Below are 114,296 nucleotides of genomic sequence, written 5' to 3'. Positions count from 1 at the left end.
CAGCGGCCGCACGATCTTCGAGGGGTGGAGCAGCCTCGGCCGCTGGACGCACTGGTATTTCGGCCCCTACATCGTGATCTGGGGCTTTGTCTACGGCGCCGCGGCCATGGCGGGCACGGGACTCGCGCTCTACTCGCTCTTCCCGTTCGTGGGCGTGCCGGTCTGGGGCATCCTGTCGGGCCTCATCGGCCTCGCCCTCGTGTGGACCGGGCGCTACGACCTGTTTGAAAAGGCCCTCACGGCCCTTGTCGCGCTGATGTTCGTCACGGTCCTTCTGGCCGCCGCCTTCACCCTGCCGAACCTGGGTGAGATCATCGCCGGCCTGATCCCGCGGATCCCCGAAGGCGCGCTGATCAACGTCCTCAGCGTGGCGGGTGGCGTCGGCGGCACGATCACGCTGGCCGCCTATGGCTACTGGCTGCGCGAAAAGGGCTGGGACACGCCGCGCTTCATGCGCGTGATGCGTCTGGACAACAGCATCGCCTATATCGTGACGGGCATCTTCGTGATCGCCACTCTGATCGTGGGGGCGGAACTCCTCTATTCCGCCGGGATCGCCATCAGCAACGGCGATGAGGGGATGGTCGACCTCGCCACCGTCCTCGGCGACCGCTATGGCGTGTGGATGAGCAAGCTGTTCCTTGTCGGCTTCTGGGCCGCGTCCATGAGCTCGCTCCTCGGCGTTTGGAACGGCGTCAGCCTGATGTTCGCCGATTTCCTGGGCGGCATCCTGAAGCGCCCTCAGAACGATCCCGACCGTCTGGCGGGGGGCCGCTTCTACAAGGCCTACCTCTGCTGGCTGACCTTCCCGCCGATCGTCATGCTGTTCCTTGGCCAGCCGGTCTACCTCATCCTGGCCTATGGCGTGCTGGGCGCCTTCTTCATGCCCTTCATGTCGGTGACGCTGATCTGGATCCTGAACTCGGACCGCGTGCCGCGCGAATGGCGCAACAACCTGTTCTCCAACATCATGCTCGTGCTGTGCACGCTGGCCTTTGCCGCGCTGGCCCTGGACCAGATCCGCGGCATCGTGATGAAGGCGTTTTGAAATCCCACCGGCGGCAGCCGCGCTGCCTCCCGGCTTTTTTATCAGACACGCTGGACGATCCGCTCTCAGCTTGTATGATGACTTTGCAGAAACCAAGGGAGGGGATCTGATGCACCGCCTGTTGATCACCGGCGCGGCCGGGGGTCTGGGCCGCGTGATGCGCGAGAAATTGCGCCCGCTGGCCGATATCATACGTCTGTCCGACATCGCCGACATGGGCGACGCCGCCCCGCATGAGGAGATCATGCCCTGCGATCTGGGGGACGAGGCGGCGGTCCTGAAACTGGTCGAAGGCTGCGACGGGATTGTCCATCTAGGTGGCGTGTCGGTGGAACAGTCCTTCGACAAGATCCTGAACGGCAACATCCAAGGCGTCTACAACCTGTACGAGGCCGCGCGCGCCCACAGCCAGCCCCGCATCGTCTTTGCCAGTTCGAACCACACCATCGGTTTCTACCGGCAGGACGAATACCTGACGCCCGACATGCCGATGAAGCCCGACGGCCTTTACGGCGTGTCCAAATGCTTCGGCGAGGCGATGGCCAGCCTCTACCATTCGAAGTTCGGGCAGGAAACGGCCATCGTCCGCATCGGATCCTGCTTTGCGGAACCGGCGAACCACCGCATGCTGTCCACCTGGATGTCGCATGACGACTTCACCGACCTGATCCGCCGCTGCTTCCTTGTCCCGCGCCTTGGCTGCCCCATAGTGTGGGGCGTGTCGGACAACGACGGCACGTGGTGGGACAACTCCGCCGCCAGCTTCCTCGGCTGGAAGCCCAAAGCCAATTCCGAGTCCTTCCGCGAAGGTCTCGACGCCCGCATGACGCCGCCGCCCGCCGACCATCCGAACGCCATCTGGCAGGGCGGCATGTTCACCCAAGACCCCATCCACAAGGACTGATCCATGACCTTCACTCCCCACGGCAAGCACCTGATCGCCGGCGAATGGATTGCAACGGACGCGACCTTCGCCTCCGAACCGGCCACTGGCCCCGTCCACCAGTTCTCGGTCGGGACGGTGGATCTGGTGAACCGCGCCTGCGAGGCGGCGGAAGAGGCGTTCTGGACCTACGCCTACACCACCCGCGAAGAACGCGCCGCCTTCCTTGACACCATCGCCGACGAGATCGAGGCCCGCGCCGAGGCCATCACGGAAATCGGCAGCCAGGAAACCGGCCTGCCCACCGCCCGCCTTCAGGGCGAACGCGGCCGCACCACGGGCCAGCTGCGCCTCTTTGCCCAGCACATCCGCGACGGCGCCTACCTTGACCGCCGCACGGACGCGGCCATGCCGGACCGCCAGCCCGCCGCGCGCCCGGAAATCCGCATGATCCAGCGCCCGATCGGGCCGGTGGCGGTGTTCGGCGCGTCGAACTTCCCGCTCGCCTTCTCCACCGCCGGGGGCGACACGGCGGCCGCGCTCGCCGCCGGCTGCCCGGTCGTGGTCAAGGGCCACTCCGCCCATCCCGGCACCGGGGAGATCGTGGCCGAGGCGATCCACGCCGCGATCGAGAAGACGGGGATGCCGAAGGGCGTCTTCAGCCTGATTCAGGGCGGCAAGCGCGACGTGGGCACCAGCCTTGTCCAGCATCCGCGCATCAAGGCCGTCGGCTTCACCGGCAGCCTTGGCGGCGGTCGGGCGCTGTTCGACCTGTGCGCCCAACGCCCCGAACCGATCCCGTTCTTCGGCGAACTCGGCTCCGTCAACCCGATGTTCATGCTGCCCGAGGCGCTGGCCGCCCGCGGCGAGGCTTTGGGCCAAGGCTGGGCCGGGTCGCTGACCATGGGCGCGGGCCAATTCTGCACCAATCCCGGCATCGCCGTGGTGCCGAAGGGCGCCGCCGGTGACACCTTTGTCGCCGCCACCGCCAAGGCGCTGGAAGCCGCCGCCCCGCAGACCATGCTGACCAACGGCATCGCCGACGCCTATCACAAGGGCAAGGAACGCTTCGACAGCCGCAACTCGGTCCGTCCGGTCGTGTCCACCGAAAGCAACGGCCGCCAAGTCAGCCCGAACCTCTACGAAGTGTCCTCGGACGCCTTCCTGGAAGATCACACGCTGGGCGAGGAGGTGTTCGGCCCGCTGGGTCTGGTCGTCCGCACCAACGGCACCGAGGAGATGGTCCGTCTGGCCAAGGGCCTCGAAGGGCAGCTGACCATCACCATCCACATGGAAGACGCCGACACCGAAACCGCGCGCAAACTGCTGCCGGTCGTGGAACGCAAGGCCGGCCGCGTGCTGGTCAACGGCTTCCCTACGGGGGTGGAGGTGGTCGATTCCATGGTGCATGGCGGCCCTTACCCCGCCTCCACCAACTTCGGCGCCACCTCGGTCGGCACGCTGTCGATCCGCCGCTTCCTGCGCCCCGTCGCCTTCCAGAACCTCCCCGCCGCGCTGCTGGAGCGTGATCTGGCCTGATCCAGAGGGCCGTCCCCTCCGGGGCGGCCCGTCCTGACGGCCCTGTGATGGCCCGCGTGACGGCAACGCATGGCCGTTCCCCCGCCTTCGGACTAGGTTTCCCCCCAGAAGCATCCGGAGACTTTCATGCCCCTCTTGTTCACCCCGATCAAAGTCGGCACCCAAACGCTGGAAAACCGCATCGTCATCGCGCCGATGTGCCAGTATTCGGCCGAGGACGGCTGCACCACCGCCTGGCACGACGTGCATCTGGGCAACCTCGCTTTGTCCGGCGCGGGCCTTCTGACGATTGAGGCGACGGCCGTTGTGCCCGAAGGCCGCATCACCTATGGCGATGTGGGCCTGTGGGACGACAAGACCGAGGCCGCGCTGGCCCGCACCCTTGCCACCGTGCGCGCCGTGTCCGACATGCCGATCGCGATCCAGCTGGCCCATGCCGGGCGCAAGGCCTCCTGCGCGAAGCCTTGGGACGGCGGCCAGCAGATCGCGCCCGACGCCCCCAACGGCTGGCAGACCGAGGCGCCCTCCGCCCTCGCCTATGACCCCGGCACCGAAGCCGCCCCCACCGCGCTGGACGAGGCGGGGCTGCAACGCCTGAAGGACGCCTTCGCCGACGCCGCCCGCCGGTCCGTCCGGCTTGGGATCGATGCGATCCAGATCCACGCGGCCCATGGCTACCTGCTGCACAGCTTCCTGTCGCCCCTGTCAAACCGGCGCGAGGACGCCTATGGCGGATCGCTCGCCAACCGCATGCGCTTCCCGCTGGAGGTGTTCGAGGCCATCAAGTCCGCCGTGCCCGAAGGCTATCCCGTCACCGTCCGCGTGTCGGGCACCGACTGGGTGGACGGCGGCTGGGACATCGAAGGCACCGTCGCCTTTGCCAAGGAACTGGAGGCGCGGGGCTGCGATGGCATCCACATCTCCTCGGGCGGGCTGCACCCGGACCAGAAGATCCCGGTCGGCCCTGGCTATCAGGTGGCGCTGGCCCGCGCGGTCAAGCAAGCGGTGACCATGCCCGTCGTCGCCGTGGGCCTGATCACCGAAGCCGAGCACGCGGAATCGATCCTCGCCTCGGGCGATGCGGACATGGTCGGCATCGCGCGCGGGATCCTGTATGACCCCCGCTGGCCGTGGCACGCGGCGGCGCAACTGGGCGCGCAACTGAAGCCCGCGCGCCAGTATCTGCGCTGCCAGCCCCACACGCTGAAGAACCTGTTCGTCTGATCAGGCGCGGGGCGTTGCGCGGTTGCGGGACGCCCCATCGCCCACAAGGGCGAAAGCCTGCGCCAGCAGGATCGCCAGCGCCGCCACCAAAAGCCCCCCCTGTGCCACGAAGGCGAGGTTCTGAGAGGTGAGGCCCGCAATGATCACCTCCCCCAGCCCCCGTGCCGCCACGACCGACCCGATGGTCGCGGTGGAAAGGGAAATGACGCTGGCCGTGCGGATCCCGTCCAGGATCAGCGGGCGCGCCAAGGGCAGTTCCACCTGCCACAGCCGCTGGCGCGGCGTCAGGCCCATGCCGCGCGCCGCCTCCACCACCGAGGGCGGAAGGCCCTGAAGCGCGGCCACCGTGTTTTCAAAGACCGGCAGCAGACCATACAGGAACAGCGCCAGCAGCGTGGGCCATGTGCCGAAACCCAGCACCGGCACCGTCAGCGCCAGCACGGCGACGGGCGGAAAGGTCTGCCCGAACCCCGTCAGGCTGCGCGACAGCGGCAGAAAGGCCGCCCCCGCAGGACGCTGGACGAACACCCCAAGCGCCACCGCGACCAAGGACGCCGGCACCATAGCCCCCGCCACCAGCCCCAGATGTGCCAATGTCAGGCTCAGCAGGTTCGCGCGGTCATAGATCACGGGCCCGCCCCCCGGGGCCAAAGGCGCCAGAAGCGGCGCGAACAGCCCCGGCCGGATCAGAAAAGCCAAGACCAGAACCAGCAGAACGGCGGCGGGCCAGCGCTTCATGGATGCCCGGCGCGCAGCAGGGCCGACCGCGTGACCCGCCCGCCGCCTTCCAGCGCCAGCGACTCCGTGCCGCGCCAGATCAGGGCGTTCAGCGCCTCGGCCGCCGTGGCGTCGGCGGGCAGGGGCGCACCCTCGGCCGCGCCCGCTTCGGCCAAGCTCCCCACAGGGGTCAGCGACAGGTAACGGAACGCCCGCTCCCCTTCCCCCACGAGCGCGCGCACGAAATCGGTGGCGGGGCGGGCCAGGATCTCGGCCGGCGGGGCGAACTGCTCCACCCGTCCCGCGCGCATGACGGCGATGCGGTCGGACAGGGCGATCGCCTCGGCCATGTCATGTGTGACCAGCAGGATCGTGGTGCCCAGCGTGCGTTGTATGGCCCGCAGATCGGCCTGCGCCTTGCCGCGCAGCACCGGGTCCAGCGCACCGAAGGGTTCGTCCATCAGCAGCAGTTCCGGTTCCGCCGCCAAGGCGCGGGCCACGCCCACCCGCTGCATCTGCCCGCCCGACAGCTGGTGCGGAAAGCGCGGCCCGATGGCAGCGGGGTCCAGCGACAGAAGGGTCAGCAACTCCTCCACCCGTGCCTCAATCCTTGCCTTGCTCCAACCCAGAAGGCGGGGCACGGTGGCGATGTTGCGCGCCACGGTCCAGTGCGGAAACAGCCCGTGATCCTGGATGACATAGCCGATGCGGCGGCGCAGTTCGAACGCGGGAAGGGCGCGCGTGTCCTGTCCGTCCAGCGTGACATGCCCCGACGTCGGCTCGATCAACCGGTTCACTAGTCGCAGCAGCGTGGACTTGCCGGAGCCCGAGGTGCCGACGATGGCGACCACGCTGCCCTTGTCGATGGTCAGGCTCACGTCGTCGACGGCCTTCGTGTCGCCGTAATGCTTGGACAGGTGGTTCAGGCCGATCATGCGCGCGCCCCCGGAAGAAGGTCAATCAGCGCGTCGAACACCACCTGCGCCGAAAACGCCAGCGCGACGGTGGGCAACGCGCCCAGAAGAATAAGGTCCGGCGCCGTCTGGCCCAGCCCCTGAAAGACGAAGGTCCCGAAGCCGCCCGCGCCGATCAGCGCGCCGATGGTGGCTAGCCCGATGTTCTGCACCAGCACGATCCGCGCGCCGGTCAGGATCACCGGCAGCGCCAGCGGAATGTCCACCCGCGCCAGCCGCTGGCGCGGGCTCAGCCCCATGCCGCGCGCGGCCTCGGCCACGCTGGCGGGGATGCCGCGCAGCCCGGCCACGGTGTTCGTGACGATGGGCAGAAGGGCATAAAGGAACAGCGCGACAAAGGCCGGAGCCATGCCGATCCCGCCGATCCCCACGGCGCGGGCCATCGGCACGTGGGTCGCCAGCCACCCCAAAGGCAAAATCAGCAGCCCGAACAGCGCGATGGACGGCACCGTCTGGATCGCCGTCAGCGTGCCCATCACGGGACCCCGCCACCCCGCGCGCCGCTGGATCAGCACGCCCAGCGGAACGCCCACCAGCACCGCCCCCGCGAAAGAACCAAGCGCCAGCGCAAGATGACGCTGCGCCTCAGCCCAGAAAGTCATGTAGCGGGCGGCGTATTCCTGCAGGATCGACACGTGCCCCCAGCCCTGCAGCAGCAGCGCCAGCGCGGCCCAGGCCGCTGCAAGCCAGGTCAGACGCGCCACCGGACCGGGCCGCCGCTGCGCCAGCGCGTCCGCCAGAAGCAGCGCCAAGGCCACCGCCCCCAGCCAGAATCCCGCCCCCGGGGAAACACGCGCAAAATCCGGCCCGCCCGCCGTCAGGCGATGCGCCACCACGCCCATCAGCGCCAGCCATGCGGCCAGCGCCGGGGCCGCCAGAACCCGCCCCCACATCACCGTCAGCACGGCCAGCAGCGCGATCCCGATTGCCGCGGGGGCGCCAAGCGCCTGCCAAAGCCACACAGGCTCCGCCGCCGCGATCCGGTTTGCCCGCAGCCCCGCGAAGGGCAGGGCCAGTCCTGCGGCCAAGGGCACGGCCAGAACAAGGGCAAGCCGGTTCGGGATCAAAGAAGGCCGCCGTCCGTCAGGAACTGCTTGGCCACCTCCGCCGCGGGCACGCCTTCGACCTGCACGCGACCGTTCAGCGTCTGCAGCACCTCCAGCGTCAGGGCGCCGAAGACGGGGGCCAGCGCCTCCTCAATCTGCGGATATTCCTCAAGCACGGCGGCCCGGATGACGGGGGCGGGCTGATAGACCGGCTGCACCGCCTTGTCGTCGGCCAGCACGCGCAGCCCCGCGAAGGGGATCGCGCCGTCCGTGCCGTAGACCATGGCCGCGTTCACGCCGCTGGTGCCGTTGGCCGCCGCCTGGATCGTGGCCGCCGTGTCACCGCCCGACAGCACGACCAGCTGATCCGCCCCCAGTTCGAACCCGTAGGTCGTCTGGAACGACGGCAGCGCGGGGGCGGAGTTCACGAATTCCGACGACGCGGCCAGCTTCACCTCGCCCCCGTCCTTCACCCAAGCGCCGAACTCGCTCAGGGTGCCAACCTTCGCCTCATCCGCCACATCGTCGCGCAGCGCGATGCCCCAGGTGTTGTTGGCGGGCGCCGGGGCCAGCCAGACGACCTTGTTCGCCTCAAGATCCAGATCCTGCGCGGTCTGCCACGCGCCCTTTGCATCCTTCCAGACCGGGTCCTCGGCCCGGTTGAAGAAGAAGGCCGCGTTGCCGGTGTATTCGGGATAGATGTCGATTTCGCCCCCCAGGAGGGCCTGCCGGACGATGGGCGTGCCGCCCAGTTGCAGGCGGCTTTCCACCGGAATGTCGTTGGCCTGCAGCACCTGCAGGATGATGTTGCCCAAGACCCCACCCTCGGTGTCAATCTTCGACGACACGACGACCTGCGCCTGCGCAGCGCCTCCGCCCAGAAGAAGAACCAGCGCGGCAGATTTCAGAACGGACATGCGGGTCCCCTTCAAAAGAACATTCCCCGGAAGGATAAGCCGCCGCCCCGCCCGGACCAGTCCGGCCCCCGCAATTTCCGCCCCGCCCTACCCCATCACCGCCTCGTCCGAGGAGACGCGGTTGCGCCCTTCCCGCTTGGACCGATAAAGCGCCAGATCGGCGCGGGCGATCGCCTCCTCCAGCCGCTCCCCGCCGCGCAGGGCGGTCAGGCCGAAGCTGGCCGTGATCTGGTGGCTGCCGCCCAGATCCTGAAGGGACGCGGGCACGGATTGCCGCATCCGTTCCACTCGGGCCAGCCCCTCGGCCGGGGGGGTGCCGGGCAGGACGAAGATGAACTCCTCCCCCCCGATGCGGGCCGCCAATTCCTGCCCCCCAAGCGCCGAGGAGATCTGCCGCGCGAAACAGCGCAAGACGGCGTCCCCCGCCGCATGGCCAAGCGTATCATTCACCGTCTTGAAGTGATCGAGATCCGCCACCACCACCACGAACGGCTCCGGCAGCGGGCGCGAGGCCTTCATCTCGGCGATGCGCTGTTCAAAGCCCCGACGGTTCAGAAGCCCCGTCAGCGGGTCGGTCCAAGCCTGCATCCGCAGGTCGCCGGCAAGGTCCGATGCCGTGATCAGCAGCGTCAGGATGCCCAGGGACACCGTCACGACCGGCCCGCCCACCGCCACCGTCAGCGGGAAGACCGACCCCGGGTCCGGCCCCACGGTCACGGCCAGAACCGCCACGGTCACCATGTAGGCCGCCGCCATCAGAAACATCAGCTGCCCCAGCCGGATCGTCTTGCGCGCCCCCTTCAGTGAGGACAGCGCGATCACCACCAGCGCGAGGTTGCACATGGAGGTCAGCAACCGGCAGGCCGTCACCCAACCACTGCCCTGCACGCACCACAGGATCGCCAGCAGCATCAGCACGAAGCCCGCCACCTCGCACACAAGACGCGTCTTCCGCTCGGCCCGCCGGCAGAAGCCCCAGGACAGCAGCCCCATGCTGACGATCGAGGTGATGCAGGACAGAAACCGAAGATCCTCCCCCCATCCCGGGACAAGGGTGGAGGACAGGCGAAGGCCGCTGGTGGCCGCCGCAAGGGCAAAGGCCGCGGACCAGGCCAGCGCATGACGGCCCAGACGGAAATCCCGCCAGGCCGTCAGCAGGGCCAGGGCCAGCAGAAGGCAGATCAGGGCGATCGCAGACATGAAGGCGGCATGGGTCAACATGCGCCCGTGTCTACACGCCCGCCCTTAATGAAACGTATCGTGAACCGATCAGTTTCCTTCGGCGTTGGCTCCGATGAACCACGCGTCCTTGTCCACGATCCGGCTCGCTTCGGTGAACAGGTCCGAGGTGTCCTGATCGCCCGCCTCGTCCGTCGTGTCGATCGCCTCGCGCAGCGACGCGGCCACGATCTTGTAGCGTTCGGTCAGTTCGCGCACATGATCCTTCACCAGAAGGATGTCCGTGGGATATTTCGGCAGCGTCGTCTCGTTTGCGATCACCTGCGACAGGCCCACCGGCACGCCGCCCAGAACGACGGCGCGTTCGGCGATCGTGTCCAGGATTGCCTGCAGGCGGGCATGGGTTTCATCCAGCAGCTTGTGCACGCCGATGAAGTTCGTGCCCTGCATGTTCCAGTGGGCCTGCTTCACGATCAGCGACAGGTCGATCACCAGGCTCAGGTTGCGGTTCAGCACGTCGATCGAGGTCTTGGCCGCTTCTTCGGTCAGGCCGCTGGCAAAACGTTGGCGCATCTTTCTCTCCTTCGGTTTAAATGGATCACGGCCCCAACGCACAAGACGGCCATTCGGTTGCCAGCCCGCATGACCGGTGGGACAAATTGGCGCTTGCCCGAACGCCCCCGCCCTTGCCACAACGGGACCATGCGTCTGTTCGCGCCCCTTCGTGCTTTGGGCCTGATTCTGCTGGCCATGACCGCCGTCGCCTTTGCGACCGGCACGATCGCGCGCGCGGCCCCCACCGTGACCGAACTGCGGCTGGAGGCGTATCAGCTGGCCGGCGGCGCGCTGGCCGACCTGTGCAACGACCACGCGCCCGATCACGCCCACGCAGCCAGCTGCTCGCTCTGCCACCTTGCGGCTGGCAGCACCCTGCCCGACACCGACCTGCCGCTGACCCTGATCGAGCGGACCTATGTCACCCTGCATCTGCTGCCGCAGCTGCGCCGGGCCGCGACGCGGGTGCGCGATCCCGCCACCCCCCCGCGCGGCCCCCCGGCCTTCGGCTGAAACGACCCTTCACCCGTTTCCCGCATTCGTCCGGCCATGGCCGCGATTGAAAGAGCCGCAAAATGACCTTCCTGAAGTCCATGGCCCTTGCCATGGTCGTCCTGGCCGCCCCGGCGGCGCAGGCCGCCATCACCCTGACCGACCTCGAGGGCCGCCAGGTGGTGCTGGACCACGTTCCCGACCGCATCGCCCTCGGCTTCTATTTCGAGGATTACCTCGCCGTCGCGGGACCCGGCGGCGCCGACCGTCTGGTCGCCCTGTCCCGCGCCCCTTGGGCCGACTGGCGGCCCGGTCAATGGGCGGCCTACACGGCGCGCTTCCCGGCCCTTGAAACCCTTCCCGACATCGGTCACGCCGACGACGGCACCCTGTCGGCCGAGGCGATCATCGCCGCCCGCCCTGACGTCGCGATCCTGTCCACATGGCAGACGGTGGCCCTGGGCGATCCCGGCCTGCGCCAGCTAGCGGCGGCGGGCGTCGCGGTGGTGGCGCTGGACTACAACGCGCAGACGGTGGAGCGTCACGTCCTGTCCACCCAGATCCTTGGCGCGGTTCTGGGCCAGCCCGAACGCGCGCGGCAACTGGCGGACCTGTATCGCGCCGAGGTCGACGACACGCTGGCCCGCGTGGCCAAGGCCGGCCCGTCCCACCGCAAGGTTTACGTCGAACTGGCGCAGGGCGGCCCGTCCCAGATCGGCAACAGCTATGGTCAGGGGATGTGGGCCGGGGTCATCGACCTTCTGGGCGGCCGGAACATCGCCGAGGGCCAGATCGGCAACTGGGGGCCGCTGTCGCCCGAATACGTGATCGCGCAGCAGCCCGACATCATCCTGCTAGCCGGGTCCGAATGGCTGAACCGCCCCGCCTCCGTACCCATGGGGTTCGGCGCGACCGACGCCGATACGCAGCCCCGCCTGCGCGCCTATGCCAACCGGCCGGGCTGGGCCGACCTTCCCGCGGTGGCCACGAAACAGGTCTACGGCATCTATCACGGCGGCATCCGCACCCTGTCGGATTTCGTCTACCTCCGCAGCGTGGCAAAGGCCCTTTATCCCGACGCCTTCGCCGACGTGGACCCGGTGGAGGAGCTGCGCGCCTTCTACGCTCAATGGCTGCCCGTTTCCCCCGACGGCCTGTTCGTGACGCGCCTGCAATGACCGCCCGCGTGGATCCCGTCGCCGCGTGGCGCCGCCGCTCCGCCCGCCGCGCCTTGGTGCTGGCGGCGGCGCTGGCCGCGCTGGTGGCGCTGATGCTGGCGGACCTCGCCACCGGCCCCTCCGGCATGCCCCTTCACGAAGTCCTGCACGCGCTTGGCGCGGGCCCCGGCGGGGCGGACCGCGCCGCCGCCACCATCCTGTTCCAGATCCGCCTGCCGCAGGCGCTGATGGGCGTGATCGTCGGCGCCTGCCTCGGGCTGGCGGGGCTCCTGATGCAGACCATGCTCGCCAACCCCCTCGCCTCGCCCTACACGCTGGGCTTCTCGGCGGCGGCGGGGTTCGGCGCGTCGCTGTCGATCCTTGGCGCGGGCGGGGCGGCCTTCGGCTTGCCCTTGTGGCTGCTGACGCCGCTGTCGGCCTTTCTCGCCACGCTCGCCGCCACGGGTTTGGTCGCCACGCTGGCCCACCTGAAGGGCCACCGGCCCGAGATCATGGTCCTGTCCGGCATCGCCGTCCTGTTCCTGTTCCAGTCCCTGCAATCGCTGGTCCAGTTCCTGTCCTCGCCCGAGGTGTTGCAGCAGATCGTCTTCTGGCTGTTCGGATCGCTGCTGAAGGCCAACTGGACCAGCGTCGGCGTGTCGGGCGCGATCCTTCTGGCCTGCCTGCCTTGGATCACCCGCGACGTCTGGGCCCTGACCGCCCTGCGCATGGGCGAGGCGAACGCCGAAACGCTGGGCCTGAACCTGACCGCCCTGCGCCGCCGCACCTTTCTGCTGACGGCGGCGCTGACGGCGGCGGCCGTGTCCTTCACCGGCACCATCGGCTTCGTGGGCCTGATCGCCCCCCACATCGCCCGCGCCATGGTGGGGGAGGATCACCGCTTCGCCCTGCCCGCCGCCGCGCTGACGGGCGCGCTGATCCTGATGGCGGCCTCAGTGCTGGGCAAGCTGATCTCTCCCGGCGCGGCGCTGCCTGTCGGCATCGTCACCGCGCTGGCGGGCGTGCCCATGCTGATCGTCGTCCTTTGGCGGTACGAGGAGTCATGAGCGTGCTGTCCCTCACCTGCCCCGCCCTGCACCGCGGCCCGAACCAGATCCTGCCCGCCCTGGCACTGGATTTCGCGCCCGGCGGCATGATCGGCGTCACCGGCCCGAACGGGTCCGGCAAGTCCACGCTGCTGCGCGCGATCGCGGGCCTCGGCCCCGAAACGGTAGGGCTGCGGCAGAACGGCCAGCCCCTGGCGCGCGAGGCGGTGTCCCTTTTGCCGCAAAACTTCACCATCCGCTCCTCCCTTTCGGTGCTCGACTGCGTGCTGCTGGGCCAGCGCAAGCGCCTTGGCCTGCGCGTGCCGCCCGCTCTGATCACCGAGGCGCGGGCGCTGCTGGACGGCCTTGGCCTGGCCGATCTGGCCGATCGCCCGATGAACCGCCTGTCAGGGGGCCAGCAGCAGCGCGTCCTGATCGCGCAACGCCTTTTCGCCAAGCCGCGCCTGCTTCTGCTGGACGAACCGACCTCGGCGCTGGACCTACACCACCAGCTGGCCGCCCTGTCCCTGTTGCAGACCCACGCCCGCCGCAGCGGCACGGTGGTGATCGCCGCCCTGCACGACCTGACGCTGGCCGCGCGGTTCTGCGACCGGCTTCTGGTGCTGGGCGACGGCCGGATCTGCGCCGACGGCCCCGCCGAAGACGCCCTCGCCCCCGCCACGGTGGAGGCGTGCTGGAACATCCGTCCCGAATACCTGAAGGATCGGGACAACCGCCTTGTCGTGATTCCCCACCTTCCCGCCTGACCCTTCGAAAGGACCCTCCCATGCTCCGCCCCCTGACCCTCGTCCTGTCGCTCGCGCTCGCCGGCCCTGCGCTGGCGCAGGACGCGAATCCCATCGCCGTCCGCGACGCATTTGCCCGCGCCACCCTTCCGGGCGCGCCCGTGGGCGGCGTCTACATGACGCTGACAAACACCGGGGCCGCCGATGATCGGCTGGTTTCCGCCACCACCGACGCCGCGCAAGCCGTGTCCCTCCACGAGATGGTGATGAAGGACGACACAATGCGCATGGCCCCGCTGCCGGACGGACTGCCCCTTCCGGCGGGCGAAGCCGTCGCGCTTGCCCCCTCCGGCAAGCATCTGATGCTTGAAAACCTGGCCAAACCGCTGGTGCAGGGCGCCACGATCGACGTCACGCTGACCTTTGAACAGGCCGCGCCCCTGACCATCGCCGTGCCGGTGATGGCGGTGAACGCGGGCAAGATGCAGCACCATCATCACTGACGGGCCCGCGCCCCGCCCCCTTTGCGCCCGGGCGGGGCGGTCTGCTATAGGTGCCGCCGGGCCCCATGCCCGGTATCGCCACGGACCCGACCATGACCCAGCCGGCACCCCTTCCGCAGCCCCGCCCCCGCAAGGCCGTGGCCTTCTGCTGCGACGACCGGTATCGGCCTTTCGCCCTCTTCGCAGCCTCGCAGATCGCGGCCCTTCACCCCGACCGCGACTTCGACATCTGCCTTTGCGACGCCACGGCCCCGGTCATACCCCACACGCTGCGCCATCTCGGGCTCCGCCCCGTGGCGCTGGAACCGGGAACCACCTTCGCCGGCTTCGCGCTGGACCAGCGCCGCTCCGAAAGCGCCTATCACCGGCTGCTTCTGCCCCGGCGGCTGGGGAACGACTATGACCGCATCCTGTATCTGGACGCCGACGTCTTCATCCAGGACGGCGACTTTTCGCGCCTTCTGGACGTGCCGCTGTCCAATCCCGTGGCCGCCGTGCGCGACAACCCCCAATGGCGCACCCCCGCCCGCATGCCACAGGAGTTCCGGACCGCCGGCCTGCCCAACGCGCCCTATTTCAACAGCGGTGTTCTTCTGATCGACGTGCCCTTGTGGCAGGACCAAGGCGTGGAGGAACAGGCCATCGCCCACGGCTCGGGTTGCCAGGGCCGCCTGCGCCGCCACGATCAGACCCTTCTGAACATCGTGCTGCACCGCAACTGGACCGAACTCTCACCCGTCTGGAACTGGCAATACAGCAAGGCCGCCCGCCTGCACGAGGCGGTGGTGGGCGCCAACATCGTCCACTTCATCGGCAAGGAAAAGCCGTGGAACGCGCCGCAGCACGCCCTGCCCGCCCGCTTCGCCGTGGCGATGGCCTGCTTCCTGCGCGAACATTTCCCTGACCTGCGGATCGAACGGAACATGTCCCACATGCCCGTGGACAACCGCATCATGGTGGCGATGCTTCTGCGCCACCTGATGAACGGGCGAAGGATGACGCGCTACCTGTCGCGGTTCCCCACCCGGTATTGTGTCCTTCCGGCGTCAACGGCACAGCGCCCGGAGCCCGCCGCAGAACCGGGCCGGGACCTGCAACGCGGGGCCCTGTGAAGCCCCGCGGATTTGGCACGAAATCCCGTGTTCCCCGCCCCGGCCGCGCTAGATCCGGCACAGCCCCGATCTCAGGACATGATCCCCATGACTCATACGGTTGACGACCGCACCACGCTGCAATGCGACATCATGCTGGAAGGGATGGCGGCGATCCGCAACATCTCCGGCGCGCTGCTGGCGTGGGACTGGAAGGACGACGCCGAACGCCTGACGGCCATCCACGGCATTTCCGAAGCGCTCTACAATTTCGACGTGCGCAGCGACGTGGCCCTCGGCGTCACCCGCACCGCCCTTCTGAAACTGCGCGAAGATCATCCCGAGATCGCCAACATGTGCCCCCAGGCCTTTGTCTGGGTGGACAGCGCCGAAACCTGATCAGCGCCGGTATCCCGGCAGGGCCAGCCCGCGCAGCAGCGCCAGCGCCCGCAGGCCGAACCCCGCGCCGGCGGCCGGAACCGCCGCCAGCCACGGCGCCACCCCGACCGAGGTGAGGGCGACGTAAAGCCCCGCCGCCACCGCCGCCGCCGTCACGTAAAGCTCGGGCCGGATGACGATGGACGGGGTGCCCGCCAACACGTCGCGCAGAATGCCGCCCAGACAAGCCGTGACCACCCCCATGATCGCGGCCGGCAGCGGCGGGATCCCATAAGCCAGCGCCTTGCCCGATCCATAGACCGCATAGGCCGCCAGCCCCACCGCGTCGAACCATTCCACCGCGCGCAGCGGCCACAACCGCCGGGGCGTGAACCACACCGCCACCGCCACCAAGAGGCAGGCCGAGATCCAGACCGGATCGTGCATCCAGAACACCGGCGCCCCGATCAGCAGGTCGCGCATCGTCCCGCCCCCGATCGCCGTGACCGACGCGAAGAAGGCGAAGGTCACCATGGTCTGCCCCGCCTTCGCCGCCGCCAGGGCGCCCGACACGGCAAAAACGGAAATCCCAGCCAGATCCAGCCAAGGCAGGGCCGAGTGGGTGAGGGACTGGATCGTGTCGGGGGTCATCGGAGCCTCGTTCCGCGGCCTTCCCTTATGCCACAATCGGCGGGGATCGTCCAACACCCGCATCCCCCATTGCGGCCCCCTCCCCATCGTCTACTGTCGGACCCGACACCAAGCGGAGACATGGCATGATCGGCAGGCGGCACTTCACCATCGGGATGGGCGCCCTCGGGCTTTCGGCCTGCACGAACACCTTCCCCGGCGGCACCTCGGCCCCCGCCGCCCTGCCCGACGACCTGCGCCCCGTGCGCGACGCCGGATACGACGCGTGGCTGGCGGCCTTCCGGGGCCGCGCCACCGCCCGCGGGATCACCCCCGCCACGGTAGACCGGGCCTTCCGCTCGGCGGGCTTCCTGCCCGGCGCGATCACGCGCGACCGCAACCAGCCCGAATCCTCGCGCACGCTGGAAGATTACCTGTCCATCGCCGTGTCGGACGAACGGGTGGCCAAGGGCCGCGCCGCCTATGCCCGCAACCGCGCCGTCCTGTCCACGCTCGAGGCGCGGTATGGCGTGGACCCCACGATCGTCACCGCCGTCTGGGGGCTGGAAAGCTTCTACGGCGAACGGCGGGGCAACGTGCCGGTGATCGCGGCCACCTCCACCCTCGCCTATGAAGGACGCCGCGCGGCCTTCTTCGAACAGCAGCTGATGGCCGCCCTGCGCATCCTGCAGAACGGCGACATCACGCCCGAAGGCATGACAGGAAGCTGGGCCGGCGCCATGGGCCACACCCAGTTCATCCCTACGTCCTATGAGGCGTATGCCGTGGACTTCAACGGCGACGGCCGCCGCGACATCTGGTCCGACGATCCGTCGGACGCCTTGGCCTCCACCGCCTCCTATCTTGCGCGCAGCGGCTGGACTCGTGGTGTCCGCTGGGGGCAGGAGGTGACCGGCGGCGGCGCCGGCGGCACCATCCTCCAGCCGCAGGCGGGCGGACCGCGCTTTGCCGTGACCGGCAACTTCCGCGCGATCAAGCGCTACAACAACTCCGACCTCTACGCGATCGGCGTGGGGCATCTGGCCGACCGGATCGGTGGCGCGGGCCCGCTGCGCGGCAGCTTCCCGCCCGACGCGAACGGCCTGACAAAGAACGACCGCATCACCCTGCAACAGCGGCTGACGGCGCGGGGCTTCGACACGGGCGGCGCGGACGGCGTGCTGGGCAACAAGTCCCGCGCCGCCATCAGCGCCTATCAGACGCGCACCGGGCAGGCGGTGACGGGCGAACCCTCGCTCGCCCTTCTGCGCAGCCTCGGCTAACCCGGCTCTTGCCCCAGATCGCGGGCCAGCACGCCCGGCGTGCTCGCCTGCACCTCCTCGCGCGTGCGGGGCAGGGCGTGGGGGAATTCGCGCTGGATGAAGGCCACTAGCTTTTCCCGCACCTCGCACCGCAGATCAAAGGTGCGCGGCGCGTTGCGGGCCGACACCAGCACCCGCACCTCCATCACCCGTTCGCGGAAATCGGTCACGGCCAGGTTGTAGACCTTGCCGTCCCACAAGGGCGAGGCGCGGGCGATCCGTTCCCCTTCGGCGCGGATCCGGTCGATGGGCGCGGTGTGGTCCAGATAGATCATCACCACCCCGATCAGCTCGGCATTCTCGCGCGTCCAGTTCTGGAACGGCTTTTCAATGAAATAGCTCAAGGGAATGATCAGCCGCCGCCAGTCCCACACCCGGATCACCACATAGGTGGAGGTGATCTCCTCCACATTCCCCCATTCGCCTTCCACGATCACGGCGTCGTCGATGCGGATGGGCTGGGTGATGGCCAGCTGGATTCCTGCGAACAGGTTCTTCAGCAAGGGCTGCAACGCCAGACCCGCCACGATCCCCGCCGCCCCGGCCGAGGCCAGAAGCGACACGCCGTATTGCCGCACCGCGTCGAAGGTCATCAGCACCGCAGCGACCGCGATCACGATGATCAGGATCTTGCTGACCTTCACCAGAATGCGGCTTTGCGTGATGTGCTTGCGCGCCATCAGGTTGTCTTCGGCGTCCAGCTTGAACCGCCGCATGTGGATCGTCGTCCAGATATACAGCGCGGTGTAGGAGATCCAGGCAATGCAGATGATCGTGCCAACCGTCAGCAGCCGCCACAGGATCTGCGCCTCGCCGCTGGTCAGGGGGGACACGGCCGTGCCGAAGATCAGCGTCACGATGATCATCACCAGCCGCAGCGGCGCCGCCCCGCGTTCCACCAGCGATCGCCAGAACAGCTCCCGCCCCGCCACGATCCGGGTCAGGATGCGGAACAGGATACGATAGCACAGCGTGGCCAGAAGCACGGCCAGCGCCAGGATGATGAGGGTGACCAGCCAGTCCGGCAGCCACCCCGTCGCCTCGCGGGCAAAAAGGCGTACGGTGTCAAAGGTCATGGCGCGAAGGATAGGGTGGCGGGCCGCAAGGTCACGCCCCGGGGCCTGACGAAATCGCGACCCGTCCCGTCACCGTGCCAGCGCCCGGCGAACCTCCGCCGCAAGGGGGTCGTGGACGGCGCGCCCGCGGGGGGCGGGCTCGTGCCCCACCAGCCCGTTCGGGCACAGGCGGTTGTCGTCCCAGCCCAGATGGTTCGCCACGGGATAAAGGCAGATCCCCTCCACCCGCACGCCGCGCGCCCGCGCCCGCTGCACCTCGTCCGACACGTAGCGCAGCCAAGACGCGCGCCGCTCCCCTTCCGTTCCCGTTTCCGCGATCATCACCGGCCGGTCGTAGCGGGCGGCCACCTCGAACAGCAGGTCCGACAAGGGGGCGTAGAGCGGATGGTCCATGTCGATGGGCGGCCCGCCATGGATCCACTGGTTGTTGAAGTAGTAGTTCACCCCCACGATGTCGAGGAACGACGGATCCCCCCCGATCTGCGGCCAGATCCGGCCCGACAGCAGGTCCATCGCTTGGAACTGCGCGTCGTGCCAGCCCTGCGCCTCCCACCGGGGGCGGCCGGTGTGGTCGGCGTGGTGGATGCCGATCAACGGCTCGGCGTGCACGAAACGCGCGCGCGGGTCGATGGCCCGCAGTTCCTGCATGGCCACGATGGAGGCGCGGGCCATCTGGACCTTCAGCTCGAACCCTCGGCCCGTTGCGAAGGGGTTCAGATACTGCGCGTCCCCCCCGGCCCAGGAAAAGAAGCTGATCTCGTTCACCGGGCACCAGAAGGGCACGGCGTCCGTCACCTCGCGGTGGTGCCGCCCCACGGCCCGGGCAAGGGCGGCGAAACGGTCCACAAAGGCCGCCGACCAGATGTCCAGATCGTCGGGCCAGCCGTAATGCATCAGGTCCCAGATGACCTGCGTGCCGGTGTCCCGCGCCGCCTCGAACATCGGCGTGACCGAGGAAAAGTCGAAGCGCCCCGGCGCCTCCTCGATCCGGTGCCAGCGCACGGCGTCGCGATGGGCGCGGATGCCAAGGCCCGCCAGCTGCCGGTAATCGCCCGCCGCGTTGCGGTCGTGCCCGGTCGATTCCAGCACATCAAGCCGCGTCCCGTTCCGCAACCGGTGGGTGGAACTTTCCCACCCCCCCAGCACGAAGCTCTGGAACGCCTCGGCCTTGGGCGGCACGGGTCGTTCCGCCAGAACCTCGGCAAACAGGCGCTCCCATTGCGGCACGACCACTTCGGCCGCATAGGTTGCGCGGACATGGCCCTGAAGCGCCTGCCCCAACCGGCGGCGCAAGGCGGGATCGTCCACCAGACGGCGCAGGGCGGCGGCCAGCTCCACCGGATCCTCATGCGGAACGAACAGCCCTGTTTCGCCGTCGCGGATCTGCTGCAACGCGCCGTTGTCGGGCGTGGCCAGCACGGGCAGGCCCGCGGCCCCGGCCTCGGCGATCACATGGGGCATCCCCTCGCCGCGCGACAGCCAGCAGAACACGTCCATCGCCGCCAGAAGGTCCGGCACGTCCGCCCGATCGCCCGTGAAGGTCAGCCGCCCGTTCAGACCCAGATCATGCGCCAGATGGTGCAGCTCGTGCGCGTATTCGGGCATGAAGGCGTCCGGCCCGCCCACGACGACAAAACGCGCCGTCGGATGCGTGCCCGCCAGATCGGCGGCGGCGCGGATGAAATCCTCCACCCGCTTCTTGCGGTCCAGACGGCCGACCCAGCCAATCAGCACCTCCCCCTCCGCCACGCCCAGCCGTTCGCGCATGGGGGCGCGGGCGGCCGCATCGAACTCCGCCAGATCCACCATCGACGGGATTTCCAGCGCATGCTGCGGCCGATCCGGCATTCGGGACGCCGCCGCCTCGCGGATCGTGTCGCACACGCCGACATAGCGGGTGGTGTGGTGCTTCGGCCCCGACAGCGCCTCGCGCACCAGACCACCATGTTCGATCAGCGGGGGGTGCAGGGCCAGCCGGTCCATGGCCGGATAGATGTCCGCCACGTCCTGCGACGACAGCACGATGTCGGCTTTCGCGATCCGGCGGCGCAGGTATTCCACCGTCTCCTCGAACCCAAGGGCGTAGGCGGTCATGTCCACCTCCACCCCAAGGGCGCGCAGCTGCTCGTGGCTCTGCTCGGGCATGCCGTCCTTGCGGAAGCAGGGCAGCACCGTGATCTTGTAGCGGTCGCGGTCCAGAAGGCGCGCCAGATGCCGCACCTCCGTTTCCTCTCCTCCCACGACCAGCCAGGCGAAGACCCACAGGATGCGGATCTTGCCCGCGTCCGGATGCGGGTCGGGGAAGTCGCCGCGCGACAGGATTTCTACGGCGCGGCGTTCCTCGCGTTCGCGATCGGTGCCGTCCATCACGAATGCTCCAGCACGATCTGGAGGAATTCGGGCCGGTCGCGGACCAGATGGCGCAGGAAGTCCGGCGCGTCATCATAGGGCACCACATGGGTGATCATGTGCTGGCGGATCGCCTCGCCGTCGGTCGCAAGCAAAGCCAGCGTTTCCTGCGCCAGCCGGCGCTGGTTCCAGGCCGCCGCCACCGGGCGCGGCATCCGGTTGATCTGGGCGCAGCGGATGGACAGCCCGTTGTGGTGGAACTCCTCCCCCAGCCGCGCGTCGTTCAGCCCGCCCTGATAGAAGGCCAGGTCGATGATGGTGCCCTGCGGCTGCAAGGCCCGCAGCGCCAGATGCAGGCTGCCGGAATGGGCGCGGGTCTGGAACACGATCTCCGCCCCGCGGCCCGACTTGGAATTCCAGCGGGCCTTGGCGTAGCGCCACGCCTCGTCCTCGCCCATCGCGGCGAAACCCATGCGCCGCGCCAGATCCTGCCGCCAGCCCGAGGGATCGACGACCACCACCTCGGACGCGCCCGCCCGGCGGGCGAACAGCGCGCAGAACAGGCCGACCGTGCCGCCGCCCCAGACCAGCACCGGCCGCCCCGCGACGCCCGCGCCCAGATGCGGCACATGCGCGCCGAACTGTTCGGCGTCGGCGTGCAGGATGCCGTTGGCCGCGATCGGCCCCATCTGCGCCACAAAGACCCCCAGCATCGGGTCGATCCCTTCGGGCATCGGCAGCAGCAGGTCGTGGTCGGGGTTGGCGGTGTGGCCCGTCTTGTGCCCGAAGGTCGTGGCCAGCACGTCGCCGTTGCGGAAACCGCCGGCGCGCGCGTCGATCACCCGCGCCACTTCCATGTAGCCCAGGAAGTTGACCGGATAATGCGCCGAGGCCTCCCCTTCCACGAACACGCCGCGGCCCTCGTCCCAGCGGCTGTGCAGGTAGGGGTTCGTGCCCTTCATGAAGGTCAGCTCGGTTCCCGCGCTGATCCCCGAATACATCAGGTCCAGCCGCAGCTGCCCGTCGCCCGCCGGGCCCTCGTCATAGCCGAAGAAGTAGGGCTCGTTCGGACGCTCGATCCCAAGGCTGCGGATGTGGCGGTGCTGGTGCGGCAGGGCGGGCATCCTACGAAGCGGTTTCACGAAAAAACGGCTGCGGGTTGGACCGCAGCACCTCCATCTTCACGACCGCGCCCGAGGCCGCGGATTGCGAGATGGCCAGCGCCACGCGATGCGTTTCCAGCGCCTCGGCATAGGGGCAGCGGATGCGGTTCTCCTTGCCCTGCACGGCGTCGATGAAATCGCGGTCCTCGCGCCAGACGGGATCGCCCTCGGCGTGGCGCACCGGGCGGCCGCGGCCCACATCCACCATGATGTCGTGATCCGTGATCTCCATCGCCAGAGCGTCGGCATAGACGTGCAGGCCCACGCGGTGGTTCCAGCGCAGCAGGCAGGTGGCCGACAGGTTGGCGATCGCCCCGCTGGCAAAGCGCAGGCTGGCCGTGGTGGCCGTGGGCACCGTCAGCCCGTTGAAATCCGGCCGGTCGCGGCGCGCGGCCAGACCGAACGCCTCCGTCACATCGCCGGCTAGGAAACGGGCAAGGTCGATCACATGTGTCGCCTGTTCCACGACCTGCCCGCCCGAACCGTCCTCGCGCCACCACCATTGGGGCGGCGGGGTCTGGTCCAGCCAGAAGCCGGTCATCAGGTGCGCGGGGTTCTGCGCCAGCTGCGCCCGCGCCTCGTCCACCGTGTCCAGATACCGCCAGTGATACCCCACGGCGGTGATCAGGCCCGCTTCCTCCACCTCAGCGGAAATCTCCTCGGCCAGCTTCAGGTCCAGCGACAGCGGCTTTTCCACAAAGAAGGGCAGGCCGCGCGCGATGCAGGCGCGTTCCACGTCCCCATGCGCGAAGGGCGGCACGCAGATGAACACGGCGTCTAGCTCCACCGTGTCCAGCATGGCCGCGTGGTCGGCGAACACCGCCGCCCCGAAACGCCGCCCAGCCTCCTCGGCCCGTCCGGTGTCCGGATCGGCAATGGCGGCGATGCGCACATCCGCCATATGCTCCAGCACGCCGAAGTGGCGATGGGCAATGCCCCCCGCGCCGATAAAACCGAGCCGTGTCGTCATGGGGGTCGTCCTTTGTCTTGTCTGCAACAGGGTGGTGAAGAACGCGTTGGTGTCCGCGGCCATGCGGTCGGCGGTGTAGCCTTGGGCGAAGCGGGCCTTCTGACGGGCAGCCATGCGGTCCCGCAGGTCCGGGCGGTCCAGCGCCTCGGCCAGCGCCGCCGCAAGGGCGCGCGCGTCCCCCGCCGGCACCAGCCACGGGTGATCGTCGCCAAGCGCCTCGGTCACGCCGCCGATGCGGGTGGCGACCACCGGGCATCCCGCGGCCATCGCCTCCAGCACCACCAGCGGCAACCCCTCGAAGGCCGAGGGCAGCACCATCACGTCCGCCCCCGCCATCAGCCCCGGCACGTCGTCCGAAGGGCCGAGGATCTCGGCCCGCACGCCATGGCGGGCGATGCGGCCGCGGATGCGCGCCTCCTCCGGCCCGGAGCCCGCAAGGATCAGGCGCGCGTCGGGATGCGTCCGGCGCAGCCGCGCCATCGCATGGATCAGGACGGAATGGTTCTTTTGTGCCGTGAACCGCGCCACGCACAGGATCGTCGGCACCGGCGGCACCACCCGGTCGCGCCGTGCCGCCAGCACGCCGTTGGGGATCGACCGCAGCGGCAGGCCGGGCCGCATCGCCGCCAGCACCGGCGCCCAGCTGTCAGCACTGGCGCGGCTGACCGTGATCACCCCATCCACCCGCGCCAGCGCCGCCTTGTATTCCTCGACTTGGCCGGGATCGGTCAGCAGCCAAGGCAGATGCTCTGTCCGCACGACGATCGCGCCGCTGTCCCGCGCGATCTTGCACAGCCCGTGGCTTTCCCAGCCGATGCCCGCATGCACGTTGACCAGCGCCGCCCCCCGGAACGCGATGTCCCACGCCCCGTCCGCCACAACGGCGGCCTCCAGCCCCCGCGTCCGGGCCTGCGCCACCAGTGCCCGGCCGGCCGCATGATCGGCAAACAGCAGCCGCACCCCCGACAGCCCCCCGGCCAGCGTCAGCATCATGCGCCCGACGCCCGAAGGCTCCGCACTGTCGGTCGCCAGAACCACGTCAAAGGCTGGTGTCACCCGGACACTCCGGCCCGCAGCGGCACCAGCTGCGCGCCGTCCAGAAGCCGCTTCATATGGGCAAAGGTGCTGTCCCAGCTCATCTCGGCGAGCACGCGGTCCACCTTGTCCAACCAGGGGCCGGGGCCGGTCGCCAGCGCCGCCTCGCAGGCCTGCACGAAGCCGGCGGCGTCATCCGCGATCCGCACCGCCTCCACGTCGCCGTAATGGCGCACCACGTCGCGCACGGGGGTGGACACGACCTGGCGCCCGCCCGCCAGATATTCCGGCGTTTTGGTCGGGCTGATGAAGCGCGTCGCCTCGTTGATGGCAAACGGCATCAGCGCCACGTCCCACCCGGACAGATAGGCGGGCAGTTCGCCGTAGCCCTTCTGCCCCAGCCAGTGAATGTTCGCCGCCCGCGGCAGATCGCCCGGCGCCAGCTTTGCCACCGGCCCCACCATCACGATGTGCCAGTCGGGCCGCGCCGCCGCCACGTCGCGCAGAAGGTCCAGATCCAGCCGTTCGTCGATCACGCCGTAATAGCCAAGGCGCGGATGCGGAATGCCCGCCTGATCCGCCGGATCGCAGCGCATGGCCCGCGCCGCCCCGAAATGCTCCGCCTCCACGGCCGAGGGGAAGGGATGGATGTTCCCGTGCTGGTGCCGCTTCGCCTCATAAAGGCTGTAGCCGCCGGTGAAGACCACGTCGGCCGCCGCCAGCAGCGCCGCCTCGTTGCGCTGAAGGTCCGGCGGGGCGAAGCGGAAGTTCGACAGCTCGTCCATGCAGTCGTAGACCACGGCCGCGGGGCGCAGATGCCGCGCGATCGGCCACATCTGCGGGGTATAGAACCACAGCACCGGCTGATGCGCCCCCGTGATCGCCAGAAGCTGGTCCAGCAGCCCCGACAGCGCCTGGGCCGCTTCCTCGGCCGACAGGCGGGCGGGCACGCGCGGGCGGATCGCCTGCACGCTCGTCCCCTCGAAGGCGTGGAATTCCAGATAGGCAAGGTGATGGTCCGTGGGGATCATCTCCTCCCAGAACCAGACGGGGCGTTCCTGCGCGAACCGCGACATCAGGTGCTGGGGGCGCTGCAGCACGAAATCCCAGCGAAGATGGGAAAAACAGATCAGCGGCGCGGGTTTGGCAAGAAGGGGGTCGATGGGCAATACGTTCATGCATACACCTCTTTCTTGCGCTGCCGCGCGTGATCCAGCAAATCCGCCAGCTTCTTAACCGAATGGGGCCACGTCCAGTTCCGCTGCACCACCGGCCGCGGGTCATAGGTATGGGCGCTGTCGATCAGCTCGCCCAGAACTTGGGCAAACTCCGCCTCGGACGCCACGCGCCCGGTGTCGGGGCGGATGTATTGCCGCCCGCAGACCAGCCCCGCATTGGCCAGAACCGGAAGCCCGGCCAGCATGTATTCCGTCAGGATCGCGGGCGCGCCATCGTCCACGCCGCAGACCACGCCCACCTTGGCGCGGTTGATCAGGCGGTTCACCTCGCCATGATCCACCGGCCCCACCCAGTCGATCTGCAACCCCCGCCGCTCGCCCTCGGCGCGCAGATCACCGGTCATGTGGCCATAGCCTACCACGCACAGCGCCCGCCGCCCCGGCAGACGCGCCAGCGCGTCCAACAGAAGGTCGTGCCGCTTGTAGGGTTGCGTCGCCGCCACATAGACGACGTCATAGTCCTTCGCCGCCCCCGTCGGAAAGAACGTCCGGTCCGACGCGAAGTCCGGCCCGATCGGCAGCACGGCGCACAGCGCGTCCGGATGGCGGGCCCGGATCTCGTCCGACTGCCACTCGGCACCGGTCAGGAACAGGTCGACATGCCGGCTGACCTCCGGCGGCAGCCGCAGCGCCGGCGCGTCGATCGAATTGTAGACGATCACGCTGTCCGCGCAGGCCTCCAGCAACGCCTCGTTCACGCCAAGGCCCCAGACGCACAGGATCTTCGGCGCGCCATGCACCGCGATATGCGCCAGCGCATCGACCGACCCGTAAGGCGCCGAATGCCCGTCCGCCCGCAGCGTGCGATAGATCAGCCCTTCCGGCCCCTTCACCCCCACCGGATCGTGCCGCGCGTCATCCCCGGCAAAGCGCCACACCTCGGCGCTGTCCACCAGCCCAGCCGCCACACAGGCCAGCGGCAACCGTTCCAGATACCCGCCCACCACGTCGGGGCGCGGGCCGGGGTGGGGCAAGGGCGTCGCCCGCCAGAAGGCGCGGGCCGCATCCGGCGCAGGGGAGGTCGGGGTCGGAGGGGTCGGATCGCAGAAATCCGAAACTGCGATGATGCGCGTGGCCATTCGGTCTCTTAAAACATAACAGCGCTCAACTCGGGACGCGCAACATATTTGGACTACAACTTCAAAAAGAACGCGTCGGTTCCAACACTTTGCTGGAACTTGCGCGATTTCCCGATGTTCACCCGGATCAACCCGGATTCCAACAAAAATGCGAGCAGGCATGAACCCAAACTCCAAGCGGATCCTGATAGTGGGCGCAGGCCTGTCGGGCGCGGTGGTGGGCCGCACATTGGCCGAGGCCGGACACGCGGTGAAGGTGGTGGACCGCCGTCCGCACATCGCCGGCAACTGCCACACGGAACGTGACGCGGACACCGGCGTGATGGTGCATGTCTACGGCCCCCACATCTTCCACACCGACGACGCCGAGGTGTGGGACTACGTCAACGGGTTCGCCGCGTTCCGCCCCTACCGCAACCGGGTCAAGACGACCTCGGGCGGGGCGGTCTACTCGCTGCCCGTGAACCTGCACACGATCAACCAGTTCTACGGACGCACCTTCCGCCCGGCCGAGGCGCGGGCCTTTCTGGAAGAGCAGGCCGACACCACCATCGCCGACCCCCAGACGTTCGAGGATCAGGCCCTGCGCTTCGTCGGCCCCGACCTCTACGAGGCGTTCTTCAAGGGCTACACCCAGAAGCAGTGGGGCTGTTCACCACGCGACCTGCCGGCCAGCATCCTCAAGCGGCTGCCCGTGCGTTTCAACTACGACGACAACTACTTCTTCCACCGCTTCCAAGGGATGCCCGAAGACGGCTACACCGCCCTCGTGGGCCGCATCCTCGATCATCCGAACATCTCGGTGCACCTGAACACGGAAATGGACCCGGCCGACCGCGCGAACCACGACCACGTGTTCTATTCCGGGCCGATCGATGGCTGGTTCGGCTACGATCTCGGCCGTCTCGGCTACCGCACGCTGGATTTCGAACGCTTCACGCATGACGGGGACTGGCAGGGCTGCGCCGTGATGAACTACGGCGACGTGGAGGTGCCCTTCACCCGCATCACCGAACACAAGCACTTCTCCCCGTGGGAGGAGCATGAGGGCTCCGTCCTCTACCGCGAGTTCAGCCGCGCCTGCGAGCCCGACGACATCCCCTACTACCCCATCCGCCAGGTGCACGAAAAGGCGCTGCTGGGCCAGTATCTGGACCGCGCGCAGAACGAACGGCACGTGACCTTCCTCGGCCGCCTCGGCACCTACCGCTACCTCGACATGGACGTCACCATCCGCGAGGCGCTGGATTGCGGCCGCCGCTTCCTTGCGGATCCGGACAGCATGCCCGCCTTCACCGTCGATCCCTTGTGACATGAAAAACGCCACCGGCCGCGGGGGCCGGTGGCGCAGGAAAGAACGGGATCGGGCGGCCTTGCGGCCGCCCTTTCTTCATTCAGTGACGAACGTCACGGGTGGTGGTCACATGCGTCACCGGGGCGACGACGCCGCTGCGGCCACCCAGGAAGGCGGCGATGGCACCGGCCAGCAGGGCCACAAAGGCGGCCAGCGCGCCCACGGTCAGGGCATTCGCGGCGGTGTCGGCCGCTTCGACAGCGGTCTGACGGGCCTGCTCGACGGTCTCGCGGTACTGCTGTTCCATCTGGGCCACCTGCTGCTGGGCTTCCGGCAGAGGGATGTTGCGCGCATCGGCCAGGGCCTGCGCGGCTTCCTGACGGGCGGCGTCGGCGCCGTTCTCATCTGCGGTGGCCAGCGCGCGGATCGCGTCCACGGCATTCTGGCGCAGCGCTTCCGGATCATTGCCGGTCGAACGGACCTGACGCTCCAGCGCGTCCAGCGGGTTCGCGTTTTCCAGCGCGGGGCCCGCGGCCTGCGCAACCGTCTGGCTCAGCCCGCCCACGGCGCTGGAGATGCCGCTGAACGTGCCGCCCACGATCGAACCGATCGACGACGACAGCAGGTACAGCATGAACAGCGTCGTCACGGCGAACACGGTCAGGCCGTGCAGGCCGCCGATCTGCGCCGTGGCGCGGCCCGACAGGCGCGCAGCGACGAAGCCGCCCGCAAAGGCCGCGATGATGCCCGAAACGGCATACCACGCCGCCGACGCGACAGAGAAGGTGGACGCGGCGGGATTGTCGCCTGTGCCCGGATCCAGCGTGGCCATCCCGATGCCGATGCCCAGCAGGCTCAGCAGCACGTGCACGATCAGTGCAACGGCGACGCCCGCAAGAACCGCACCCCACGAGATGTTCTTGTGGCGATACCGCGCGTCCTCGGTCAAGGTGTCCACGGCGGAGGTGGTACCGGGTGATGTCGTGTATGTCATAGTCTGCTCCCAGGACGCGCAGCCCCGACCCGGGGCTTAGGAACGCATCACCGTCCAGTGAACGCAAGTTGATCGGCAAGGTTCCGCAGGAAGCGGAAGAAGCTGCATTTTCCTGCGAAACATCCTCGGCTTGGGTTACAGACGCTCGGCCGCAAAGGTGTCACAGGATTCCAGCTGACCGCTGTCATGCCCCGTCTGGAACCAGCGCGACCGCTGTTCCGACGTCCCGTGGGTAAAGGTGTGCGGCGAGGGCACGCGGCCTGCATTGCGCTGCAAGGTATCGTCGCCGATCTGGCGCGCGGCGTTCACCGCCTCGTTCATGTCGCCCGCCTCGATCGACCCGAACTGCGCCTCGGCGTGCCGGGCCCAGATGCCGGCGAAGCAGTCCGCCTGCAACTCGATCCGGACGGAAATCGCGTTGGCGTCCGCCTCGCTGGAACTGCCACGCGCAGCGTTGGCCTGCGACAGGATGCCCAGTTCGTCCTGCACGTGGTGGCCGATCTCATGCGCGACCACATAGGCGGCCGCGAAATCGCCACCCGCGCCCAGCTGCCGTTCCATCGCCACGAAGAAGTCCGTATCCAGATACACCTTCCGGTCGCCGGGGCAGTAGAACGGCCCCGTGGCCCCGCTGGCCCCGCCGCAGGGCGACTGCGTCACGCCCTTGTAGAGCACCAGCGCCGCCGGGGTGTACGTTTCGCCCAGCTGTTCGCGGAACACGGTGGCCCACACGTCCTCGGTGTCGGCCAGCGTCACGGACACGAACTGCGCCGCCTCCTCGTCGGCGGCGGTGATCTCTCCGCCCCCGGTGTTCTGCATCGATTGGTCGTTCAGCAGCGGCGTCAGGTCCACACCCAGGAAATAGCCGATCACCACGATCGCCAGCAGGCCCACGCTTCCGCCACCCACGGCGATCCCGCCCGCACGCCCGCCGCTGCGCGACCGACGATCCTCGATGTTCTGGCTTCCACGCCGTCCACGCCACTGCATCCGTTGCCCCCGATGATACTGATGTCCCACCAAAAGCGCCCAGTGCGGCCTGCGGTTCCTCCTCATCTTCCACGCGAAGGCTGTGGCGCGCTGTCATCACCCGCGCCGCCATCTTCCCCCCGCCGGCGCGCGCCGCTTGACACAAACCCTCAACCCTGAAATCTGCGCCCTGCTTCGGTCCCGGCACCCGCCGGGTTGAAAGGGAATGCGGTGCGCCTTCGGGCCAATCCGCAGCTGCCCCCGCAACTGTAGGCGGAGAGTGACGGGCACCCGTGCCACTGGGGTTCCTCCCCGGGAAGGCCGCCCCGAACCGTGACCCGCAAGCCAGGAGACCTGCCGCAGCGACCACCCAATCCCGGCGCGGGGCGCGTCCGGGATGCGGCCCAACCGCAGAGGTGACCCATCGTCTGCGGCAGGGCCCCGGTCCTTCCGTCCCCCTTCGTCCTCCGCAGGCCCCCCTGCACCCCGGAAAGACCGCCATGACCCATACCCGCCTTCTTCTCCTGACCACCGCCCTCCTCGCCCCCCTGTCCGCGGCCCGCGCGCAAGAGGTGACGGTCCTGCCCCCCATCATCGTGTCGGGCGGCCTGACCCCCGCCCCCGCCGACGCCTATGGCCGCGCCCACACGGTCCTTTCGCGCGAGGAGATCGAAGCCCGCGGCGTCACCACTCTTCAGGACGCCCTGCGCGGCGTGCCCGGCGTGGCCGTCAGCAGCAGCGGCCCCAGCAGCACCCAGATCCGCATCCGCGGCGCCGAGGCGAACCACACCCTGATCCTCGTGGACGGGGTGGAGGTCAGCGGCGGCTCCCCCGCCGACTACTTCCTGTCCGGCCTTTCGGTGCAGAACATCGAACGGGTGGAGGTTCTGCGCGGCCCCCAATCGGTGTTCTACGGCTCCAGCGCCTCGGCCGGCGTCGTCAACATCATCACCGACAAGGGCGCCGAAGGCCTGCATTATGGGGGTTCGGCCGAGGTCGGAAACGGCCATTCCGCCTCCGCCCATGTCAGCCAGCGCAGCGTGCAGGGCGGCCTTTCGCTGAACCTCTCGCAACTCGACGATCACGGCTTCGACTATTCCGGCGATGGCGGCGAAAAGGACGGCCTGCGCCGGAACACGATCGGCCTCGCCGGGGACTGGAAGGCGACGGACACCCTGACCTTCGGCTCCACCCTCCGCTGGACGAAGGAGGAGTATGAATATGACAGCTTCGGCCCCTCCACCGGCGAAGCGGATCTCATCGTGGACGACAAGACGCCCGAAGGCGAGACGCGAGAGTTTCAGGGCGCCCTGTTCGGGGAGCTGTCCACGCTGGGCGGTCGCCTGACCCACCGGCTGGATTACCAGCGATCCGTCTTCAAGCTGGACACGTTCGAATCCGACCTGACACGCGCGGAAAGCGACACGCTCAAGTACCGCCTCAGCTACGGCCTTGACGGCCTGCCGGTCGATCAGGCGCGCCACCTCCTGAACGTGCTGGTGGAACACGAGGATGACGATTCCAATGTCGCCACCGATTACGAACGGGAACGCGAGTCCGTGGCCCTCGAATACCGCGCGTCGCTGGACAACGGCCTGGATCTTCAGGCGGGCGTGCGGCGCGACGACAACAAGGTCTTCGACGACTTCACCGGCTGGACGCTGGGTCTGTCCTGGCGCATCCCCGGCCAGCCGGTGCGCCTGCACGCCTCGGCCGGGCGCGCACAGGTCGATCCGTCCTATGCGGAACTATTCGGTTCCGCTTCCGCCATCGGCAACCCGGATCTGATCCCCGAGCAGAACCGCAGCTACGATCTGGGGGCGGAATTCACTTTCCTGAACGGCCGTGCTCTCGTTGATGTAACCTATTTCCACGAACAACTGACGAACGAGATCACGAACCTCTACATACTTGTTGCTCCTGAGACTTATCGCGCTTTTGCATTCAACGCCGACGGCGAAAGCCCGCGCGAGGGAATCGAGGTGACGGGCAAACTTCAGGCCACCGACGCCCTCGACCTGTCCTTCGGCTACACCTATCTGGACGCGCAGGGACCGGACGGCCGCATCGAAGTGCGCCGGCCGAAGCATGAACTGCAACTGTCCTCCACCCTGTTCTTCCTTCAGGATCGGGCGTCGGCCACTGCAACCGTCCGTCACGTGGCGGGCAACTACGACGACCAGTTCTATGGCGCTTACGAACGCGCGGAACTCCCGAACTACACCACCCTCGACCTCGCCGCCGGCTACGACCTGACAAAGGAGGTGCGCCTGACCGGCCGCGTCACCAACCTCTTCGACGAAAGCTATTCCGACGTCTGGGGCTACGCCACGCGCGGGCGGCAGGCCTATGTCGGGGTGCAGGCGCGGTGGTAGGGCGCGGGCTCCGCGCCGCGGCCCTCGCCTGCGGCCTCGCCCTGCCCGCCGCGGCGGGGGATGCGCCCGCGCGCGTGGTGTCCATGAACCTTTGCACGGACCAGCTGGCCCTGATGCTGGCCGCCCCCGGCCAGCTCGTCTCGGTCAGCGCGCTGTCGCAGGACCCCCGCGCCTCCGTCATGGCGGCCGAGGCGCAGGCCCTCCCCCCCAACCACGGCCTCGCCGAGGAGATCTTCCTCCTCCGCCCCGACCTCGTACTAGCGGGCCGCTTCTCCTCCCCCGCGACGCTGGACATGCTGCGTCGTCTGGGCCTGCGGGTCGAAACCTTCGACCCCGAAAGCACCCTCGACGACATTCGCGCCAACCTGCGCCGCATGGGGGAAGTGCTGGGCCGCGACGCCACCCGAACGATCGCGCAGTTCGACGCCGACCTTGCCGCCCTGCCGCCGCCCGCCACGCCCCGCCCCCGCGCCGCCAGTTACGGCGCAAACAGCTACGCCGAAGGGCCGGACAGCCTCGCGGGCCAGATCATCGCCGCCGCCGGCTTCACCAACATCGCCGCCGAACGGGGCCTGTCCTTTGGCGGCACCCTTCCGCTGGAGGTGCTGATGCTCGCCTCCCCTGACCTCATCCTGCGCGGCGCCCCCTATCCCGGCGCCTCGCGGGCCGAGGCGGTTCTGGACCATCCCGGCCTGCGCCACCTCGCCCCGCAGCACCGCACGGACCGCGACTGGGTCTGCGGCACTCCCCGCATCCTGCACGCCATCACCGACCTGCAAAAGGCCGCCGCACCATGAGCCGCCTTCTCCTCGCCCTCTCGCTGCTGGTCGCCGCCCTGTTCACTGCCTCCCTCCTGATCGGCCCCGCGCGCGTCCCGCCCCTCCCCAGCCTCCACGCCCTATTCACCGGCAACGACCCGATGCTGACCCTGGTGATGCGAGAGGTCCGGCTTCCCCGCGCCCTTCTCGGCCTCATGGTGGGCGCGGCGCTCGGCCTGTCGGGGGCGGCGCTTCAGGGCTTCCTGCGCAACCCTCTGGCCGAACCGGGGCTGATCGGGGCCAGCGGCGCGGCCGCCCTCGGCGCGGTGCTGGCGATCCAGACCGGCCTCGCCGCCGCCTTCCCCCTCGGCCTGCCGTTGGCCGCGCTCGCGGGGGCCATGGCCTCCGTCGCGCTGATCCTGCTGCTCGCCGGCCCGCGCGGCGGCGCGCTGACGCTGATCCTCGCCGGCGTCGCCCTCTCCGCCCTCGCCGGCGCCGCCACCTCCCTCGTCCTCAACCTCTCCCCCAACCCTTTCGCCGCGAACGAGATCATCTTCTGGATGATGGGCTCCCTCGCCGACCGCTCCCTCCTGCATGTGGGGATCGCGTTGCCCTTCATGATCGCGGGCGGCGCCCTTCTCCTGTCCCTCGGCCCCGGCCTTCAAGCCCTGACGCTGGGCGAGGATGCGGCCGCCTCCTCCGGCATCCGGATGGGCGCGCTGCGCTGGCGGCTGGTCTTGGGCGTCGCGGCGATGGTCGGCGCGGCCACGGCGGTGGCGGGCGCCATCGGCTTCGTCGGCCTCGCCGCCCCCCATGTCCTGCGCCGCGCGGTGGGGGGCAGCCCCGCGCGCCTTCTTCCCGCCTCGGCCCTGGGCGGCGCGGCGCTGGTCCTTGCGGCCGACATCGCCGTCCGCCTCCTGATGCCCGACCGGGACCTGAAGCTCGGCGTCCTCACCGCCCTTGTCGGCACGCCCTTCTTCCTGCACCTGATCCTGCGGATGCGGAGGGAAGGCGCATGATGCACCTGCACAAGCTGACCGTCCGCCGCGGCCGCCGCGTGGTGCTGGACGGCGTCGACCTGTCCCTGAACGCGGGGGAGTTCGCGGCCCTTCTCGGCCCCAACGGCGCGGGCAAGACGACCCTCCTGCGCGCAGCCCTGGGCCTTCTGCCCGCCACCGGCCATTCCTCGGTCGCGGCCCTCCCCCTTGCCGGGCGCGCCCGCGCCGCCGCCTTTCTGCCCCAGACCCGCGACATCGCCTGGCCCATGCCGGTGGCCGACATCGTGGCCCTCGGCGGCGTCGCCCAGACCCCCGATCCGGCACAGGTGGAACAGGCGCTGACGGCGCTGGACCTCCTCCCCCTGCGCCACCGCCCTGCAACGGAGCTGTCGGGCGGCGAACAGGCCCGCGTCCTGATCGCCCGCGCGCTGGCGCAGGACACGCCCCTGCTGCTGGCCGACGAACCCATCGCCGGCCTCGACCCCGCGGCGCAGATCGCGGCGATGCGCGTCTTCGCCCGCCGCGCGGCCGCGGGCCGCACCGTCCTCGCCTCCCTTCACGATCCGGGGCTGGCGGCGCGGCACTGCACCCGGCTGATCCTGATGAAAGGGGGCCGCATCCACGCCGACGGCCCGCCGATGGACGTGCTGACCGCCGACAACCTTGCGCAGGTCTTCGGAATCCGCGCACATGTGACCGAAGGGCCCCACGGCCCGATCTTTCAGGCGCTGGACCTTGCGCCGCCAAGGGGGGACTGAATGGGCCATCGCCTGTCAAGCATCGTCACGCGCACCGGAGATGACGGCACCACGGGCCTGTCCGACGGCTCCCGCATCACCAAGACCGCGCCGTTGATGGAGGCGATAGGCACGGTCGACGAACTCAACAGCACCATCGGCTTCGCCGAAAGCCTGCTGGACAGCACGGACCTGTGCGACGCCCTGACCACCATCCAGCACGACCTGTTCGACCTGGGCGGCGCCCTGTCCATCCCGGGCCGCGAGGCGCTGACCCCCGCGCACATCACCCGCCTCGACCTTCTCGTAGAGAACTGGAACGAGGATCTGCCCCCGCTGAAAGAGTTCATCCTGCCCGGCGGCCTGCCCGCCACCGGCGCGCTGCACATGGCCCGCACGGTCTGTCGCCGCGCCGAACGCACGCTTCTGGCGGTGAACGATCCGCGCACCACCCCTGGCTGCGTCTACCTCAACCGGCTGTCGGACCTCCTCTTCGTCGCGGCCCGCGTGTCCTCTGGCGGGCAGGAACGCGCCTGGCAGAAGAACCGCAGCTTACCTCAACCCGTCGACCGGGCCGAGACGTAGTTCAGGATCGGCGCCAGCCAGCGCTCCACCTCGTCCAGTGGCATGCCCTTGCGGCGGGCGTAATCCTCGGCCTGGTCCCGCTCCACCTTCGCCACGCCGAAGTAATACGCGTCCGGATGCCCGATATAGATGCCGGACACCGACGATCCGGGCCACATCGCCATGCTTTCGGTCAGCGTCACGCCCGTCGCGGCCTCCGCGTCCAGCAGGCGAAACAGGGTCCGCTTTTCCGTGTGGTCGGGCTGCGCCGGATATCCGGGCGCGGGGCGGATGCCGCGATAGGGCTCGCCGATCATCTCCTGCGGGGTGAACGTCTCGTCCGCGCCATAGCCCCAGAACTCGCGCCGCACGCGGGCGTGCAGCATCTCGGCCATCGCCTCGGCGTAACGGTCGGCCAGCGCCTTCACCATGATCGCGCCATAATCGTCGTTGGCCTTCTCATACCGGGCGGAGATCTCCGTCTCCTCCGGCCCCGCCGTCACCACGAAGCCGCCCACGTAATCCGCGACGCCCTCCGGCGCCACGAAGTCCGCCAGCGCCACGTTCGGGCGGTTCTCGCGCTTTGTCGTCTGCTGGCGCAGGGTGTACAGCGTCGCCAGCTCCTGCTCCCGATCCTCGCCGGTGAACAGGCGGATGTCGTCACCCACCGCGTTCGCAGGCCAGAAGCCCACGACGGCGCGTGGCCGGAACCAGTTTTCGGCAATGATGCGCGCCAGCATCTCCTGCGCGTCGGCGAACAGCTGACGTGCGGCTTCGCCCTGCTTCTCATCCTCCAGGATGCGCGGATAGACGCCCTTCAACTCCCACGTCTGGAAGAACGGGGTCCAGTCGATGTAGCGGGCAATCTCCTCCAGATTCCAGTCCTCGACGATCCGCGCCCCAAGGAACTGCGGCGCGGGCACCGAATATCCTGTCCAGCCCGCCTTGAACGCGTTGGCGCGCGCGGCGGCCAGCGGCAGGCGCTGCTTGGCCAGTTCCGCCCGCTCATGCCGCTCGGCCACCTGCACGTACTCCTCGCGGATGCCGTCCACATAGGCCTGCTTCTGCGTAGGCGACAGCAACTGGCTGACCACGCCCACCGCCCGGCTGGCATCGGTCACATAGATCGCCGGCCCCTTGGTGTAGCGCGGCGCGATCTTCACCGCCGTGTGCACCTTCGACGTCGTGGCCCCCCCGATCAGCAGCGGGATGTCGAACCCTTCCCGCTCCATCTCCGACGCCAGATGCACCATCTCGTCCAAGGACGGCGTAATCAGGCCGGACAGCCCGATCACGTCCACCTTCCGCTCCCGCGCGACCTCCAGGATCTTCTGCGGCGGAACCATCACGCCCAGATCGATGATCTCGTAGTTGTTGCAGGCCAGCACGACGCCCACGATGTTCTTGCCGATGTCGTGCACGTCGCCCTTCACGGTCGCCATCAGCACGGTCCCCGCCGCCTGCCGCGCCGCGCCGCCATTCGCGATCTTCTCCTCCTCCATGTAGGGCAGAAGAACGGCCACGGCCTGCTTCATCACGCGGGCGGACTTCACCACCTGCGGCAGGAACATCTTGCCCGCGCCGAACAGGTCGCCCACCACGTTCATCCCGGCCATCAGCGGCCCTTCGATCACATGGAGCGGGCGTTCAGCAGCCAGACGGGCCTCCTCCGTATCGGCCTCGATGAACTCGGTGATGCCATTGACCAGCGCATGTTCCAGCCGTTTTTCCACCGGCCAGTCGCGCCAGGCCAGATCGCGCACCTTCTCCTCGCGCGCGCCGCCGCGGAAGCGTTCGGCCACCTCCAGCATCCGCTCGGTCGCGTCGGGGCGGCGGTTCAGGACCACGTCCTCGCACCGTTCGCGCAATTCAGGGTCGATCTGGTCATAGACGGCCAGCTGCCCCGCGTTCACGATCCCCATGTCCATGCCCGCCTTGATGGCGTGGAACAGGAACACCGCGTGCATCGCCTCGCGCACCGGCTCGTTCCCCCGGAAGGAAAACGACAGGTTCGATACCCCGCCCGACACATGCGCGTAGGGCAGGTTCTGCCGGATCCACCGCGTCGCCTCGATGAAGTCGACGCCGTAGTTGTTGTGCTCCTCGATCCCCGTCGCCACGGCGAAGACGTTGGGGTCGAAGATGATGTCCTCGGGCGGGAAATCCATCTCCTCCACAAGGATGCGATAGGCCCGTGCGCAGATCTCGGTCTTGCGGACGAAGGTGTCGGCCTGCCCCTCCTCGTCGAAGGCCATGACCACCACGGCCGCGCCATACCGCATCACCAGCCGCGCGTGATGGCGAAACGCCTCCTCCCCCTCCTTCAGGCTGATGGAGTTCACGATGGCCTTGCCCTGCACGCATTTCAGGCCCGCCTCGATCACCTCCCACTTGGAGCTGTCGATCATCACGGGCACCCGCGCGATGTCGGGTTCGGCGGCGATCAGGTTCAGGAACTCCACCATGGCGGCGCGGGAGTCGATCAGCCCTTCATCCATGTTGATGTCGATGATCTGGGCGCCGTTCTCCACCTGGTCGCGCGCCACGTCCAGTGCTGCGGCATAATCGCGGTTGGTGATCAGCTTGCGGAAACGGGCCGATCCGGTGACGTTCGTCCGCTCCCCCACGTTCACGAAGGGAATGTCCGGCGTCAGGACGAAGGGCTCCAGCCCCGACAGGCGCAGATAGCGGCTCATGCCCGCACCTCCCGCGGCGCGAAGGGGGCGACGGCGGCGGCGATGGCGCGGATGTGCGCGGGCGTGGTGCCGCAGCAGCCGCCCACCACGTTCACCAGCCCTTCGCGCGCAAAGCCCTCCACCTGCCGGGCCGTGTCCTCGGGGCCCTCGTCATACTGGCCGAAGGCGTTGGGCAGGCCCGCGTTCGGATAGGCACAGGTGAAGGTGTTGGCCACGCCCGACAACTCCTGCATGTGCGGGCGCATCGCCTCCGCCCCCAGGGCGCAGTTCAGGCCCACGGTGAAGGGCCGCGCATGGCGCACCGAATGCCAGAACGCGGTCGGCGTCTGCCCCGACAGCGTCCGCCCCGACGCGTCCGTGATCGTGCCTGAGATCATCAGCGGCAGGCTTTGCCCATGGGCCTCGAACGCCTCGAAACAGGCGAAGATCGCGGCCTTGGCGTTCAGCGTGTCAAAGATCGTCTCGATCAGGATGATGTCGGCCCCGCCCGCGATCAGCCCGCGCACCTGCTGGCCGTACGCCACGCGCAGATCGTCGAAGCTGACGGCACGGAAACCCGGATCGTTCACGTCCGGACTGATGGAGGCCGTGCGGTTCGTCGGCCCCACCGCCCCGGCGACAAAGCGCGGCTTGCCGTCGATCGCCGTCGCGCGGTCCAGGGCGCGGCGCACGATGCGCGCGCCTTCGGCGTTCAGGTCGTGCACCGCCGCTTCCAGCCCGTAATCGGCCTGCGCGATGGTGGTGGCCGAAAACGTGTTCGTTTCCACGATGTCGGCGCCCGCCATGGCATAGTTGAAGTGGATCTCCTCGATCGCCTCAGGCTGGGTCAGGATCAGAAGGTCGTTGTTGCCCTTCTGCGGATGATCCGAATGGTGCCGGCAGGCATGGCCCGACCCGTGGCCGGTATAATCCTCCTCGGACAGGCCCAGCCCCTGGATCTGCGTGCCCATCGCGCCGTCCAGGATCAGGATGCGCTCCCGCGCCAGCCGGCGCAACGCGTCATGGGTGGGCGAAGGGGGAACCAGCGAAGTCGACATGGGCGTTCACCTTGAAGGACAGCGCCCGAAGATAAACCGGCGCGCCCCCAAAGTAAAACGGATGCGCCGGACGCCGACCCCGCGAACAGGCCAGCCCCTTCACCATTCCCCGAGGCCAAACTTGGCTGAACCAAGCCGGCCGCGTCCGCATCCCGCTGCCGTCACACAACGCACGGACGGGGGCGTCGCCCCCGGACACGACCCGCGCCGCACCCACCGAAGACGTTACGGGGAACCGCCCTAGTTCGGCGCATCCCCCGCGGTGACCGACAGCGTGAACGGCCCCTCGCTGGTGCCGAAGGGGCGGACCACGACGCAATATTCGCCCGGCTCGAACGCCTCGCGGATGCGGCTGTCGCTGCCCATCACGTCCTCGTGGTCGTCATTCTCCCACAACCCCGCGCCGTCGGCCCCATAGACCGCCAGCATGGTGTCGAAGGTCTGGCTTCCGGCGTCGATCTGCAGCACCGTCGGCTCCGTCACCGCGATGCGGAAGCTGCGCAGGGATGTCGCGGGATCGATCGTCCCTTCCATCGGCGGCACGGCGCCCGCGGGCAGGTTGTCGGCCAGCATCGGCGTGCGGACGGGATCGTTGCACACGGCCACGACCTCCTCCTGCACGGCGGTGGCGGGGTTCGGCGGCAGCCCTTCGGACGCCACCAGCACCAGCATCGGATCGTCCACCGGCGCGGCCGAGATCATGCGCACCTGCGCGCAATACCGCCCCGCCCCCAGCGTCGTCGCCACCCGTGCGTCCAGATCGCCCGCGCTGTCGTCGTCCCACGCCACCACGCGCCCTTCGGCGTCGTACAGCGTCAGCGCCGCGTCGTTTTCCCGCGCCAGCGTTTCCAGCGTGATCTCGGTCGGGGCGGTCACCTCAAACTCGACATAGCGCGGCTCGGACCGTTCGGGCCGCAGGATCAGCGACAGGTCGGCAAAGCCCGGGGCGATGGCCACGCCTGCGGGCTGCGACAGCACGGCGGGCTGGCCGCAGGTGCCCGGCGCGTCCTGCGCAAGGGCGGGCGCGGCCAGCGCGCAAAGAACAAGGGCGGATGGGCCGACAACTCTGATCACGTGAACCTCCCGGGAATCCTGTTCCGCCACCCTGCCTCACGCCCGCGTGAAAGGGAAACCTATTCGTCCGACCGCAGCACCTGCGCCGGACGCCGCGCCAGGGGGCGGCGGGCATAGATCAGCCCCGTCACCACCGTCGCCGCCACCCCGCTGGCCACGATCACAAGAGCCGACACCGGCGCGAACACATACTCCGCCTCCATCACGAAGCGCATCACCGCCCAGCCGGCCGCAGCCCCCACACCCACGGCCACCAGCCCCGCCGCCGCCCCCGTCAGGGCCGACCGCAGCGCAAAGCTCGTCAGGATCTGCCCCCGCGTGGCCCCCAGCACCTTCAGGATCGCGGCCTCGCGCACCCGCGCCCGTTCGCCCGCCGCCGCCGTGCCGATCAGCACCACCACCCCCGTCAGCAGCGTGATGGCCGCCGCCGCCCGCGTGGCGGTGGCAATGGCGTCCAGCGCCTCCGTCACCCGCGCGATCGCATCGCCTACCCGGATCGCGGTGATATTAGGATAGGCCCGCCCCACATCGCGCAGCAGCGTGTCCTCCGCGCTTGAATACACCGTCGCGATGGACGTGTGCGGCGCCCCCGCCAGGGCCGAGGGGTTCATCATCATCACGAACCCCATCCCCGCATCCGAAAAATCCACGTTCCGAAGGCTCGTCAACTCCGCCTCGATGTCACGCCCCAAAATGTTGACGGTGATGCGGTCGCCCAAGGACAGCCCCATCTCCTCCGCGGCCTCGGCGGAAAAGCTGATCTGCGGATCGCCCGCGTAATCGGCGGGCCAGCTTTGCCCCGCCACCACGTCCGGCGCGGTGGCGGCATAGGTCACGCCCCGGTCGCCGCGCAGCACCCAGTGCTCGCCCGCCACCTCGCGCGCCGGGCGGCCGTTGATCCGCGTCAGAACCCCGCGCAGCATGGGCGCGCTTTCCACCCGCGACACGGACGGATCCCCTTCCAGCCGCGCCACGAACTTGTCCAACTGGTCCGGCTGGATGTCCACGAAGAAATAGGACGGCGCGCGTTCCGGCAGGTCCCGGTCGATCGCATCGCGCAGGTTGGTGTCGATCTGCCCCACCGCCGCCAGCACCGACAGCCCCAGCCCCAGCGACAGGATCACCGCCCCCGTCGTCCCGGCTTCGCCGACCGAGGCGACGGCCAGCCGCAGCGCGGGCCGCCGGATGCGCCGCGCCGCCCACCGCGCCACGCGCCGCACGGCCCAGGCCGCGCCCGCCAGCAACAGCAGCGCCCCCACGACTCCACCCGCGGTGCCAAGCGCCAGCCCCGGCGTGCCCGAGAACCACACCGCCCCGCCCACCAGCGCCGCGGCCAGCCCCGCCAGCGCCACGGCATAGCCGCGCGGCACGCGCCCGCTCGCCCCGCGATACAGGCCCGCGGCCCGCAACTGCGACGCCCGCGCCAGCGGCCACAAGGTGAACAGCGCCGCCGTGGTCAGCCCGTAGAACGCGGCCTCCGCCAACGGCAACGGATACACTCCGAACACCACCGCGAACGGCAGGGACGACGCGATCCACGGCGCCGCGATCATCGGCAGGGCCGCCCCCAAAACCAGCCCCGCCATCACGCCCAGAACCGCCAGCGCCCCGATCTGGAGCGCATAGGTCGCCAGCACCAGCCGCCCCCCGGCCCCCAGCGTGCGCAGGGTGGCGATGGTCGGCGTCTTGCGGCCCAGATAGGTGCCCACCGCCGACTGCACGCCGATCCCGCCCACGGCCAGACCCGCCAGACCCACCAGCACCAGGAACGATCCCGTCCGGTCCACGAACCGCTCGACCGAGGGGGAAGGCCGCCGGCTGTCGCGCCAGCGCATCCCCGTGTCGCGGAACGCCCGCTGCGCCTGCGCCTGCAAGGCGTCCAGATCCGCCCCGTCCGGCAGCAACAGCCGGTAGTCGCTGTCATACACCGTGCCCGGCGCCAGCAATCCGCTGCCCGCCAGCCCCCCCAGCGACACCACCGTCCGCGGCGCCAGCGTGAAGCCCGAAGACGCGCTATCCGGCTCCCGCACCAGAAGCGCGTTCAGCCGGAACGCCTTCTCGCCCAGGGTGAACTCGTCCCCCACCGCCAGCCCCAGCCGCGCGGCCAGCGCCGGATCCATCACCGCCCCCGGCACGTCACCCACGGCCAGCGCCTCCGCCACCGGGATCGCAGGCTCCAGCCCCGCCGCGCCAACCAGCGGCCAGCCCCCGTCCACACCCCGCACCTGCGTCAGCACACGGTCGTCCCCCGCCACGGCCATGGACCGAAAGTCCACCGTCTCGGACACCCGGTCCGCGATGCCGTCCATGAAGGCGCGCTCGTCCGCCGTCGCGGTGCGGTAGGTGAAGGTCATCTCGGCGTCGCCGCCCAGCAGCACCGCCCCCTGATCGGCCAGCCCCCGCTCGATCGCGGCGCGCACCGACCCGATGGCCGCGATCGCCGCCACCCCAAGGATCAGGCACAACAGGAACACGCGGAACCCGCCCAGCCCGCCCCGCAACTCGCGCCGGGCGATGCGCCCGGCCAAGGGCCACACGCTCATGCGATGCGCCCGTCGGCCATCCGCACCACGCGGTCGCAGCGTTCGGCCAGTTCCGGCGCGTGCGTCACCATCACCAGCGTCGCCCCCTGTTCGCGCAGCCCGAACAGAAGATCCATCACCGCCGCCCCCGTGGTGCCGTCCAGATTGCCCGTCGGCTCATCCGCCAGCAGGATCGCCGGACGCGTGGCCCAGGCCCGCGCCAGCGCCACGCGCTGCTGCTCCCCGCCCGACATCTGCCGGGGATAATGATCGCCACGATGGCCCAGCCCCACGGCGTCCAGCTCCGCCTCGGCGCGGGCAAAGGCACCCTCCATCCCCGCCAGCTCCAGCGCCAGCGCGACATTTTCACGCGCCGTCATCGTGGGGATCAGGTGGAAAGACTGGAACACCACGCCCATATTCCCCCTGCGGAAGCGCGCAAGCCCATCCTCGTCCATCGCGGACAGGTCCTCGCCAAGCGCGCGCACCGTGCCGCCGCTGGCTCGTTCCAGCCCGCCCATCAGCATGAGGAGCGAGGACTTGCCGGACCCCGACGGCCCCACAAGGCCCAGCGTCTCCCCCCGCATCACGGCAAGGTCGATGCCCCTCAGGATCTCCACCGGGCCGGCATTGCCCTCCAGCACCAGTGCCGCATCCCGCAGTTCAAGGACCGTCTCCATGAAGCTCTCCCACCTGTTCGCCACTGGTTGTAAGCCGCTGGTCCACCTGCGCAACCTGGGCGTGGCGCTTTGCCTCGGCGCCACCCCGGCGCTGGCCGACCCCGTGACGGTGGTGGCCCTGGGCGACAGCCTGACCCAAGGCTACGGCCTGCCCGCCGAACAAGGCTTCGTGCCGGTGCTACAATCTTGGCTGAACGATCACGGGGCCGAGGCTACGGTGGTGAACGCGGGCGTTTCGGGCGACACGACGGCCGGCGGCCTTGCCCGCACCGACTGGGCGCTGACGCCCGACGCCGACGCGATGATCCTGAACCTCGGCGGCAACGACCTGCTGCGCGGTCTGGACCCAGCGACCAGCCGCGCCAATCTGGACGCGATCCTCGACAAGGCGGACGCCCGCGGCCTGCCGGTCCTCCTGCTGGGCCTGCGCGCGCCGGGCAATTACGGCCCCGGCTTCCAGCAGGCGTTCAACGCCATGTATGCCGACCTTGCGCAGGAACACGGCGCCCTCTTCGTCCCCGACTACCTCGGCCCAGTGACCGAGGGCGACCGCCTGAACCTGCAATACATCCAAGGGGACGGCATCCACCCCAATGCCGAAGGCGTCACCCGTCTGGTGGAGGCCGTGGGCCCCGCCGTTCTCGACCTGCTGAACCGCGTGAACTGATCACACCGCGGGCAGATGCTCCGGCGGCAGGGTCAGCGTGCAAATCACCCCCGCCGGATCATAATCCAGCGTCGCCCCGCCCCCTTGGGCAAAGGCAAGGCTCTGCGTGATCACCGTCTCGCCAAAGCCGCCGTGCGTGGGCTTGCTCACGACCGGCCCGCCGGTTTCCCGCCATTCCAGCACCAGCGCCCCCTCCGCGCCCCCGTCCAGCGCGCGGATGGCGATGCTGCCCGTGTCCGACGACAGCGCGCCGTACTTCACCGCGTTCGTCGCCAGCTCGTGAAACACCAGCCCGATCGCCACCGCCGCCTCGGCCGAGATCAGCGTGTCCAGCCCCTCCGTCGTGATGCGCTGCCCGCCCATGTCCATGAAGGGCGACAGCTCCGCCACCACCACGTTCTGCACGGTCAAACCCTTCCAAGCGTTCTTGGCCAGCAGGTTGTGGGTCGCCGCCAGCGCGCGCACCCGGTCGGTGAACGTCTTCTCGAAGGTCGCAAGATCGCCCGCCGTGCGAATCGTCCGCCGCGTGATCGCGATCACCATGGCCAGCGCGTTCTTCACGCGGTGGTCCAGCTCGTTCATCAGCAAAAGCTGCTGCCGCTCCGCCGCCTTGCGCTGCGTCATGTCCACCATGGTCACGACGCAACCGCTGGCCGCCCCTTCGCCCATCCGCAGTGGCGCCGCGCTCAGCAAAAAGTCCTTGGCGCCGGGCGCGTCGGGGGCGAACACCTCCATCCCCTGCACCGGAGGGCCGGTCATCGCCCGCTCCAGAATGGCGCGGCTGTCGGCCAACCCGCCCTGCGCCGGCACCAGCGGCACGATGTCCGCAAAGGCCCGCCCCACCGGATCATCCGCATACAGCGCCCGCGACGCCGCGTTCCCGCGCGTCACGATCCCATCCGCATCGCAGACCAGCACCGCCTCGTTGACCGAGGCGAGGATGCCCTGCGCCGTCCGCTCGTTCTGCTCGGCCCGCGCGGTCCGCACCCGGTCCGTCACGTCCGACAGGGTGATCGCATGGCCCGCCACGGTCCCGATCTGCAACGGCTTGCTTGCCACCACCAGAAACCGCGCCCCCGCCGGCCCGTACTGGGTCACCTGCAACGTCGCGCGGGGCGAGGTGTCGTCGGCCAGAAGCCCCGCCACCTCCGCCGGATCCGCCGCCAGCAGATCGGCCAGCGCCCGCCCCGGCGCCGGCGCGTTCACCAGCTCGGCAAAGGTCGCGTTGGCATAAAGCACACGCCCCGTGTCATCCACGGCCGCCGCGCCCGTGTCCATCACCTCGATGAAGGCGCGGAACCCCTCCGCGTCCCCGCCGATGGCGAACACCTGCGGCTGGTCCATCCGGCCCACCACAAGCGCGTCCACCTCACCCTCGCGGATGGCGCGCAGCGTGTCCTCGGCCTCCTGCAACCGGCGTTGAAGATCGGCCAGGGCCTCGGGGGAAATGCTCATTCGTTTTCAAGACGCAGGTTGACCAGCACCTTTTCCTCGTCCGACAGATCGCCGATGATCTTGCGCAAGGGCACCGGCAGTTCCCGCACCAGCGTGGGGATCGCCACGATGTTGTGCTCGCGCGCCAGCTTCGGGTTCTCGCGCAGATCCACCACGTCGATCTCGTAGCGGCCGGGCAGATGCTCCTCGCAGATGCGGCGCAGGTTCGAAATCGCCGCCAGCGATTTCGGCGTCTGCCCCGCCACATACAGGACAAGCTTCTTCGGTTTCTCTTGGTTCATCGTCACGCCCGTCGGCTCGCTTCCATCGTGGCCAGATCCTCGCGGGCCTGACGCACATACTCGTTCTCGTTCTCGGCAATGCGCCGCAGCTCCAGCTCGCTCGCCTCGATCTGGGCCTGCAACTCCTCGATCTGGGCCAGCGCCAGACGGCGCCGCTGGTCGGCGGCCATCCGCAGCCGCTCCACCTCCTGCGCCCGCGCCGTTTCCACCCGGCGCAGCCGCGCCTCCTCCACCCGCCGCGCGGTGCCGGTCAAGGCGCCCGATTCCCCCAGATGGGGCGGCAGAAGGCGAAGGCCGCTCTCGCTCATGATGAATTCGCGCACCTGGTTGGAATGGGCCGTGCCCCTTGCCTTCAACAGATAGAGCTCGCGGTTGAACTCTCCATTCACCTCGCGGTTCAGCATCAGGATCCACGCGTCCATCAGCGACGACAGCCCCGCATCCGTGGCCACGTCCCCGTCCTGCGAATGCGCCAGATGGGTGAAGACGGCGGTGATCCCCCGGTTCTTGAGGTAATCCACCATGCGCAGCAGCATGGCCTGCACCTGCTGCCGGTCCCCCGATTCCAGGAAGGCCGAGATCGGGTCCAGCACCACCAGCGTCGGCTCCATCCGCGCCACCTCGCGCAGCATCACCGCCAGATGCATCTCAAGGCTGTAGAAGGTCGGCCGCGCCGCCACATGCCGCAACTGCCCGCCGTCGATCCAGCGCTGAAGATCCAGCCCGATCGACCGCATGTTGCGCACCGTCTGCTGCTCGGATTCCTCGAACGAGAAATACAGCGCCCGCTCCCCCGCCGCGCAGGCCGCGCCCGCAAAGCTCGCCGCCAGCGTCGATTTCCCCGACCCCGCCACCCCGGACACAAGGATCGAGGTCCCGCGATGGAACCCCCCGCCCACGATCATCGCATCCAGATCCGCCACGCCCGAGGAGATGCGTTCGGCGAACACCTTGTGATCCAGCCCCAGCGAACTGACCGGCAAAACCGAAAAGCCGTCCTCGTCGATCAGGAACGGGTATTCGTTCGTGCCATGCGCCGTGCCGCGATACTTCACGATCCGCATCCGGCGGGTGGAGATCTGGTTGTGCACCCGGTGATCCAGCAGGATCACGCAGTCCGACACGTATTCCTCCAGCCCCTGCCGCGTCAGCGCCCCGTCCCCCCGCTCGGCGGTGATCACGGTCGTCATGCCGCGATCCTTCAGCCAGTCGAACAGGCGGCGGATCTCGGCCCGCAGGATGGCGGGGTTGGTGAAGGCGGAAAACAGGCTCTCGATCGTGTCCAGCACCACGCGCTTGGCCCCGATCGAATGGATCGCCAGCTCCAGCCGCAAGAACAGCCCTTCCAGATCGTATTCCCCGATCTCGGCCAGTTCCGACGGGTCGACGCTGATATGCTCCACCACGACCTTGTCCGCCGCGATCAGCTCGTCCAGCCTGAAGCCCAGCGAGGCGACGTTGCTCACGATGTCCACGGGCCGCTCCTCGAAGGTAACGAACACCCCCGGTTCGTCGCATTCCCGCGCGCCGTGGATCAGGAAGGTCGACGCGAACAGCGTCTTGCCGCACCCGGCCGATCCGCAGACCAGCGACGGCCGCCCCGTGGGCAGGCCCCCATGCGTCAGATCGTCAAAGCCAACGATGCCGGTCCGGGATTTGGGGATGCCTTGGGCCGCCATGTGTCGCGCTTTCGATGTGAATCATGCAGACATAGGGAAATGTCGCCAGATTGCCAACACCTATGGCCGCCCCTCTGCCAGATGCAACCGCCCAAGCGCCGCCGCGCCAATCAGCCCCGGCTCGATCCGGCACAAGGCGGGCACCACCAGCGGGCGGTCGAACCGGCGCAGGCAGCGCGCCCGCACGGCTTCGTCCAGCGCCGCCACCAGTGGGGCGCTGTTCGACAACCCGCCCCCCACCGGCACGATCCCCGGCCCCAAAAGGTTCACGACCATGGCCAAAGGCCCCGCCAAAACCTCCAGCCACAGGGCCACGGTCCGCGCCGCCTCCGGCTCCCCGGCCTCCCACCCGGCCACGAGGGCCGGCGCCTCCGCGTCCCGTCCCCAAAGATGCCGGTGCAACCGCTCCATCCCCCGGGCCGAACAGAGCGTGTCCAGACAGCCCACCTGCCCGCAGCCGCAGCGCACCACCGGCAGCGCCGCGCCACTTAAAACCGGCCCGTGCCCCCATTCCCCGGCAAAGCCCCCATGCGCGTTGATCAGCCCGCCACGCACCACGATCCCCCCGCCCACCCCGGTGCCCAGAATCACACCGAACACCACCTCATGCCCGCGCCCCGCGCCCTCCACCGCCTCGGCCATGGCAAAGCAGTCGGCGTCGTTGGCCAGCACCACGGGCAACCCAAGCGCCGCCTCCAGATCCCGCACCACCGCACGCCCAGTCAGGCAGGGGATGTTGGCCACGGTGGCGATCCCCGTCTCATCCACCACCCCCGCGATGGAAAAGGCCAGCACTTCCGGCCGCACGCTCGCCCCCGCCACGATCCCCTGCAGCGCCCGCACAAACGCCGCGAAATCCCCGGCGGGCGTCGGCACCCGCCCCGCCGGACGCACAGCGCCCCCCGCCGCCTCCGCCACCTTGATCGCGGTGCCGCCAATGTCGAAGCACAGGATCACACCGCCACCCCCCCGATCCACACGCCGCACAGCCCCAGCCCTTCGTCCACCGCTACGAAATCCGCCCGCTGCCCCTCCCGCAGGCCCCCGCGCGAGGCATCCTCCATCGCCGCCGCAGGCAAGCTCGACCCCATGCCCCAAGCCTCCTCCAGCCCCACACCCAGCCCCACCACGTGCCGCACCGCGTCGATCAGCGCGATGTCCGCCCCGGCCAGCGTCCCGTCGGCCAGCGTCAGCCGCCCGCCCTGCCGCAAAATCTCGCGCCCGTTCAGCGTAAACCCCGGCAGATCCGTCCCCACCGTGGACATCGCATCGCTGACCAGAAAGATCCGTTCCGGCGCCGCCCGCAGCGCGATGCGCAGAACCGCATCCTCCACGTGAAATCCGTCCGCGATGATCCCCGCGCAGAAGCGTTCATCGTCCAGCGCCGCCCCCACCAGCCCCGGCGCGCGGTGGGACAGGGGACTCATCGCGTTGAACAGATGCGTGACCATGCGGGCCCCCGCCGCCGCCGCCGCTAGCGCCTCCGCGTCGGTCGCATCGCTGTGCCCCAAACTCACCACCGCCCCCGCCGCCACCAGCCGGCGGATGGCCTCCACCCCCACCACTTCCGGCGCCAGCGTGCACAACAGCCGCACCCGCCCCGCCGCCGCCTCCAGCGCCCGCAGATCCACCTCTTCCATCGGGCGGATCAGGGCCCCGTCATGCGTGCCCTTCCGCGCCATTGCGAAATGCGGCCCCTCCAGATGCAGCCCCATCACGTCCGAGGACGCCGCCGCCTCCACCGCCCGCGCCACCACCTCCGGCGTGTCGGTGATCAGCGTCACCATCATCCCGGTCGTGCCCAAGCGCGCATGCGCCGCCCGGATGCACGCCAGCCCCTGGGCCGAAGGGTCGTTGTTGAACAGCACCCCCCCGCCGCCATTCACCTGAAGATCGACCAGCCCCGGCAGGATCCACCCCGCCACCCGCTCCGCCCCCGGCACGTCGCGCGCGATCCGCGCCACGCGGCCCTCCTCCACCACAAGCGCCGCATCCTCGTGCCAGCGTGTCCCGTCGAAAACGCGGGTGGCGTGAAACGCCCTCACCACGCCCTCCCGCCCGCGGCCATCAGGGGAAACAGGCGGTCGGCCACCGGGGTGCCGGGCTCGGACCAGGAAAGAATCATGCCGTCTCCAGAAAAACGTGTCGCGGGGCCGCAGCAACGGCCGGCCCGCCCGCCAGTATACGCACCCCGCCACCCGCGGGAACCCCCGCCGCCGGAACCATCGCGCCGCGTCCCCGTTTCCCCCACGAACATCCCAAAGGAGCACCCATGCTGAAAACGACCCTCCTCGGCCTTCTCTTCGCCAGCGCCGCCACCGTTTCGCTGGCACAGGCACCGGACGCCACCAACGCTCCGGCCAACCCCACGCCCGAGGATGTGCAGACCGTGCCCGGCACCGCCTCCCCCAACGACGCCGACCCGGATCTGGAAACCGAACCGCTGACCAACCGTTCAGGCCATGAAGGCTTCGGCCGCGCCTTCACCGATCCCGTCACCGCCGAACGCATCCAAGGCGCCGGCGTCTATTCGCAGGACGAGGAAGAGGTCGGCTCCATCTCCGAACTCGTGATGAACGCGGACGGTCAGGTGCAGGACGTGGTCATGACCATCGGCGGGGTGATGGGCGTCGGCGGGAAAGAGATCGCCCTACCCATGGACCAGGTCGAACTCGTCCAAGCGCATGAGGGCGAGGAGGTCCGCGCCTACCTCGCCATGCCCAAGGACGAGATCGAGGCGCTGCCCGAACACGAACACGCCCACTGACCCCCCATGCGGCCCGCACATCGCGGGCCGCTTCCACCTTGCATCCCGCCCCCGTCCCGTATGATCTGTCCGAAGGCCTTGGGAGGGGACGCCATGATCCAGATCGCACATCCGCACCGCGCCGCGGTGGGCGAAAGCCCGCTCTGGTGCCACCTGTCCCAAAGTCTGTGGTGGGTCGACATCGACGGCCACAGCGTCCAGCGCCTGCAAGGCGACGACTTCCGCCGCTGGCAACTGGACGAGCCCGTGGGCTGCCTCGCCCTCACCGACGCGGGCCGCCTGATCCTCGGCCTCAAATCCGGCTTCACCCATTTCGACCCCGAAACCGGCGCCCTGACCCCGCTGGCCCCGGTCGAACCCGACCGCCCCGCCAACCGCCTGAATGATGGCGCCACCTCGCGCGGCGGGCGGTTCTTCGCGGCCTCCATGGCCTTTCCCATCGACCAGCCCACGGCCGCGCTGCACCGCCTCGACGGACGCACCGCCACGACGCTTGTCACCGGCCTGCACGTTGGCAACGGCCTCGCCTTCAGCCCGGACGACCGGCGAATGTATCTCTCGGATTCCTGGCTCGGCGTCTCCACCATCTGGACCTTCGATCACGACCCCGCCACGGGCAACATCTCCAACCGCCGGATCTTCCGCCAGCTCGACCCCGCGAGCGGCCGCCCCGACGGCGGCTGCGTGGACGCCGAAGGCTTCTACTGGATCGCGGCGGTCGGCGGCGGCCGCCTCCTCCGCCTCGATCCGCACACGGCGGAGGTCGAACGCGAGATCGCCCTCCCCGTCGCCTTTCCCAGCAAGATGGCCTTCGGCGGCCCTGACCTGCGCACGCTGTTCGTCACCAGCATCGACCGCGAAACCCCGTCCGGCGACGGCGGCCGGCTCTTCCGCCTGACCCCCGGCGTCACCGGCCTGCCGCAGCCCACCGTCCCAGACCCCGTCTCCTGAAAGCGCGGCAATCCACCGCAACCCCGCCGCAACCCCCACACCCTACATGCCTTTCATCCCAACGGAGAACGGCATGGAACACTACATCCGCCAGAAGATCGACGACCTGAAACGCGAACACGCGCATCTGAAGGAACTGGAACGCAACGCCGAGGATCTGATGATCTCGGGCCTCATCCTTCAGGAACTGAAACGAAACGAAGGCCTGGTGACGATCTACGACGCCATCCTCGACCAGTACGGCTGGAAGACGCCCTCCCTTACCTGAGGGGGCGGCGCTCCCGGCAAAGGGCCGCACGCAACGCGAACGCTGCATGCGGCCAGAGGTTCAGGCAAGCTTGATGTTCACCGCGCTCTGACGGCCGTCACGGCCGGCTTCCACGTCATACGTGACCTTCTGGTTGTCACGCAGACCGGTCAGTCCGGCGCGCTGAACGGCGGAGATGTGGACAAAGATGTCCGATCCGCCAGCTTCCGGCTCGATGAAGCCGAAACCCTTCGTGTCGTTGAACCATTTTACAGTGCCGTTCGCCATAGTCGATCCTTGCAATCCATGTGCTGTAGAGCAGACCGAAAGGTGGTGCGCATCGGAAACAAAGTCTAGCATTTTCGCGCATGTTCACGATCTGGTCGTACTTCTTTCCGATCTTTTCGGCCCCCGCGCGCGATCCTGCCTTTCCCTTGAACACGTGGGGAACCTTTTTAACCTTTGGCGGTTGTGTCCGGCCTGTCGGACGGAAGACCCATGCACATCATGCACATCGCCCTTCGGGGATGCCGCAAGGCGGACCCGGCGCCCAGTGCCCCGTCCGGCGACTCCGCGTCGGCCCCGAATCTCGACCTCTTCCCGGACCCCACCCGTCCTGAACCGTCCCCGGGTCCCAGCCCATCCAGCCCGTCCCCGGACCCCATCCTGGGCGCCGCGATCCAGCAGGCCGCAGACCCGAAGGTCCGCCAAGTGGATGTCGTCACCTTCGACCCGAACCCCCGCCTGCCCCAGCCCCTCGCCCCGAACGCCCACCTCCTGCGCCTGTCCGCAGGCTTCGGCGCACCGTGGAACGACATGGCCCCGTTGATCGCGGCATTGACCTACCACCTGCGCCACAATCCCATCCCCGACATCCTGCACGCCCATTTTGCGGAATCCGCCGACATCGCCCGCATCGTCGGCGCGCATTACGACATCCCGGTCGTCTACACCCCCCACAGGCTGGCCACGCCTGACACCCCCCGCCGCCTCGCCGCCGAACTCCGCGCCATCCGCTTCGCCCACAGCCTCATCGTCGCCACGCCCGAGGAGGCGGAGGTCCGGATTCCCGCCCTCGACCCCACGGCGATCACCCGCACCCACCGCATCTCCCCCGACCTTTGCGCCCTTTCGGGCCGGGCCGACTGGACGCGCCACGCCACCGACAGCGTCGCCGTCTACGACACGCTGCTGCGCCCCGCGCCGGCGCTCCACACCTACGCCCAACGCCTTCTCGTCTGCGACATCGACCACCTGCGCAGCGGCTGCGCCCCGTCCCTCGCCCGCTGGACCGCCGCCACCCCCCTTGTCATCACCACCCGCCAGTCCCTGCCCGAGGCGCGGGCCCACCTGCGCCGCTTCGCCCTGCCCGCCCCCGCTGCCATCATCACGAACGCCGGCACCCAGATCTTCCTCGACGGTCCCACCGGCCTCCACCTCTGGGCCGACCATGACGCGCGCATCGCCGCCTCCTGGAACCCGGCGGCCGTGCAGCGCCTCGCCTCCACCCTCCGGCCCGAAGGCCCCGCCCGCCCCGACCATCCCCCCCACACCATCCGCACCCCCGGCGGCCCCGACCTCGCCCGCCGCCTGGCCGAGGCGTTGCGCAAGGCCGACATCGCCGCCCGCATCCTTCCCTCCCGCCACGGCTGGATCGATCTGCTGCCCCCCGCCGCGGGCAAGACCAACGCCCTCGCTGCCGTGGCCGCCCGCTTCGGCCTGACGCTGGCCGACTGCATCGCCGCGGTCGACGGCGCCCGAGACGCCGAACTCGCCAATCCCTGCGGCGCCGCCGTCGTGGTCTCGAACCTCGACCGCCCCTCGCACCCACAACCCCTCCCGAGCCGGCTCCAAAGCTTCGCGTAACGGCCCTTCCGCCGCCGCCGGCCCATGCCTATCTCCCGCCCATGGAAAGCCTCGACACCGTTCTGCGCGACGCCCGCGCCTGCCGCCTCTGCGCCGCCGACCTCCCCCTTGGGCCAAACCCGATCTTCCGCATCACGGCCGAGGCGCCGATCCTGATCGCGAGCCAGGCGCCCGGCACCAAGGCGCACCTCTCCGGCATCCCCTTCGACGACGCGTCGGGCCAGCGCCTGCGCGACTGGCTGGGCGTCACGCCCCCCGTCTTCCACGATCCCACGAACTTCGCGATCCTCCCCCTCGGCCTCTGCTATCCGGGCAAGCGCGCGGGCGGCGACGCACCCCCGCGCCGCGAATGCGCCCCCCTGTGGCGCGACCGCCTCCTGCGGCAGGCCACGGGCGTCCGCCTCACCCTCCTCGTCGGCAGCCACGCGCAAACCCATACCCTCGGCCCCGGCAACATGACCGACCGCGTGCGCAATTTCCGCCGCGCTTTTCCCGCCGTCCTGCCCCTGCCCCACCCGTCCTGGCGCTCCACCGGCTGGATGCGCCGCAATCCGTGGTTCGAGGCCGAGGTCCTTCCCGTCCTGCGTGCAGAAGTCCAGCGCCTGCTCGCCCGCCCCTCCCCGCAACCCACGAAATCCTGATCGTTCCCCGCCCGCCCAAGGGCTCAAACTGTTGCCATTCCGTTCGAAACCGGGCATGAAACCCGTAAACCCCGGCCTTGAACGGAGATGCCATGCAAGGCCCCACGGACCTTCTCACCGCCTGCGACCGCGAACCGATCCACATCCCCGGTTCCATCCAGCCCCACGGCCAGATGCTGGTCGCCCGCGCCGAAGGCCTTCGCGTCACCGCCCGCGCGGGGCTGCCCCACCCGCGCTTCGAACAGGCGCTGAACGCCCCCCTCGCCGACGTCCTCGGCCCCGACCTCGCCGCCTCCCTCGATGACCTTGACGGCACCCTGCGCGTCGTCGGCGTCCTTGATCTGGGGGGGGAGGCGTGGGACACCGTCGCCTTCCGCTCGGGCGATCACGTGGTGGTCGAATGCACCCCGCAACGCCCGGAACACCCGCTCGACGCCAGCTTCCTCAACCGGCTGGAACAGGTCGGCACGGGCTTCGAGCGCGCCGTCTCCTTCCCCGACCTCTTCCAGAAGGCCGCCCACGCCTTCCGCACCCTCACGGGCTACGACCGGGTCATGGTCTACCGCTTCATCCAGGATGAGGCCGGGGTCGTCGTCGGCGAAAGCCTGGCACCCGACGCGCCCTCCTTCATGAACCACCACTTCCCGGCCTCCGACATCCCCCGGCAGGCCCGCGCCCTTTACGTCCGCAACCGCGTGCGCGTGATCGCCGATGTCGGCTACGACCCCCAGCCCATCCGCGGCGAAGGGGACATGGCGCAGCTGGACCTCAGCGATTCCACCCTGCGCTCCGTGTCGCCGGTCCACATCCAGTATCTCAAGAACATGGGCATCCAAGCCTCGGCCTCCGTGTCCATCGTGAAGGACGGGCTCCTCTGGGGCCTCATCGCCTGCCACCACCACGAACCGCGCAGCCTGTCGCTGACCACGCGCCTCGCCTGCCAGACGCTGGCCGTCATCCTCTCCCGCCAGATCCGGGCGCGCGAAGACGCCGACCTTTACCGCGAACGCATCCGCCTGCGCGCGCAGGAAGACGTGGTTCTCAGCAATCTCGGCTCCGAACGCTCGCTGGCCGACTTCTTCGCCGATTCCGGCCACAAGGTCGCGGCCCTTCTCAACGCCGACGGCTTCGCGGCCGTGCAGGGGCTCGACCTCTTCACCGTCGGCCACTGCCCCGATCCCTCGGACATCCGCGCGCTGGCCGAACATGTCCGCCTGCCGGCGGCCCTGCGCACCTATGCCACGCATCAGCTGTCGCGCGACTTCCCCGACGCGGCCTTCTACTCGTCCGTCGCCAGCGGCGTCGTCGCCGTCACCATGTCGACCGAGGTGCCGACCATCCTGATGTGGTTCCGCGCCGAACACCTCCAGACCGTGACCTGGGCCGGCAACCCGCACAAGGACATCCCCGCCGACCCGAACGCGACGCTGAACCCGCGCACCTCGTTCGAACAATGGTCCGAAACCGTTACCGGCCGCGCCCGTCCCTGGACCCACGCCGAGGAGGAGGCCGCCGCCCGCATCGTCCGCCTGATGCTCGAAGCGCGCAACAACCAGCGCGTCCGCGAACTGAACCGCGAAATCGCGACGACGCTGAAGGAAAACGAAAGCCTGCTGCGCCAGAAGGACTTCCTCCTGCGCGAGGTGAACCACCGCGTCCAGAACAGCCTGTCGCTTGTCGCGGCCTTTCTGCGCATGCAGGCCCGCGAAGCCTCGCCCGAGGTGAAAAGCCAGCTGGGGGAGGCCGAAAACCGCCTCAAGGCCGTCAGCCTCGTGCACCGCCGCCTTCACCAGAACGACAGCGTAGAAATCCTCGATCTCGCCCGCTACCTCGACGATCTCTGCGTCGAACTGAAGGACACGATCGGCGAGAACTGGGCCCGCCAGCTCGACACGAACTTCACGCCCATCCTGATCAGCACGGACCGCGCGATCAGCATCGGCCTCATCGTGAACGAGCTGATCACCAACGCCACCAAATACGCCTATGGCGACCAGACGGGCCCGATCAGCATCATGCTGGAACAGCACCGCGACCAGTTCCGCCTGATCGTGGCCGACAGCGGCGTCGGCCGCCACGGGCCCGTGCAGGGCAGCGGCTTCGGGTCGCGGATGCTGGCCTCGCTGGTCGAACGCCTCGGCGGCCATCTCGACCTCGAGGACAACCTCCCCGGCACCCGAGCCGTCGTCACCGCCCCGATCCGCTGAACCACCGCCCTATCGGCGAAGCCACCGGCCCCAATCGGCCAAACCACCGCCCCGCCAGCAAACCACCGGCCCATCAGCCGAACCACCGCGCAACAGGCGAAATCACCGGCCCATTGGCCAACCTACCGACGCAACCGGCAAAATCATCGGCACGATCCGCCCATCCATCGACCCAATCCGCGCCAATTTCCGCGCCGTCAGGCCCCGACGGCAGATGACGCAGATGACGCAGATGACGCAGATGACGCAGATGACAGTGGTGCGGACGCCCGCGTCAGATGGCAACACCTTCGACAGGCTGAACTCCGCAGAGTGGCCTTCACGGTGGCAATGGGACAACGAAACAGCGCAGCGACAGGGCGACAGGGCGACAGGGCGACAGGGCGACAGGGCGACGATTACGTACTCCACCATCCGCACGGCCTCAACTGTGCACTGCGTTCGTCCATCCGAGGCCTGAATCCGATCCGCACCATAAGGATTGAACGCAGGACGCCGCGCGTTAAATAAGAATGCTAACGGACAAGGCCGTTTCAGATGCGTTCACCGCAATAGCAGATCGCTCACCGCGTCCGCTATCACGAGCGTAAGACTTGGAAGACAAGGGCTACACAGACGCCCGCCACATCGCGTCCGCCCAACAAGCGGCCACCACGTGACCCATCCGCGCATCAACGCGAACGGCAAACCGCCCCCCCCCCCCCCGAAACCGCCCCGGCCTCAGCCCTTCCAAGTCTCCGCAAAGCGGGGCGAGGCGACGAAGCTCCCCGGCTGCGGGCTCACGGGCGGCGGCTCGCTCACCCCCTCCTGCAGATATTGCAGGGCGGCGGTAAAACCGTGCGACGAAAAGGGCTTCGCGATCACCCCATGCGCGCCCGCGAAATCCTCGGGGATCTTCTTCGGGTTGGCCGTCACGAAGACGATGATCGTGTTTGGCCAGCGCTCCTGGATCAGCGTGTTCACGTCCAGCCCGCTCGACCCTTCGGCCAATTGAATGTCCACAAAGGCCACGTCCGGCACCTCGGCCTCCGGCAGCGCCGTCACCTCCCGCAGGGAGGCTGCGGTGTTCAGCACGGTGTGGCCCGCATCCTCGATCATGAACTGGATGTCCATGGCGATCAGCGGTTCATCCTCGACGATCAGCACGTCAAGCGGCGGGGTGGCACGGGTCATTCTTCACGTCCGATCGTCAATGTGACCCTCTGCCCGCCCTCGATGGGGTCAAAGGTCACGGTGGCATTGGCCTGCGCCGTCAGGCGCTGGATCAGCGACCGGCTCAGCGGGCCGGTGCTGTCGCTGTCCAGAAGGCTCCGGCTCCCCCGGTCCTCCAGCATCAGCACGGTCGCGGCGGGGGTGCCATGCGCGCTCACCCGCACCTCCCCCGGCGCGGGCAGGTCCTTCTGGCGCTGGAACATCAGCGTCAGCAACTCGTTCACCACCAGCCCCAACGCCGAGGCATGGCCCACCGACACCTCCGCCCGCCGCAGATCCGTCAAGATCCGCACCCCGGGCGAGGCTTGCGCGAAGTCCGAGGCCAGCGTTGCCGCAAAAGCCCCGATGTCGAACCGCGTCACATCCTCCGACTGATACAGCCGCCGGTGCACCGTTCCCAAGGCGTCGATCCGCTGCATGGTCGCGCGCAACTGCCCCGCCCCTTCGGGGTTCATCTCGCGCAGCTGCAACCGCAGGATCGACCCGATCATCGTCATGTTGTTCTTCACGCGGTGATCCACCTCGTGCAGCAACAGCGTCTGCGCCTCCAGCGCCGCCTCCAGATCCGCCGTCCGCCGGCGCACCTCCTGCTCCACCTCGTCCTTCTGGCGGGCGATGCGGGAATGGGCGTCGATCCGGCTCGTGATGTCCATCTGCGAGGCGAAGAAATACCGGATCGTCCCGTCCTCGTCCCGCACCGGGCTGATGTACAGCGCGTTCCAGAAGGTGCTGCCATCCTTGCGATAGTTCAGAAGGTCCACGGACACGTCGTCGCCCGCCATGACCGCCGCGCGCACCTTGTTCACGGACTCCCGGCTCGTCTTCGGCCCCTGAAGGATGCGGCAGTTCCGCCCTATCAACTCCTCGCGCGAATATCCGGTCAGCCTTTGAAACGCCGCATTGGCGAACACGATCGGGTTGTCGTCCTGCGCGGGATCGGTGACGATCATCGGCATGCGGGTCGCCCGCACCGCGGCGGCAAAGGGGTCGCCGCGCCCCAGCTGGTGCGGCAAGGCCTCCGTCAGCCTCCAGTCGTCCTGTTGTTCCAATCCGCACCTCCGTGATACCCCGCTTGTGGCGCAGGTGTCCGCCGGCCTCAACCCCCCAACATCGGTGCAGTTCCGCACCCACCGCCCGCCCCCGACGGGAATCGCGCGCGCCCGCTGGCCCCGGCCCCCGCGCGCGCTAGATCCCCCGAAAAGCCGCCCGCGCCAGAAGCAGAGTTCCCCGACGTGACGAACATCCCCCTCCCCCCGCCGGCCGCCACCGCCGGGGAACTCCCCGTTCAGGCCACCCTCGAAGCCCGCTACCGCGCCCTGTTCGAAGCGATCGACGACGGCTTCTGCATCATCGAATTCATCGACGGCCCCGAAGGCCCACTCAGCAACTACGTCCACATCGAATCCAACAGCGGCTACCAGCGCCACACCGGCATCCCCGACATCGTGGGCAAGACCGTCTATGACGTCGCCCCCAACGACGCCCCCGAATGGGTCGCCCTCTACGGCCGCGTCCTCGCCAGCGGCCAGCCCCTCCGCTTCGAACGCTCCTTCACCGAAATCGACCGCCATATCGAGGTGTCGGCCGCCCGCCTCGAACCCGCCAGCCTCCGGCAGGTCTCCGTCCTCTTCCGCGACATCACCGAACGCAAGCGAAACGAAGCTGCCCTCCTCACCAGCGAGGCGCTGGCCCGCGAAAACATCCAGCGCGTCCAGCTCGCCCTCGAAGCCGGCGCCATCATCGGCACCTGGCTCTGGGACGTGCCCGCCAACCGCTTCACCGTGGACGACGCGCTGGCCGCCTCCTTCGGCCTCGACCCGGCCCTCAGCCGCGCCGACCTGACGCTGGCCCAGCTGACCGCCACCGTCCACCCCGACGACAAGGACGCCCTCACGGCTCAGATCCGCCAGGCGCTGGCCACCGGCGGCACCTACGCCCACCAGTACCGCACCCGCCGCAGCGACAACCGCTACTACTGGCTCGAAGCCAAGGGCCGCGTCGATCTCGGCCCCGACGGCGAACCCCTCACCTTCTCCGGCGTCCTTCTCGACATCGAAGGCCGCCGCGCCGCCGAGGCCGAACGCGAACGCATGACCCAGATGCTCCGCGGTCTCAACGACACGCTGGAACAGCGCGTGGCCGAACAAACCGCCGAACTCATGGCGAAAGAGGAAGCCCTCCGCCAGTCCCAGAAGATGGAGGCGGTGGGCCAGCTCACGGGCGGCATCGCGCATGACTTCAACAACCTCCTCGCCGGCATCTCCGGCTCGCTCGACATGATCCAGGGGCGCGTGCACCAGAACCGCACCGACGATCTGGACCGCTACATCTCCGCAGCGCAGGCCGCGGCCAAACGCGCGGCGGCCCTCACCCACCGCCTTCTGGCCTTCTCGCGCCGCCAGACGCTGGACCCGAAACCCACCGACGCCGCCCGCCTCGTGGCCGACATGCTGGACCTCGTCCAGCGCTCCGTCGGGCCCCAGATCACCGTCACCACCCGCGCCGACACCGATCTCTGGTCCACCCTCGTCGATCCGAACCAGCTGGAAAACGCGCTCCTCAACCTCTGCCTCAACGCGCGCGACGCCATGCCCGACGGCGGCCGCATCGCGATCGACCTGCACAACTGCACCCTTGGTCCCGCCGAAGCCGACGATCTGGACCTGCCCCCCGGCGAATACGTGGCCCTGTCGGTGGCCGACACCGGCAGCGGCATGACCGCCGACGTGATCGAAAAGGCCTTCGATCCCTTCTTCACCACCAAACCCCTCGGCGTCGGCACGGGCCTCGGCCTGTCGATGATCTACGGCTTCGCCCGCCAGTCCGGCGGACAGGTCCAGATCGCGTCGCAACCGGGCGCGGGCAGCACCCTCCATCTCTACCTGCCGCGCGAACAGGCCCCGGCGAAAGCCGCGTCCGCCCCCGTTCACGAACCGGCCCGCCCCGCCCACCGCACCGTGCTCGTCACCGATGACGAACCCATCATCCGCATGCTCCTCGTCGACGTGATCGAGGATCTGGGCCTCACTGCGCTCGAAGCCGGCGACGGCCCGCAGGCGCTCAAGATCCTGCGCTCCGACACGCCGATCGACCTTCTGATCACGGATGTGGGTCTTCCCAACGGCATGAACGGCCGGCAGGTCGCCGACGCCGCGCGCGAACTGCGCCCCGGCCTCAAGGTCATGTTCGTCACGGGCTACGCCGAAACCACCGTCCTCGGCCAGACCCGCCTCGACCCGGGGATGGAGATCATGACAAAGCCCTTCGACATCGGCACCCTGTCGGACCGCGTCCGCCGCCTTCTGGACACCGCGGACTGACCGCAAAAAAAATCGCCGCCCCCATGCACCGAACCGCCCCCATCCGCGTTGGGCACCCGGAGTTGATGAAGGGAACGTCGATGCAACACGAGGCGAAGCGCTTGCCCACCCCCCGCCGCGACCCGGGCGACCTGATGCGCTACAACGGGTCGGCCACCACTGCGCGGCGCATCAGCGTGCCGACGCTGGCCACCATCGCCGGCGTGGTGGCGATCGTCTACTTCGCCCAAAGCGTGTTCCTGCCCTTGGCCATCGCGATGCTGCTGACCTTCGCGCTCTCGCCGCTCGCCACCTGGCTGCGCAAGCTGGGGGTGCCGAACCTGCCCGCGGTCCTCATCGTGGTCACGGTGGCCTTCGCACTTGTCTGCCTCTTCGTCCTGGTGGTCGCGACCCAGCTCACCACCCTCGCCTCGAACCTCCCCACCTTCCAGGCCAACATCATCTCCAAGGTGGAGGCGCTGCGAAACGCCAGCAGCGACACCTCCCTGCTGCGCCGCCTGTCCAACATGATCGCCGCCATCAACGCCGAGGTGGGGGCCCGCGACACCTCCGCCCTCGCCCGCGACGTGGTCCTGCCCCTGAAGGTGGAGGTGATCGAACAGCAGGGCATCATCGGCATGGTCCAAAGCCTCGTCCTGCCGCTGGTCAGCCCCATCGCCACCACCGGCCTCGTGATCGTGGTCGTGGTGTTCATGCTCCTCGAACGCACCGAACTGCGCGACCGCTTCATCAAGCTGGTGGGCTCGGACGACCTGCACCGCACCACGCAGGTGCTGCAAGAGGCCGGACGCCGCGTCGGCCGCTACCTCCTGATCCAACTGACCGTGAACATCATCTACGCGGTCCCCATCGGCGTGGGCCTCTGGCTCATCGGCGTGCCGAACGCGCTTCTCTGGGGCCTCCTCACCCTCGTGCTGCGCTTCGTGCCCTACATCGGCTCCATCCTGTCGGCCGCCTTCCCCCTCTTTCTGGCCTTCGCCGTCTCCCCAGGGTGGGAGGCAATCCTCTGGACCCTTGCCCTCTTCGGCGTCGTGGAACTCGTCACCAGCAACGTGATCGAGCCGTGGCTCTACGGCTCGCGCACCGGCGTCAGCCCCCTCGCCATCATCGTCTCGGCCATCTTCTGGACGTGGCTCTGGGGGCCGATGGGCCTCATCCTCTCCACTCCCCTCACCGTGTGCCTTGTGGTCCTCGGCCGCCACATCCCGCAATTCGAACTCTTCGACATCCTGTTCGGTGACGAACCCGTCCTCGCCCCCCACGCCCGCCTCTACCAGCGCCTCCTCGCCGGCGACGTGCTCGAAGCCACCTCCCGCGCCGACGAGGCGCTGGAGGACATGTACATCGGCGAATACTACCGCGACGTCGGCATCCCCGCCCTTCTCATCGCCCATCACGACAAACGCCGCGGCGTCCTGACCCACGAGCAAGAGGATCGCCTGATCTTCGTCGCCGAAGCCATGGTCGCCGACTTGGCCGAGATCGCCGAAACCGACGCCGCCGAAAAGGAGGAGGAGGAAGAGGAAAAGCACGGCGAAGGCTTCTCCGTCCTCTGCATGGGCGGCCGCACCGATCTCGACGACGTCTCCGCCCTCATGCTCGCCCAGACCATGAAGGCCGAAGGCGCCACCGCCGCCCACAACCCCCACAACGACCTCCCCCTTGCCCGCTTCCGCAACATCGGCGCCGACCAATACGACTGCCTCGTCCTCAGCTACGTGGACCCCTCCCCCTCCCGCGCCTCCCTCCTCCATATCCGCCGCATCAAGCAGGCGGCCCCCCACCTGCGCGTGGGCGTGGCCATCTGGGAAATGCCGAAGGACGCCCAGAACCGCGCCGACGCCCGCACCGGCGACGCCTTCACCATCGCCGAGGCAAAGCTTCAGGAAGCCCGCGACATCGGCGCCGACTTCGCCGTCAAGTCGTTCGAGGACCTGATGCGCGAAACCTTCAAGAAGGACACCCCCCGCACCATCGCCCCCGTCCACAGCCACATCCGCCGGGGGGCCTTCCGCACCGCCCGCTAACCCTGCCCCACCCCTTTTGTTGACTCGCCGCCCGATAACCCCCATTCGGGTGGCGACCCCTTTTCGCTGGAACATGATGCCGGATATCCTCCAACCCTCCCGCAACTGCTGGCAGATCGCCCACGCGGACAACTTTTCGGTGATCGTGGACGCGGCGGATTATTTCGACGCCGCCCGCGCCGCCATGCAGCAGGCCGAAAATAGCATCATGATGGTGGGCTGGGACTTCGACGCCCGCATCCGCCTCGGCTCCCCCGGCCTTCAGGACGGCGCGCCCACCAAACTCGGCAATTTCATCCTCTGGCTCGCCGACCGCCGGCCCGAACTGCAGATCCGCCTGCTCCAGTGGAACTCCGGCATGCTGCGCAACTGGCTGCGCGGCAACAACGCCTACTACCTCGCCCGCTGGAAGGCGCACAAACGCATCACCGCGCGGCTGGACGGCGTCCACCCGCCCACCGGATCCCACCACCAAAAGCTTCTGGTGATAGACGACTGCATCGCCTTCTGCGGCGGCATCGACATGACGCTGAAACGCTGGGACACGCGCGAACATCTCGATGACCAGCCCGGCCGCGTCACCCCCTCGGGGCGCAAGCTGGAACCTTGGCACGACGCGACCAGCATCTGCGACGGCAAGGCCGCCTCCGTCCTCGCCGACGTGTGCCGCCGCCGCTGGCGCCGCGCCACCGGCGAAACCCTGCCCCCCGTCACCGGCGGCCGCGCCACTTGGCCCGACGCCATCCGCCCCATGCTGCGCCACGTCGACATCGCCGTCGCCCGCTCCCGCCCCAAGATGGACGATCAGGACCCGGTCTATGAAATCGAGAACCTGTATCTCGACATGATCGCCAACGCCCGGCACTTCATCTACGCCGAAAGCCAGTATTTCGCCTCCCGCCGCATCGCCTCCGCCATCGCCCGCCGCCTCGAAGAACCGAACGGCCCCGAGGTTGTGATCGTGAACCCCGTCCGCGCCGACGGCTGGCTCGAACCGCTGGCGATGGACACCGCCCGCGCCCGCCTTGTCCAGTCGCTGCAAAAGCACGACCCCCACGGCCGCTTCGGCATCTTCCACCCGGTCACCGCAAACGAAAACCCGATCTACGTCCACGCCAAGACCATGATCGTCGACGACCGCCTGCTCCGCATCGGCTCGTCGAACTTCAACAACCGCTCCATGCGGCTCGATTCAGAATGCGACGTGGCGGTGGACGCCGCACAGGACCCGACGGGCGCCATGTCCGCCGAAATCCGCACCCTGCGCCTCGGCCTGATGGCCGAACATCTCGGCTGCACCCCCGAAGACGTCACGCACGAGATCGACGCGAAGGGCTCCCTCCTCGCCGCCGTCCACGCGCTGCGCGGCCCCGGCCGCTCCCTCGTCCCGTATGAAATCCCCGACCTTAACGGCCTCGAAGAATGGCTGGCCGACAATGAGATCCTCGATCCCGACGGTCCGGACGAAATCTTCGAAAGCCTCAGCCAGCGCGGCCTCTTCCGCGGTCGCCTCCGCCGTCCCGACTGACAATCATGTGGGCCTAAAGGCGGCCTCGCGCCTTCAGGCGGTCACCCCCGACGCCGGCTCACAAAAACATCGCGGGTTTCGCCGCGAAACCGATCAGCCGTCGAACACGCCCGGATGCAGATCCTCCCAGAAGGCCAGGATCGCGGGCGCGTTCAGCGCGCTCATCCAGCCATGCTTCTCGAAATCATCGCGCGGCGCGCCGGACAGGCGGCTCAGGAACAGCCGCTTGTCCGCGTCGCGCTGCGTGGGGCTGCGCGCGGCCACCAGCTCCTGAATGCGTCGCAACCGTCGCGCGCGGGCCGACACCTCGGGATCCGCCACCGGCGCCTCGGGCGCCACCCCGAACCCGTTTTTCAGCGCGGCGGAAAGATAGCGCACCGGATCGCGCACGCCTTCCTGCCCCGCCACGTAATCCAGCCGCCCGTCCACATGCACCTCGCCATGCTCGGCGATCCACTGCCGTGCCAAGCGGTCCGAGGTGCCCATCTTTCGCAACCGCTCATAGGTGCCCGACCGGCGCACCCCTTCCCCGTCGTCCAGATCCAGGATCGCCAGGTGCGGGTTCTCCTCGATCCGGAACCGGATGTCCGTCACCGTCCGGCCCAGCTTGCGCGTCTCGGGCGTCACGATGATGTTCGACGTGCGGTTGACCTCCAGCACGGCCGGCTTGATGATCTTGGCGTTCAGATGCTTGAACACCTCGTAATACTCGCTGTCGGCCACCCCCATCAGACGGCGAAACGTGTCCAGCGGCCACCACCCCGTGCTGCCCGTCCGCACGAAGCGATAGCAGTTCTCGTACAGCGCCAGCGCGTGCCCACTCGTGAACCGCCGCTGGATGTTCAGGTTGATCAGCGCGAACACCTTCGGGTCGTGCAGCTTCTCCGCCAGCGCCGGCGAATAGGCGTATTCGCACACGCCCCCCTTCAGCTTGGCATAGGACAACAGGCTCGACACCCCCCATTCCTGCCGCCCCTGCTCGTCCAGCATGTCCCACTCGGCCACCGTTTCCGCCAGCCCGCGCAAGGACGCCTTCAGCGTGTCCATGTCGTTCGAATTGTAGCCGATCATCAAACACAGCGTCCGCGCGTCGATCCGGTGCACCGCCTGCGTCGTCAGCGTGTCATAAGCGTTCAGCAGCAGCACGTTGGACAACCGCCGCTGCAACAGCGTCAGCTTGCCCGAGACATGGATCGCCGCCACATGCTTCTTCACCGCCCCCCGCCGCAACGCCCCGCTCAAACGCTCCCGCGGAATGTCCCCGATCGTCCGGTCCAACCCCAACCCTCCACCACCACAACCCGACCTTTTGTCCGAATCGCGTCCACCTGTCATTTCCGTGAAGCCTACGTGTTCGGGTACCTCCCCGCAACGCCCCTCCGGGAACCTTCAAAGGCACCCATCTACAGGACGCCCCCTGTTCCAGCCCATTCCCAAAGGAACCCGTTTACAGGATACCCCCTCCTACACCCCCGCCTCAAAGGAACCCATTTACAGGACCCCCCCCCGCCGCCCGCACCCAAAACCCCGCCTTCACCCTTCCCACACCCCGCTTTCGCCCCAATCCCCGCCCATTTCCCGAGAATCAGCACCTCATCCCCCGTATTCCGGGACCCTTCATCCCGTATTCAGGCACCCTTTCCCCCGTAAAGGGGCACCCTAAGTCCCGTAAGTTACTGATGCAAATGAAATACTCAGGCCTAAAGATTCTAAAGATCTCAAATAATCGCAAAACGCTTTGTCGGTTTCGCTGCGAAACTTCGTATTTTCAACAGAGGAAGCCCAAGGTGATTCCCAAGCGCATCTAGATGTGCGATGAACTTGGCAACATCAGCGCAAACCGCGCACATGAGGGACAAGTAGATGAGCGGCAAACCCGACCTCCCCCCCTATTTCGGCATAGACCCGGCCGCCGCCGCCGCCCGCTTGGCCGAACCGATCGACACCGCCCGCTTCGCCAAGGCCGCCGCCTTCGCCATGCGCGGCCGGGACGATCTTGCCCGCCGCGGCTACGCCCCCGATGGCAAGAAGCGCCTCCGCAAGTTCTCCACGTGGGAGATCTGCAAGTACCTGATCCCCGTCGCCGCGGGCCACCTCCGCCGCGTCCTCAAGGCCAACCCGGCCCTGCCCCAAGGTGTCGGCGAAGGCCCCGCGAAGCGGTTCAGCCTCGAAGAGGTCCTTGCCCTTCGCGCCCACTTCGCGACGGAGGGTGCCGGCTGGCGTGAATACAAGACCTGGCGGCCCGAGGGCCTGCCGGCCAAAGTCCTCGCCGTCGCGAACTTCAAGGGCGGCGTCGGCAAAAGCTCCACCTGCGCCCACCTTGCCATGTCCGCCGCCCTCGACGGCTACCGCGTCCTCGTGATCGACCTCGACAGCCAGGGCTCCATGACCTCCATCATGGGGGGCACGGTGGCCGACGAATGGCAGACGGCCTTCCCCCTCCTTGCCCGCGACTTCGCCTTGCATGTTCAGGAGGAGAACCGGGTGCGCGAAGCGGCGGGCCAGCCCCTCATCCCCTTGGACGAGACTCTGACCGAGGCCCTGAAGGTTTCGCCGCGAAACCTGATCCAGGAAACCCACTGGCCGAACATCGACCTGATCGGCGCGCAGCTGAACCTTTATTGGGCCGAGTTCCAGATCCCTGTCTGGCGGATGCAGTTGCGGGGCTGGGCCTTGTGGGACAGCTTGGGCAATGCGCTGTCCGAGGCGGGGATCCTGGACGAATACGACATCGTGCTTCTGGATACGCCGCCGGCGCTTGGGTATTTGACGATCAACGCCTTGGCGGCGGCGGACATTCTGCTGGTTCCGCTCGGTGCCTCGTTCCTGGAGTTCGATTCGACGGGGCGGTTCTTCGACATGATCTATTCGACCTTCGCCTCAATCGAGGAGGGGGAGAACCGGGCGCGGCGGGAGGCGGGGTTGCCGGAGATCGGGTTCCAGTGGGACGCGGTGCGGGCGCTGATCACGCGGTTCGATCCGGCGCAGCAGACGGATCTGGCGAACGTGGTGCAGGCCTATTTCGGGGATTTCATGACCACCTTCCGGCAGGAGATGACGGCCATGGTCGGGCAGGCCGGGGAGCAGGTGTCGGGTATCTACGAGGCGGACTACAAGAACTTCAACCGCGACACCTATGTGCGGGGGCGCGAGACGTTCGACCGGACTTGGGCCGAGGTGAAGGAGATCATCCTGGGCACCTGGTGGCGGGACATGAAGCTGGCCGAGGCCGAGGCCGAGGCCGAAGTGGCAGCGGGCAAGGAGGGGTAAGCCATGGCGAAACGGATGAAGCTGGAGGCGCCGAGCGCCGACGATCTGGCCCGGATGGAGGTGGAGTTTCGCCGCGAAACCTCCCCCCGTGGGGTGATGGCGGCGCCGATCGCGCAGGTGGCGGCGGACACGGCCCGGGCCCATGATCCGCGCGATGCGGAGGCCCGCGCGGCCAGTGCACGGGATCGTAACGATGCCGAGCGTCTGCGCGAGGCGGAGGGGCGGGGGCTGGTGCTGCTGGAGATCCCGCTGGAGCGGGTGGAGGCGGAGGCCATCGTGCGGGACCGCATGGCGCTGGACCCCGAATCCATGAAGGAGTTGCAGCTGTCCATCGCGGCGCAGGGGTTGCGTCTGCCGGTGGAGGTGTTCCGGCTGCCCGGCACGGGAACGGGGCAGGGGGAGCGGTTCGGGCTTTTGTCCGGCTATCGGCGGTTGCGGGCGGTGCAGAACCTGCGCGGGCTGACGGGGGATGCGAAATACGACACGATCCGCGCCATCGTGCGGGAGCCGGACGCTATGGGCGGCACCTTTGCCGCCATGGTGGAGGAGAACGAGGTCCGGGCGGGCCTGTCGCATTTCGAGCGGGGGCGGATCGCGGTGATCGCGGCGCAGCAGGGGGCGTTTCCGAACGTGGAGGCGGCGGTGGACGCGCTGTTCCCCGTGGCCTCCAAGGGGAAGCGGTCGAAGATCCGGTCCTTTGCGCTGATCTTCGAGGAGTTGGGGGACATGCTGCTGTTCCCCGATGCGTTGCGCGAGAAGGACGGGCTGCGGCTGGCGGGGGCCCTGCGCGAGGGGCATGAGGGGCGGCTGCGGGACGCGCTGGCCGACGGGTCGCCCGAGACGCCGGCGGAGGAGCTGGCCGTGCTGGAGGAGGCGATGACCGATCTGGGGCCCGCGCCCGCGCGCCCGTCGCGCGGGGGGCGGCCGCGGACCCGGGCGCCGCAGGCCGGGCGCAGTGCTGCGGCGGCGGCCGGGTTCCGGTTGCGGTCGGGGCGCGACGCCAAGGGCTGGTTCATCCGCTTTGAGGGGGAGCGGGTGGACGCGGAACTGGTGGATGTGGCCCTGCGGGAGCTGGAGCGGCTGCTGTCGCCGCCCCGGTAGTCCGGCCTGTCACCTCGACCTTCTTCGAGGCGGAGGCCAGCTGATCCTGGTTCAGGAGGTCTGGGATTCGTTGTCGTTCGATTACGTGAGCGAAATCAGGAGGTTGGCCAGCATGGCCAGCCTGGGTGCGATCGTGGACGGGAACAGGTGCTCGTTGGTGGTGTGGGCGTCCGCGCCGTCGGGGCCGAGGCCGTCGAGCGTGGGGATGCCGAGGGCGGCGGTGAAGTTGCCGTCCGAGCCGCCGCCGGAGGTCATGGCCACAAGGGGGTAGCCCATCGCTTCGGCGATGGGGGCCGCGCGATCGAAGAGGGCGAGGCTGCCCGCGTCGGCGGTGAAGGCGGGGCGGGACACGCCGCCCGTGATGTCATAGGTGATGTCGGGATCGATGGGGGTCAGGCCCTCGATCTTGGTGATGATCTCGTGCTGGGCGGCGAGGTCGGGGAGGCGGACGTCGATGTCGAGCACGCATTCGGCCGGCACGGTGTTGCGGGTGGTGCCGCCGCGGATGACGCCCACGTTGACGCCGATGCGGCGGTCCGGATCGTTCAGGGCTTCGAGCTCCAGCACCAGCCGGGCGGCGGCGCGGATGGCGCTGCGCCCGTCCTGTGGACGGGTACCTGAATGGGCCGCGCGGCCCTTCACGCAGATGCGGTAAAGCGCCGAGCCGCGGCGGCCGGTGACGATCTTGCCGCCTTCGCGGGCGGGTTCCACGACAAGGACGGCGCGGGCGTGGCGGGCGTGATCCTCGATCATCGCGCGGGTGGCGCGGGTGCCGGTTTCTTCGTCCGGCACGAAAAGGATGGTGGCGTCGGCGCGGCCTTGGGCGAGGGCCAGCGCCTCGATCGCCATGAGGGCGCCCGACTTCATGTCATAGACGCCGGGGCCGAAGAGGCGGTCGCCTTCCATCCGCCACGGGAGGGGGCCGCCCAAGGTGCCGCGCGGGTGGACGGTGTCGAGATGGGCGAGGATCAGGACGCGGGCCGCGCGGTCGGGGTCGCCGAGGCGGGCGACAAGGAGATCGCCGGTCTGGGCGTCCGTGGGGTGGCGGGTGACGTGGAGGCCGCGGGAGTGGGCGTAGGTCTGGACGTGGTCGGCCATGGCGTTGACGGCGTCGCGGTCGGCGGTGGGGCTTTCGATGGCCACCCAGCGGTGGAGTTCGGCAAGGAACGCGGGAAGGTCGATGTCCTGCGGCTGGATGGGGTGGGTCATGACGGCTCCGGGTTGCGTGGGGTTCGGGGGGAGTGTGGCGGGAAAGGCGGAGACCCTCAACCCGTTGCGGGGGGCGTTGCCGGGCGGTATGGGAAGGGGGTTCTGGATACGAGAGGCGCCATGTCCCATTACGTTCTGACGGTCACCTGTCCGGCCGCGCGCGGCATCGTGGCCGCGATTTCCGGCTGTCTGGCCCGGCTGGGCGCCAACATCACGGATTCGAGCCAGTTCGACGACGTGCGCACCGGACGCTTCTTCATGCGGGTGAGTTTCGTGAGCGAGGAAGGCGCGGGGCTGGAGGCGCTGCAGGCGGCCTTTGGCGCGGTGGCCGACGGGTTCGGGATGGACTGGGCGATCCATCCGGGCGAGGCCAAGATGAAGGTGGTGCTGATGGTCAGCCGGTTCGGGCATTGCCTGAACGACTTGCTGTACCGCTGGCGGATCGGGGCGCTGCCGATCGACATCGTGGCGGTGATTTCGAACCATCTGGATTACCAGAAGCTGGTGGTGAACCACGACATCCCGTTCCACCACATCCGCGTGACGAAGGACACGAAGGCCGAGGCCGAGGCGCGGCAGATGGCCATCGTGCGCGAGACGGGGGCGGAGCTGATCGTGCTGGCCCGCTACATGCAGGTGCTGTCGGACGACATGTGCCGCGAGATGTCGGGGCGGATCATCAACATCCACCATTCCTTCCTGCCCTCGTTCAAGGGGGCGAACCCCTACAAGCAGGCGTTCGAGCGGGGGGTGAAGCTGATCGGCGCGACGAGCCACTACGTGACTGCCGATCTGGACGAGGGGCCGATCATCGAGCAGGACACGGTGCGGATCACGCATGCGCAGTCGCCCGAGGATTACGTGAGCCTTGGGCGGGACGTGGAGGCGGCGGTGCTGGCGCGGGCGATCCATGCGCATATTCACCGGCGGGTGTTTTTGAACGGCAACAAGACGGTGGTGTTCCCGGCCTCGCCCGGGTCCTACGCGTCGGAGCGGATGGGATAGGGGTGGTTCGGTGATAAAGATCAATGCGGTGCTGGATTTTGTGGCGTCTTTGGCAGATATATTGCATTTCGTGATGTGATAATGCTATTCTTCCGGAAGGGGGAATGGCGATGCATCATCATGTGACGGAGTGGGACGGGCGGAGGATCGTGGATCTTCCGGTGGCGGCGGAGGGGGAGATCCGCCGGTTGCCGCATGTGCTGCGGCTGCTGTTGGAGAATGTGGTACGGACCGGCGGGGGGGACGCCGAGGGGGCGCGGCGGGCGGTTTTGGGGTGGCTGGCCACGGGGCGGAGCGAGGCGGAGATCCCGTTCCTGCCGGGGCGCGTGCTGATGCATGACACGACCTGCGGGCCGGCGCTGGTGGACATCGCGGGGATGCGGTCAGCTTTGGCGGAGGCGGGGTACGATCCGGGGCTGCTGAACCCCGTGCTGCCGGTGGACGTGTCGACGGATCATTCGCTGGCGGTGGACGTGTTCGGGACCGGGGGCGCCATGGCGCGGAACCTGGAGAACGAGTATCGTCGGAACGGCGAACGCTATCGGTTCATGAAATGGGCGACGGGGTCCTTGGCGAACTTCCGGGTGCATCCTCCGGGCACGGGGATCATGCACACGCTGAACCTGGAGCGGCTGGCGACGGTGGTGACGGAGCGGGACGGCTGGGTGATGCCGGACGCGATGATCGGGACGGACAGCCACACGCCCATGGTGAACGGGATCGGTGTTCTGGCTTGGGGTGTGGGCGGGATTGAAGCGGAAAGCGTGTTCTTCGGGATGCCCGTGATGCTGCGCGTGCCGGACGTGGTGGGCGTGCGGCTGGTGGGCCGGTTGCGCGAGGGGGTGACGGCGACGGATCTGGCGCTGACGGTGACGGAGCGGTTGCGGCGGGTGGATCTGGCGGACCGGTTCGTGGAGTTCTTCGGGGAGGGGGTTTCGGCGCTGTCAGCGGGGGACCGGTGCGTCGTGGCGAACATGACGCCGGAGTTCGGGGCGAATTCGGGCTTCTTTCCGGTGGACGGGGCGGTGCTGGAGTATCTGCGCGCCACGGGGCGCAGTGAGGCGCAGGTTGCGCTTGTGGAAGGCTATTGCCGGCGTCAGGGGCTTTGGTTCGATCCGGCGGAGGCGCCGGTGTTCACGCATGTTGTGGAGATCGATCTGGGGGCGGTGGAGGTGAGCGTGGCCGGGCCCCGGCGCCCTCAGGACCGGATGGGGGCGTGGGAGACCGCGCGCGCCGTGCGGGCGCTGCGGGGTGGGGGGCCGCGCGCGACGGCGGTGGGTGAGGTGCCGGACGGGGCGGTGGCGATTGCGGCGATCACCAGTTGCACGAATACCTCCGATCCTCGGCTTCTGGTGGCGGCGGGGCTGGTGGCGCGGAAGGCGCGGGCGCTTGGGCTGCGGCCGGGGGCGCATGTGAAGACCTCGCTCGCGCCCGGGTCGCCCACGGCGGAGCGGTATTTGCGGCGGGCGGGGTTGCTGGAGGATCTGGAGGCGGTGGGCTTCGGGATCGTGGGCTATGGGTGCACGACCTGTATCGGCAATTCGGGGCCCTTGCCGGAAGGGGCGCAGGCGGCGCTGGCCGAGGGCAAGGTGCAGGTGGCGGTGCTGTCGGGGAACCGGAACTTCCCCGGCCGGGTGCATCCGCAGCTGGAGGCGGGGTTCTTGGCCTCGCCCCCCCTGGTCGTCGCTTTTGCGCTGGCGGGGGATGTGGAGCGGGACATCCTGAACGATCCCATCGCGGAAGGGGTGTATCTGCGCGACCTGTGGCCCACGGGGGCGGAGATCGACGCGGCGTTGGCTTTGGCCGGGGATGCCGGAGATGTGGCGCTGGCCTATGACGCGGCGGAGGCGAGCCGGATGTGGGCGGAGCTGGAGGCGCCGGAGGGGGCGCTGTTTCCGTGGGATCCGGCGTCGACCTACATCCGCCGGCCGCCATTCGCCGCCTTCGGGGCGGGGGAGGGGATGGCGCCCTTCGTGGCGACGCCCATCCTTGTGCTGGGGGACGACATCACGACGGACCACATCTCGCCCGCCTCGGCCATTCCGGCGGGGGGCGAGGCGGGGCGCTGGCTGGTGGAGCGGGGGGAGGACCCGGCGGATCTGAACGTGTTTTCGTCGCGCCGCGGGAACTGGGAGGTGATGCGGCGCGGGCTGTTCACCAACCGCAGCGTGCGCAACCTTCTGGCGGAGGTGCCGCCGGGATCGACCGTGATGGAAGGCGGCGAGGTGCTACCCCTTTGGGTGGCGGCGGAGCGCTATCGCGCGGAGGGCCGGCCGGTCGTGATCGTGGCGGGCGAACGCTATGGCATGGGATCGTCGCGGGACTGGGCGGCCAAGGGCGCGGCGCTGCTGGGGGCGCGGGCGGTGCTGGCCACGGGGTTCGAGCGTATCCACCGGTCGAACCTGATCGGGATGGGGGTTCTGCCGCTGCGTCTGCCGCCGGGCGTGACGCCGGAGGGGCTGGCCCTGACGGTGGCCGACCGGATCGAGGTGGGGGTGGCCACACTGACCCCGCGCGGAACGGTGCCGGTGCGGGTGCTGCGGGCGGACGGGCGGGAGGAGCGGTTCGAGGCGGTGGCGGCCATCGAAACCTCGCTTGAGGTGGAGGTGCTGGGGCGAGGCGGGCTGTTGCCGCTGATTCTGGCGCGGGTGACGGAACGGCCTTCCGGCGGGTGAGGTTCGCGCGGAACGGTGATCCTGCGCGGAAGGGAACCCGGAGCGCCTTATCCTTGTTTTCCCGGCAGTCTTGCCGAGCCTGTGCGAAAGCGTCATCTCGGTGATCCGGCTTCCATGGAAAGGAACAGGCATGCTGAAGGCTATCACTCTTGCCACGACCGTCGCGCTGCTGGCGACGCCCGTGTTGTCCGAGACGCTGCGCGTCGGCATGTCGGGGGGGTATTTCCCCTTCACCTTCACCCGCGACGACACGTTGCAGGGCTTCGAGGTGGATTTCCTGAACGAGATCGGCAAGCGCACCGACATGGACGTGGAATTCGTGACCATGTCGTTTTCGGGCCTGATCGGCGCGCTGGAGGCGGACCGGATCGACACGGTGGCCAACCAGATCACCGTGACGCCGGAGCGCGAGGCGAAGTTCGATTTCACGCAACCTTACGTCTATGACGGGGCGCAGGTGGTGGTGAGGAAGGGCAACGAGGGCGAGATCACGGGGCCGGAGTCGCTGAAGGGCCGGAGCGTGGCGGTGAACCTGGGGTCCAACTACGAGCAGCTGCTGCGCGCGTTGCCCTATGCCAGCGAGATCGACATCCGCACCTATGAATCCAACATCGAGCAGGACACGGCCTTGGGCCGGGTGGATGCGTTCGTGATGGACCGCGTGTCCTCGGCGCAGGTGATTGCGGAAAGCCCCGCGCCGCTGGCGCTGGCGGGCGAGCCGTTCAGCGAGATCCAGAACGCGCTGCCCTTCCGCAAAGATGACGCGGAGTTGCGCGACAAGGTGGACGCGGCGATCACCGCCATGAAGGAGGACGGCACGCTGACCGCCATTTCCGAGAAGTGGCTGAAGGCGGATGTGACCAAGCCCGCGGCCGCCGAATAAGATGAGGGCGCTGGACCTCGACTTCATGATCGGTCTGGTGCCCATTCTTCTGGGCTACCTGCCGCTGACCCTGTTCATGGCGGCGGTGGCGATGGTCTGCGCGCTGATCCTGGGCTGCCTGCTGGCGATGGAGCGGGTGGCCCGGATCCCGGTGCTGGACCTTTTCGTGAAGCTGTATATCAGCTTTTTCCGCGGGACGCCGCTGCTGGTGCAGCTGTTCCTGTTCTATTACGGGTTGCCGCAGGTGATGCCGTTCCTGACCGGCATGACCGGGGTGCAGGCGGCGATCATCGGGCTGACGCTGCATTTCAGCGCCTACATGGCCGAAAGCATCCGCGCCGCGATCGTGGGCGTGGACCGCAGCCAGTGGGAGGCGGGCGAGGCCGTCGGCATGACGCGCAACCAGCTGATGGGGCGGATCATCCTGCCGCAGGCCGCGCGGGTGGCGGCGCCGACGCTGGTCAATTACTTCATCGACATGATCAAGTCGACGTCGCTGGCCTTTACCCTGGGCGTGACGGAGATGATGGGCGCGACGCAGAAGGAAGCGGCGAGCGCGTTTCTGTATTTCGAGGCCTTCATCGTGGTGGCGGTGATCTACTGGATCATCGTGGAGGCGCTGTCCTTCGTGCAGCGCCGGATCGAGGTTTCCCTGAACAAGGCGTTCACGCGATGATCCGGCTGACGGGACTGACCAAGCGGTTTGGGGCGAACACGGTGCTGGACGGGATCGACCTGTCGATCGCGGAGGGCGATCGGGTTGTGGTCATCGGGCCGTCGGGAACGGGGAAATCGACGCTGCTGCGCTGCATCAACTTTCTGGACCGGCCCGAGGCGGGGGTGATCCGCGTGGGCGATCTGGAGGTGGATGCGGGCCGCGCGACGCGGGCGCAGGTGCTGGGGTTGCGGCGGCGGACGGCCTTTGTGTTCCAGAACTATGCTTTGTTCGCCAACAAGACGGCGCGGCAGAACATCACCGAGGCGCTGATCACCGTGCAGAAGCGGCCGCGGGCCGAGGCCGAGGCAAGGGCGGACGCGATCCTGGCCGAGACGGGGCTGACGGAGAAGGCGGACAGCTATCCCGCGGCGCTTTCGGGCGGGCAGCAGCAGCGGGTAGGGATCGGGCGCGCGATGGCGCTGGAGGCCGACCTTATGCTGTTTGACGAGCCGACCTCGGCCCTTGACCCCGAATGGGTGGGGGAGGTCCTGGACCTGATGCGGCGGGTGGCGGAGCGGCGGCAGACCATGCTGATCGTGACGCACGAGATGCAGTTTGCGCGCGAGATCGCGGACCGGGTCATCTTCATGGAAGGCGGGCGGATCGTGGAGGAGGGGCCGCCTGCGCAGATCTTCGAGGCGGCCCGCGATCCCCGGACCCGCGCGTTTTTGCGGCGGGTCACGGGGTAGGGCGGTCAGTGGAACAGGCTTGGCAGCCAGAGTGACAGGGCCGGGATGTAGGTGACGAGCATCAGCACGAACAGGCCCGCGCCGTAGAAGGGCCAGACGCTGCGCATCGCCTCCCATATCGAGATGCGGGCGACGGCGGCGGCGACGAACTGGACGGGGCCCAAGGGTGGCGTGTTCAGGCCGATGCCGAGGTTCAGGATCATGATCACGCCGAAATGCACGGGATCGACGCCGAAGGCGGCCACCACGGGCAGGAAGATGGGCGTGGTGATGATGATCAGCGGGCTCATGTCCATGAAGGTGCCGAGGACGAGGAGCACGATGTTGATCATCAAGAGGATCACGAAGGGGTTGTTCGAGACGGACTGCATCCATTCGAGCGAGATCTGCGCCACGCGCAGGTAGGCCATGAGCCAGCCGAAGGCGCCGGCCATGCCGATGATGAGAAGAACCATCGCCGTGGTGCGGACGGCCTGCTGGGTGGCGTGGACGAAGTCGTGCCAGGTGAGGCTGCGGTAGACGAAGGCCGTGACCAGAAGCGCGTAGATCACCGCGATGCAGGAGCTTTCGGTGGCGGTGAAGATGCCCGAGCGGACGCCGCCGAAGATGATCGCGATCAGCAGCATGCCCGGGATGGATTCCAGAAGAAGGCGGCCGACGCGGGCGAAGCCGGGGAACGCCTCGGTCGGGTAGCCGCGCTTGCGGGCGACGAGGTAGGCCACGACCGACAGCGACGCTGCGAGGAGGAGGCCGGGGATGATGCCCGCGGTGAAGAGGTCCGCGATGGAGATGCGGCCGCCGCCCGAGATCGCGTAGATGATCATGTTGTGGCTGGGGGGCAGCATCAGCGCGATGAGGGCGGCCATGGAGGTCACGTTCACCGCGTAATCGGCGCCGTAGCCGCGCGCCTTCATCTGGGGGATCATGATGCCGCCGACGGCCGCAGCCTCGGCCACGGCCGAGCCCGAGATGCCGCCGAAGAGGGTGGAGGCCGCGATGTTGACTTGGCCGAGGCCGCCGCGGACGTGGCCGATGAGCGAGCCCGCAAAGGCCACGATGCGGGCCGCGATGCCGCCGCGCACCATCAGGTCGCCCGCGAAGATGAAGAACGGGATGGCCATCAGCGTGAAGACCGAGATGCCCGAGGACAGGCGCTGGAACACCACGAGCGGCGGCAGGTCCATGTAGAGGATCGTCGCGAGGCTGGACAGACCGAGGCAGAAGGCGATCGGCGTGCCGATCAGCATGAAGAAGAAGAAGACGCCGAAGAGGATGGTGTATTCCATGCGATCACGCCTCGCTTTGCAGGATGTCGTCGGGGGTGGGGTGGTCGGGTTCGACCGGGCGCCCCGTCAGGCGGTTCAGCGCGTGTTCGAGGGTGAAGAGCGTCATCAGGATCCCGCCCGCGAAAAGGGGCATGTAGGTGAAGCCGCCGGGCAGGCGGATGATGGGCAGGCTGGAGCCCCATGTCTTGGCCATGAGCTGCCAGCCGAAGACGACCATGGCGACGCTGAAGGCCAGCACCGCGAGGTCGGAGATCAGGCGCAGGCCTTGCCCCACCCGCGGGGGGACGAAATGGACGAGGATGTCGAAGCCCATGTGGAACGCCTCGTGCACGCCGACGGCGGCGCCGAGGAAGATGAACCAGCTCATCAGGAGGAGGGCGGCGGGTTCGACCCAGAGGAGGCTGTCGTTCAGGACGTAGCGGACGAAGACCTGCGCGAAGACGATGGCCGTCATGGCGACAAGGCCCAGGCCCGCGAGCCAGAGGCTGGCACGGCTGAGACGGGTGTTGAGTCGGGAAAAGGCGGCGAGACGGCCGTGCATGGCATCACCCCTGTGGAAGGACATGAAAAGGCCCGCGCCCCTTGCGGGACGCGGGCCGGGGTCGGGTTTATTCGGTGGCCTGGATGCGTTCGATCAGGTCCTTGGATTCGGGCGTGGTCACGTATTTCTCGTAGACCGGGGCCATCGCCTCGATGAAGGCGGTCTTGTCCACGTCCTTGATGATCTCTGCCCCTTCGGCGAGGACGGCGGCCTCGGACTTGGCTTCCTGATCGGCCCAGAGTTGGCGCTGCACGGTGGCGGAGTTCCTGGCGGCGGTGCGCAGGATCTCCTGATCCTCGGGCGTCAGCTTCTCCCACGAGGATTTGGAGACGGCGACGAGTTCCGGCACCATCAGGTGCTGGTCGAGGGTGAAGTATTTCGCGACCTCGGCATGGCCCGACGTGTCATAGGAGGGGAAGTTGTTTTCCGCCCCGTCGATGACGCCGGTCTGGATGGAGGAGTAGACCTCTCCATACGGCATGGGGGTGGCGTTGGCGCCGAGGGCGTCCATCATGTCCACGAAGACGTCGTTCTGCATGACGCGGAACTTCAGGCCCTTGAGGTCGTCGACCGTGCGGATCGGGCGTTCGGAGTTGTAGAAGCTGCGCGCGCCGCCGTCATAGTAGGCCAGCGCGATCAGGTCCTTTTCGGCGAAGGCCTCGGCGATCTCCTCTCCGATCGGGCCGTCCATGACGTGGTGCATGTGCTCTTCGGACTTGAAGAGGTAGGGCATGGAGGTCAGCTGCGTGATCGGGACGATGTCGTTGAACGAGCCGAAGGAGGCGCGGACCATGTCGATGACGCCGAACTGGGTTTGTTCGATCGTGTCCTTTTCCTCGCCGAGCTGGGAGGAGGGGAAGACTTCGATGCAGATGCGGTTGTTGGACTTTTCGCGCACCTCGGCCGCCATGGACTTGACGCCTTCGACGGTGGGATAGCCGTCGGGATGGGTGTCGGAGGAGCGGAGCGTGATCTCGCAATCGGCGGCGGCGGCGGTGGTGACGCAGGCGGCCGAGAGCAGAAGGCCGGCGAAGACGCGTGTCAGGTTTGTCATGGATGGGTCCCTCCCCTTGGTGTTGACGGGAGCGTGCGGCGGCCCGCCGGTTGATCCGGGGTGGTTCCTGTCCGTGGCGTCCGTCCCCGCCTCCCAACGGGGCTGGAGCGCCATGCTCCTTCCCTCCGATTATGGGCGAAGAGGGCGGGGGGCGTCAATCATCATATAAATTAGTTTTGTTGCCATATGACTGTTGTTCGAGGTGGCGGCGGATCAGGGCGATGTTGCGCAGGTTGGCCTTGAAATAGATGTCGAAGACGCTGCCGAGGACGGGGATGGAGCCGAAGGCGAAGTCGGCCCCGGTGTTGAGCGCCATGCGCGCCAGCGTGGCGCGGGGCAGGCCCAGTTTCCACGCGCGGTGGATGATCAGGGCCGAGGGCAGGGCGGTGGCCGCGTCGCCGAGGCCGGGGATGAGGCCGAGGATGCCGTCCCAGCCGAAGCGGAAGCCGAGAAGGGGCATGCGGAACTTCGAATCGAGGCGGTGGGCGAGGCGGTCGAGGCGGGCGATCTCCTCGTGCACGGGGCGGGTGGTGGGCATGGGATGTCCTTTGCGTTTGGGGGATAACCCGCGGGCGCGGCGGGCGTTCCGCCGGGGGGTGGGGGGGGAACCGGGCCCTTGGGCGGGCGTTGACCAGATCATCTGGGGGACGGCATGAGACGGCGATATCTGGCGACGGCGGCGGTGGGGTTGGGGCTGCTTGCGTTTGGGTTGAAGCGTGCGTCGACCTTGCCGCCGCCGGTGCATGGGCGGGCGGTGTCCCCGCCGCGTGGGGAGGCGACGCCGCTGGACCGGGCGACCGTGCGGGCCGCGCGACGGCATCGCGGGCGGTCGGGGATCCACATGCTGGCCGACGCGCATGACGCCTTTGCCGCCCGGATGCTGCTGGTGCGCGAGGCGAAGCGGACGCTGGATCTGCAATACTACATCTGGCACGGCGACCGGTCGGGGACGCTGCTTCTGAACGCCGTCTATGCCGCGGCGCGGCGCGGGGTGCGCGTGCGGATGCTGCTGGACGACAACGGGATCGCGGGGATGGACCGCGTGCTGTCGGGGGTGAACCGGCATCCCAACATTGAGGTGCGGCTGTTCAACCCCTTTGCGATCCGGTTTCCCAAGGCGCTTGGCTTTGCCTTCGACTTCAAGCGGCTGAACCGGCGGATGCACAACAAGAGCCTGACGGTGGACGGGGTGGCGACCATCGTGGGCGGGCGCAACATCGGGGACGAGTATTTCGGTTCGGGGGAGGCGGGGCTTTACGGCGACCTGGACGTGCTGGCCATCGGGCCGGTTGTGGCGGATGTGGCGGCGGATTTCGAACGCTACTGGACCTCGCAATCGGCCTATCCGGCGGAGCAGATCCTGGGCCGCGTGAACGGGCGGATGGTGCGCAAGCTGCGCCGTGCGGCGGTGAAGGTGGAGCGGGACCCCGCCTCGGCGGCGTTCATGCGGCGGATCCGGGACCTGCCCATCGTGCGGCTGCTGGTGGAAGGGACGCTGCCCATGGAATGGGCGCCGGTGCGGTTGTTGAGCGACGATCCGGCCAAGGGGCTGGACCGGGCACGGCCGGACGGGTTGCTGGCGGGGCGGCTGGAAAAGGCGATCGGGCGGCCGCGGCGGAAGCTGGGGATCATCACCGGCTATTTCGTGCCGGGGCCACAGGGGGCGCGCTGGCTGGCGGCGCTGGCGCGGCACGGGGTGGACGTGTCGGTGCTGACCAACAGCTATGAGGCGGGGGACGTGTCCTTGGTGCATGCGGGCTATGCGCCCTCGCGCCGGACGATGCTGGAAGGCGGAGTGCGGCTGTTCGAGCTTCGCGCCTCGGGCACGCGGGGGCTGAACCCGCGCGAGGGGGTCCGGGTGGGCGTGGGCAGCCGGTTGCGCGGGACGGGCACCGGATCGACCGCTGCCCTGCGGTCGGGCGTGACGACGCTGCACGCCAAGACCTTCACGGTGGACGACCGCAAGCTGTTCATCGGGTCGTTCAATCTGGACCCGCGGTCGTGGCAGCTGAACACCGAGATGGGGTTCGTGATCGAAAGCCCACGCCTCGCGCGCAAGGTGGCGGAGGTGTTCGACCACGACGTGCCGCTGCACGCCTATGAATTGCAGCTGGGGAACGGGATCGAGTGGGTGGAGCGCGGGGCGCGGCTGGAGGTGCACAGGCGGGAGCCGGGGATGTCACGGATGACGGCGGCGGTGATGGGGCTGTTGCGCGTGCTGCCGATCCGCTGGTTGCTGTGAGAATTTTTGGAACCAAATCGCGGAGTCGCGGTTGACGGGGCTGTTGAAGGCAGGAATGACGATGAACCTCTGGACCCGACCGATCGTATTCGATGACGCGCCGCGCGATTTGTCCGGCGTGTACGCCCGCACCGAAGATGCGCTGAACGCGTTGTCGCGCTGGCCGACGACGATGGGCCGGGAATACCGCTCGGCCAAGGCCGCCTGCGAGGCGGCGATCGCGGGGCGCGGGTCGCACGCGGCGGCGCGGCAGGCGTTTCTGTATGCGGCGGACGAGATCGGGATGTTCGCGCGGGTTTGAGGCGCGGCGGGCTTTGCCCGCGAGGCTTGTTTTGTCATCGAGGGTGTTCCGACCTGTGTCATGACGGTTGATTTGGCCGATGCGTGGGATGTTTTTTCAGGACTGGCTGTGGCCCCGACGGTGTATCCGGAGGGGCTTTTTGCTGTGCCGGGGGTGAGAGGCTGTTTAGAAAACCGTTGACTCGGGGCCTAGATGTATAACAAATAAGGTCATGCTGTCGGACATCCCGTGAGGGGCGGGGCGTCGTCATCAGCGGGGAGGATCTTATGACATATCAAGCGCGCCTGCGCCTGACGGTGGCGGCCTTGGCCTTGGCGGCGACACCCGTTCTGGCCGACACGCCCGACAACCAGCTGGTCGTCGGCTTTTCCATGACCAATATCCTGACGCTGGACCCGGCCGCGATCACCGGCAAGGAAACCGTGCAGGTTCTGGCCAACGTGTATGACGGGCTGGTGCAGCTGGACCCGGTGAACCGGTCCGAGGTGCAGCCCGATCTGGCGGAACGCTGGGACGTGGCCGAAGACGGCATGTCCATCACCTTCCATCTGCGCGAGGCGGAGTTCGCGTCGGGCAACCCGGTGCGGGCGGAGGACGTGGTCTGGTCGTTCAAGCGGCTGTTGACGCTGAACCTGGCGCAGGCGTCCTTCCTGAAGACCTATGGCTTCAGCGCGGAGGGGGCGGATGCGGCCTTTGCCGCGCCGGACGAACGCACGGTGGTGGTGACGTTGCCGCAGAAGGTGAACCCACAGCTGATCATCGCGACGCTGGGAATCGTGGGGCCGGGTTCGGTTCTGGATTCCGTGGAGGTGATGGAGCACGAGGAGAACGGCGATCTGGGGGCGGCGTGGCTGGCGCAGCAATCGGCGGGATCGGCGGCCTTTGTGTTGCAGCAGTGGCAGTCCAACAACCTTGTGCTGCTGGCCGAGAACGAGAATTTCTGGGGCGAGAAGCCCGCGATGCGCCGCATCGTCTGGCGCCATATCCCGGAATCGCAGAGCCAGCGGTTGCAGCTGGAGCGTCACGATCTGGACATCGCCTTCCAGCTGGCGCCGGCCGACCTGACGGCCTTGCAGACCGCCGAGGGCGTGAAGATCCAGACGACGCCGTCGGCCGGGTTCTATTACCTTGCGATGTCGATGGCGGATGAACGGTTCCAGGACGCGAAGGTGCGCGAGGCGATGCGCTACCTGATCGACTACAAGGGATTGAACGAGGCGATCCTGCCCTTCTATGGCACGGAGCATCAGCGCCCCATCTCGGGCGGGTTCTTCGGGCTGCTGGAGGATCCGGGCTATGCCTTCGATCCGGAGAAGGCCAAGGCGCTGCTGGCCGAGGCCGGCTATCCCGACGGGATGGACGTGACGCTGCGCGCGCTGTCGGACGACCCCTTCCTGAACCTTGCGACCGCGATGCAGGCCACGCTGGCGCAGGGCGGCGTGCGGGCCGAGGTCATCACCGGATCGGGCGACCAGATCTATGGCGCGATGCGCGAGCGGAAGTTTGAGATGCTGGTGGGCCGCGGTGGCGGCGGGCAGCTGCCGGACCCGGACAGCAACATGCGGGCGCTGATCTACAACCCTGACAACTCGGCCGAGGCGCGTCTGACGAACTTTCAGGGGTGGCGGACGAGTTTCTATGACGAGGAGCTGAACCGGCTGATCGACGCGGCCGCGTCGGAGGTGGATGTGGAGGCGCGGCGGCAGATGTATGCCGACATCCAGAACCGGATCGACGAGGTCGTGCCGCCGATCCTGCCGTTTTCGGAGGTCGTGACCTCGGCCGGGTATCGGGACGATCTGGAAGGGTTCGTGGTGAACCCGTCCTGGTCCACCGACCTGTCCACGGTATCGAAGAACCGCTGAGCGGGGGAGGGGCCGATGCTGACACATTCCCGAACCCGCGGCTTTGCCCGGCAGGTCGGCACCATCGCCGTCACGCTGGTCGGGCTCTTGATCCTGACCTTCGTGATCGGGCGGCTGATGCCGGCCGATCCCGTTCGCGCCATCGTGGGCGAGGAGGCGACGCAGGACACCTACATGCAGGTGTACCAGGAACTGGGGCTGGACCGGCCCTTGCCCGTGCAGTTCCTGATGTATCTGCGCGACGTGGTGACGGGGGACTTCGGAACCTCCATCCGCACGGGGCAGCCGGTGATCCATGACATCGCGGCGGTGATGCCCGCGACGCTGGAGCTGGCGACGCTGGCGATCCTGATCGGGGCCACGCTGGGGATCACCATGGGCGTGATCGCCGCCGTGAAGAAGGACCGCTGGCCGGACCAGCTGATCCGGGTGATCAGCCTTGCGGGCCATTCCATGCCGATCTTCTGGACGGGGATGATCGCGCTGCTGATCTTCTACGCTTGGCTGGGCTGGGTCGGCGGGGGTGGCCGGATCGACGACTACTTCATCGGGCTGGTGCCGGAGGTGACGCATTTCATCCTGATCGACGCGGCCTTGGCCGGCGAATGGGAGGTGTTCTGGAGCGCGCTGAACCACATGATCCTGCCGGCCTCACTTCTGGGATATTCGTCGAGCGCGTATATCACGCGGATGACGCGCAGCTTCATGCTGGACCAGATCAACCAGGAATACGTGACCACGGCGCGGGTGAAGGGCTTGTCGGTGCGGCAGACGATCTGGCGGCACGCGTTTTTGAACATCCGCGTGCAGCTGGTGACGATCGTGGCGCTGGCCTATGGCGCGCTGCTGGAAGGGGCCGTGCTGATCGAGACCGTGTTTTCCTGGCCGGGCTTCGGGCAGTACCTGACGTCGAACCTGATGATCGGCGACATGAACGCGGTGATGACCTGCGTGTTGCTGGTGGGCGTGATCTTCATCGCGCTGAACCTGCTGTCGGACGTGCTGTACCGCGTCTTTGATCCGAGGACGCGCTGATGCAGACCGAAACCCTGAAGAAAGGCCGCACGATGACTGTTCCGGGTCTGGCCCCGCTGGGCCGCATCCTGCGCTTCCTGATGCGGCAGCCCACCTCGGCCTTTGGGCTGGGGGTGATCGGGCTGCTGATCTTCGGCGCGGTCTTCGCGCCGTGGCTGGCGACGCATGATCCTTACGCGCAGGATCTGGCCAACACGCTGGCGCCGCCCGGCGGAGGGCACTGGTTCGGCACGGACGAGCTGGGCCGCGACATCTGGAGCCGGCTGGTCTGGGGCACGCGCATCACGCTGACCATCATCGCGCTGGTGACGGTGGTGGTGGGGCCGATCGGGTTGGCCGTGGGGACCATCGCCGGGTATTACGGCGGCAAGGTGGACACGGTGATGATGCGGATCACGGACATCTTCCTGTCCTTCCCCTCGCTGATCCTGTCGCTGGCCTTTGTGGCCGCCTTGGGGCCGAGCCTGTCGAACGCGATCATCGCCATCGCCCTGACATCCTGGCCGCCGATCGCGCGACTGGCACGGGCCGAGACGCTGACCTTCCGGGCGGAGGACTACGTGTCGGCCGCGCGGTTGCAGGGGGCGTCGGACGCGCGGATCATCCTGAAATCCATCGTGCCGATGTGCCTGCCGTCTGTTCTGATCCGTTTGACGCTGAACATGGCGACGGTGATTTTGACGGCGGCGGGGCTTGGGTTCCTTGGGCTGGGCGCACAGCCGCCGCTGCCGGAATGGGGCGCGATGATCGCGACGGGGCGGCGCTACATGATCGACAGCTGGTGGCTGGTGACCTTCCCCGGCATCGCGATCCTGTGCGTCAGCCTGGCCTTCAACCTTGTGGGCGACGGGCTGCGCGACGCGCTGGACCCCAAGCAGATGAACCGGAGGTGACATGGACACGATCCTGGATATCCAGAACCTGAGCGTGGCCTATCGCGGATCGCCCGCACCGGCCGTGCGGGGGGCGTCCTTCACGCTGGGCCGGGAACGGCTGGGCATCGTGGGGGAGAGCGGGTCGGGCAAGTCCACGCTGGGGCGGGCGCTGCTGAAGCTGCTGCCGACGGCGGACATCACGGCCGACCGGATGCAGTTCCGCGAGGTCGATCTGCTGGCGACGCCGGAAAAGCGGATGCTGGGCATCCGGGGCAAGCGGATCTCCATGATCCTGCAGGACCCGAAGTTCAGCCTGAACCCGATCCGCCGCGTGGGCGACCAGGTGGCCGAGGCGTGGCGGGTGCATGTGAAATGTTCGAAGGCCGAGGCGCGGGAAAAGGCGCTGGCGATGCTGCGATCCGTCGCGATCCGGGATGTGGAGCGGGTGTACGACCTGTATCCGCATCAGGTCTCGGGCGGGATGGGGCAGCGGATCATGATCGCCATGATGCTGCTGACCGAGCCGGAGCTGGTGATCGCGGACGAGCCGACGAGTGCCTTGGACGTGACGGTGCGGATGCAGGTGCTGTCCATCCTTGACGGGCTGGTGCGGGACCGGGGCATCGGGCTGATCGTCATCAGCCACGACCTGAACCTTGTGCGCAACTTCTGCGACCGGGTGCTGATCATGTATGCGGGCCGCGTGGTCGAAAGCCTGAAGGCGAGCGAGCTGGACAAGGCGCAGCATCCCTATACCCGCGGGTTGCTGGCGGCGCAGCCGCGCATCGGCGGGCCGCGCCGGCCCTTGCCGGTCTTGCAGCGGCGCCCCGAATGGGCCGAGGAGGTGCGGGCATGAAGGACATCGTCATCCGCGACCTGTCGATCACGCTGGGGGAGGCGCGCATTCTGGACGCCATCTCCTTCAGCGTTCAGGCGGGGGAGTGTTTCGGACTGGTGGGCGAAAGCGGGTCGGGCAAGTCCACGATCCTGCGCTGCTTGTCGCTGCTGATGAAGCAGTGGCAGGGGGAGGTGCGCATCGGGGGACAGGACGTGCGCGCGATGCCCGTGGTGGAACGCTGCCGCACGATGCAGATGGTGTTTCAGGACCCCTACGGCTCGTTGCATCCGCGCCAGTCGGTGCGGACCGTTCTGGCCGAGCCGCTGCGCATCCACGGGTTGGACGATCCGCGCGGCCGGATGGACCGGGCGATGACCGAGGTGGGGTTGCCGCTGGCCTTCCTCGACCGCTATCCGCACCAGTTGTCGGGTGGGCAGCGGCAGCGCGTGGCCATCGCGCGCGCCCTGATCCTGGAGCCGGACGTGCTGCTGCTGGACGAGCCGACAAGCGCGCTGGACGTGAGCGTGCAGGCCGAGATCCTGAACCTGCTGGCCGACCTGCGCGAGCGGCGGGGCTTCACCTATGTCATGGTGAGCCATGATCTGGCGGTGGTGGACCACATGTGCGACCGTTTTGCCGTGATGCAGAAGGGGCAGCTGGTGGAGGTTCTGGGCCGCGGGGCGCTGACCGGCGTTCCGGGGCAAGGGGCGCGGCATCCCTATGCGCGGGAGTTGATCGACGCCTCCATCGCCTATGACCGGGCCATGTAGTTCGGGCTGGCCTGAGGACTGGCGGCGGCGTCTGGAGGCGCCGCTGCCGTTGCGGTTCGGCGTGCCGGGATGGCGGGAGCGCCTTCGGCAGGCGTGGGACGCGGCCTTGCCGCCCGCCGATCCCGTGGTCGGGTTCGCGGGCGGCGTTTTGTGTTTTGCCAGCGGCAAGCGGGCGGAAGGCGTGGCGCTTGTGCCCGAGCGGATCACCGGCTGCGCCGTGCTGATGTTTCACGATCATGGTGGGCGGTTCGATCTGGGCTGGCGCAAGCTGACCAAGGATCCGCAAGGATTTTATGGCGGTGCGCCGGCGCAGCGGTTGGTGGCGGCGGGGCATCCGGTGTTCTGTTTCGACGCGGTGGGCTGGGGATCGCGGGGGTTGCCCGGGGATCAGCAGGCGCAGGCGTGCATGGCATTGGGGATGGGAACGTCCTTGGCAGGGCTGGTCGCGGGGGAGGATCGGGACATCGCGGACTGGGTGGCAAGGCGGCCGGAGGCGGCGCGGGGGCTGGCCGTGTGGGGGTTTTCCTTTGGGGGGTTCCGGGCGTGGCAATGTCTGGCCGTGTGCGACGCGGTGGATGCGGCGGTGGCGCTGTCCTGGATGGCGCAGCGGCGGGAGTTGTTGCGGTTGGGGGCGCCGGTGGTGCAGGGGCAGGCGGCGTTCTGGATGCTGCACCCGTCACTGACCGGGTTGGCGGATCTGCCGGATCTGGCGGCGGTGGCCGCGCCGAAGCCGCTGTTCTTGCGGTCGGGGGATGCGGACCGGCATCTGCCGCTGGCGGCGGTGGAGCCGGCCTTTGACGATCTGCGGCGCATTTGGCCTGTGGATGCGGCGGTGTTCGCGGGCGGGCATGTCTGCCCGCCGGAGGTGCAGGAGGAGGCGATCGCCTTCCTTAATTCACGCGGTTGTTTTCGATGAAGTCGAAGTTGATGTCCTCACCGATGCCGGGACGATCGGGGACGTGGACGTAGCCGTCGGCGTCCATCGGGTCCGAGAGCTGGTTGAGGTAGTCGAAGCCGTCGTCGTATTCGAGGAAGGGGTGCAGGAGGCCGCGTTCGTACCAGCGGCAGTTCTTCGACACGGCGGTGACGACGAGGTTCATCGCGGTGTTGCCGTGGACCTCACACTCCATCCCGAAGCTCTCGGCCATGCGCATGGTCTTCAGGGCGGGGGTGATGCCGCCCACGTCGTTCACGCCGGTGCGCAGGATGTCGCAGGCGCCGTGCTTGACCCATTCGGCGCGGTGCCAGTGCTTGCCGGACGCGCTTTCGGGGCCGACCACGGGGATGTCGAGGTTGTCGGACAGCCACTTGTAGGAGGACATGGACTGTTCGTCCATTGGCTCCTCGATCCAGTCGAAGCCCAGCTTTTCGAGGCCGCGGCCGAGGAGGAGGGAATCGGTGCGGGAATACCAATGGAAGGCGTCGATCATCAGGTGGATGTCGGGGCCCACCGCCTCGCGGACCGCGGCGCAGGCCTTGAGGTCCATCTTCACGTCCGGGGCCCAGGACACGGGGGGCATCCAGGTGTGCAGCTTGATGCCCTTGTAGCCGCGGGCGACCAGCTTTTCAGCGAAGCGGCCGTAATCTTCGGGCGTGGCGAGGCCGCCTTCGAGTTCGTCGCCGCACATGATGGAGCCGTAGGCGAGGATCTTGTCGCGGTAGGAGCCGATCAGCTTGTGCGTGGGGGTGTTGAGGGCGCGGCCGGCGAGGTCCCAAAGGGCGACGTCGACGGCTGCCAGCGTCCGGTCGGTCAGCTGGGCGGCCGATCCGCGCTGCCAGTGGGCGAGGTCGTGCCACAGGCGTTCGCGGTCGCGGTGGTCCTGCCCGATCAGCACCTTTTTCACGAACTTGTCGATCACGTGGGGGCGCACGATTTCCGGCACGGTGAAGGAATGGCCTTCGTGCCCGTCTTCCGTCCGCAGGGTGAGGAGCGAGGTCTTCACCTGGTGCGGGGGGCCGGGATGGGCGTGGCCGGCGCTGTCGGAATGGCGGCGCGTGGTGCTGAGGAAGTGGCGCACCTGAACGTCGGTGATGATCATGGAATCCTCCGTTTATGGGCGGAGCATGACCAGTTGTAATACAGGTGTCAAGAAGCTGTATGCTGATTGCCGCGCAGAAGGGCGCGGTAGCGGGCGAGGCTGCCTTTCAGATGCTCTTGCATCGCAACGCGGGCGGCGGCCTCATCCCCGTCGAGGATGGCGCGGCAGATGGCGGCGTGTTCGCGGTCAAGGTGGCGGTTGTAGTCCTGCGGGCGGATGTTGTCCTGTCCGGTCTGGAGTTCTCCGCGCGGGATGATGCCCACGCGGACAAGGGTAAGGAATTCAGGAAAGCGCGGGTTGTTTGTGGCGTCGGCGATGGCGAGGTGGAAGGCGAAGTCGGCGTCGCGGGTGGGGGTGCCGGCAGACAGGCAGTCCAGAACCGTCTGATGCGCCGCCAGAATCCGTTCGTCCTGCTGGGGGGAGCGGCGGAGGGCGGCGAGGCCGGCGCTTTCGACCTCGACCGCGCGGCGGAGTTCGAGGAGTTCGATCACGGAGGAGACGCGGCCCATGTCGAGGTTGAGGAAGGGGCCCGGCTGCGCCTGAAGCGCGAAAAGGCCCGCGCCCTTGCGCGCCTGCACGAGGCCTTCGAAGGACAGGGTGGCGATCGCCTCGCGCACCACGGTGCGGCTGACGCCGTGGAGTTCGGCGAGCCGGGTTTCGGACAGGAGCCGGTCGCCGGGGCGGATGCGGCCTTCCGTGATCTCGGTGCGAAGCGCGTCGGCCACGCGGGTGGCGAGGCGGGCTTTCGTGCCTGACATGCGGCGTTCCCTTCAACTTGTCCAACATGTGATATACGTTGTGGCGAGGCATGGCAAATGGCGTGCGACCCTGTATGATGGGAGAAAAAGGACCTTGCCATGACCCTTTCCCCTGCCCGCGCCGGCAATCTGGTGGCCCGCGTCAGCGAAGCGCTGCGCGCCGAGATCACGGAAGGCCGTCTGAAGCCCGGCGACCGCCTGCCTTCGGAAGCGCGCCTGACGGAGGCGCACGGCGTCAGCCGCACCGTGGTGCGCGAGGCGATCGCGGCGCTGCGTGCCGACCGGTTGGTGGAGGCGCGGCAGGGCGCAGGGGTGTTCGTGCTGGAAGCGCCGGTGCCGGAGCGCGCGCCGTTCCAGAACATCGACTATGTGCGCCTGTCGTCTATGATCGAGATGCTGGAACTGCGCACGGCCGTGGAGATGGAGGCGGCGGGGCTGGCCGCCACGCGCCGTTCGGCCCAACAGGAGGAGCGGATCATCGACGCCTATCGCGCCGTGAGCGCGGCCATCGCGGCGGGGGAGCCGACCACGGCGGCGGATTACGATCTGCATCTGGCGATTGCCGAGGCCACGAACAACCCACGATTCCCGGAGTTTCTGGCGATGGTGGGGGGCAACGTGATCCCGCGGCAGGCGTTGCAGAACACGGGGCCGGCGGCGGAGGATGCGGCGCCGCAGCCCTATCTGGTGCAGATCCAGGAGGAGCATGACCGGATCGTGACGGCTATTCTGGCCGGCGACGAGGAAGGGGCGCGGCAGGCAATGCGGGTGCATCTGCGCGGCGCGCAGGGCCGGTACCGCATGTTGCTGCGCGGATAGTCATCATACAAGTGTTGACGCATGTCTGTTGTGTGATGTAGGGTCTGTTCCAGACCCCCTGTCCGTCAAAGGATTTGCACAATGGCTCAGGCCCTCAAGACCGCGCTTGGTTCGGGACTTCTGTCCTTCCCCGTGACCCATTTCGACGCCGAGGGCCGTTTTGCGCCCGAAAGCTACAAGAGCCATGTGGAATGGCTGTCGGGCTTCGACGCGCCCGTGCTGTTCGCGGCCGGTGGCACGGGGGAGTTCTTCTCCCTCGCCCCTGCCGAGATTCCGGGGATCGTGAAGGCGGCGCTGGAGGCCGCGGGCGGCAACACGACCATCGTGTCGGGCTGCGGCTACGGCACCGAGATGGCGGTGGAGATCGCGAAGTCGGTGGAGAAGGTGGGTGCGACAGGCATCCTGCTGCTGCCGCACTATCTGATCGATGCGCCGCAGGAAGGCCTTTACCAGCACGTGAAGGCCGTGTGCGACGCGACCGACATGGGCGTCATGGTCTACAACCGTGACAACGCCGTGCTGACCGCCGACACGCTGGCCCGCCTGTGCGACGCCTGCCCGAACCTGATCGGGTTCAAGGACGGCACCGGCGACATCGGCCTTGTGCGCCAGATCACGGCGAAGATGGGCGACCGTCTGACCTATCTGGGCGGGATGCCGACGGCGGAGCTGTTCGCCGAAGCCTATCTGGGCGCGGGCTTCACGACCTACTCCTCGGCCGTGTTCAACTTCGTGCCGCAGCTGGCGGTGGACTTCTACAAGGCGCTGCGCGCGAATGACCGCGCGACCTGCGAGAAGATCCTGAACGAGTTCTTCTATCCGTTCATGGCGATCCGCAACCGCCAGAAGGGTTATGCCGTGTCGGCCATCAAGGCGGGCGTGCGGTTGCAGGGCTTCAACGCCGGAAAGGTTCGTCCGCCGATCACCGACCTGACCGCCGAGGAAGAGCGCATGCTGGACGCGCTGATCGAGCCGTACCGCCGGAAGAAAGCCGCCTGATCCGGCATGAAGATCGCGAAGGTTCGGACGCATCTTCTGGATCACCGTCTGGAGGTGGCGTTCGAAAGCGCCTCCATGCGGTTCGACCGGCGCGTGCATGTGCTGGTGGAGATCGAATGCGACGACGGGACCGTGGGCTGGGGCGAATGCCTCGGCCCCGCGCGCCCGAATGCGGCGGTCGTGGCCACCTATGCCCAGTGGCTGGTGGGGCAGGACCCGCTGGAAACGGAGAAGATCTGGGCCACGCTTTACAACGCGCTGCGCGATCAGGGGCAGCGTGGCCTGACGATCACCGCGCTGTCGGGGATCGACATGGCGCTGTGGGACATCAAGGGCAAGCGGTTCGGCGTGCCGGTGTCGGTTCTGCTGGGCGGGCGGTTCCGCGAATCCGTGCGGGCCTATGCGACCGGCAGCTTCAAGCGCGACGGCGTGGACCGGGTGGAGGACAACGCCGCCGAGATGGCCGGCCATCGCGCCGCGGGCTTTCACGCCTGCAAGGTGAAGATCGGCTTCGGGGTGGAGGAGGATCTGCGCGTGATCGCCGCCGTGCGCGACGCCATCGGACCGGACATGCGCCTGATGATCGACGCCAACCACGGCTATGACGCGATCGAGGCGGTGCGTGTGGGGCAGCGTGCGGCCGAGTTCGGTATTGACTGGTTCGAGGAGCCGGTAGTGCCGGAGCAGCTGGCCGCCTATCGCGAGGTGCGGGCGCGTCAGCCGATCCCGGTCGCGGGGGGCGAGACGTGGCACACCCGCTGGGGCCACCGCGAGCCGATCGAGACGCGGGCCGTGGACATCATTCAGCCGGACCTTGCCGGTTGCGGGGGCTTTACCGAGGCCCGGCGGATCGCGGATCTGGCGGCGCTGCACGGGGTGCGCGTGGTGCCACATGTCTGGGGCACGGCGGTGCACATCGCGGCGGCCTTGCAGTTCATGGCGGCGATGGTGCCGTCGCCCGTGCGCAACAGCCCGATCGAGCCGGTTTTGGAATTCGACCGCACCCACAACCCGTTCCGTCAGGCCATCGTGCAGGTGCCGATCGACCATGTGGACGGCGTGGTTTCCATTCCCGACGGGCCGGGGCTGGGGATCGAGATCAACCGCGACGCGCTTCGCGAATTTGCCCCGAAAGAGGACTGAATGGACATCATCCGCACCCTGACCGGCGAAAAGCCGGCGACCGTTCTGCCGAAAGGGACCATCGACACGCAGATGCACATGTATCTGCCGGGCTTTGACGCGCAGGCGGGCGGGCCGCCGCTGCCCGGGGGCGATCTGCCGGGGCCGGAGCAGTATCGCCGGTTCATGGAGTGGATCGGCATCGACCGCGTGGTGATCACCCAAGGGAACGCGCATCAGTCGGACAACGCGAACTTGGTCGCCTGTCTGGCCGAGATGGGGGAGGTCGCGCGGGGCGTGGCGGTGATCCATCCGGACACGGCGGAGGCGGAGATCGCGCGGCTGGCGGAGACGGGCGTCGTGGGCGCGCGGATCATGGACCTGCCGGGCGGGGCGCTTGGCCTGTCGGGGCTGGAAGGCGTGGACGCGCGGGCGGCCGATGCGGGCTGGGTGGTGGCGGTGCAGTTCGACGGCAGCCACATCCTGGATCACGAGGAGCGTCTGGCGAAGGTGCAAAGCCGCTGGATCCTGGACCATCACGGCAAGTTCTTTGCCGGGGCCGGGCGACCGCAGATCGACGCGGTGAAGCGGCTGATCGACCGGGGCAACTGCTGGTTCAAGTTCGCGGGCGTCTACGAATCGAGCAAGTCCGGCGGGCCGGATTACGCGGATGTGGCGGACGTCGCGCGTGAGATCGCGGCCCATGCGCCGGAGCGGGTGATCTGGGGCACGAACTGGCCGCACAACCTGGCGAAGACGACGGCAGAGTATCCCGATGACCGGGCGCTGACGGACACGGTGCTGTCGTGGTTCCCCTCGGACGCGGCGCGGGTGCAGGCGCTGGTGTCGACGCCGGAGGCGCTGTTCGGGTTTTCGAAGATGTGAGGCGGAAGGCTGGGGGGTGTAGTGTCACCTTCCGGCGGACGTTTGCGGCGGCGAACAGGATGCGCTGGCCGGTGGGGGTCAGGACCGAGCCAGTCCTTCTGCCCGGCAACATTGCGGGCGGCTTGGGGCGGGGCAGCGGTCGGGCTCCTTCGCCACGATCCTGGGGCAGATCGGATGGCGGATGGAAACGTTCACCGGCAGCCAAGGGGTGTCGGTGGTGAAGCCAACTTGGGCACCGGCATCCCACACCCCCGGGGTGCGGCAAGGCCGTCTTGGCCAGATCCTCCACGCGGACAGACTGGGGCGTTTCCCGCAATGGTGGCGGAAGGCCCTTCGGGGCCTTCGCTCTTATTCCTTGCGGCGCAGGCCCGCGGCGGCCTGAAGGGCGGCGAGGTGGGTGAGGCCTTGGGGCATGTTGCCAAGCCAGGAGCCGTCCTTGGGGTCCACCATTTCGGGCAGGATGCCGGGGCCCTGGTCCAGGGCGGCGCGCAGGGCGTCGAAATGGGCGCGGGCCTGATCTACCTGGCCCAGCCGGTTGCGGGCGTCCACCATCCAGAAGGAGCAGGCGAGGAAGCAGCCCTCCTCCTTCTCCGCGCCGGAATAACGGTAGTGGAAGGGGCCCTTGCCCAGCTTGCGGTCGATCGCGTCGAGCGTGCGGCGCAGGCGGTCGTGGCCGTCGAAGCCGAAGCGGACGGCCAACGCGACGGAGGCGTCCAGCCGGTCGGTGCCGGGATACATGGTGAAGGCGCCGACCTTTTCGTTCCAGCATTCGGTCTCGATGAACTCGGCGATGCGGTGGCGTTCGCGGTCCCAGCGGTCGCGGCAGGTGGTGGGCAGGTGGCCTTCATCGGCCAGTTCCACCGCGCGGCTGAGCGCCTGCCAGCAGGCGATCTTGGACATGGTGTATTGCTGCACCTCGGGGAGTTCCCAGATGCCGCTGTCGGGCTGGCGCCAGTGGTCGGTGCATTCGTCGGCGAGGTGAGACAGAACTTCGGCGCTTCCGGAGTCGATGATGTTGCCGCGGGCGATGAAGGAGGCGACGGTTTCGAAGATGTCGCCATAGGTGCCGTGCTGGTGCTGGCGCGCGGCGATGTTGCCGCGCAGCACCGGCTGGCTGTTGCGGTAGCCGGGCAAAGGCAGTGTGGTCACGACGTCCTTTACCCCGCCTTCCAGCGCGAAGCACACGCGCGAGCCGTGATTGGCCAGCTGGTTCAGGAGCCAGGTGAGGGCCGCCTTCGCCTCGGCCTCCGCGCCCAGATCGAGGAAGGAGATGATGGTGTAGCCCGCGTCGCGCACCCAGGCGAAGCGGTAGTCGTAGTTCTTGTCGCCGCCGATGCGTTCGGGGAGCGAGGTGGTGGCGGCCGCCGCGATGGCGCCGGAGGGGGAGTAGAGGAGCAGCTTCAGCACCAGCGCCTGCCGCAGCATGTAGGCCGACAGGTCGTCCCCTTCGTCGAAGATGGCGGCCCAGTCCCGCCATTCCTTGTCGGATACGTCGATGCGCCGGTCGATCGCGGCGAGTTGGGGGACCACGAGGGGTTCGCCTTCGCCCGCGATGATCGCGAAGGTCTGGCGGTCACCCTCGGTCAGGGTGAAGGCGCCGTGGATGCGGTCGTCATTGGCGTGCAGGGTGATTCGGTCGCTGTCATGCACGAGCATGCCCAGCACGTCGCCCACGTGGAAGAGCTGGTGCTTGCCGCGTTTGGAGAGATAGGGGCTGCGCTGGCCCGCCTGATGGCCGATGCGCATGTCGAGCTGGAAGCGGACGGTGCCGCGCGTCACCTCGATCCGGCGGGCGAGTTCGCACCAGGGCAGGCGACCGGCGGAGCCGCTGTTGAGAGATTCGGACAGCACCGCCTCTCCCGCCTCCGTCGTGAAGCGGGTTTCGAGGACGTTGGAATGGGGGCGGTAGCTTTGGGTGGACTGGTAGTCGCCTTCGGGGCGGATCACGAAATAGCCGCCCAGCGTGCCGTCGGGCAGCCGCGTGTCGCCGGTCAGCAGCCGGTCGAACAGGGGCGGGCTGTCCATGTTGGGCGCGCACCACCAGTCGATGGAGCCGTCGGAGCCCGACAGGGCGATGGAGCGGCCTTCGCCAAGCGCGGCGTAGTTGTGAAGCGGGGCAAAGCCGTGTTGGTCGCGAAGAGGACGGGTCAATGCGTGAAGGCCCCGTAGGCGAAGAGGAGGGCCGAGCCCATGACGATGAACGCCGCCCGTTGCAGCGCGCCGCGCCAGCGGGGCGTCGGGCTGAGCGGATCGCGCGGGTCGTATGCGGCCATGGACAGTCTCCTTTTGCGGAACAAACGGGCGGTGGGGGCTGCGGTTCCCCGGCGCCTTGCCAAGGCGGGCGGAAAAGGGAATATCTGGCCCGACGCCAGATGAAGGAGCGCGCCCATGCTGACACGGATCAGTCCTTCCACCGGGGCGGGATCGCCGGAGGTTGTGGGGTTTCACGATCCGGAGACCGGGTCATGCCAGTATCTGGTGATCGATCCGGCCACGCGGGCGGCGGCGCTGATCGACATCGTGATGGATTTCGACCCGGTGGCGTGCCGAACCTCGTATGCGTCGGCCGAATGGGCGTTGGGGCTGGTGGCAGCGCAGGGCGCGGATCTGCGGCTGATTCTGGACACGCATCCCCATGCGGATCATCTGTCGGCCGGAGACTGGCTGCGGGGGCGGACGGGCGCGCCCTTGTGGTCGGGGGCCAAGGTGCGCGAGATCGCGGCGCTGTGGGAAGGCTTCTACAACGCGCCGGGGATGTTCGACCCGGACGCCGATTTCGACCGGCTGCTGGAGGATGGCGAGACGTTCCGGCTGGGCGATCTGGAGGTGCGGGTGATGCTGTCGCCGGGGCACACGCTGGGATCGGTCAGCTTCGTGATCGGGGATGCCGCGTTTGTGCATGACACGTTCATGCAGCCCGACAGCGGCACCTCGCGCGCGGATTTCCCGGGTGGGTCGGCGGCGGCGCTGCATGACAGCCTGATGGCGATCCTGGCGCTGCCGGACGACACGCGGCTGTTCATCGGTCACGATTACGGCACGGCCGAACGGACGGAGCCCGCGTGGGAAAGCACGGTGGCCGAGCAGCGGGCGTTGAACACCCATCTGGGCGGCGGCGTGGGACGCGAGGCGTTCATCGCGCGGCGCGAGGCGCGGGACGCGACGCTGAAGCTGCCGCGGCGGATGCTGCACGCGTTGCAGGTGAACCTGCGCGGGGGCAAGCTGCCGGTGGACGCCGACGGGCGCAGCTTCTTCAAACTGCCGGCGAACCTGTTCTGATCAGGCCTTCGCCCGGGCGCGAAGGCCGAGGAGGAGCGCGTTGATGAGGTAGCGCGGGTTTGCGGGGCTTTGGCGCCAGGCGCGGGCGGCGTGGGCCGCGGCCTGCGGCAGCGCGCCCGCCCGGCGATGCGCGCTGGCCAGACGGTGGTGGTGATGGGCGCGCGCGCCGGGGTGGCGGTCGATCAGGGCGGCATGGCGCTTCAGGATCATCTCTTGCGCCACAAGGCGGTTGGGGTGGGAACGGGTCATGGAGTTCGGGGACATCCGCTGGATCACGAGGTCGGCGTCCACGAAATCCACGGGGCCCTCGGCGGCGATGCGGAGCATCAGCTCCCAATCCTCCAGCGCCGGAAGGGTTTCGTCGAAGCCGCCGACGCGGTCGAACACGTCGCGGCGCAGGACCAGAAGCTGGGTGGACAGACAGCTGCCGCGCACGAGGCTGGGCAGGATGTGTCCGTGCAGCGGGGAAAGGGAACGGTCAGGGATGCGGGCGGTGACGGGGGTGCCCGGATGCGCGTCGGCCTTGACCAGCATCCCGCAATAGGAGGCGACGAAGTCCGAGCCTTCGAGCCGGCGCATCTGGGCCGAGAGCTTGCCGGGAAGCCAGAGATCGTCGCTGTCCTGGAACGCGATCCAGGGGGCGCGGGCGTGTGCGACGCCGTGGTTGCGGGCCGACGACGCGCCCTTGCCCGCCGTGTTGGCGATCAGGGACAGGCGCGGATCATTGATGGCGGCGACCGTGTCCCATGTGCCGTCGGTGGAGGCGTCGTCGACGACGATGACCTCGATTTCGGAGAAGTCCTGGTCGAGGACGCTGCGGACCGCCTCGGCCACGGTGGTGGCGCGGTTGAAGGCGGGGAGGATCACGGACACGCGGGGTGGGGTCATGTGGGATGTCCGTGCAGGGCCGGGCGGCGGATGTGCACCGGGTCGAACCGGCTGAGGCGCAGCGGCGGGCGGAGGTTGATGGGCGCGGGCGGGGGGGCCTCGCTGTCGTGGGTGCGGCTGTAAAGGAAGACCCCCGCGCCGATGTAGAACATGACAAAGCTGCTGAACGCGCCCCAGATGTGGACCGTGGCCAGCGCGAACATCAGCGCGACAAGGCTGATGGCGTGGCCGACCCGCAGGCGCGCCAGCGCCCGGTCGGGCAGGCGCGCGCCCACGACCCGCCACAGGTGCAGCAGGAACAGGCCCAGCGTCAGCCCGCCGCCGACAAGGCCGTAGCGCATGCATTGCATCAGCCAGAAGTTGTCGACCGAGTTGGTGAGCCAAGGGGGCCGCGGCCAGTCGTTGAAGCCGATGCCGAAAAGGGGGTTGTCCATCACTGCGGCCCATCCGTAGTCGAAGATCAGGATGCGGACATAGCTGGAAAAGGCGTTGAACGTGAACGTCCCGATCAGGAGCGTGACGGGCGTGCGGTTCGACGACAGGTCGATCACGACATAAAGGATCGCGAAGAGGAGGAGCAGCAGCTTCCACCGCCCGCGGGTGGCGACGTTCCACGCCAGCAGCATCACCTGAAGCGACATCACCATCATCGCGCCCGAGGACATGGAGGAGAAGCTGGAATAGACGAGGAAGGGCAGAAGGAGCGCGAGCCGCCACCACGATTTCGACAGCATGAAGACGTTGGCGATGGAAAGCGCGCCAAACATGCCCCACAGGATGGGGTGTTCGAATGGGCCGTAGACGCGTTCGAGGCCCATGCGGCCATAGGCGCTTTGCTGGCGGTAGGAGGTGTCGCCCAAGGGGGCGAGGAGGTCGTGGATGACGAGCTGCCCCGTCCGGTTTTCGATGATGGTGGCGGGCAGAAGGCACAGGATCGCGATCACGAGGCAGCGCCACACGAGGCGGTAGTCGCCTTCCGACTGCACGAGGATGCGGGCGACGAAGTAGCCGCCCACAAGCTCCACCGCCGTGATGGCGGCGAAGGGCAGGCGCGCGCCGCCCGTGACCACGCCGAGCGAGAGGATCATCCAGCCCGCCAGCGCCAGCATTGTGACATCAAGCGCGGTGACGCGCCCGGCGCGGCGGCGCAGCACCATCGCGATGCACGGCAGCACCCCGATCAGCAGCAGCGCCCGGCTGGGCGACAGGCGCAGGCCACCGAATTCGCGCGACACGGGCAGCAGCATGGAGATCAGCATCACCACGAGGCAGGCGGTGCGCGCCCGGGATCCTTGCGCCGCCCGGTCCGGGGCGGGGATGTCCGTGATGTCCGTGGTTGCCACCGGGGGGCCCTTTGCAAGGGGGTCGTGTTGAGTTGGGGCGGGGTTCGACGGTGAGTCAATAACTACCTTGGGTTGTGCTGTAAAAATATTATGAGAATTGTAGAATTGCCGGATTGCCGGGTGGGGATGACGCGCGTAGCCTTTGTTCATGGGCAGATAGGATGGTTGAATGGTGACCTTGGGGTCGGTCAGCGCGGGGCGCGACAACAACCTTAACCTGTTGAGGATGATCGCGGCGACCGCGGTCCTCGTCTCGCACGCCGTTCCGATCACGCTGGGCCCGGAGGTGGGCGACCCGCCGGGGGAGCTGGAGTTGCTGGAAGCGCTGGAGCGGCTGGAGGCGCTGGTGGGGATGTCCCTGGGCGGCATCGCGGTGCTGGTGTTCTTCATCCTGTCGGGCTTTCTGATTGCGGCCAGCGCCACGCGCGGCGACGGGCGGACCTTTCTGGTGTCGCGCGCGCTGCGCCTGCTGCCGGGGCTGGTGGTCAGCGTGCTGGTGGTGGCCTTCGGGCTGGGGCTGCTGGTCACGGAGCTGCCGGCGGGCGTGTATCTGACGCATCCGGAGGTGTACGAGTTCGTGCTGCGCAACAGCCTGCTGCTGCATCCGTCCTATACTCTGCCCGGGGTGTTCGAGGATCTTCCATGGCCCACGGTCGAAGGGTCGATCTGGACGCTGCGGTATGAGGCGTTTTGCTATGCCGGGGTGTTTCTGGCCGCGCTGGCGGGGCTGGTGCGTCCGTCCGCGGGGGCGGTGCTGGCCCTGGCGGTAATCGTGGCCTTCTGGCTGATGCAGGAGATGGGGCTGCTGCCCCTGCCGCGGCTGATCCGGTCGCTGCCCGAACTGGGGTTGGCCTTCGGGATCGGGGTGGCCGCTTATGTCTGGCGCGCCCGGATCGTGCTGAGCCTGCCGGTGGCCCTTGGCCTGATGGCGGCGGCCTATCTGGTGGGGGGCAATCTGGCAGGCGAGGCGCTGTTTCTGGTGACGCTGGCCTATGTGACCTTCTGGCTGGCCTATGTGCCGGGGGGGTGGATCCGCGGCTACAACCGGGTGGGGGATTATTCCTACGGCACCTACATCTATGCCTTTCCAGTGCAGGGGCTGGTGGTGTGGCTGTTCGGGCCGCAGACGCCGATGGAGAACGTGATCTACGCCCTGCCGCCCACGCTGGTCTGCGCCGTGCTGTCCTGGCATCTGGTGGAACAGCCGGCGCTGCGGTGGAAGACGATTTTTGCGTCGCGGGGCCGTGCGCCCGCGGCGCCGGTGGCCTGAGGATGGCGGGGCCGAAGCGCATCCTGGCCGTCGCCTCGGGCGGGGGGCACTGGCAGCAGCTGATGCTGCTGCGCGGTGCGTTCGAGGCGCATGAGCTGCATTTCGCGACGACGTTGCCGGGGCTGCCCGAGGCGTTCGACGCGCGGCCGGCGACCATCATCCCCGATTGCAACCGCAACGCGCCGCTGGCGGTGCTGCGCACGACATGGGCCCTTCTGCGCCGGATGATCGCGCGGCGGCCGGACGTGGTGATTTCGACCGGGGCGCTGCCGGGGGTGATTGCCTTGGCCTTGGGGCGGCTGTTCGGGGCGCGGACCATCTGGGTGGACAGCGTGGCCAATGCCGAGGAGATGTCAATGTCGGGCCGCTTGGCCCGGCGCGTCGCCCATCTGTGGCTGAGCCAGTGGGAGCATGTAGCCCGGGATGCGGGCGCCGAATATGCGGGGGCGGTGCTGTGATCTTTGCGACCGTGGGCACGCAGCTGCCCTTTCCGCGCCTGATCGACGCGCTGGCGGCGCTGGCCCCCGATCTGGGGGAGCCGGTGGTGGCGCAGGCCGGCCCGGGGGAAGCCGCACGGCCGGGGCTGGACCTGCGCGAGAGCCTGACACCGGACGCGTTTTCCGACCTGTTCCGGGCGGCGCGGGTGGTGGTGGCCCATGCGGGGATCGGGACGGTGCTGTCGGCGCGGCGTTTCGGCAAGCCGCTGGTGGTGCTGCCGCGCCGTCACGGGCTGGGCGAGCATCGCAACGACCACCAGTCGGCTACGGCGCGGCAGTTGCAGGGACTTCCCGGCATCTATGTGGCGTGGGAGGTGCCGGATCTGGCCGCGCTGCTGCGGCAAGGGGATCTGGAGCCGGCGCGGGACGGGCGCAGCCCTTCGCATCAGGCGCTGCTGGCGCGGTTGCGGGATTTCGTGGGGTGATGCGGGGACTCGCCTTGGTGCTGGCTTTGCTGGGATGGGCGGGCGCGGGTTGGGCGCAGGTGTTCGTCGCGGAAGGACCGGGGCCGGGGGTGGGAACGCGGGAGGCGCCCTTTGCCACGCTGGACCTTGCGCTGGACGCCGTGCCTGAAGGCGGCCGGATCGTGGTGCTGCCGGGGGAGTATGGGGCGGTGAAGATCCGCGACCGTCGTCCCCCTGCCCCCGTGGTGATCGAGGCGGAGGGGGCGCATGCGACATCGCTTTCGATCGCGGGAAGTTCGGATCTGGATCTGCGGGGGTGGTCGGTCTGGCCCTTGGTGGCCGGGGGGGCGGCGGGGCCGCTGGTGGGGGTGGACAAGACCAGTTCGCGCCTTCGGCTGGCAGGGATGGACCTGATGGGCGGGCCGGGGGGCGCCGATTACATGGCGTGGTCGGAAGGGGACTGGGCGGCTTGGCGGCGGGATGGGCTAACGGTGGCGGGCGATCACGTGACGGTGGAGGGCAACCGGCTGCGCGGGGTGGATTTCGGGATCACGGTTTCGGGCACTCACGCCCGGGTGCTGGACAACCGGGTGGAGGGGTTCGGCGGCGACGGGATGCGGGGGCTGGGGGATGGCGGGCTGTTCCGGGGGAACCGGGTGCAGGATGCGTTCGGTCTGGATGACAACCACGATGACGGGTTCCAGTCCTGGGCGCCGCGGGGGGGCGGGGCGATCCGCGATGTGGTGATCGAGGGGAACACGATCCTGGAATGGACGGGGGCGCCGGATCATCCGCTGCGCGGGTCCTTGCAGGGGATCGGCCTGTTCGACGGGGTGTTCGAGAATTTCGTGATCCGCAACAACCTGATCGTGGTGGGGGCGTGGCACGGCATCTCCCTCTATGGCGGGATCGGGGGGGAGATCGTGAACAACACGGTTCTGGCCCCCGAGGGGGCGGAGCCGGGGCGGGGCTGGATCATGGTCAGCCCGCTGAAGAACGGGCCGCCCAGCCGGGACGTGGCGGTGTTCAACAACCTGGCGGGCGATTTCGTCGGGCAGGCGACGGAGGTGGGGAACCTGCGTGTGACCGGGCGCACCCGCTTTGTCGGCTTTGCCGATGCGGCGGCGGGGGATTACACGCCGGTGGGCCCGTTCCGCGACATGGGGCGCGCGGCGGGGGCGCCGGGGGGTGATCTGCGCGGCGTGGCGCGGCCGCAGGGCGGTGGCGTGGACATGGGCGCGCTGGAAGCGCAATAGCGCACCGTCATGGGAACGTGACCAAAAGTATAATTTTCTCCTCGCCAATCGTGTATAGGTGGTCCATGCCGGGTCCGTTCGATGATGCACGGGTTGGACGGAAGAAGGGGGCGGAATGGGCATAGTCTTTGTGGCGGCGGTTGTGGCCTATGCGGTCGCAGGGCTCGTGTGGTTCCTGACGGGATCGCTTTGGTTCGCACTGGTGGCCCTTCTGGTGTCGGGCGTGCCGGCCGTGGCGGTGATCGTGCTGATTCGTCTGCGGAGAAAGGTCCGACGGGCTGCAGAGCCCCGTCGACAGGGGGTTCACGACCACGGTCGCTGAGGGTGCCGCTTTTGGCCGTGTCCGGGAAACGGAACACCCTGTGGCGGATGGAGCCTCAAATAAAGGCAATTCGAATAAAATTTTGCGGATTGTGCACGAAAGCGTGATCTTTTGCTTGAGCGGACGCTCCCGTTAGGGTTGTGTTAACCATATCCGGCATGCTGCCGAGGTTGATCGTTCCTTATTGTTCCTTCCCCCCTGGTCCCTTGTTGTTTTGGTGAATGGCATGCGTGTGAAACCCGTGTTCGTCGGACGGGAGGCGAGCCTTGGGGCCGGTGCGGGCCGGGCCCGCCTTCGGCTTTATCGCGGTGGGGGCAAGCGGGCGGTGGACGTCGCCCTGTGCCTTCTGCTTCTTCCCGTGATCCTTCCGGTGATCCTGTGCCTTTGGCTGCTGGTGCGGCTGGACGGCGGGCCCGGCTTCTTCATCCAGCCGCGCGTGGGGCTGGGGGCGCGGGTCTTTCCCTGCTGGAAGCTGCGCACCATGGTCGTGGACGCCGAAGCCGCGTTGCAGCGGATGTGCGACAGCGATCCGGTGCGCGCGCAGGAATGGCTGGTGAACCAGAAGCTGATGGACGATCCGCGCATCACCCCCCTCGGGCGGCTGCTGCGCGCGACCTCGCTGGACGAACTGCCGCAGATCTTCAACGTGCTGACCGGCGACATGAGCTTTGTTGGCCCGCGCCCTTTCCTGAAGGATCAGGAGGCGCTGTACCGCGCGGCGGGCGGGCGGGTGTATTTCCGGATGCGTCCGGGCATCACCGGCCTGTGGCAGGTGGAAGGGCGCAACGCCACCACCTTCGTGGCGCGGGTGCAGTATGACGCGCGCTATTTCCGCAACCTTGGCCTGCGGCAGGACTTCGGGCTGCTGGTGAAGACGGCGATGATCGTGGTCAAGCGCACGGGGCATTGATCGGCCCCCGTCTTGGCAAGGCCCGTCGCGCGCGGTAGCGTGGGGGCCGGCGCGCCATGCCCCCCCCTGCACCGTCAGGGCCCACAGCTGCCGGCTGGCGGGCGGAACATCGACCACAGGTTTGTCCCCCCTCCGGCCCCCGTGCGCGCCGCCCAAGGAAGGACATGACCATGACAGAACTGCCCCGGATCGACCGCATCCGCCACGACACCCGCCGCCGCACCCTGACCGTCGCCCGGACCGAGCGTCTGACCCCCCACATGATCCGCCTGACACTGGCGGGGCCGGATCTGGAAGGGTTCCACAGCGCGGGGTTCGACGATCACATCAAGCTGTTCGTTCCGAAGGACGGGGGCGAGGCGATGCGCGATTACACCCCCCGGCGGTTCGGACCTGAAGGGCTGGTGGTGGACGTGGTGGATCATCCGGGCGGGCCGGCCGCAGACTGGGCGCGGACGGCGGTGGCGGGCGACACGCTGACCATCGGCGGGCCGCGTGGCTCCAAGGTGATCGGCGGGCCGATCGACCACTGGCTTCTGGTGGGGGACGAAACCGCGTTGCCCGCCATCGGCCGCCGGATCGAGGAGGCGCCGGCGGGCACCGCGATCACGGCGATCGTGGCTGTGCCTTCAGCCGCGGACGAGCAGGTGTTCGAGACAAAGGCCGCCCTGTCGATCCGCTGGGTGCATCGGGACGCGGCGGAGTCGCACCGCGCCGAGCCGATGATGGCGGCGCTGGAGGCGGTGACGCTGCCGCCCCGCACCTTTGCCTGGATCGCGGCCGAGGCCGGAGTGGCACGCGCGCTGCGCGACCGGCTGGTGGAACGCGGGCTGCCGCGCGAATGGACGGCGGCGGCCGGTTACTGGCTGCGGGGCGTGGCGGATTCGGCCGTCAAGGACCTGTAGGGGGCGGCGGACCGTCCCCCGGCGGTTCATTCCAGTTCGGGGTGCTGGCCGACAAGGCGTTCGCGCTTCTGGCGCAGGGCCTCCAGATCAGCCTCCAGCTTCAGGATGTCGGCGTCCACATCCTCCACCCGCTGTTCGATGCGGTCGTAGGTTTCCTGAAGCAGCACGGCGGCTTCTTGCGCGCTGGAGGCGTTCGGCGTGTCGCCGCGCAGGGGGCGGTTGGCGGTTTCGGGCAGGAACACCGCCGTCAGCAGGCCGATCACCGCCGCCACCATCAGGTAGAAGGCGGGCACCATCAGGTTGTCGGTGCGTTCCACCAGAAGGGCCGCGATGGTGGGCGTCAGGCCCGCCACGATGATCGCCACGTTGAACGAACTGGCCAGCGCGCTGTAGCGGATGCGGGTGGGGAACAGCGCCGGCAGGGTGGACGCCATGACGCCCGTGAAGCAGTTCAGGATCACGGCAAGGATCAGGAGGCCGAGGAAGATCCGCGGCGCGCTGTCGCTGCCGATCAGGGCGAAGGACGGCACCGCCAGCACCACGAGGCCGAGGCTGCCCGCGATCAGGAAGGGCCGCCGGCCGATCTTGTCGCTGAGGAAACCGACCACGGGCTGGACGAACAGCATCCCGATCATCACCGCGATGATGATCATGACCCCGTTCTGCTGCGAATAGCCGAGGTTGCTGGACAAGTAGGTCGGCATGTAGGTCAGCAGCATGTAGTAGGTGACGTTGGTGACCAGCACCATGCCCATGCAGACCAGAAGCGCCTTGCGATACTTGTGCGCGATCTCGCGGATGGACACGCGGGGATGGTCCTGCACGTCGCCCTTGTCGCCCTGCTCCATCTTCTCCAGGTGCTGGGTGAAGGCGGGCGTTTCTTCGACCGCGTGGCGCAGGTAGAGGCCGAGAAGCCCGAGGGGGCCCGCAACGAAGAACGGCACGCGCCAGCCCCAGTCGAGGAAGGCGGGTTCGCCCATCATGGATTGCAGCAGCACCACAAGGCCCGCGCCCGCGACGAAGCCCACGATGGAGCCGAAGTCGAGCCAACTTCCCAGAAAGCCGCGCCGCCGGTCGGGCGCGTATTCGGCCACGAAGATCGCGGCCCCCGTGTATTCGCCGCCGACCGAGAAGCCCTGCGCCAGCTTGCACAGCAAGAGAAGGACGGGCGCCCAGATGCCGATGGTGGCGTAGGAGGGGATCAGGCCGATGCAGAACGTGCTGACGGCCATGATGACGATGGTCAGCGACAGCACCTTCTGCCGGCCCAACCGGTCACCGATGATGCCGAAGAACACGCCGCCGAGGGGCCGGACGAGGAAGGGGATCGAAAAGGTGCCGAGGGCCGCGATCGTCTGCACGGCGGGGGAGGCCGAGGGGAAGAAGACCTGACCCAGGGCGTAGGCGACGAAGCCGTAGACGCCGAAGTCGAACCACTCCATCGCGTTGCCGAGGGCGGCCGCCGTCACGCTTTTCTTCAGGGTCGCGGGATCGATGACGGTGATGTCGTCGATGCCCAGGGGATCGTTCGCGGCGGAGGAGCCTGCGGGGGGTGTCATGCATGTGTCCTTTGGTTGTGCCGATCTTGGTGTCGAACATGCGGGGGACCCCACCATATCGCGCGGTGACACGATTTATCCACCCCCGGCGGCGATTTCGGGGCGGGTCGGAACTGGATGATGATGCTGCGCATTAGGGGATGCGAACAGACGGAATACCATGCACATCATGCACATAGCACTCGGCGGCTGCCTGAAGGCGCCGCCGGTTCAATACGGCTTGTCCGAGGACACCGGCGGGCACATCGCCTATGTCCTTGGGGCCGCCACGCGTCAGGCGGCGCAGCCCGGGGTGACGCAGGTGGACGTGGTCACCCGTGCCTTTGACAGCTTCGGCCCGGACTATGCGCGGGCGGAGGAACCGCTGGGGCCAAAGGCGCGCATCCTGCGGTTGCGGACGGCCGACGGCCGCTATCTGACCAAGGGCGCGCTGTGGGCCGAGGTTCCGGCGCTGCGCGACGCGCTGGCCGCGCGTTTGCGGCAGGGGCCGCGCCCCGACCTTCTGCACGCGCATTTCGCCGATGCGGGCGAGGTGGCGCTGGAAGTGGGCGCGATGTTTGGGATTCCGGTTGTCTATACCCCGCATTCGCTGGCGCTGGACAAGGTGGGCGGGGCGGCGGACACGCGGCGCGTGATGGCCGAGCGCCGCATCATCGCACAGGCGGACGCCATCGTCGTGTCCAGCCGGGATGAGGCGGAGCGTCAGGTGCCGGCATATGACGCGGGGGCGATCGGGCGGACGCACCGCATCGGGCCCGGCGTCTGCGCCGTGGCGCGAGAGGCGGGGGCGGCGCGGCGGTTGCTGGCGGGGATGCTGGACGATCCGGACCGGCCGATGATCCTTGCGATCGCGCGGCCGGTGGCGAAGAAGAATTTGGGCGCCTTGGTGCGGGCCTATGCGGGCGATGTGGCGCTGCGGGGGATGGCGAACCTCGTGATCCTGGCGGGGCAGCATGCGACAGCGGATGCGGACGCGCAGGCGGTGCTGGCGGGGCTGCGCGCCGACGGGGCAGGGCTGGAGGGGCGGTTCGCCCTGCCCGCCGCCCATGACACGCGGGACGTGGCGGCCTTGTACCGGATGGCGGCGGGAACGCGCGGGGTCTTCGTGAACCCCGCGCTGTTCGAGCCGTTCGGCCTGACGCTGCTGGAGGCGGCGCAGGCCGGATTGCCTGTGGTGGCGACGCGGCATGGCGGCCCCTCGGCCATTCTGGGGGATCTGGGGAACGGGCGGCTGGTGGAGCCTTTGGACGAGGCTGGCATTGCGGCGGCCTGTCGGGCGCTGATCGGGGATGCGGGGGAATGGGACCGGGCTTCGGCCAACGGGAGGGCGGGGATCGGTCGGTATGACTGGGACCGCTATGCTGTGGACAGCGTGCGGGTCTATGCGGGCCTGCGGCGCGGGGCGCGGCCGGTGCGGTTGGGGGCGGCGCGCCTTCTGGCCTGCGACATCGACAACACGCTGACGGGCTGCGCGCCGGGGGCCCGCGCCTTTGCGCGCTGGACGGAAGGGGCGGACCTGTCCTTTGTCGTGGCAACGGGGCGGTCCCTGCCCGAAGCGCGCGCCGTCTTGCGCCAGTGGGAGCTGCCGGAGCCGGAGGCCTTCATCACCTCGGTCGGGACGGAGGTGTTTCTTTGGGGCGACCGGGGGCTGCGTCTGTGCGAGGCGTATGACCGGCGGATCGGCGCAAGCTGGGACCGGGCGGCGGTGCAGGGCGTGGTGGCGGGGCTGGACCCGGCTTGGCAGGCCGACGTGGACCAGAAGCGGCACAAGATCAGCCTGTTCGGCGATGCCGGGATGGCGGCGCGTGTGCTGGCGGCGCTGGATCGGGCGGGGCTTGTGGCGCAGGTCGTGCATTCGCATGACCGGCTGATCGACATCCTGCCGCCCGCGGCCGGAAAGGCCGCGGCCATCGCGGCGGTGGCGGCGCGTTACGGGCTGGGGCTGGCGGACTGCATCGCGGCGGGCGACAGCGGCAACGATTTCGACATGCTGGACCGCTGCGGCGCGGCCATCGTGGTGGCGAACGCCAGCGCGGAACTGGCGGGCCTGCGGCCCCGTGCCGGGCTGATGCGCGTGGGCCAGCCCTTTGCCCGCGGCGTGCTGGAAGGATTGGAGCGGATCGCATGAGGCCCATCGGCTATTTTGTCCACCATCAGGGGCGCGGCCATGCCGAACGCTGCGCGGCGCTGGTGAACGCGCTTCCGGCCGGACGGCCCGTGACGATCTTCTGCGCGCGCGACGACATCTTTCCCCCCCTGCGCGACGGCGTGACGGTGATCCGCATCCCGTCCCTGTTCGAGGCGGCGGGGACGGAGCCTGCGACGATGGACTGGGTGCCCACGCCCGCGACGCTGCACTGCGCGCCCTTGGGCTGGCCCGGCATCCGCGTGGCCATGGCGCGCATCGCGGGATGGTTCGCCGAAACCTCCCCCGCGCTGATGATCTGCGACGTGTCGGCCGAGGTGGCGCAGCTGGCGCGCATCTGTTCCGTGCCGCACGTGAAGGTGGTGCAGCACGGCGACCGGGGCGATCCCGGGCACCGCGCCGCTTATGACGGGGCGGCGGGGTTGCTGGCACCTTTCCACGAGGCGCTGGCCCAGCCGGACTGGGACGCGGGGATGCGCGCGCGCATGTTTTTCGCCCCCGGCCTTGGCTGCCCCGCCGGCCCGCGGGTGGACCGGGCGGCGGCGCGGGCGCGGCTGGGGCTGGACGCGGACCGCCGGGTGGTGCTGGTCGTGTCGGGCCAAGGCGGGAACGGTTTCGCGCAGGCGCCCCTTGGCGTGGGCGCGCGCGCCACGCCCGACGCGCAATGGATCACCGTGGGGCATGTCGAACGGGACTGGCACGCGACCGAACCGTCGAACCTGACCCATGAAGGCTGGGTGGACGGCGTGGCGGATCACGTCGCGGCGGCGGACGTGATCGTCGCCTCCACCGGGAACACGACGTGCCAGCAGATCCTGGCGGCGGGCAAACCGTGGATCGCCGTGCCCGAATGGCGCTATTTCGACGAACAGGTGCGCAAGGCGCAGGCCTTGGACGCGGCGGGCGTGGCGCTGCACCTTCCGCATCTGCCGTCGTCCGCCCACGCCTGGCACCGGGCGCTGGCCGAGGTGGAAGCGCGCCACGATCCCGCCCGTCAGGCCGCGCTGGCCGGAACCGATGGTGCCCCGCAGGCCGCCGCTTGGGTGGAGGGGCTGATCGACCGCCTGTGGCCCGCGCAACCCGCCAACATCATTCCCTTGTCTTCCGTATCCTGAGGTTCTTTCCATGACACTCCCTTCGGTTTCCGTTCTCACCATCGCCTCGGGCCGTGACGCGCATCTGCGCAACGTGATGATCGGCCTGTCCCGCCAGACGGTGCGGCCGGTTGAACTGATCATCGCCCACATGCAGGAGGCGCCCTATGCAGACCTGCCCGCCATGCCGTTCCCCGTGCGCCAGATCCCGGTGACGGGGGCGGAGCTGCCCCTGGCGCGCGCGCGGAACGAGGCCGCGAAGGCCGCAACGGGCGATCTGCTGATCTTTCTGGACGTGGACTGCATCCCGACCCCTACGCTGGTGGAGGATTACCTGTCCGCCGGTTTCGACGGGCTGATGATGGGCGAGGTGATGTATCTGCCCGGCGGCGCCGTCACCCCCGGCTGGACCAGCGCCGGATTCGACGCCATGGCTGTGCGCCATTCCGACCGTCAGGGCCCGCCCGCCGAAGGGGTGGAGATCTGCACCGACTACCGCTGCTTCTGGTCGCTGAACTTTGCGCTGCCCGCCGCGATCTTCCACCGCATCGGCGGGTTCGACGAACGCTTCACCGGGTATGGCGGCGAGGATACGGATTTCGGCAAGACGCTGTCGATGGCGGGCGAAAAGATCGGCTGGATCCCCGGCGCGAAGGTGCATCACCAGTATCATCCGCATCACATGCCCCCCGTGCACCATCTGCACAGCGTGGTCCGCAACTCGGAGCTGTTCGCGCGCAAATGGGGTTACCGCACCATGGAGCATTGGCTTTACGCCTTCATGCTGATGGGGCTGATCGACAATTCCGGCCCCCGCATCCGCATCCTGCGCGAGGCGGAGGAGGGCGACATCGCCTATACCCGCCAGCACGCGCACATGCCCTATGCCAACACCGCCAGCGTCATCCGGCGACTGAAGGAGGAAAAGGCGGCCGCCGACGATGCCGGACAGAAGGCGCTGCTGCAACCGGCCATCGCGGCGGAATGATGCGGATCGCCGTTGTCTCGCACGTGCGGCATCCGATCGCGCAGCCGTTCATGGGCGGGATGGAGGCGCATTCCTGGGGGTTGGTGCAGGGACTGATGGCGCGGGGGCACGACGTGACGCTGTTCGCCGCGGGCGACAGCGATCCGGCCTTCCGCATCCATCCGGTCCTGCCCGAGCATTACGACCGCCGCTATCCGTGGAGCGAATATGTGGAGACGCGGGTGCTGCACGACTACCTCGACGCCTCGTTCGAGGACGCGGCGCGGGCGCTGCTGGCGGGCGGGTTCGACGTGGTGCACAACAACTCGCTTCACCGCTATCCGCCGCGGCTGGCGCGGCAGCACCGGGTGCCGATGGTCAGTTCGCTGCACATCCCGCCCTTTGACGCGATCCACCGGGCGGTGCGGGAAAGCACGGCACCGTGGTCGCTGTTCACCGTCACCTCGGCCCGGCAGCTGGAGAGCTGGTGGCCGGAGGGGCCGCCCGCGGCCGCGCATGTGGCGCATAACGGGATCGATCTTGCGCAATGGCCCTTCGTGGCGGCGGGGGATGGCAGTGCGGTCTGGGCCGGGCGCATCGCGCGCACCAAGGGGCCGCATCTGGCGGTGCAGGCGGCGCTGCGGCTGGGGATGCCCCTGACCCTGTTTGGCGTGATCGAGGATGCGGAGTATTGGGAGGCGGAGATCCGTCCCCATCTGGGCGGTCGCATCCGGCATGGCGGGCATCTGGCGCCGCGCGAACTGGCGGCGGAGATGGGGCGCGCCTCGGTCCTGTTGTTCACGCCGCTTTGGGACGAACCCTTCGGCCTTGCGGCGGTGGAGGCGATGGCCTGCGGGCTGCCGGTGGCCGCGCTGGACATGGGCGCCGTGCGCGAGATCGCGGGCGAAGCGGGGCGCTATGCCGCGCCGGACGATCCGGCCGGGTTCGACGCAGCGATCCGCGCGGCGCTGGCGATCCCGCGCAGCGTGCCGCGCGCGCGAGTGGAGGCGATGTTCACGCGCGACCGGATGATCGACCGCTATGAGGGCTTGTATCGCGGGGCGCGGGCGGGGCTGGACGCGCCCGACGATCCGGTGGTGTTTCCCGAGATCGAGCTTCCGGCGTTGCGTCCGGAGCGGGTGGTTTTGGGCTGACGCATCGGGCGTAGTTCACCGCCTTCACAACCCTTGCCGGTTGGAACAGGGGAACCGCGCCATGCGGGGTGTCGGTTTGGGGCGGGCCTGCTGAACCGCCGTTGCTTCGCCGAAGGCCCGATCAAGCGCCCCTTTCATCGCCGGAGGGCGGAGGGCATTCCCTTCGCGCGGATCACGGCCGCGTTTCGGCCCGCCTTTGCAAGGCGGGCCGTGCCTGTGCGTGGGGTCAGGACTTGCCGCGCTTGGGCTTGGCGGGCTCGGATTCCTTGTCGGCGCTGCCTTCGACGCTGCCGGAAAGTGCAGTGGGGGCGGCGTCGCGGCTTTGGCCGCCGAGCATGCCGCCGACTTCACCCCCCTCCTCGGGGATGTCGAGTTCTTCCTTGGCGCGGTTCCAATGCTCCTCGTGCCGGCCATGGGGCTGGCCTTCTTCTTCCCACAGTTGATGGGCACGTGTGCGGATAGCGTTGTCGCGGTCCATGTGATCCTCCGTCTGTTTGGGAAGGGGAAACCCCCGCCGAGGGGGCAATGTTCCGCCGCGCCGAATGCCCTATTCGGGCAGAATCCTTCACGTGGAAACAGGCAAACTGCCTGCGCATGCATCTTTTGCCCAAGGGGCAGCAGATCGTGACAGGTTTATTAGATTAATTTTTAGTCAAAAGCATAGGAAGTGCTGCGGCTTTTTGGTCACAGGATGGTGATTTCTGCGGACTTTCTTAGCCTTTCGTTAACTTCTGCCTCGGGACATTTTGACACAACCCATGGTTGGAATAACCCTCCTTTCAGTTGCATCGCGCGGGCCGCATCTGCGCTTCATCAGGAAAAAGGGACGGATATATGGCGATTGGTGATAGTATCAGCAACGGATACCAAGTCTTCACGCAAAGTTCTCCTGCTTTAACCGGTGGCACGACCAACATCGACGTTGTCTCACTGCTTCCGGTACGCACGGGTGACTCGGTCGGTATTCTGACCGGCCTGAATGGCGTCCTGACTGCAAGCCCAACCTTCACGGAAGCCGCTCAGATCGGCACAGGGCAGATTGCGACGGCAGGCCTTCTTCTTCCCGTGAGCGGGCGCTTTGTTCTGGACACCTCGGGGCAGGTCTATTTCGTTCCGAACGCCATCAGCGGGGTGCTTGCCACACAGCTGTCTGCGCTGCCTGTCGTTTCGGGATATTCGGGCATAAACAACTTTATCTATGACACCGCTGCCACGAACAACCTGACTGGCACCGCCGGCGGCGACATCATCTATGGCGGCGCGGAAGGTGCGAACAGCACCCCCATTACGAACAATACGGGCAATGACACGATCAACGCTGGTGCCGGCAACGATGTGGTATTCGGCCAAGACGGCAACGACACGATCCAAGGCGGTGCGGGTGGCGATACGCTGTATGGCGGGGCGGGCACCGACACGGTCAGCTATTCCGACTCGACGACCGGTGTAACGGTCAACCTCGCAACGGGTGTGAACAGTGGCGGCGACGCAGCTGGAGACTTCCTGGGCGGCTTCGAAAACATCACAGGTTCGGCGTTTGCCGACTCGCTGACCGGCGATGCAAACGCGAACGTCCTCTTCGGCGGTGCGGGCGCGGACACACTGACTGGTGGCGACGGCAATGACACGGTTGTCGGCGGAGCGGGTGCGGACGTGCTGTTCGGCGGCAACGGCTCGGACACGCTGGGATATGCCGCGTCCACCGCCGGTGTGAACGTGAACCTTGGCACGGGCGCTGGCATTGGCGGCGACGCTGAGGGCGACGTGATCAGCGGGTTCGAGAACGTGAACGGCTCGGCGTTTGACGACACGCTGACGGGGGACGCCAACGCCAACACGCTGACGGGCAATGCGGGCAACGACGTGCTGGACGGCGGTGCGGGCAACGACTCCCTTTCAGGCGGTGCGGGCAACGACACGGTTGTGGGCGGTGCGGGGGCGGATACGCTGGACGGCGGGGCGGACACGGACACGCTGTCCTATGCCGGTTCGACGGTGGGCGTGGCGGTGAACCTGGCAACGAGCTCGGCTTCGGGCGGTGACGCCGAAGGCGACGTGATCAGCAACTTCGAGAACGTGACCGGTTCGGCGGGCAACGACACGCTGACGGGGGATGCCAACGCCAACGTGATCGCGGCGGGCAACGGGGCCGACCTGATCGACGCGGGCGCGGGCAATGACAACGTCACCGCCGGCGCGGGCAACGACACTGTCATCGGCGGCGCGGGGGCGGACACGCTGAACGGCGGCGCGGATGTGGACACGCTGTCCTATTCCGGATCGACGGCGGGCGTGGCGGTGGACCTGGCCACGGGCGCGGCCTCGGGCGGGGACGCGGCGGGCGACGTGATCGCCAACTTCGAGAACCTGACGGGTTCGGCCTTTGCCGACACGCTGACGGGGGATGCCAACGCCAACACGATCGCGGGCGGCGCGGGCGCGGACGTGATCGACGCCGGGGCCGGCAACGACAACGTGGACGCGGGCGCGGGCAACGACACGGTTGTGGGCGGCGCGGGGGCGGACACGCTGAACGGCGGGGCGGATGTGGACACGCTGTCCTATGCCGCATCGACCGCGGGTGTGTCGGTGAACCTGACCACGGGCGTGGGCACGGGCGGCGACGCGCAGGGCGACGTGGTCAGCAACTTCGAGAACCTGACGGGTTCGGCCTTCAACGACGCGCTGACGGGGGATGCGGGCGCCAACACGATCGTGGCCGGCGACGGGGCCGACGTGATCGACGCGGGCGCGGGCAACGACAGCGTGGACGCGGGCGCGGGCGACGACACGGTGATCGGCGGCGCGGGTGCGGACACGCTGGCGGGCGGGGCGGGCACGGACACGCTGTCCTATGCCGGGTCGGCCACGGGCGTGAACGTGAACCTGGGCACGGGCGCCGTGTCGGGCGGCGACGCCGCGGGCGACGTGATCACCGGGTTCGAGAACCTGGCGGGTTCGGCCGGCAACGACACCCTCACGGGGGACGCGAACGCCAACGTGATCGACGGCGGCGCGGGCAACGATACGCTGGCCGGCGGCGCGGGGGCCGACACGCTTCTGGGCGGCGCGGGCGCGGACTCGCTTCTGGGCGGGGACGGCAATGACAGCCTGAACGGCGGCGACGGCGACGACACCCTGATCGGCGGGGCGGGCAGCGACACGCTGACCGGCGGCCTGGGCAACAACCGCCTCGTCTTCGGGCGCGGCGACGTGGCCACGGCGGGGGCCGGCAACGACACCTTCGTTCTGGACAACTTGCTGGACAACCCGTCCAACGATCCGAACACCCCGGACGCTGTGATCACTGTTGCGGGCGGCGATCAGGACACGGTTCCCGGCAGCGCCGACATCCTGGACCTGAGCGGGGCCACTGGCTGGCGCAACCTGCCCGGCAACGTGGCGGGCACGGGCCAGATC

Annotated in this window: 102 protein-coding genes and 1 riboswitch (1 of these 103 running past the window's edge); of the genes, 60 read left to right on the top strand and 42 right to left on the bottom strand. The window is 68.5% G+C overall.

The genetic code is table 11. The features are described 5' to 3' along the window. From PIJ50_RS04560 to PIJ50_RS04545, 4 genes are all read left to right on the top strand, one after another. A protein-coding gene (locus tag PIJ50_RS04560; protein WP_271973129.1) for an Nramp family divalent metal transporter crosses the window boundary here: on the top strand, positions 1-1,048 show its 3' portion. The gene continues 206 nt to the left of window position 1, outside the view; 1,048 of the gene's 1,254 nt are visible here — the last part of the coding sequence; its start codon lies beyond the left edge, outside the window; it ends in the stop codon at positions 1,046-1,048. Between the two features lie 109 nt (positions 1,049-1,157). After that, positions 1,158-1,952 carry an NAD-dependent epimerase/dehydratase family protein gene (locus tag PIJ50_RS04555; RefSeq protein WP_271973128.1) on the top strand — a complete coding sequence of 265 codons (795 nt, stop codon included), beginning with the start codon at positions 1,158-1,160 and terminating at the stop codon, positions 1,950-1,952. 3 nt (positions 1,953-1,955) lie between these two features. Continuing rightward, on the top strand, positions 1,956-3,470 hold the full coding sequence (locus PIJ50_RS04550; protein WP_271973126.1) for an aldehyde dehydrogenase (NADP(+)): 1,515 nt from the start codon (positions 1,956-1,958) through the stop codon (positions 3,468-3,470). Between the two features lie 126 nt (positions 3,471-3,596). After that, positions 3,597-4,694, top strand: a complete 1,098-nt coding sequence (locus tag PIJ50_RS04545) for an NADH:flavin oxidoreductase/NADH oxidase (RefSeq protein ID WP_271973125.1) — start codon at positions 3,597-3,599, stop codon at positions 4,692-4,694. Here the strand turns inward: PIJ50_RS04545 and PIJ50_RS04540 are convergent, their stop codons facing one another. The 6 genes from PIJ50_RS04540 to dps all read right to left on the bottom strand — a co-directional run bounded on the left by PIJ50_RS04540 (position 4,695) and on the right by dps (position 10,100). Then, positions 4,695-5,432, bottom strand: a complete 738-nt coding sequence (locus tag PIJ50_RS04540) for an ABC transporter permease (RefSeq protein ID WP_271973123.1) — start codon at positions 5,430-5,432, stop codon at positions 4,695-4,697. Further along, complete coding sequence (locus PIJ50_RS04535; protein WP_271973121.1) at positions 5,429-6,346, bottom strand: ABC transporter ATP-binding protein; 918 nt, start codon at positions 6,344-6,346, stop codon at positions 5,429-5,431. The genes PIJ50_RS04540 and PIJ50_RS04535 overlap by 4 nt, the downstream gene beginning before the upstream one ends. Next, the gene (locus PIJ50_RS04530) at positions 6,343-7,452 is read right to left on the bottom strand and encodes an ABC transporter permease (protein ID WP_271973120.1); all 1,110 of its coding nucleotides are present in this window, start codon (positions 7,450-7,452) and stop codon (positions 6,343-6,345) included. The genes PIJ50_RS04535 and PIJ50_RS04530 overlap by 4 nt, the downstream gene beginning before the upstream one ends. After that, positions 7,449-8,348, bottom strand: coding sequence for a glycine betaine ABC transporter substrate-binding protein OsmF (gene osmF / locus PIJ50_RS04525; protein WP_271973118.1), 900 nt, complete (start codon positions 8,346-8,348; stop codon positions 7,449-7,451). Before osmF ends, PIJ50_RS04530 begins: the two co-directional genes overlap by 4 nt. 87 nt (positions 8,349-8,435) lie before the next feature. Beyond that, on the bottom strand, positions 8,436-9,548 hold the full coding sequence (locus PIJ50_RS04520; RefSeq protein ID WP_271973116.1) for a GGDEF domain-containing protein: 1,113 nt from the start codon (positions 9,546-9,548) through the stop codon (positions 8,436-8,438). A 69-nt stretch (positions 9,549-9,617) separates the two neighbouring features. Further along, the gene (gene dps, locus PIJ50_RS04515; protein ID WP_271973114.1) at positions 9,618-10,100 is read right to left on the bottom strand and encodes a DNA starvation/stationary phase protection protein Dps; all 483 of its coding nucleotides are present in this window, start codon (positions 10,098-10,100) and stop codon (positions 9,618-9,620) included. A gap of 129 nt (positions 10,101-10,229) precedes the next feature. On the opposite strand from dps, the gene PIJ50_RS04510 reads away from it, so the two are divergent. The 7 genes from PIJ50_RS04510 to PIJ50_RS04480 all read left to right on the top strand — a co-directional run bounded on the left by PIJ50_RS04510 (position 10,230) and on the right by PIJ50_RS04480 (position 15,516). Further along, positions 10,230-10,595 carry a hypothetical protein gene (locus PIJ50_RS04510; RefSeq protein WP_271973112.1) on the top strand — a complete coding sequence of 122 codons (366 nt, stop codon included), beginning with the start codon at positions 10,230-10,232 and terminating at the stop codon, positions 10,593-10,595. Positions 10,596-10,657: 62 nt separating this feature from the next. Then, positions 10,658-11,752, top strand: a complete 1,095-nt coding sequence (locus tag PIJ50_RS04505) for an ABC transporter substrate-binding protein (RefSeq protein WP_271973110.1) — start codon at positions 10,658-10,660, stop codon at positions 11,750-11,752. Beyond that, entirely contained in the window at positions 11,749-12,798 is a 1,050-nt protein-coding gene (locus tag PIJ50_RS04500) for a FecCD family ABC transporter permease (protein WP_271973108.1), read from the top strand. Before PIJ50_RS04505 ends, PIJ50_RS04500 begins: the two co-directional genes overlap by 4 nt. Beyond that, the gene (locus PIJ50_RS04495; protein WP_271973107.1) at positions 12,795-13,544 is read left to right on the top strand and encodes an ABC transporter ATP-binding protein; all 750 of its coding nucleotides are present in this window, start codon (positions 12,795-12,797) and stop codon (positions 13,542-13,544) included. The genes PIJ50_RS04500 and PIJ50_RS04495 overlap by 4 nt, the downstream gene beginning before the upstream one ends. Before the next feature lie 20 nt (positions 13,545-13,564). Further along, positions 13,565-14,026, top strand: a complete 462-nt coding sequence (locus PIJ50_RS04490) for a copper chaperone PCu(A)C (protein ID WP_271973105.1) — start codon at positions 13,565-13,567, stop codon at positions 14,024-14,026. Between the two features lie 92 nt (positions 14,027-14,118). Then, the gene (locus PIJ50_RS04485) at positions 14,119-15,138 is read left to right on the top strand and encodes a glycosyltransferase family 8 protein (protein WP_271973103.1); all 1,020 of its coding nucleotides are present in this window, start codon (positions 14,119-14,121) and stop codon (positions 15,136-15,138) included. 87 nt (positions 15,139-15,225) lie between these two features. Further along, on the top strand, positions 15,226-15,516 hold the full coding sequence (locus tag PIJ50_RS04480) for a hypothetical protein (protein ID WP_271973101.1): 291 nt from the start codon (positions 15,226-15,228) through the stop codon (positions 15,514-15,516). Here the strand turns inward: PIJ50_RS04480 and PIJ50_RS04475 are convergent, their stop codons facing one another. Beyond that, positions 15,517-16,146, bottom strand: a complete 630-nt coding sequence (locus tag PIJ50_RS04475; protein WP_271973099.1) for a trimeric intracellular cation channel family protein — start codon at positions 16,144-16,146, stop codon at positions 15,517-15,519. Positions 16,147-16,271: 125 nt separating this feature from the next. Between PIJ50_RS04475 and PIJ50_RS04470 the strand changes: the two genes are divergently transcribed. Next, the gene (locus tag PIJ50_RS04470; RefSeq protein ID WP_271973097.1) at positions 16,272-17,408 is read left to right on the top strand and encodes a lytic murein transglycosylase; all 1,137 of its coding nucleotides are present in this window, start codon (positions 16,272-16,274) and stop codon (positions 17,406-17,408) included. On the opposite strand, the gene PIJ50_RS04465 is transcribed toward PIJ50_RS04470, so the two are convergent. The 6 genes from PIJ50_RS04465 to PIJ50_RS04440 all read right to left on the bottom strand — a co-directional run bounded on the left by PIJ50_RS04465 (position 17,405) and on the right by PIJ50_RS04440 (position 26,357). Next, positions 17,405-18,523: a mechanosensitive ion channel family protein gene (locus tag PIJ50_RS04465; protein WP_271973095.1), complete on the bottom strand. Its 1,119-nt coding sequence runs from the start codon at positions 18,521-18,523 to the stop codon at positions 17,405-17,407. The two genes, PIJ50_RS04470 and PIJ50_RS04465, sit on opposite strands and share 4 nt — an antisense overlap. A gap of 69 nt (positions 18,524-18,592) precedes the next feature. Continuing rightward, entirely contained in the window at positions 18,593-20,890 is a 2,298-nt protein-coding gene (locus PIJ50_RS04460) for a glycosyltransferase family 4 protein (protein ID WP_271973093.1), read from the bottom strand. After that, complete coding sequence (locus PIJ50_RS04455; protein WP_271973092.1) at positions 20,890-22,014, bottom strand: zinc-dependent alcohol dehydrogenase; 1,125 nt, start codon at positions 22,012-22,014, stop codon at positions 20,890-20,892. The genes PIJ50_RS04460 and PIJ50_RS04455 overlap by 1 nt, the downstream gene beginning before the upstream one ends. After that, positions 21,998-24,061 carry a glycosyltransferase gene (locus PIJ50_RS04450; RefSeq protein WP_271973091.1) on the bottom strand — a complete coding sequence of 688 codons (2,064 nt, stop codon included), beginning with the start codon at positions 24,059-24,061 and terminating at the stop codon, positions 21,998-22,000. Before PIJ50_RS04450 ends, PIJ50_RS04455 begins: the two co-directional genes overlap by 17 nt. Continuing rightward, a complete protein-coding gene (locus PIJ50_RS04445; protein WP_271973090.1) occupies positions 24,058-25,218 on the bottom strand; it encodes a glycosyltransferase family 1 protein in 1,161 nt (386 codons plus the stop codon). The genes PIJ50_RS04450 and PIJ50_RS04445 overlap by 4 nt, the downstream gene beginning before the upstream one ends. Continuing rightward, positions 25,215-26,357, bottom strand: a complete 1,143-nt coding sequence (locus tag PIJ50_RS04440; RefSeq protein ID WP_271973089.1) for a glycosyltransferase — start codon at positions 26,355-26,357, stop codon at positions 25,215-25,217. Before PIJ50_RS04440 ends, PIJ50_RS04445 begins: the two co-directional genes overlap by 4 nt. A 160-nt stretch (positions 26,358-26,517) precedes the next feature. Here PIJ50_RS04440 and glf point away from each other — a divergent pair, with 160 nt between their 5' ends. Next, entirely contained in the window at positions 26,518-27,669 is a 1,152-nt protein-coding gene (gene glf / locus PIJ50_RS04435) for a UDP-galactopyranose mutase (protein WP_271973088.1), read from the top strand. 82 nt (positions 27,670-27,751) lie between these two features. Here the strand turns inward: glf and PIJ50_RS04430 are convergent, their stop codons facing one another. Continuing rightward, positions 27,752-28,645 carry a PhnA-like protein gene (locus PIJ50_RS04430; protein WP_271973086.1) on the bottom strand — a complete coding sequence of 298 codons (894 nt, stop codon included), beginning with the start codon at positions 28,643-28,645 and terminating at the stop codon, positions 27,752-27,754. Positions 28,646-28,780: 135 nt separating this feature from the next. Next, positions 28,781-29,635 carry a KPN_02809 family neutral zinc metallopeptidase gene (ypfJ, locus tag PIJ50_RS04425; protein WP_271973084.1) on the bottom strand — a complete coding sequence of 285 codons (855 nt, stop codon included), beginning with the start codon at positions 29,633-29,635 and terminating at the stop codon, positions 28,781-28,783. A 158-nt stretch (positions 29,636-29,793) separates the two neighbouring features. Beyond that, positions 29,794-29,990: riboswitch (cobalamin riboswitch) on the top strand. 124 nt (positions 29,991-30,114) lie between these two features. Here ypfJ and PIJ50_RS04420 point away from each other — a divergent pair. Genes PIJ50_RS04420 through PIJ50_RS04400 form a run of 5 tightly spaced genes read left to right on the top strand, consistent with a single transcriptional unit; the run spans position 30,115 to position 35,067 of the window. Then, on the top strand, positions 30,115-31,989 hold the full coding sequence (locus PIJ50_RS04420; protein ID WP_271973082.1) for a TonB-dependent receptor plug domain-containing protein: 1,875 nt from the start codon (positions 30,115-30,117) through the stop codon (positions 31,987-31,989). Continuing rightward, positions 31,983-32,786: an ABC transporter substrate-binding protein gene (locus PIJ50_RS04415; RefSeq protein WP_271973080.1), complete on the top strand. Its 804-nt coding sequence runs from the start codon at positions 31,983-31,985 to the stop codon at positions 32,784-32,786. The genes PIJ50_RS04420 and PIJ50_RS04415 overlap by 7 nt, the downstream gene beginning before the upstream one ends. Further along, positions 32,783-33,766 carry a FecCD family ABC transporter permease gene (locus PIJ50_RS04410; protein WP_271973078.1) on the top strand — a complete coding sequence of 328 codons (984 nt, stop codon included), beginning with the start codon at positions 32,783-32,785 and terminating at the stop codon, positions 33,764-33,766. The genes PIJ50_RS04415 and PIJ50_RS04410 overlap by 4 nt, the downstream gene beginning before the upstream one ends. Next, entirely contained in the window at positions 33,763-34,503 is a 741-nt protein-coding gene (locus PIJ50_RS04405; protein WP_271973076.1) for an ABC transporter ATP-binding protein, read from the top strand. Before PIJ50_RS04410 ends, PIJ50_RS04405 begins: the two co-directional genes overlap by 4 nt. Next, the gene (locus PIJ50_RS04400) at positions 34,504-35,067 is read left to right on the top strand and encodes a cob(I)yrinic acid a,c-diamide adenosyltransferase (protein WP_271973074.1); all 564 of its coding nucleotides are present in this window, start codon (positions 34,504-34,506) and stop codon (positions 35,065-35,067) included. It begins immediately after the preceding gene. Here PIJ50_RS04400 and metH read toward each other — a convergent pair. From metH to PIJ50_RS04375, 5 genes are all read right to left on the bottom strand, one after another. After that, complete coding sequence (metH, locus tag PIJ50_RS04395; protein ID WP_271973072.1) at positions 35,040-37,742, bottom strand: methionine synthase; 2,703 nt, start codon at positions 37,740-37,742, stop codon at positions 35,040-35,042. The genes PIJ50_RS04400 and metH overlap by 28 nt on opposite strands. Continuing rightward, the gene (locus tag PIJ50_RS04390) at positions 37,739-38,779 is read right to left on the bottom strand and encodes a homocysteine S-methyltransferase family protein (RefSeq protein WP_271973070.1); all 1,041 of its coding nucleotides are present in this window, start codon (positions 38,777-38,779) and stop codon (positions 37,739-37,741) included. The genes metH and PIJ50_RS04390 overlap by 4 nt, the downstream gene beginning before the upstream one ends. A gap of 240 nt (positions 38,780-39,019) precedes the next feature. Beyond that, the gene (locus tag PIJ50_RS04385) at positions 39,020-39,853 is read right to left on the bottom strand and encodes a PPC domain-containing protein (protein ID WP_271973068.1); all 834 of its coding nucleotides are present in this window, start codon (positions 39,851-39,853) and stop codon (positions 39,020-39,022) included. Between the two features lie 59 nt (positions 39,854-39,912). After that, a complete protein-coding gene (locus PIJ50_RS04380; protein WP_271973065.1) occupies positions 39,913-42,396 on the bottom strand; it encodes an ABC transporter permease in 2,484 nt (827 codons plus the stop codon). Further along, complete coding sequence (locus PIJ50_RS04375; protein ID WP_271973063.1) at positions 42,393-43,055, bottom strand: ABC transporter ATP-binding protein; 663 nt, start codon at positions 43,053-43,055, stop codon at positions 42,393-42,395. The genes PIJ50_RS04380 and PIJ50_RS04375 overlap by 4 nt, the downstream gene beginning before the upstream one ends. Here PIJ50_RS04375 and PIJ50_RS04370 point away from each other — a divergent pair. After that, positions 43,054-43,722 (top strand): arylesterase, encoded by a 669-nt coding sequence (locus tag PIJ50_RS04370; RefSeq protein WP_271973061.1) that lies wholly within the window; start codon positions 43,054-43,056, stop codon positions 43,720-43,722. The two genes, PIJ50_RS04375 and PIJ50_RS04370, sit on opposite strands and share 2 nt — an antisense overlap. On the opposite strand, the gene PIJ50_RS04365 is transcribed toward PIJ50_RS04370, so the two are convergent. The 5 genes from PIJ50_RS04365 to nagA are packed head-to-tail and all read right to left on the bottom strand — an operon-like array spanning position 43,723 to position 49,185. After that, a complete protein-coding gene (locus PIJ50_RS04365) occupies positions 43,723-45,177 on the bottom strand; it encodes a sensor histidine kinase (RefSeq protein ID WP_271973059.1) in 1,455 nt (484 codons plus the stop codon). Further along, entirely contained in the window at positions 45,174-45,458 is a 285-nt protein-coding gene (locus tag PIJ50_RS04360; protein ID WP_271973057.1) for a circadian clock KaiB family protein, read from the bottom strand. Before PIJ50_RS04360 ends, PIJ50_RS04365 begins: the two co-directional genes overlap by 4 nt. A 2-nt stretch (positions 45,459-45,460) precedes the next feature. Continuing rightward, complete coding sequence (gene kaiC, locus PIJ50_RS04355) at positions 45,461-47,137, bottom strand: circadian clock protein KaiC (RefSeq protein ID WP_271973055.1); 1,677 nt, start codon at positions 47,135-47,137, stop codon at positions 45,461-45,463. Between the two features lie 60 nt (positions 47,138-47,197). Next, on the bottom strand, positions 47,198-48,124 hold the full coding sequence (locus PIJ50_RS04350; RefSeq protein WP_271973053.1) for an ROK family protein: 927 nt from the start codon (positions 48,122-48,124) through the stop codon (positions 47,198-47,200). Then, positions 48,091-49,185, bottom strand: coding sequence for an N-acetylglucosamine-6-phosphate deacetylase (gene nagA / locus PIJ50_RS04345; protein ID WP_442900707.1), 1,095 nt, complete (start codon positions 49,183-49,185; stop codon positions 48,091-48,093). Before nagA ends, PIJ50_RS04350 begins: the two co-directional genes overlap by 34 nt. 224 nt (positions 49,186-49,409) lie before the next feature. Here nagA and PIJ50_RS04340 point away from each other — a divergent pair, with 224 nt between their 5' ends. The 3 genes from PIJ50_RS04340 (at position 49,410) to PIJ50_RS04330 (ending at position 51,123) form a co-directional block, all read left to right on the top strand. Beyond that, a complete protein-coding gene (locus PIJ50_RS04340; RefSeq protein ID WP_271973050.1) occupies positions 49,410-49,904 on the top strand; it encodes a PRC-barrel domain-containing protein in 495 nt (164 codons plus the stop codon). 93 nt (positions 49,905-49,997) lie between these two features. Next, the gene (locus PIJ50_RS04335; RefSeq protein ID WP_271973049.1) at positions 49,998-50,855 is read left to right on the top strand and encodes an SMP-30/gluconolactonase/LRE family protein; all 858 of its coding nucleotides are present in this window, start codon (positions 49,998-50,000) and stop codon (positions 50,853-50,855) included. A gap of 73 nt (positions 50,856-50,928) precedes the next feature. Further along, complete coding sequence (locus tag PIJ50_RS04330) at positions 50,929-51,123, top strand: hypothetical protein (RefSeq protein ID WP_271973047.1); 195 nt, start codon at positions 50,929-50,931, stop codon at positions 51,121-51,123. Between the two features lie 60 nt (positions 51,124-51,183). Here the strand turns inward: PIJ50_RS04330 and PIJ50_RS04325 are convergent, their stop codons facing one another. Then, on the bottom strand, positions 51,184-51,390 hold the full coding sequence (locus tag PIJ50_RS04325) for a cold-shock protein (protein WP_271973045.1): 207 nt from the start codon (positions 51,388-51,390) through the stop codon (positions 51,184-51,186). A gap of 423 nt (positions 51,391-51,813) precedes the next feature. Here PIJ50_RS04325 and PIJ50_RS04320 point away from each other — a divergent pair, with 423 nt between their 5' ends. From PIJ50_RS04320 to PIJ50_RS04310, 3 genes are all read left to right on the top strand, one after another. After that, positions 51,814-52,968, top strand: a complete 1,155-nt coding sequence (locus tag PIJ50_RS04320) for an HAD family hydrolase (RefSeq protein WP_271973043.1) — start codon at positions 51,814-51,816, stop codon at positions 52,966-52,968. A 41-nt stretch (positions 52,969-53,009) separates the two neighbouring features. After that, positions 53,010-53,609: a uracil-DNA glycosylase family protein gene (locus tag PIJ50_RS04315; protein ID WP_271973042.1), complete on the top strand. Its 600-nt coding sequence runs from the start codon at positions 53,010-53,012 to the stop codon at positions 53,607-53,609. Between the two features lie 92 nt (positions 53,610-53,701). Beyond that, on the top strand, positions 53,702-55,816 hold the full coding sequence (locus PIJ50_RS04310; RefSeq protein ID WP_271973040.1) for a histidine kinase dimerization/phosphoacceptor domain -containing protein: 2,115 nt from the start codon (positions 53,702-53,704) through the stop codon (positions 55,814-55,816). Positions 55,817-56,536: 720 nt separating this feature from the next. Here the strand turns inward: PIJ50_RS04310 and PIJ50_RS04305 are convergent. Both PIJ50_RS04305 and PIJ50_RS04300 read right to left on the bottom strand, forming a co-directional pair. Next, on the bottom strand, positions 56,537-56,989 hold the full coding sequence (locus PIJ50_RS04305; RefSeq protein WP_271973038.1) for a response regulator: 453 nt from the start codon (positions 56,987-56,989) through the stop codon (positions 56,537-56,539). Next, entirely contained in the window at positions 56,986-58,077 is a 1,092-nt protein-coding gene (locus PIJ50_RS04300; protein ID WP_271973036.1) for a PAS domain-containing protein, read from the bottom strand. Before PIJ50_RS04300 ends, PIJ50_RS04305 begins: the two co-directional genes overlap by 4 nt. Before the next feature lie 183 nt (positions 58,078-58,260). Here PIJ50_RS04300 and PIJ50_RS04295 point away from each other — a divergent pair, with 183 nt between their 5' ends. The 3 genes from PIJ50_RS04295 to PIJ50_RS04285 all read left to right on the top strand — a co-directional run bounded on the left by PIJ50_RS04295 (position 58,261) and on the right by PIJ50_RS04285 (position 63,903). Next, positions 58,261-60,348 carry an ATP-binding protein gene (locus tag PIJ50_RS04295; RefSeq protein ID WP_271973035.1) on the top strand — a complete coding sequence of 696 codons (2,088 nt, stop codon included), beginning with the start codon at positions 58,261-58,263 and terminating at the stop codon, positions 60,346-60,348. A gap of 80 nt (positions 60,349-60,428) precedes the next feature. Beyond that, a complete protein-coding gene (locus PIJ50_RS04290) occupies positions 60,429-62,375 on the top strand; it encodes an AI-2E family transporter (RefSeq protein ID WP_271973033.1) in 1,947 nt (648 codons plus the stop codon). Positions 62,376-62,451: 76 nt separating this feature from the next. Then, the gene (locus PIJ50_RS04285; protein ID WP_271973031.1) at positions 62,452-63,903 is read left to right on the top strand and encodes a phospholipase D-like domain-containing protein; all 1,452 of its coding nucleotides are present in this window, start codon (positions 62,452-62,454) and stop codon (positions 63,901-63,903) included. Positions 63,904-63,996: 93 nt separating this feature from the next. Here PIJ50_RS04285 and PIJ50_RS04280 read toward each other — a convergent pair whose 3' ends face one another. Next, positions 63,997-65,238, bottom strand: coding sequence for a replication initiation protein (locus tag PIJ50_RS04280; protein ID WP_442900706.1), 1,242 nt, complete (start codon positions 65,236-65,238; stop codon positions 63,997-63,999). A gap of 528 nt (positions 65,239-65,766) precedes the next feature. Between PIJ50_RS04280 and PIJ50_RS04275 the strand changes: the two genes are divergently transcribed. Then, positions 65,767-67,173, top strand: a complete 1,407-nt coding sequence (locus tag PIJ50_RS04275; protein WP_271973029.1) for an AAA family ATPase — start codon at positions 65,767-65,769, stop codon at positions 67,171-67,173. A 3-nt stretch (positions 67,174-67,176) separates the two neighbouring features. Further along, a complete protein-coding gene (locus tag PIJ50_RS04270) occupies positions 67,177-68,274 on the top strand; it encodes a ParB N-terminal domain-containing protein (RefSeq protein ID WP_271973027.1) in 1,098 nt (365 codons plus the stop codon). 81 nt (positions 68,275-68,355) lie between these two features. On the opposite strand, the gene PIJ50_RS04265 is transcribed toward PIJ50_RS04270, so the two are convergent. Beyond that, positions 68,356-69,483 carry a M20 family metallopeptidase gene (locus PIJ50_RS04265; protein ID WP_271973025.1) on the bottom strand — a complete coding sequence of 376 codons (1,128 nt, stop codon included), beginning with the start codon at positions 69,481-69,483 and terminating at the stop codon, positions 68,356-68,358. A gap of 120 nt (positions 69,484-69,603) precedes the next feature. Between PIJ50_RS04265 and purU the strand changes: the two genes are divergently transcribed. The 5 genes from purU (at position 69,604) to PIJ50_RS04240 (ending at position 75,453) form a co-directional block, all read left to right on the top strand. Continuing rightward, a complete protein-coding gene (gene purU / locus PIJ50_RS04260) occupies positions 69,604-70,488 on the top strand; it encodes a formyltetrahydrofolate deformylase (protein WP_271973023.1) in 885 nt (294 codons plus the stop codon). Positions 70,489-70,592: 104 nt separating this feature from the next. Further along, positions 70,593-73,163, top strand: coding sequence for an aconitate hydratase AcnA (gene acnA / locus PIJ50_RS04255; protein ID WP_271973021.1), 2,571 nt, complete (start codon positions 70,593-70,595; stop codon positions 73,161-73,163). 130 nt (positions 73,164-73,293) lie between these two features. Next, positions 73,294-74,046, top strand: a complete 753-nt coding sequence (locus tag PIJ50_RS04250) for an amino acid ABC transporter substrate-binding protein (protein WP_271973020.1) — start codon at positions 73,294-73,296, stop codon at positions 74,044-74,046. 1 nt (position 74,047) lies between these two features. After that, a complete protein-coding gene (locus tag PIJ50_RS04245) occupies positions 74,048-74,722 on the top strand; it encodes an amino acid ABC transporter permease (RefSeq protein ID WP_271973019.1) in 675 nt (224 codons plus the stop codon). Then, complete coding sequence (locus PIJ50_RS04240; RefSeq protein ID WP_271973018.1) at positions 74,719-75,453, top strand: amino acid ABC transporter ATP-binding protein; 735 nt, start codon at positions 74,719-74,721, stop codon at positions 75,451-75,453. Before PIJ50_RS04245 ends, PIJ50_RS04240 begins: the two co-directional genes overlap by 4 nt. A 5-nt stretch (positions 75,454-75,458) precedes the next feature. On the opposite strand, the gene PIJ50_RS04235 is transcribed toward PIJ50_RS04240, so the two are convergent. The 4 genes from PIJ50_RS04235 to PIJ50_RS04220 form a co-directional block, all read right to left on the bottom strand. Then, positions 75,459-76,739 carry a TRAP transporter large permease gene (locus PIJ50_RS04235; protein ID WP_271973016.1) on the bottom strand — a complete coding sequence of 427 codons (1,281 nt, stop codon included), beginning with the start codon at positions 76,737-76,739 and terminating at the stop codon, positions 75,459-75,461. Between the two features lie 4 nt (positions 76,740-76,743). Further along, a complete protein-coding gene (locus PIJ50_RS04230) occupies positions 76,744-77,280 on the bottom strand; it encodes a TRAP transporter small permease (protein ID WP_271973014.1) in 537 nt (178 codons plus the stop codon). Between the two features lie 67 nt (positions 77,281-77,347). Further along, positions 77,348-78,334: a TRAP transporter substrate-binding protein gene (locus PIJ50_RS04225; protein ID WP_271973013.1), complete on the bottom strand. Its 987-nt coding sequence runs from the start codon at positions 78,332-78,334 to the stop codon at positions 77,348-77,350. A gap of 154 nt (positions 78,335-78,488) precedes the next feature. Beyond that, positions 78,489-78,872, bottom strand: a complete 384-nt coding sequence (locus tag PIJ50_RS04220) for a DUF4112 domain-containing protein (RefSeq protein ID WP_271973011.1) — start codon at positions 78,870-78,872, stop codon at positions 78,489-78,491. A gap of 114 nt (positions 78,873-78,986) precedes the next feature. Between PIJ50_RS04220 and PIJ50_RS04215 the strand changes: the two genes are divergently transcribed. The 8 genes from PIJ50_RS04215 (at position 78,987) to PIJ50_RS04180 (ending at position 87,176) form a co-directional block, all read left to right on the top strand. Then, positions 78,987-80,576, top strand: a complete 1,590-nt coding sequence (locus tag PIJ50_RS04215) for a phospholipase D family protein (protein ID WP_271973010.1) — start codon at positions 78,987-78,989, stop codon at positions 80,574-80,576. A 61-nt stretch (positions 80,577-80,637) separates the two neighbouring features. After that, positions 80,638-80,877: a DUF982 domain-containing protein gene (locus PIJ50_RS04210; RefSeq protein WP_271973008.1), complete on the top strand. Its 240-nt coding sequence runs from the start codon at positions 80,638-80,640 to the stop codon at positions 80,875-80,877. Between the two features lie 266 nt (positions 80,878-81,143). Then, entirely contained in the window at positions 81,144-82,742 is a 1,599-nt protein-coding gene (locus tag PIJ50_RS04205; RefSeq protein WP_271973006.1) for an ABC transporter substrate-binding protein, read from the top strand. A gap of 15 nt (positions 82,743-82,757) precedes the next feature. Then, the gene (locus PIJ50_RS04200; RefSeq protein ID WP_271973005.1) at positions 82,758-83,777 is read left to right on the top strand and encodes an ABC transporter permease; all 1,020 of its coding nucleotides are present in this window, start codon (positions 82,758-82,760) and stop codon (positions 83,775-83,777) included. Positions 83,778-83,809: 32 nt separating this feature from the next. Next, positions 83,810-84,670, top strand: coding sequence for an ABC transporter permease (locus tag PIJ50_RS04195; RefSeq protein ID WP_271973372.1), 861 nt, complete (start codon positions 83,810-83,812; stop codon positions 84,668-84,670). Between the two features lies 1 nt (position 84,671). Further along, positions 84,672-85,508 (top strand): ABC transporter ATP-binding protein, encoded by an 837-nt coding sequence (locus PIJ50_RS04190; RefSeq protein WP_271973003.1) that lies wholly within the window; start codon positions 84,672-84,674, stop codon positions 85,506-85,508. Next, on the top strand, positions 85,505-86,260 hold the full coding sequence (locus PIJ50_RS04185) for an ABC transporter ATP-binding protein (RefSeq protein WP_271973001.1): 756 nt from the start codon (positions 85,505-85,507) through the stop codon (positions 86,258-86,260). The genes PIJ50_RS04190 and PIJ50_RS04185 overlap by 4 nt, the downstream gene beginning before the upstream one ends. Then, positions 86,244-87,176, top strand: a complete 933-nt coding sequence (locus PIJ50_RS04180) for an alpha/beta hydrolase family protein (RefSeq protein WP_271973000.1) — start codon at positions 86,244-86,246, stop codon at positions 87,174-87,176. Before PIJ50_RS04185 ends, PIJ50_RS04180 begins: the two co-directional genes overlap by 17 nt. Here PIJ50_RS04180 and PIJ50_RS04175 read toward each other — a convergent pair. Further along, positions 87,151-88,299: a mandelate racemase family protein gene (locus tag PIJ50_RS04175; RefSeq protein WP_271972999.1), complete on the bottom strand. Its 1,149-nt coding sequence runs from the start codon at positions 88,297-88,299 to the stop codon at positions 87,151-87,153. The two genes, PIJ50_RS04180 and PIJ50_RS04175, sit on opposite strands and share 26 nt — an antisense overlap. Before the next feature lie 47 nt (positions 88,300-88,346). Beyond that, a complete protein-coding gene (locus tag PIJ50_RS04170) occupies positions 88,347-89,057 on the bottom strand; it encodes a FadR/GntR family transcriptional regulator (protein ID WP_271972998.1) in 711 nt (236 codons plus the stop codon). Positions 89,058-89,156: 99 nt separating this feature from the next. Between PIJ50_RS04170 and PIJ50_RS04165 the strand changes: the two genes are divergently transcribed. From PIJ50_RS04165 to PIJ50_RS04150, 4 genes are all read left to right on the top strand, one after another. Further along, a complete protein-coding gene (locus PIJ50_RS04165) occupies positions 89,157-89,876 on the top strand; it encodes a FadR/GntR family transcriptional regulator (protein ID WP_271972996.1) in 720 nt (239 codons plus the stop codon). Between the two features lie 81 nt (positions 89,877-89,957). Further along, positions 89,958-90,875 carry a 5-dehydro-4-deoxyglucarate dehydratase gene (gene kdgD, locus PIJ50_RS04160; protein ID WP_271972995.1) on the top strand — a complete coding sequence of 306 codons (918 nt, stop codon included), beginning with the start codon at positions 89,958-89,960 and terminating at the stop codon, positions 90,873-90,875. 6 nt (positions 90,876-90,881) lie between these two features. Continuing rightward, positions 90,882-92,018 (top strand): mandelate racemase/muconate lactonizing enzyme family protein, encoded by a 1,137-nt coding sequence (locus tag PIJ50_RS04155; protein ID WP_271972993.1) that lies wholly within the window; start codon positions 90,882-90,884, stop codon positions 92,016-92,018. Continuing rightward, on the top strand, positions 92,019-92,882 hold the full coding sequence (locus PIJ50_RS04150) for an amidohydrolase family protein (protein WP_271972992.1): 864 nt from the start codon (positions 92,019-92,021) through the stop codon (positions 92,880-92,882). A 348-nt stretch (positions 92,883-93,230) separates the two neighbouring features. Here the strand turns inward: PIJ50_RS04150 and PIJ50_RS04145 are convergent, their stop codons facing one another. Further along, positions 93,231-95,033, bottom strand: a complete 1,803-nt coding sequence (locus PIJ50_RS04145; protein ID WP_271972991.1) for a glycoside hydrolase family 15 protein — start codon at positions 95,031-95,033, stop codon at positions 93,231-93,233. After that, on the bottom strand, positions 95,030-95,155 hold the full coding sequence (locus PIJ50_RS04140) for a hypothetical protein (protein WP_271972990.1): 126 nt from the start codon (positions 95,153-95,155) through the stop codon (positions 95,030-95,032). The genes PIJ50_RS04145 and PIJ50_RS04140 overlap by 4 nt, the downstream gene beginning before the upstream one ends. A gap of 115 nt (positions 95,156-95,270) precedes the next feature. On the opposite strand from PIJ50_RS04140, the gene PIJ50_RS04135 reads away from it, so the two are divergent. Beyond that, positions 95,271-96,161, top strand: coding sequence for an MBL fold metallo-hydrolase (locus PIJ50_RS04135; protein WP_271972988.1), 891 nt, complete (start codon positions 95,271-95,273; stop codon positions 96,159-96,161). Here the strand turns inward: PIJ50_RS04135 and PIJ50_RS04130 are convergent, their stop codons facing one another. Both PIJ50_RS04130 and PIJ50_RS04125 read right to left on the bottom strand, forming a co-directional pair. Continuing rightward, positions 96,162-97,049: a glycosyltransferase family 2 protein gene (locus tag PIJ50_RS04130; RefSeq protein ID WP_271972987.1), complete on the bottom strand. Its 888-nt coding sequence runs from the start codon at positions 97,047-97,049 to the stop codon at positions 96,162-96,164. After that, complete coding sequence (locus PIJ50_RS04125) at positions 97,046-98,392, bottom strand: hypothetical protein (protein ID WP_271972985.1); 1,347 nt, start codon at positions 98,390-98,392, stop codon at positions 97,046-97,048. Before PIJ50_RS04125 ends, PIJ50_RS04130 begins: the two co-directional genes overlap by 4 nt. 169 nt (positions 98,393-98,561) lie before the next feature. Between PIJ50_RS04125 and PIJ50_RS04120 the strand changes: the two genes are divergently transcribed. The 7 genes from PIJ50_RS04120 to PIJ50_RS04090 all read left to right on the top strand — a co-directional run bounded on the left by PIJ50_RS04120 (position 98,562) and on the right by PIJ50_RS04090 (position 103,956). Then, positions 98,562-99,662, top strand: coding sequence for an acyltransferase family protein (locus PIJ50_RS04120; RefSeq protein WP_271972983.1), 1,101 nt, complete (start codon positions 98,562-98,564; stop codon positions 99,660-99,662). Positions 99,663-99,664: 2 nt separating this feature from the next. Further along, entirely contained in the window at positions 99,665-100,120 is a 456-nt protein-coding gene (locus tag PIJ50_RS04115) for a glycosyltransferase family protein (protein WP_271972981.1), read from the top strand. Further along, the gene (locus tag PIJ50_RS04110) at positions 100,117-100,584 is read left to right on the top strand and encodes a glycosyltransferase (RefSeq protein ID WP_271972980.1); all 468 of its coding nucleotides are present in this window, start codon (positions 100,117-100,119) and stop codon (positions 100,582-100,584) included. The genes PIJ50_RS04115 and PIJ50_RS04110 overlap by 4 nt, the downstream gene beginning before the upstream one ends. Continuing rightward, a complete protein-coding gene (locus PIJ50_RS04105) occupies positions 100,584-101,819 on the top strand; it encodes a right-handed parallel beta-helix repeat-containing protein (protein WP_271972978.1) in 1,236 nt (411 codons plus the stop codon). Before PIJ50_RS04110 ends, PIJ50_RS04105 begins: the two co-directional genes overlap by 1 nt. Positions 101,820-101,934: 115 nt before the next feature. Then, a complete protein-coding gene (locus tag PIJ50_RS04100) occupies positions 101,935-102,141 on the top strand; it encodes a hypothetical protein (RefSeq protein WP_271972976.1) in 207 nt (68 codons plus the stop codon). Positions 102,142-102,367: 226 nt separating this feature from the next. Then, positions 102,368-103,051 carry a sugar transferase gene (locus tag PIJ50_RS04095; protein WP_271972974.1) on the top strand — a complete coding sequence of 228 codons (684 nt, stop codon included), beginning with the start codon at positions 102,368-102,370 and terminating at the stop codon, positions 103,049-103,051. Between the two features lie 170 nt (positions 103,052-103,221). Then, positions 103,222-103,956, top strand: a complete 735-nt coding sequence (locus tag PIJ50_RS04090; RefSeq protein ID WP_271972972.1) for a siderophore-interacting protein — start codon at positions 103,222-103,224, stop codon at positions 103,954-103,956. A gap of 26 nt (positions 103,957-103,982) precedes the next feature. Here PIJ50_RS04090 and proP read toward each other — a convergent pair whose 3' ends face one another. Then, entirely contained in the window at positions 103,983-105,515 is a 1,533-nt protein-coding gene (gene proP, locus PIJ50_RS04085) for a glycine betaine/L-proline transporter ProP (protein WP_271972970.1), read from the bottom strand. 160 nt (positions 105,516-105,675) lie between these two features. Between proP and PIJ50_RS04080 the strand changes: the two genes are divergently transcribed. The 4 genes from PIJ50_RS04080 to PIJ50_RS04065 are packed head-to-tail and all read left to right on the top strand — an operon-like array spanning position 105,676 to position 110,876. Continuing rightward, on the top strand, positions 105,676-107,643 hold the full coding sequence (locus PIJ50_RS04080) for an HAD-IIB family hydrolase (protein WP_271972968.1): 1,968 nt from the start codon (positions 105,676-105,678) through the stop codon (positions 107,641-107,643). Beyond that, on the top strand, positions 107,640-108,776 hold the full coding sequence (locus PIJ50_RS04075; RefSeq protein WP_271972966.1) for a glycosyltransferase: 1,137 nt from the start codon (positions 107,640-107,642) through the stop codon (positions 108,774-108,776). The genes PIJ50_RS04080 and PIJ50_RS04075 overlap by 4 nt, the downstream gene beginning before the upstream one ends. 10 nt (positions 108,777-108,786) lie before the next feature. Then, positions 108,787-109,743 (top strand): glycosyltransferase family 2 protein, encoded by a 957-nt coding sequence (locus PIJ50_RS04070; protein WP_271972964.1) that lies wholly within the window; start codon positions 108,787-108,789, stop codon positions 109,741-109,743. Beyond that, positions 109,743-110,876 carry a glycosyltransferase gene (locus PIJ50_RS04065; protein ID WP_271972962.1) on the top strand — a complete coding sequence of 378 codons (1,134 nt, stop codon included), beginning with the start codon at positions 109,743-109,745 and terminating at the stop codon, positions 110,874-110,876. The genes PIJ50_RS04070 and PIJ50_RS04065 overlap by 1 nt, the downstream gene beginning before the upstream one ends. A gap of 226 nt (positions 110,877-111,102) precedes the next feature. Here the strand turns inward: PIJ50_RS04065 and PIJ50_RS04060 are convergent, their stop codons facing one another. Then, a complete protein-coding gene (locus tag PIJ50_RS04060) occupies positions 111,103-111,354 on the bottom strand; it encodes a DUF2934 domain-containing protein (RefSeq protein WP_271972961.1) in 252 nt (83 codons plus the stop codon). Positions 111,355-111,941: 587 nt separating this feature from the next. On the opposite strand from PIJ50_RS04060, the gene PIJ50_RS04055 reads away from it, so the two are divergent. Further along, positions 111,942-114,296, top strand: a 2,355-nt coding sequence (locus PIJ50_RS04055; protein ID WP_271972959.1) for a beta strand repeat-containing protein, incomplete at its 3' end; no start/stop codon positions are given.

Source organism: Falsirhodobacter sp. 20TX0035 (assembly GCF_028307215.1).
GTDB lineage: Bacteria > Pseudomonadota > Alphaproteobacteria > Rhodobacterales > Rhodobacteraceae > Falsirhodobacter.
This window is presented reverse-complemented; position numbering and strand designations above follow the sequence as displayed.

Bases quoted from the DNA above. Each gene is read 5' to 3' on its own strand.
- PIJ50_RS04100 (WP_271972976.1), top strand. From the start codon at position 101,935: ATGGGCATAGTCTTTGTGGCGGCGGTTGTGGCCTATGCGGTCGCAGGG.
- PIJ50_RS04305 (WP_271973038.1), bottom strand. From the start codon at position 56,989: ATGACCCGTGCCACCCCGCCGCTTGACGTGCTGATCGTCGAGGATGAA.
- PIJ50_RS04545 (WP_271973125.1), top strand. From the start codon at position 3,597: ATGCCCCTCTTGTTCACCCCGATCAAAGTCGGCACCCAAACGCTGGAA.
- PIJ50_RS04265 (WP_271973025.1), bottom strand. From the start codon at position 69,483: ATGACCCACCCCATCCAGCCGCAGGACATCGACCTTCCCGCGTTCCTT.
- PIJ50_RS04150 (WP_271972992.1), top strand. From the start codon at position 92,019: ATGGACATCATCCGCACCCTGACCGGCGAAAAGCCGGCGACCGTTCTG.
- PIJ50_RS04315 (WP_271973042.1), top strand. From the start codon at position 53,010: ATGGAAAGCCTCGACACCGTTCTGCGCGACGCCCGCGCCTGCCGCCTC.
- PIJ50_RS04330 (WP_271973047.1), top strand. From the start codon at position 50,929: ATGGAACACTACATCCGCCAGAAGATCGACGACCTGAAACGCGAACAC.
- PIJ50_RS04215 (WP_271973010.1), top strand. From the start codon at position 78,987: ATGAGACGGCGATATCTGGCGACGGCGGCGGTGGGGTTGGGGCTGCTT.
- PIJ50_RS04180 (WP_271973000.1), top strand. From the start codon at position 86,244: ATGACCGGGCCATGTAGTTCGGGCTGGCCTGAGGACTGGCGGCGGCGT.
- PIJ50_RS04140 (WP_271972990.1), bottom strand. From the start codon at position 95,155: ATGGCCGCATACGACCCGCGCGATCCGCTCAGCCCGACGCCCCGCTGG.
- PIJ50_RS04130 (WP_271972987.1), bottom strand. From the start codon at position 97,049: ATGACCCCACCCCGCGTGTCCGTGATCCTCCCCGCCTTCAACCGCGCC.
- PIJ50_RS04235 (WP_271973016.1), bottom strand. From the start codon at position 76,739: ATGGAATACACCATCCTCTTCGGCGTCTTCTTCTTCTTCATGCTGATC.
- PIJ50_RS04520 (WP_271973116.1), bottom strand. From the start codon at position 9,548: ATGTCTGCGATCGCCCTGATCTGCCTTCTGCTGGCCCTGGCCCTGCTG.
- kdgD (WP_271972995.1), top strand. From the start codon at position 89,958: ATGGCTCAGGCCCTCAAGACCGCGCTTGGTTCGGGACTTCTGTCCTTC.
- PIJ50_RS04335 (WP_271973049.1), top strand. From the start codon at position 49,998: ATGATCCAGATCGCACATCCGCACCGCGCCGCGGTGGGCGAAAGCCCG.
- PIJ50_RS04540 (WP_271973123.1), bottom strand. From the start codon at position 5,432: ATGAAGCGCTGGCCCGCCGCCGTTCTGCTGGTTCTGGTCTTGGCTTTT.
- PIJ50_RS04075 (WP_271972966.1), top strand. From the start codon at position 107,640: ATGAGGCCCATCGGCTATTTTGTCCACCATCAGGGGCGCGGCCATGCC.
- PIJ50_RS04400 (WP_271973074.1), top strand. From the start codon at position 34,504: ATGGGCCATCGCCTGTCAAGCATCGTCACGCGCACCGGAGATGACGGC.
- PIJ50_RS04360 (WP_271973057.1), bottom strand. From the start codon at position 45,458: ATGAACCAAGAGAAACCGAAGAAGCTTGTCCTGTATGTGGCGGGGCAG.
- PIJ50_RS04115 (WP_271972981.1), top strand. From the start codon at position 99,665: ATGGCGGGGCCGAAGCGCATCCTGGCCGTCGCCTCGGGCGGGGGGCAC.
- kaiC (WP_271973055.1), bottom strand. From the start codon at position 47,137: ATGGCGGCCCAAGGCATCCCCAAATCCCGGACCGGCATCGTTGGCTTT.
- purU (WP_271973023.1), top strand. From the start codon at position 69,604: ATGTCCCATTACGTTCTGACGGTCACCTGTCCGGCCGCGCGCGGCATC.
- PIJ50_RS04090 (WP_271972972.1), top strand. From the start codon at position 103,222: ATGACAGAACTGCCCCGGATCGACCGCATCCGCCACGACACCCGCCGC.
- PIJ50_RS04195 (WP_271973372.1), top strand. From the start codon at position 83,810: ATGACTGTTCCGGGTCTGGCCCCGCTGGGCCGCATCCTGCGCTTCCTG.
- PIJ50_RS04285 (WP_271973031.1), top strand. From the start codon at position 62,452: ATGCCGGATATCCTCCAACCCTCCCGCAACTGCTGGCAGATCGCCCAC.
- PIJ50_RS04465 (WP_271973095.1), bottom strand. From the start codon at position 18,523: ATGACCTTTGACACCGTACGCCTTTTTGCCCGCGAGGCGACGGGGTGG.
- PIJ50_RS04270 (WP_271973027.1), top strand. From the start codon at position 67,177: ATGGCGAAACGGATGAAGCTGGAGGCGCCGAGCGCCGACGATCTGGCC.
- acnA (WP_271973021.1), top strand. From the start codon at position 70,593: ATGGCGATGCATCATCATGTGACGGAGTGGGACGGGCGGAGGATCGTG.
- PIJ50_RS04535 (WP_271973121.1), bottom strand. From the start codon at position 6,346: ATGATCGGCCTGAACCACCTGTCCAAGCATTACGGCGACACGAAGGCC.
- PIJ50_RS04065 (WP_271972962.1), top strand. From the start codon at position 109,743: ATGCGGATCGCCGTTGTCTCGCACGTGCGGCATCCGATCGCGCAGCCG.
- PIJ50_RS04210 (WP_271973008.1), top strand. From the start codon at position 80,638: ATGAACCTCTGGACCCGACCGATCGTATTCGATGACGCGCCGCGCGAT.
- glf (WP_271973088.1), top strand. From the start codon at position 26,518: ATGAACCCAAACTCCAAGCGGATCCTGATAGTGGGCGCAGGCCTGTCG.
- PIJ50_RS04430 (WP_271973086.1), bottom strand. From the start codon at position 28,645: ATGACATACACGACATCACCCGGTACCACCTCCGCCGTGGACACCTTG.
- PIJ50_RS04405 (WP_271973076.1), top strand. From the start codon at position 33,763: ATGATGCACCTGCACAAGCTGACCGTCCGCCGCGGCCGCCGCGTGGTG.
- PIJ50_RS04550 (WP_271973126.1), top strand. From the start codon at position 1,956: ATGACCTTCACTCCCCACGGCAAGCACCTGATCGCCGGCGAATGGATT.
- PIJ50_RS04485 (WP_271973103.1), top strand. From the start codon at position 14,119: ATGACCCAGCCGGCACCCCTTCCGCAGCCCCGCCCCCGCAAGGCCGTG.
- PIJ50_RS04495 (WP_271973107.1), top strand. From the start codon at position 12,795: ATGAGCGTGCTGTCCCTCACCTGCCCCGCCCTGCACCGCGGCCCGAAC.
- proP (WP_271972970.1), bottom strand. From the start codon at position 105,515: ATGACACCCCCCGCAGGCTCCTCCGCCGCGAACGATCCCCTGGGCATC.
- PIJ50_RS04080 (WP_271972968.1), top strand. From the start codon at position 105,676: ATGCACATCATGCACATAGCACTCGGCGGCTGCCTGAAGGCGCCGCCG.
- PIJ50_RS04340 (WP_271973050.1), top strand. From the start codon at position 49,410: ATGCTGAAAACGACCCTCCTCGGCCTTCTCTTCGCCAGCGCCGCCACC.
- PIJ50_RS04470 (WP_271973097.1), top strand. From the start codon at position 16,272: ATGATCGGCAGGCGGCACTTCACCATCGGGATGGGCGCCCTCGGGCTT.
- PIJ50_RS04460 (WP_271973093.1), bottom strand. From the start codon at position 20,890: ATGGACGGCACCGATCGCGAACGCGAGGAACGCCGCGCCGTAGAAATC.
- PIJ50_RS04190 (WP_271973003.1), top strand. From the start codon at position 84,672: ATGGACACGATCCTGGATATCCAGAACCTGAGCGTGGCCTATCGCGGA.
- PIJ50_RS04120 (WP_271972983.1), top strand. From the start codon at position 98,562: ATGGTGACCTTGGGGTCGGTCAGCGCGGGGCGCGACAACAACCTTAAC.
- PIJ50_RS04325 (WP_271973045.1), bottom strand. From the start codon at position 51,390: ATGGCGAACGGCACTGTAAAATGGTTCAACGACACGAAGGGTTTCGGC.
- PIJ50_RS04230 (WP_271973014.1), bottom strand. From the start codon at position 77,280: ATGCACGGCCGTCTCGCCGCCTTTTCCCGACTCAACACCCGTCTCAGC.
- PIJ50_RS04390 (WP_271973070.1), bottom strand. From the start codon at position 38,779: ATGTCGACTTCGCTGGTTCCCCCTTCGCCCACCCATGACGCGTTGCGC.
- PIJ50_RS04290 (WP_271973033.1), top strand. From the start codon at position 60,429: ATGCAACACGAGGCGAAGCGCTTGCCCACCCCCCGCCGCGACCCGGGC.
- osmF (WP_271973118.1), bottom strand. From the start codon at position 8,348: ATGTCCGTTCTGAAATCTGCCGCGCTGGTTCTTCTTCTGGGCGGAGGC.
- PIJ50_RS04475 (WP_271973099.1), bottom strand. From the start codon at position 16,146: ATGACCCCCGACACGATCCAGTCCCTCACCCACTCGGCCCTGCCTTGG.
- PIJ50_RS04310 (WP_271973040.1), top strand. From the start codon at position 53,702: ATGCAAGGCCCCACGGACCTTCTCACCGCCTGCGACCGCGAACCGATC.
- PIJ50_RS04275 (WP_271973029.1), top strand. From the start codon at position 65,767: ATGAGCGGCAAACCCGACCTCCCCCCCTATTTCGGCATAGACCCGGCC.
- PIJ50_RS04505 (WP_271973110.1), top strand. From the start codon at position 10,658: ATGACCTTCCTGAAGTCCATGGCCCTTGCCATGGTCGTCCTGGCCGCC.
- PIJ50_RS04155 (WP_271972993.1), top strand. From the start codon at position 90,882: ATGAAGATCGCGAAGGTTCGGACGCATCTTCTGGATCACCGTCTGGAG.
- PIJ50_RS04280 (WP_442900706.1), bottom strand. From the start codon at position 65,238: ATGACAGGTGGACGCGATTCGGACAAAAGGTCGGGTTGTGGTGGTGGA.
- PIJ50_RS04370 (WP_271973061.1), top strand. From the start codon at position 43,054: ATGAAGCTCTCCCACCTGTTCGCCACTGGTTGTAAGCCGCTGGTCCAC.
- PIJ50_RS04440 (WP_271973089.1), bottom strand. From the start codon at position 26,357: ATGGCCACGCGCATCATCGCAGTTTCGGATTTCTGCGATCCGACCCCT.
- PIJ50_RS04225 (WP_271973013.1), bottom strand. From the start codon at position 78,334: ATGACAAACCTGACACGCGTCTTCGCCGGCCTTCTGCTCTCGGCCGCC.
- PIJ50_RS04375 (WP_271973063.1), bottom strand. From the start codon at position 43,055: ATGGAGACGGTCCTTGAACTGCGGGATGCGGCACTGGTGCTGGAGGGC.
- PIJ50_RS04070 (WP_271972964.1), top strand. From the start codon at position 108,787: ATGACACTCCCTTCGGTTTCCGTTCTCACCATCGCCTCGGGCCGTGAC.
- metH (WP_271973072.1), bottom strand. From the start codon at position 37,742: ATGAGCCGCTATCTGCGCCTGTCGGGGCTGGAGCCCTTCGTCCTGACG.
- PIJ50_RS04480 (WP_271973101.1), top strand. From the start codon at position 15,226: ATGACTCATACGGTTGACGACCGCACCACGCTGCAATGCGACATCATG.
- PIJ50_RS04445 (WP_271973090.1), bottom strand. From the start codon at position 25,218: ATGAACGTATTGCCCATCGACCCCCTTCTTGCCAAACCCGCGCCGCTG.
- PIJ50_RS04165 (WP_271972996.1), top strand. From the start codon at position 89,157: ATGACCCTTTCCCCTGCCCGCGCCGGCAATCTGGTGGCCCGCGTCAGC.
- PIJ50_RS04250 (WP_271973020.1), top strand. From the start codon at position 73,294: ATGCTGAAGGCTATCACTCTTGCCACGACCGTCGCGCTGCTGGCGACG.
- PIJ50_RS04420 (WP_271973082.1), top strand. From the start codon at position 30,115: ATGACCCATACCCGCCTTCTTCTCCTGACCACCGCCCTCCTCGCCCCC.
- PIJ50_RS04500 (WP_271973108.1), top strand. From the start codon at position 11,749: ATGACCGCCCGCGTGGATCCCGTCGCCGCGTGGCGCCGCCGCTCCGCC.
- PIJ50_RS04365 (WP_271973059.1), bottom strand. From the start codon at position 45,177: ATGAGCATTTCCCCCGAGGCCCTGGCCGATCTTCAACGCCGGTTGCAG.
- PIJ50_RS04555 (WP_271973128.1), top strand. From the start codon at position 1,158: ATGCACCGCCTGTTGATCACCGGCGCGGCCGGGGGTCTGGGCCGCGTG.
- PIJ50_RS04060 (WP_271972961.1), bottom strand. From the start codon at position 111,354: ATGGACCGCGACAACGCTATCCGCACACGTGCCCATCAACTGTGGGAA.
- PIJ50_RS04105 (WP_271972978.1), top strand. From the start codon at position 100,584: ATGCGGGGACTCGCCTTGGTGCTGGCTTTGCTGGGATGGGCGGGCGCG.
- PIJ50_RS04170 (WP_271972998.1), bottom strand. From the start codon at position 89,057: ATGTCAGGCACGAAAGCCCGCCTCGCCACCCGCGTGGCCGACGCGCTT.
- PIJ50_RS04510 (WP_271973112.1), top strand. From the start codon at position 10,230: ATGCGTCTGTTCGCGCCCCTTCGTGCTTTGGGCCTGATTCTGCTGGCC.
- PIJ50_RS04185 (WP_271973001.1), top strand. From the start codon at position 85,505: ATGAAGGACATCGTCATCCGCGACCTGTCGATCACGCTGGGGGAGGCG.
- PIJ50_RS04380 (WP_271973065.1), bottom strand. From the start codon at position 42,396: ATGAGCGTGTGGCCCTTGGCCGGGCGCATCGCCCGGCGCGAGTTGCGG.
- PIJ50_RS04245 (WP_271973019.1), top strand. From the start codon at position 74,048: ATGAGGGCGCTGGACCTCGACTTCATGATCGGTCTGGTGCCCATTCTT.
- PIJ50_RS04135 (WP_271972988.1), top strand. From the start codon at position 95,271: ATGCTGACACGGATCAGTCCTTCCACCGGGGCGGGATCGCCGGAGGTT.
- ypfJ (WP_271973084.1), bottom strand. From the start codon at position 29,635: ATGCAGTGGCGTGGACGGCGTGGAAGCCAGAACATCGAGGATCGTCGG.
- PIJ50_RS04490 (WP_271973105.1), top strand. From the start codon at position 13,565: ATGCTCCGCCCCCTGACCCTCGTCCTGTCGCTCGCGCTCGCCGGCCCT.
- PIJ50_RS04200 (WP_271973005.1), top strand. From the start codon at position 82,758: ATGCTGACACATTCCCGAACCCGCGGCTTTGCCCGGCAGGTCGGCACC.
- PIJ50_RS04240 (WP_271973018.1), top strand. From the start codon at position 74,719: ATGATCCGGCTGACGGGACTGACCAAGCGGTTTGGGGCGAACACGGTG.
- dps (WP_271973114.1), bottom strand. From the start codon at position 10,100: ATGCGCCAACGTTTTGCCAGCGGCCTGACCGAAGAAGCGGCCAAGACC.
- PIJ50_RS04175 (WP_271972999.1), bottom strand. From the start codon at position 88,299: ATGATCATCACCGACGTTCAGGTGCGCCACTTCCTCAGCACCACGCGC.
- PIJ50_RS04205 (WP_271973006.1), top strand. From the start codon at position 81,144: ATGACATATCAAGCGCGCCTGCGCCTGACGGTGGCGGCCTTGGCCTTG.
- PIJ50_RS04095 (WP_271972974.1), top strand. From the start codon at position 102,368: ATGCGTGTGAAACCCGTGTTCGTCGGACGGGAGGCGAGCCTTGGGGCC.
- PIJ50_RS04220 (WP_271973011.1), bottom strand. From the start codon at position 78,872: ATGCCCACCACCCGCCCCGTGCACGAGGAGATCGCCCGCCTCGACCGC.
- PIJ50_RS04410 (WP_271973078.1), top strand. From the start codon at position 32,783: ATGAGCCGCCTTCTCCTCGCCCTCTCGCTGCTGGTCGCCGCCCTGTTC.